The 115343-nt window shown below is 57.4% G+C and carries 105 protein-coding genes, 3 tRNA genes and 1 other RNA gene (1 of these 109 only partly in view); 73 read left to right on the top strand and 36 right to left on the bottom strand.

What is annotated here, in order from left to right; all coding sequences use genetic code 11:
* The 3 genes from mscM to rsgA form a co-directional block, all read right to left on the bottom strand.
* A protein-coding gene (gene mscM, locus GKQ23_RS21280; protein WP_056235374.1) for a miniconductance mechanosensitive channel MscM crosses the window boundary here: on the bottom strand, positions 1 to 704 show its start. 2632 nt of this gene lie to the left of the window's left edge; only the first 704 of its 3336 coding nucleotides appear in the window; its start codon is at positions 702 to 704; its stop codon lies off the left edge, out of view.
* Between the two features lie 9 nt (positions 705 to 713).
* Positions 714 to 1613, bottom strand: coding sequence for an archaetidylserine decarboxylase (gene asd / locus GKQ23_RS21275; RefSeq protein WP_056235377.1), 900 nt, complete (start codon positions 1611 to 1613; stop codon positions 714 to 716).
* Between the two features lie 92 nt (positions 1614 to 1705).
* Positions 1706 to 2767 (bottom strand): small ribosomal subunit biogenesis GTPase RsgA, encoded by a 1062-nt coding sequence (gene rsgA / locus GKQ23_RS21270; RefSeq protein WP_056235380.1) that lies wholly within the window; start codon positions 2765 to 2767, stop codon positions 1706 to 1708.
* 102 nt (positions 2768 to 2869) lie between these two features.
* Here rsgA and orn point away from each other — a divergent pair, with 102 nt between their 5' ends.
* Positions 2870 to 3415: an oligoribonuclease gene (orn, locus tag GKQ23_RS21265; protein WP_056235383.1), complete on the top strand. Its 546-nt coding sequence runs from the start codon at positions 2870 to 2872 to the stop codon at positions 3413 to 3415.
* Between the two features lie 242 nt (positions 3416 to 3657).
* Positions 3658 to 3733: transfer RNA gene (locus GKQ23_RS21260), tRNA-Gly, on the top strand.
* Positions 3734 to 3922: 189 nt separating this feature from the next.
* On the opposite strand, the gene GKQ23_RS21255 is transcribed toward GKQ23_RS21260, so the two are convergent.
* Positions 3923 to 4900 (bottom strand): siderophore ABC transporter substrate-binding protein, encoded by a 978-nt coding sequence (locus GKQ23_RS21255; protein ID WP_212409366.1) that lies wholly within the window; start codon positions 4898 to 4900, stop codon positions 3923 to 3925.
* Positions 4901 to 5188: 288 nt separating this feature from the next.
* Between GKQ23_RS21255 and GKQ23_RS21250 the strand changes: the two genes are divergently transcribed.
* Positions 5189 to 5264: transfer RNA gene (locus GKQ23_RS21250), tRNA-Gly, on the top strand.
* Between the two features lie 398 nt (positions 5265 to 5662).
* Positions 5663 to 5738 (top strand) — tRNA-Gly (locus GKQ23_RS21245).
* Between the two features lie 313 nt (positions 5739 to 6051).
* Here GKQ23_RS21245 and queG read toward each other — a convergent pair.
* On the bottom strand, positions 6052 to 7191 hold the full coding sequence (gene queG / locus GKQ23_RS21240; RefSeq protein WP_101506118.1) for a tRNA epoxyqueuosine(34) reductase QueG: 1140 nt from the start codon (positions 7189 to 7191) through the stop codon (positions 6052 to 6054).
* On the opposite strand from queG, the gene nnr reads away from it, so the two are divergent.
* The 14 genes from nnr to rlmB all read left to right on the top strand — a co-directional run bounded on the left by nnr (position 7190) and on the right by rlmB (position 24109).
* On the top strand, positions 7190 to 8713 hold the full coding sequence (nnr, locus tag GKQ23_RS21235) for a bifunctional ADP-dependent NAD(P)H-hydrate dehydratase/NAD(P)H-hydrate epimerase (protein ID WP_212409365.1): 1524 nt from the start codon (positions 7190 to 7192) through the stop codon (positions 8711 to 8713). The genes queG and nnr overlap by 2 nt on opposite strands.
* Entirely contained in the window at positions 8710 to 9186 is a 477-nt protein-coding gene (gene tsaE, locus GKQ23_RS21230; RefSeq protein ID WP_056235394.1) for a tRNA (adenosine(37)-N6)-threonylcarbamoyltransferase complex ATPase subunit type 1 TsaE, read from the top strand. Before nnr ends, tsaE begins: the two co-directional genes overlap by 4 nt.
* Positions 9183 to 10877: an N-acetylmuramoyl-L-alanine amidase AmiB gene (gene amiB, locus GKQ23_RS21225; RefSeq protein WP_101506116.1), complete on the top strand. Its 1695-nt coding sequence runs from the start codon at positions 9183 to 9185 to the stop codon at positions 10875 to 10877. Before tsaE ends, amiB begins: the two co-directional genes overlap by 4 nt.
* A 166-nt stretch (positions 10878 to 11043) precedes the next feature.
* Positions 11044 to 13149 carry a DNA mismatch repair endonuclease MutL gene (mutL, locus tag GKQ23_RS21220; protein ID WP_212409364.1) on the top strand — a complete coding sequence of 702 codons (2106 nt, stop codon included), beginning with the start codon at positions 11044 to 11046 and terminating at the stop codon, positions 13147 to 13149.
* A complete protein-coding gene (gene miaA / locus GKQ23_RS21215; RefSeq protein WP_212409363.1) occupies positions 13146 to 14096 on the top strand; it encodes a tRNA (adenosine(37)-N6)-dimethylallyltransferase MiaA in 951 nt (316 codons plus the stop codon). Before mutL ends, miaA begins: the two co-directional genes overlap by 4 nt.
* 103 nt (positions 14097 to 14199) lie before the next feature.
* Complete coding sequence (hfq, locus tag GKQ23_RS21210; protein ID WP_056235404.1) at positions 14200 to 14511, top strand: RNA chaperone Hfq; 312 nt, start codon at positions 14200 to 14202, stop codon at positions 14509 to 14511.
* Between the two features lie 209 nt (positions 14512 to 14720).
* Positions 14721 to 16004 (top strand): ribosome rescue GTPase HflX, encoded by a 1284-nt coding sequence (hflX, locus tag GKQ23_RS21205; protein WP_056235407.1) that lies wholly within the window; start codon positions 14721 to 14723, stop codon positions 16002 to 16004.
* Positions 16005 to 16068: 64 nt separating this feature from the next.
* Positions 16069 to 17319 (top strand): FtsH protease activity modulator HflK, encoded by a 1251-nt coding sequence (hflK, locus tag GKQ23_RS21200; RefSeq protein WP_056235410.1) that lies wholly within the window; start codon positions 16069 to 16071, stop codon positions 17317 to 17319.
* 3 nt (positions 17320 to 17322) lie between these two features.
* Positions 17323 to 18327, top strand: a complete 1005-nt coding sequence (gene hflC / locus GKQ23_RS21195; protein ID WP_056235413.1) for a protease modulator HflC — start codon at positions 17323 to 17325, stop codon at positions 18325 to 18327.
* A 93-nt stretch (positions 18328 to 18420) separates the two neighbouring features.
* Positions 18421 to 18621 carry a DUF2065 domain-containing protein gene (locus tag GKQ23_RS21190; RefSeq protein ID WP_056235415.1) on the top strand — a complete coding sequence of 67 codons (201 nt, stop codon included), beginning with the start codon at positions 18421 to 18423 and terminating at the stop codon, positions 18619 to 18621.
* Between the two features lie 124 nt (positions 18622 to 18745).
* Positions 18746 to 20044, top strand: coding sequence for an adenylosuccinate synthase (locus GKQ23_RS21185; RefSeq protein ID WP_212409362.1), 1299 nt, complete (start codon positions 18746 to 18748; stop codon positions 20042 to 20044).
* A 322-nt stretch (positions 20045 to 20366) separates the two neighbouring features.
* Positions 20367 to 20810: a nitric oxide-sensing transcriptional repressor NsrR gene (gene nsrR / locus GKQ23_RS21180; protein ID WP_212411916.1), complete on the top strand. Its 444-nt coding sequence runs from the start codon at positions 20367 to 20369 to the stop codon at positions 20808 to 20810.
* A gap of 16 nt (positions 20811 to 20826) precedes the next feature.
* Positions 20827 to 23271: a ribonuclease R gene (rnr, locus tag GKQ23_RS21175; protein ID WP_056235425.1), complete on the top strand. Its 2445-nt coding sequence runs from the start codon at positions 20827 to 20829 to the stop codon at positions 23269 to 23271.
* 103 nt (positions 23272 to 23374) lie between these two features.
* Entirely contained in the window at positions 23375 to 24109 is a 735-nt protein-coding gene (gene rlmB / locus GKQ23_RS21170) for a 23S rRNA (guanosine(2251)-2'-O)-methyltransferase RlmB (RefSeq protein ID WP_212409361.1), read from the top strand.
* A gap of 51 nt (positions 24110 to 24160) precedes the next feature.
* Here the strand turns inward: rlmB and bsmA are convergent, their stop codons facing one another.
* Positions 24161 to 24475 (bottom strand): biofilm peroxide resistance protein BsmA, encoded by a 315-nt coding sequence (gene bsmA, locus GKQ23_RS21165; protein WP_212409360.1) that lies wholly within the window; start codon positions 24473 to 24475, stop codon positions 24161 to 24163.
* A 222-nt stretch (positions 24476 to 24697) separates the two neighbouring features.
* On the opposite strand from bsmA, the gene yjfP reads away from it, so the two are divergent.
* The 5 genes from yjfP to rplI all read left to right on the top strand — a co-directional run bounded on the left by yjfP (position 24698) and on the right by rplI (position 27237).
* Positions 24698 to 25447, top strand: coding sequence for an esterase (gene yjfP, locus GKQ23_RS21160; RefSeq protein ID WP_101506113.1), 750 nt, complete (start codon positions 24698 to 24700; stop codon positions 25445 to 25447).
* 345 nt (positions 25448 to 25792) lie between these two features.
* Positions 25793 to 26188: a 30S ribosomal protein S6 gene (rpsF, locus tag GKQ23_RS21155; protein ID WP_056235438.1), complete on the top strand. Its 396-nt coding sequence runs from the start codon at positions 25793 to 25795 to the stop codon at positions 26186 to 26188.
* 6 nt (positions 26189 to 26194) lie between these two features.
* A complete protein-coding gene (gene priB / locus GKQ23_RS21150) occupies positions 26195 to 26512 on the top strand; it encodes a primosomal replication protein N (protein ID WP_056236364.1) in 318 nt (105 codons plus the stop codon).
* A gap of 4 nt (positions 26513 to 26516) precedes the next feature.
* Positions 26517 to 26744: a 30S ribosomal protein S18 gene (gene rpsR / locus GKQ23_RS21145; RefSeq protein WP_002210155.1), complete on the top strand. Its 228-nt coding sequence runs from the start codon at positions 26517 to 26519 to the stop codon at positions 26742 to 26744.
* 40 nt (positions 26745 to 26784) lie between these two features.
* Positions 26785 to 27237, top strand: a complete 453-nt coding sequence (rplI, locus tag GKQ23_RS21140) for a 50S ribosomal protein L9 (RefSeq protein ID WP_056235441.1) — start codon at positions 26785 to 26787, stop codon at positions 27235 to 27237.
* A 95-nt stretch (positions 27238 to 27332) separates the two neighbouring features.
* On the opposite strand, the gene GKQ23_RS21135 is transcribed toward rplI, so the two are convergent.
* A complete protein-coding gene (locus GKQ23_RS21135; RefSeq protein WP_249168445.1) occupies positions 27333 to 27875 on the bottom strand; it encodes a LysM-like peptidoglycan-binding domain-containing protein in 543 nt (180 codons plus the stop codon).
* A gap of 43 nt (positions 27876 to 27918) precedes the next feature.
* Between GKQ23_RS21135 and GKQ23_RS21130 the strand changes: the two genes are divergently transcribed.
* The gene (locus tag GKQ23_RS21130) at positions 27919 to 28275 is read left to right on the top strand and encodes a hypothetical protein (RefSeq protein WP_212411981.1); all 357 of its coding nucleotides are present in this window, start codon (positions 27919 to 27921) and stop codon (positions 28273 to 28275) included.
* Positions 28256 to 28876 (top strand): FKBP-type peptidyl-prolyl cis-trans isomerase, encoded by a 621-nt coding sequence (gene fklB, locus GKQ23_RS21125; RefSeq protein ID WP_056235443.1) that lies wholly within the window; start codon positions 28256 to 28258, stop codon positions 28874 to 28876. Before GKQ23_RS21130 ends, fklB begins: the two co-directional genes overlap by 20 nt.
* Before the next feature lie 212 nt (positions 28877 to 29088).
* On the opposite strand, the gene GKQ23_RS21120 is transcribed toward fklB, so the two are convergent.
* Positions 29089 to 31026 carry a bifunctional 2',3'-cyclic-nucleotide 2'-phosphodiesterase/3'-nucleotidase gene (locus tag GKQ23_RS21120; protein WP_212409358.1) on the bottom strand — a complete coding sequence of 646 codons (1938 nt, stop codon included), beginning with the start codon at positions 31024 to 31026 and terminating at the stop codon, positions 29089 to 29091.
* 305 nt (positions 31027 to 31331) lie between these two features.
* Between GKQ23_RS21120 and cysQ the strand changes: the two genes are divergently transcribed.
* Positions 31332 to 32078, top strand: a complete 747-nt coding sequence (gene cysQ, locus GKQ23_RS21115) for a 3'(2'),5'-bisphosphate nucleotidase CysQ (RefSeq protein ID WP_212409357.1) — start codon at positions 31332 to 31334, stop codon at positions 32076 to 32078.
* A gap of 209 nt (positions 32079 to 32287) precedes the next feature.
* Here the strand turns inward: cysQ and GKQ23_RS21110 are convergent, their stop codons facing one another.
* On the bottom strand, positions 32288 to 32842 hold the full coding sequence (locus tag GKQ23_RS21110; protein ID WP_056236368.1) for a YtfJ family protein: 555 nt from the start codon (positions 32840 to 32842) through the stop codon (positions 32288 to 32290).
* A gap of 320 nt (positions 32843 to 33162) precedes the next feature.
* Here GKQ23_RS21110 and GKQ23_RS21105 point away from each other — a divergent pair, with 320 nt between their 5' ends.
* Complete coding sequence (locus tag GKQ23_RS21105) at positions 33163 to 33369, top strand: DUF1107 domain-containing protein (RefSeq protein WP_056235452.1); 207 nt, start codon at positions 33163 to 33165, stop codon at positions 33367 to 33369.
* 93 nt (positions 33370 to 33462) lie between these two features.
* Here the strand turns inward: GKQ23_RS21105 and GKQ23_RS21100 are convergent, their stop codons facing one another.
* The gene (locus tag GKQ23_RS21100) at positions 33463 to 34791 is read right to left on the bottom strand and encodes a hemolysin family protein (RefSeq protein ID WP_212409356.1); all 1329 of its coding nucleotides are present in this window, start codon (positions 34789 to 34791) and stop codon (positions 33463 to 33465) included.
* A 475-nt stretch (positions 34792 to 35266) separates the two neighbouring features.
* Between GKQ23_RS21100 and GKQ23_RS21095 the strand changes: the two genes are divergently transcribed.
* The 6 genes from GKQ23_RS21095 to GKQ23_RS21070 all read left to right on the top strand — a co-directional run bounded on the left by GKQ23_RS21095 (position 35267) and on the right by GKQ23_RS21070 (position 45435).
* Positions 35267 to 37006, top strand: coding sequence for an autotransporter assembly complex family protein (locus GKQ23_RS21095; RefSeq protein WP_056235460.1), 1740 nt, complete (start codon positions 35267 to 35269; stop codon positions 37004 to 37006).
* Positions 37003 to 40773 carry a translocation/assembly module TamB domain-containing protein gene (locus GKQ23_RS21090; RefSeq protein WP_212409355.1) on the top strand — a complete coding sequence of 1257 codons (3771 nt, stop codon included), beginning with the start codon at positions 37003 to 37005 and terminating at the stop codon, positions 40771 to 40773. The genes GKQ23_RS21095 and GKQ23_RS21090 overlap by 4 nt, the downstream gene beginning before the upstream one ends.
* A gap of 2 nt (positions 40774 to 40775) precedes the next feature.
* Positions 40776 to 41126, top strand: a complete 351-nt coding sequence (locus GKQ23_RS21085; protein WP_056235466.1) for a gamma-glutamylcyclotransferase — start codon at positions 40776 to 40778, stop codon at positions 41124 to 41126.
* A 414-nt stretch (positions 41127 to 41540) separates the two neighbouring features.
* A complete protein-coding gene (locus GKQ23_RS21080; RefSeq protein WP_212409354.1) occupies positions 41541 to 42212 on the top strand; it encodes a hypothetical protein in 672 nt (223 codons plus the stop codon).
* Positions 42178 to 42981 (top strand): fimbria/pilus chaperone family protein, encoded by an 804-nt coding sequence (locus tag GKQ23_RS21075; RefSeq protein ID WP_249168444.1) that lies wholly within the window; start codon positions 42178 to 42180, stop codon positions 42979 to 42981. The genes GKQ23_RS21080 and GKQ23_RS21075 overlap by 35 nt, the downstream gene beginning before the upstream one ends.
* A 189-nt stretch (positions 42982 to 43170) precedes the next feature.
* Positions 43171 to 45435 carry a fimbria/pilus outer membrane usher protein gene (locus GKQ23_RS21070; protein WP_249168443.1) on the top strand — a complete coding sequence of 755 codons (2265 nt, stop codon included), beginning with the start codon at positions 43171 to 43173 and terminating at the stop codon, positions 45433 to 45435.
* A gap of 55 nt (positions 45436 to 45490) precedes the next feature.
* Here the strand turns inward: GKQ23_RS21070 and ppa are convergent, their stop codons facing one another.
* Positions 45491 to 46021, bottom strand: coding sequence for an inorganic diphosphatase (gene ppa / locus GKQ23_RS21065; RefSeq protein WP_056235473.1), 531 nt, complete (start codon positions 46019 to 46021; stop codon positions 45491 to 45493).
* A 409-nt stretch (positions 46022 to 46430) separates the two neighbouring features.
* Between ppa and GKQ23_RS21060 the strand changes: the two genes are divergently transcribed.
* Complete coding sequence (locus GKQ23_RS21060) at positions 46431 to 47987, top strand: methyl-accepting chemotaxis protein (protein ID WP_212409352.1); 1557 nt, start codon at positions 46431 to 46433, stop codon at positions 47985 to 47987.
* Between the two features lie 90 nt (positions 47988 to 48077).
* Here GKQ23_RS21060 and GKQ23_RS21055 read toward each other — a convergent pair whose 3' ends face one another.
* Together GKQ23_RS21055 and fbp are read right to left on the bottom strand one after the other, a co-directional pair.
* Positions 48078 to 49187, bottom strand: a complete 1110-nt coding sequence (locus GKQ23_RS21055; protein WP_212409351.1) for a class II histone deacetylase — start codon at positions 49185 to 49187, stop codon at positions 48078 to 48080.
* A gap of 226 nt (positions 49188 to 49413) precedes the next feature.
* On the bottom strand, positions 49414 to 50412 hold the full coding sequence (fbp, locus tag GKQ23_RS21050) for a class 1 fructose-bisphosphatase (protein WP_056235478.1): 999 nt from the start codon (positions 50410 to 50412) through the stop codon (positions 49414 to 49416).
* A gap of 167 nt (positions 50413 to 50579) precedes the next feature.
* Between fbp and mpl the strand changes: the two genes are divergently transcribed.
* The gene (gene mpl, locus GKQ23_RS21045) at positions 50580 to 51935 is read left to right on the top strand and encodes a UDP-N-acetylmuramate:L-alanyl-gamma-D-glutamyl-meso-diaminopimelate ligase (protein WP_212409350.1); all 1356 of its coding nucleotides are present in this window, start codon (positions 50580 to 50582) and stop codon (positions 51933 to 51935) included.
* A 134-nt stretch (positions 51936 to 52069) separates the two neighbouring features.
* On the opposite strand, the gene yjgA is transcribed toward mpl, so the two are convergent.
* Complete coding sequence (yjgA, locus tag GKQ23_RS21040; protein WP_056235483.1) at positions 52070 to 52615, bottom strand: ribosome biogenesis factor YjgA; 546 nt, start codon at positions 52613 to 52615, stop codon at positions 52070 to 52072.
* A 150-nt stretch (positions 52616 to 52765) separates the two neighbouring features.
* On the opposite strand from yjgA, the gene pmbA reads away from it, so the two are divergent.
* From pmbA to GKQ23_RS20970, 14 genes are all read left to right on the top strand, one after another.
* Positions 52766 to 54106 carry a metalloprotease PmbA gene (gene pmbA, locus GKQ23_RS21035; protein ID WP_101506108.1) on the top strand — a complete coding sequence of 447 codons (1341 nt, stop codon included), beginning with the start codon at positions 52766 to 52768 and terminating at the stop codon, positions 54104 to 54106.
* A 94-nt stretch (positions 54107 to 54200) separates the two neighbouring features.
* Positions 54201 to 55211, top strand: coding sequence for a substrate-binding domain-containing protein (locus GKQ23_RS21030; protein ID WP_056235490.1), 1011 nt, complete (start codon positions 54201 to 54203; stop codon positions 55209 to 55211).
* Positions 55212 to 55387: 176 nt separating this feature from the next.
* Positions 55388 to 57517 carry an alpha-galactosidase gene (locus GKQ23_RS21025; RefSeq protein ID WP_212409349.1) on the top strand — a complete coding sequence of 710 codons (2130 nt, stop codon included), beginning with the start codon at positions 55388 to 55390 and terminating at the stop codon, positions 57515 to 57517.
* An 81-nt stretch (positions 57518 to 57598) separates the two neighbouring features.
* Positions 57599 to 58858, top strand: a complete 1260-nt coding sequence (locus GKQ23_RS21020) for an MFS transporter (RefSeq protein WP_212409348.1) — start codon at positions 57599 to 57601, stop codon at positions 58856 to 58858.
* A gap of 203 nt (positions 58859 to 59061) precedes the next feature.
* Positions 59062 to 59448, top strand: coding sequence for a cytochrome b562 (cybC, locus tag GKQ23_RS21015; RefSeq protein ID WP_212409347.1), 387 nt, complete (start codon positions 59062 to 59064; stop codon positions 59446 to 59448).
* A gap of 346 nt (positions 59449 to 59794) precedes the next feature.
* Positions 59795 to 60133 (top strand): glycine dehydrogenase, encoded by a 339-nt coding sequence (locus GKQ23_RS24015; protein WP_056235503.1) that lies wholly within the window; start codon positions 59795 to 59797, stop codon positions 60131 to 60133.
* A gap of 50 nt (positions 60134 to 60183) precedes the next feature.
* On the top strand, positions 60184 to 60546 hold the full coding sequence (locus GKQ23_RS21005) for an SFCGS family glycine-rich protein (RefSeq protein ID WP_056235504.1): 363 nt from the start codon (positions 60184 to 60186) through the stop codon (positions 60544 to 60546).
* Positions 60543 to 60842: a DUF4312 family protein gene (locus GKQ23_RS21000; protein WP_212411912.1), complete on the top strand. Its 300-nt coding sequence runs from the start codon at positions 60543 to 60545 to the stop codon at positions 60840 to 60842. The genes GKQ23_RS21005 and GKQ23_RS21000 overlap by 4 nt, the downstream gene beginning before the upstream one ends.
* Before the next feature lie 31 nt (positions 60843 to 60873).
* On the top strand, positions 60874 to 61650 hold the full coding sequence (locus tag GKQ23_RS20995; protein WP_056235510.1) for a DUF4311 domain-containing protein: 777 nt from the start codon (positions 60874 to 60876) through the stop codon (positions 61648 to 61650).
* Between the two features lie 11 nt (positions 61651 to 61661).
* On the top strand, positions 61662 to 62306 hold the full coding sequence (locus GKQ23_RS20990) for a DUF4310 family protein (protein WP_056235513.1): 645 nt from the start codon (positions 61662 to 61664) through the stop codon (positions 62304 to 62306).
* A 44-nt stretch (positions 62307 to 62350) separates the two neighbouring features.
* A complete protein-coding gene (locus GKQ23_RS20985) occupies positions 62351 to 63484 on the top strand; it encodes an amidohydrolase/deacetylase family metallohydrolase (RefSeq protein ID WP_212409345.1) in 1134 nt (377 codons plus the stop codon).
* Positions 63468 to 64589, top strand: coding sequence for a DgaE family pyridoxal phosphate-dependent ammonia lyase (locus GKQ23_RS20980; protein ID WP_212409344.1), 1122 nt, complete (start codon positions 63468 to 63470; stop codon positions 64587 to 64589). The genes GKQ23_RS20985 and GKQ23_RS20980 overlap by 17 nt, the downstream gene beginning before the upstream one ends.
* The gene (locus tag GKQ23_RS20975) at positions 64586 to 65326 is read left to right on the top strand and encodes a KDGP aldolase family protein (protein ID WP_212409343.1); all 741 of its coding nucleotides are present in this window, start codon (positions 64586 to 64588) and stop codon (positions 65324 to 65326) included. Before GKQ23_RS20980 ends, GKQ23_RS20975 begins: the two co-directional genes overlap by 4 nt.
* A 317-nt stretch (positions 65327 to 65643) precedes the next feature.
* Positions 65644 to 67551: a transcription antiterminator gene (locus tag GKQ23_RS20970; RefSeq protein WP_212409342.1), complete on the top strand. Its 1908-nt coding sequence runs from the start codon at positions 65644 to 65646 to the stop codon at positions 67549 to 67551.
* Positions 67552 to 67599: 48 nt separating this feature from the next.
* Here GKQ23_RS20970 and dolP read toward each other — a convergent pair whose 3' ends face one another.
* The 4 genes from dolP to GKQ23_RS20950 are packed head-to-tail and all read right to left on the bottom strand — an operon-like array spanning position 67600 to position 71258.
* The gene (gene dolP, locus GKQ23_RS20965) at positions 67600 to 68172 is read right to left on the bottom strand and encodes a division/outer membrane stress-associated lipid-binding lipoprotein (protein WP_056235527.1); all 573 of its coding nucleotides are present in this window, start codon (positions 68170 to 68172) and stop codon (positions 67600 to 67602) included.
* A gap of 9 nt (positions 68173 to 68181) precedes the next feature.
* Entirely contained in the window at positions 68182 to 68772 is a 591-nt protein-coding gene (gene diaA / locus GKQ23_RS20960; RefSeq protein ID WP_056235528.1) for a DnaA initiator-associating protein DiaA, read from the bottom strand.
* Positions 68773 to 68811: 39 nt separating this feature from the next.
* Positions 68812 to 69204: a YraN family protein gene (locus tag GKQ23_RS20955; protein ID WP_056235531.1), complete on the bottom strand. Its 393-nt coding sequence runs from the start codon at positions 69202 to 69204 to the stop codon at positions 68812 to 68814.
* Positions 69162 to 71258 (bottom strand): penicillin-binding protein activator, encoded by a 2097-nt coding sequence (locus GKQ23_RS20950; protein ID WP_212409341.1) that lies wholly within the window; start codon positions 71256 to 71258, stop codon positions 69162 to 69164. The genes GKQ23_RS20955 and GKQ23_RS20950 overlap by 43 nt, the downstream gene beginning before the upstream one ends.
* 63 nt (positions 71259 to 71321) lie before the next feature.
* Between GKQ23_RS20950 and rsmI the strand changes: the two genes are divergently transcribed.
* The 6 genes from rsmI to GKQ23_RS20920 all read left to right on the top strand — a co-directional run bounded on the left by rsmI (position 71322) and on the right by GKQ23_RS20920 (position 77688).
* Positions 71322 to 72185, top strand: a complete 864-nt coding sequence (gene rsmI / locus GKQ23_RS20945; RefSeq protein ID WP_101505468.1) for a 16S rRNA (cytidine(1402)-2'-O)-methyltransferase — start codon at positions 71322 to 71324, stop codon at positions 72183 to 72185.
* 32 nt (positions 72186 to 72217) lie between these two features.
* Positions 72218 to 72706: RNase P RNA component class A (rnpB, locus tag GKQ23_RS20940), an RNA gene on the top strand.
* A 428-nt stretch (positions 72707 to 73134) separates the two neighbouring features.
* Positions 73135 to 73794: a DUF4145 domain-containing protein gene (locus GKQ23_RS20935; RefSeq protein WP_212409340.1), complete on the top strand. Its 660-nt coding sequence runs from the start codon at positions 73135 to 73137 to the stop codon at positions 73792 to 73794.
* Between the two features lie 596 nt (positions 73795 to 74390).
* The gene (locus tag GKQ23_RS20930) at positions 74391 to 76571 is read left to right on the top strand and encodes an AAA family ATPase (RefSeq protein WP_212409339.1); all 2181 of its coding nucleotides are present in this window, start codon (positions 74391 to 74393) and stop codon (positions 76569 to 76571) included.
* A 657-nt stretch (positions 76572 to 77228) separates the two neighbouring features.
* Positions 77229 to 77429, top strand: a complete 201-nt coding sequence (locus GKQ23_RS20925; protein WP_212409338.1) for a hypothetical protein — start codon at positions 77229 to 77231, stop codon at positions 77427 to 77429.
* Between the two features lie 46 nt (positions 77430 to 77475).
* Complete coding sequence (locus tag GKQ23_RS20920; RefSeq protein ID WP_056235542.1) at positions 77476 to 77688, top strand: hypothetical protein; 213 nt, start codon at positions 77476 to 77478, stop codon at positions 77686 to 77688.
* A gap of 25 nt (positions 77689 to 77713) precedes the next feature.
* Here the strand turns inward: GKQ23_RS20920 and GKQ23_RS20915 are convergent, their stop codons facing one another.
* Positions 77714 to 78418, bottom strand: a complete 705-nt coding sequence (locus GKQ23_RS20915; protein ID WP_056235545.1) for a pirin family protein — start codon at positions 78416 to 78418, stop codon at positions 77714 to 77716.
* Positions 78419 to 78553: 135 nt separating this feature from the next.
* Here GKQ23_RS20915 and GKQ23_RS20910 point away from each other — a divergent pair, with 135 nt between their 5' ends.
* A complete protein-coding gene (locus tag GKQ23_RS20910) occupies positions 78554 to 79456 on the top strand; it encodes a LysR family transcriptional regulator (protein ID WP_212409337.1) in 903 nt (300 codons plus the stop codon).
* 21 nt (positions 79457 to 79477) lie between these two features.
* Here GKQ23_RS20910 and GKQ23_RS24105 read toward each other — a convergent pair whose 3' ends face one another.
* The 11 genes from GKQ23_RS24105 to GKQ23_RS20860 form a co-directional block, all read right to left on the bottom strand.
* Positions 79478 to 79609, bottom strand: coding sequence for a hypothetical protein (locus GKQ23_RS24105; RefSeq protein WP_256442822.1), 132 nt, complete (start codon positions 79607 to 79609; stop codon positions 79478 to 79480).
* A 136-nt stretch (positions 79610 to 79745) separates the two neighbouring features.
* Entirely contained in the window at positions 79746 to 80732 is a 987-nt protein-coding gene (locus tag GKQ23_RS20905) for a glutathione S-transferase family protein (RefSeq protein ID WP_212409336.1), read from the bottom strand.
* A gap of 123 nt (positions 80733 to 80855) precedes the next feature.
* Positions 80856 to 81248, bottom strand: a complete 393-nt coding sequence (locus tag GKQ23_RS20900; protein WP_056235552.1) for a DoxX family protein — start codon at positions 81246 to 81248, stop codon at positions 80856 to 80858.
* Positions 81249 to 81455: 207 nt separating this feature from the next.
* Positions 81456 to 81740 carry a YqjK-like family protein gene (locus GKQ23_RS20895; RefSeq protein ID WP_056235555.1) on the bottom strand — a complete coding sequence of 95 codons (285 nt, stop codon included), beginning with the start codon at positions 81738 to 81740 and terminating at the stop codon, positions 81456 to 81458.
* The gene (locus GKQ23_RS20890; protein ID WP_056235558.1) at positions 81740 to 82132 is read right to left on the bottom strand and encodes a phage holin family protein; all 393 of its coding nucleotides are present in this window, start codon (positions 82130 to 82132) and stop codon (positions 81740 to 81742) included. The genes GKQ23_RS20895 and GKQ23_RS20890 overlap by 1 nt, the downstream gene beginning before the upstream one ends.
* A 1-nt stretch (position 82133) precedes the next feature.
* Entirely contained in the window at positions 82134 to 82439 is a 306-nt protein-coding gene (locus GKQ23_RS20885; RefSeq protein ID WP_056235560.1) for a YqjD family protein, read from the bottom strand.
* A 44-nt stretch (positions 82440 to 82483) separates the two neighbouring features.
* Entirely contained in the window at positions 82484 to 82855 is a 372-nt protein-coding gene (locus GKQ23_RS20880) for a DUF1090 domain-containing protein (protein ID WP_212409335.1), read from the bottom strand.
* Positions 82856 to 83009: 154 nt separating this feature from the next.
* Positions 83010 to 83390: an EnvZ/OmpR regulon moderator MzrA gene (mzrA, locus tag GKQ23_RS20875; protein WP_212409334.1), complete on the bottom strand. Its 381-nt coding sequence runs from the start codon at positions 83388 to 83390 to the stop codon at positions 83010 to 83012.
* The gene (locus GKQ23_RS20870; RefSeq protein WP_056235569.1) at positions 83390 to 84064 is read right to left on the bottom strand and encodes a DedA family protein; all 675 of its coding nucleotides are present in this window, start codon (positions 84062 to 84064) and stop codon (positions 83390 to 83392) included. Before GKQ23_RS20870 ends, mzrA begins: the two co-directional genes overlap by 1 nt.
* 561 nt (positions 84065 to 84625) lie before the next feature.
* Entirely contained in the window at positions 84626 to 85879 is a 1254-nt protein-coding gene (gene sstT, locus GKQ23_RS20865; protein WP_056236373.1) for a serine/threonine transporter SstT, read from the bottom strand.
* Positions 85880 to 86098: 219 nt separating this feature from the next.
* A complete protein-coding gene (locus GKQ23_RS20860; protein WP_056235571.1) occupies positions 86099 to 87064 on the bottom strand; it encodes a TerC family protein in 966 nt (321 codons plus the stop codon).
* Between the two features lie 357 nt (positions 87065 to 87421).
* Here GKQ23_RS20860 and GKQ23_RS20855 point away from each other — a divergent pair, with 357 nt between their 5' ends.
* Together GKQ23_RS20855 and GKQ23_RS20850 are read left to right on the top strand one after the other, a co-directional pair.
* Entirely contained in the window at positions 87422 to 89116 is a 1695-nt protein-coding gene (locus tag GKQ23_RS20855) for a chloride channel protein (protein WP_212409333.1), read from the top strand.
* Positions 89117 to 89446: 330 nt separating this feature from the next.
* Positions 89447 to 91132 (top strand): PTS sugar transporter, encoded by a 1686-nt coding sequence (locus tag GKQ23_RS20850; RefSeq protein WP_212409332.1) that lies wholly within the window; start codon positions 89447 to 89449, stop codon positions 91130 to 91132.
* A gap of 172 nt (positions 91133 to 91304) precedes the next feature.
* On the opposite strand, the gene GKQ23_RS20845 is transcribed toward GKQ23_RS20850, so the two are convergent.
* Positions 91305 to 91805: a M48 family metallopeptidase gene (locus GKQ23_RS20845; RefSeq protein ID WP_212409331.1), complete on the bottom strand. Its 501-nt coding sequence runs from the start codon at positions 91803 to 91805 to the stop codon at positions 91305 to 91307.
* 207 nt (positions 91806 to 92012) lie between these two features.
* Between GKQ23_RS20845 and GKQ23_RS20840 the strand changes: the two genes are divergently transcribed.
* Positions 92013 to 93362, top strand: coding sequence for an MFS transporter (locus GKQ23_RS20840; RefSeq protein WP_056235583.1), 1350 nt, complete (start codon positions 92013 to 92015; stop codon positions 93360 to 93362).
* 210 nt (positions 93363 to 93572) lie between these two features.
* Entirely contained in the window at positions 93573 to 94700 is a 1128-nt protein-coding gene (gene rlmG, locus GKQ23_RS20835) for a 23S rRNA (guanine(1835)-N(2))-methyltransferase RlmG (RefSeq protein WP_056235586.1), read from the top strand.
* 105 nt (positions 94701 to 94805) lie between these two features.
* Here the strand turns inward: rlmG and GKQ23_RS20830 are convergent, their stop codons facing one another.
* The 3 genes from GKQ23_RS20830 to GKQ23_RS24005 form a co-directional block, all read right to left on the bottom strand.
* Positions 94806 to 95522 carry a polyphenol oxidase family protein gene (locus GKQ23_RS20830; protein ID WP_056235588.1) on the bottom strand — a complete coding sequence of 239 codons (717 nt, stop codon included), beginning with the start codon at positions 95520 to 95522 and terminating at the stop codon, positions 94806 to 94808.
* Positions 95523 to 95784: 262 nt separating this feature from the next.
* A complete protein-coding gene (locus tag GKQ23_RS24010; RefSeq protein WP_249168542.1) occupies positions 95785 to 96405 on the bottom strand; it encodes an ABC transporter ATP-binding protein in 621 nt (206 codons plus the stop codon).
* 319 nt (positions 96406 to 96724) lie between these two features.
* Positions 96725 to 97420 (bottom strand): hypothetical protein, encoded by a 696-nt coding sequence (locus tag GKQ23_RS24005; protein ID WP_249168442.1) that lies wholly within the window; start codon positions 97418 to 97420, stop codon positions 96725 to 96727.
* 1120 nt (positions 97421 to 98540) lie between these two features.
* Here GKQ23_RS24005 and GKQ23_RS20820 point away from each other — a divergent pair.
* The 8 genes from GKQ23_RS20820 to GKQ23_RS20785 all read left to right on the top strand — a co-directional run bounded on the left by GKQ23_RS20820 (position 98541) and on the right by GKQ23_RS20785 (position 106383).
* Positions 98541 to 99518 (top strand): iron-containing redox enzyme family protein, encoded by a 978-nt coding sequence (locus tag GKQ23_RS20820; protein WP_212409330.1) that lies wholly within the window; start codon positions 98541 to 98543, stop codon positions 99516 to 99518.
* 17 nt (positions 99519 to 99535) lie between these two features.
* Positions 99536 to 100522, top strand: coding sequence for an iron-containing redox enzyme family protein (locus GKQ23_RS20815; protein ID WP_212409329.1), 987 nt, complete (start codon positions 99536 to 99538; stop codon positions 100520 to 100522).
* A gap of 8 nt (positions 100523 to 100530) precedes the next feature.
* Positions 100531 to 101946 carry an iron-containing redox enzyme family protein gene (locus GKQ23_RS20810; protein WP_212409328.1) on the top strand — a complete coding sequence of 472 codons (1416 nt, stop codon included), beginning with the start codon at positions 100531 to 100533 and terminating at the stop codon, positions 101944 to 101946.
* Entirely contained in the window at positions 101943 to 103193 is a 1251-nt protein-coding gene (locus tag GKQ23_RS20805) for an aminotransferase class III-fold pyridoxal phosphate-dependent enzyme (protein WP_212409327.1), read from the top strand. The genes GKQ23_RS20810 and GKQ23_RS20805 overlap by 4 nt, the downstream gene beginning before the upstream one ends.
* Positions 103183 to 104337 carry an acetyl-CoA carboxylase biotin carboxylase subunit family protein gene (locus GKQ23_RS20800; protein ID WP_212409326.1) on the top strand — a complete coding sequence of 385 codons (1155 nt, stop codon included), beginning with the start codon at positions 103183 to 103185 and terminating at the stop codon, positions 104335 to 104337. The genes GKQ23_RS20805 and GKQ23_RS20800 overlap by 11 nt, the downstream gene beginning before the upstream one ends.
* Entirely contained in the window at positions 104338 to 105570 is a 1233-nt protein-coding gene (locus GKQ23_RS20795; protein WP_212409325.1) for an MFS transporter, read from the top strand.
* A 22-nt stretch (positions 105571 to 105592) separates the two neighbouring features.
* The gene (locus tag GKQ23_RS20790) at positions 105593 to 106045 is read left to right on the top strand and encodes a GNAT family N-acetyltransferase (protein WP_212409324.1); all 453 of its coding nucleotides are present in this window, start codon (positions 105593 to 105595) and stop codon (positions 106043 to 106045) included.
* A gap of 179 nt (positions 106046 to 106224) precedes the next feature.
* Positions 106225 to 106383 (top strand): hypothetical protein, encoded by a 159-nt coding sequence (locus GKQ23_RS20785; RefSeq protein WP_212411978.1) that lies wholly within the window; start codon positions 106225 to 106227, stop codon positions 106381 to 106383.
* Positions 106384 to 106738: 355 nt separating this feature from the next.
* On the opposite strand, the gene GKQ23_RS20780 is transcribed toward GKQ23_RS20785, so the two are convergent.
* Positions 106739 to 107641, bottom strand: a complete 903-nt coding sequence (locus GKQ23_RS20780) for a hypothetical protein (RefSeq protein WP_212409323.1) — start codon at positions 107639 to 107641, stop codon at positions 106739 to 106741.
* A gap of 222 nt (positions 107642 to 107863) precedes the next feature.
* On the opposite strand from GKQ23_RS20780, the gene GKQ23_RS20775 reads away from it, so the two are divergent.
* On the top strand, positions 107864 to 108373 hold the full coding sequence (locus GKQ23_RS20775) for a DUF1440 domain-containing protein (protein WP_212409322.1): 510 nt from the start codon (positions 107864 to 107866) through the stop codon (positions 108371 to 108373).
* A 164-nt stretch (positions 108374 to 108537) separates the two neighbouring features.
* Here GKQ23_RS20775 and GKQ23_RS20770 read toward each other — a convergent pair whose 3' ends face one another.
* On the bottom strand, positions 108538 to 110547 hold the full coding sequence (locus tag GKQ23_RS20770; RefSeq protein WP_212409321.1) for an NADPH-dependent 2,4-dienoyl-CoA reductase: 2010 nt from the start codon (positions 110545 to 110547) through the stop codon (positions 108538 to 108540).
* A gap of 239 nt (positions 110548 to 110786) precedes the next feature.
* On the opposite strand from GKQ23_RS20770, the gene idnD reads away from it, so the two are divergent.
* The 4 genes from idnD to GKQ23_RS20750 all read left to right on the top strand — a co-directional run bounded on the left by idnD (position 110787) and on the right by GKQ23_RS20750 (position 115124).
* Positions 110787 to 111818, top strand: a complete 1032-nt coding sequence (gene idnD / locus GKQ23_RS20765) for an L-idonate 5-dehydrogenase (RefSeq protein ID WP_056235595.1) — start codon at positions 110787 to 110789, stop codon at positions 111816 to 111818.
* A gap of 9 nt (positions 111819 to 111827) precedes the next feature.
* A complete protein-coding gene (gene idnO, locus GKQ23_RS20760; RefSeq protein ID WP_056235597.1) occupies positions 111828 to 112592 on the top strand; it encodes a gluconate 5-dehydrogenase in 765 nt (254 codons plus the stop codon).
* 123 nt (positions 112593 to 112715) lie between these two features.
* Positions 112716 to 114035: a gluconate:H+ symporter gene (locus tag GKQ23_RS20755; protein ID WP_056235601.1), complete on the top strand. Its 1320-nt coding sequence runs from the start codon at positions 112716 to 112718 to the stop codon at positions 114033 to 114035.
* Positions 114036 to 114119: 84 nt separating this feature from the next.
* The gene (locus GKQ23_RS20750) at positions 114120 to 115124 is read left to right on the top strand and encodes a LacI family DNA-binding transcriptional regulator (protein ID WP_056235603.1); all 1005 of its coding nucleotides are present in this window, start codon (positions 114120 to 114122) and stop codon (positions 115122 to 115124) included.
* Positions 115125 to 115343 lie beyond the last annotated feature (219 nt).

Raw genomic sequence — 115343 nt, 5'->3', positions numbered from 1 at the left:
CTGTTCTGCAGGTTACGCAGATCCTGCAGGTAGCTGTCCATCTGGCTGGCGGTGCGCTGGTGCACCTCGGCACGCATCCGCGCCAGCTCCTGACGGTTGTTGGCGGAGAGCTGCGCCAGCTCCAGCTCATCCACCCGCGCCTTCTGTGCGGCAGATTCCGCCTGACGGGCGGCTAACTGAGCCTGGCCCAGCGGCGTGTTGGCTGTGGGTTGCCCCTGCAGGCGGCGTTCGATCTCGTTCAGGCTGCGGCGGGCTTCGCTCTGCTGCTGCGGCAGCTGCGAAAGCGAATCGCTGATCTCCCGGGCGCGATCCTGCTCCTGCTGCGCCTGGCGGCGCTCCTCCAGCAGCTGGCTGCTCACCTGCAGGATCTCCTGATCCAGCTCGGCGGCGCTCATACTGGCGCGGGGCGCTTTACTGCCGTCGGTCAGTCCGGCAATCTGCTGACGCAGTTCGCGGGTCAGTTTCGGGAAGTCGTCGATAACCTGCTGGTATTCGGCAGTACGCGCCAGCGACTGCTTACGCTCGTCCAGCGCGTTAAGGGTGGACTGCAGCGCTTCGACCCGATCGGTCTGGCCGGCGGCGGATTTATCGGCTTTGGCTTCTTCAAGCTGCTGCCCGACCTGTGTAGCATCGGGCAGGCTGGCGGCGTACACCGGCTGGAGCAGGCTCCAGCCGAGTAACAGGGCAGGGATCAGACGTAACATGGCGGCCTGCTATGGGTGGTGGAGAACATCTTCCGCACTCTCTTTTTGCAGTGCAATGGCCAGCGGTTCGCCGAGGCGGGTTTTGCTCTCCGCCGCCAGGCTTTCTGCCAGCTGGACTTTGCCCGCGGCGAACAGGTTAATCACCGTAGAACCGAGCTTGAAGCGGCCCATCTCCTGGCCTTTCAGCAGCACCACGGAGCCCTCTTCTTCGGCACCCGGCCAGCTCCAGCGTTTGATCACGCCTTCACGCGGTGGGGTGACGGTACCGGCCCAGACGGTCTCAATGCTGCCGACGATGGTGGCACCGACCAGGATCTGCGCCAGCGGACCGAACTCAGTATCGAACAGGCAGATGACACGCTCGTTACGGGCAAACAGGTTCGGGATGTTCTGTGCGGTCAACGGATTCACCGAGTAGAGATCGCCCGGCACGTAGATCATCTCGCGCAGGATGCCGTTGCACGGCATATGCACGCGGTGATAGTCGCGCGGTGCCAGATAGGTGGTGACGAACTCGCCGTCACGGAACAGATCCACCATCGCGGCCTGACCGGCCAGCAGCGCTTCCAGCGAGTAGGTATGGCCTTTGGCCTGGAAAATCTGGTCGCCTTCAATGCGGCCCAGCTGGCTGATGGCACCGTCTGCCGGCAGGATCAGCTGGTTAGGATCGGTATTCAGCGGGCGGGCATCGTCGCGCAGCGGGCGGACGAAAAAGTCGTTAAACGTGCGATAGCTGGCGGTATCCGGCTTCTGCGCCTCTTTCATATCGACCTTATAGAACCAGACGAAAGCGTCGATCACCGCTTTCGTCAGCCAGCCGGCGCGTTTGCTGGCTCCCCAGCCGGCCAGTTCAGTCAGGGCTTGTTTCGGCAGTAAGTTATTCAGGCCGAGTTTAATACGATCTAACACGTGAGCCTCCTGGCTTAAGACAGCAAAAGAGAAAAGGGGGCGGATTGTAGCAGCGCCGGGGGGTTAAGGCTATGGCCGCCCCGGCAGCGCCGTCAGTCTTTGTCGCTGGTGAAATTGCGGCGGGTTTTTGCCTGCACTTCAGCCATCGTTTCCAGAATCTGGTGATAGTTGACGAAGCGGGACTCGTCGATCTCGCCTTTATCTACCGCTTCGCGGATGGCACAGCCTGGATCGGTGTCGTGCTTGCAGTCGCGGAATTTACAACCACCCAGATAGTCACGGAATTCGACAAATCCGCGGGTGATTTGTTCCGGCTCCAGGTGCCATAAACCGAATTCACGCACGCCAGGGGAGTCGATCACGTCACCACCGTGCGGGAAGTGATACAGGCGCGAAGCGGTGGTGGTGTGCTGGCCGAGGCCAGAGACGTCTGACACGTCGTTGGTCAGGATCTCATTGTTACCCAGCTCCAGCCCCAGCAGCGCGTTCAGCAGGCTGGATTTACCGACGCCGGACTGGCCGGCAAAGATGCTGATACGGCCAGCCAGCGCCTGCTCCAGCTCGGCCAGGCCCTCTTTGCGGTAGCTCGATACCATCAGCACCGGGTAGCCGATATGGCGGTAGATATTCATCTGCTCGTCGACAAAGGCGCGGGCTTCGTCGTCCAGCAGGTCGGTTTTATTCAGCACCAGCAGCGGTTCGACGCCCAGCGTTTCGCAGGCCACCAGATACCTGTCGATAATGTTCAGCGACAGCTCCGGCAGAATCGCCGACACCACCACAATCTGGTTAATGTTGGCGGCAATCGGTTTTACGCCGTCGTAAAAGTCCGGACGGGTCAGCACCGAGGTGCGCTCGTGTACGGCTTCAACAATGCCTTTGACCGTGGCACCGCCCTCAACACCGGGGCGCCACAGCACGCGGTCGCCGGTGACCAGCGAACGAATGGTCCGGCGGATATTACAGCGGTGCACCGAACCGTCCGCGTCTTCAACGTCGGCATGCATACCAAAACGGCTGATCACCACGCCATCACGTGCTTCACCAAACAGGCTGTCATCCGGCTCGGGTTTATCGGCACGCTGCTTCAGGCGACGATCGTGGTTGGCACTCACGCGACGTTGCTGACCTTTGGATAGTTTGTTTTTAGTCACTGTTCCTCACACGGTTACGGCATATTTCGCCCTTCGCGGGCAAAACGTCTATCATACACGCTAAATTGAGACAATGCCGCTCTGGCTACCGTGAGACGCACTATGACTGCTAATGCAAATAATCTGATTTGGATCGATCTTGAGATGACCGGGCTGGACCCGGAGCAGGATCGTATTATTGAGATCGCCACTCTGGTGACCGATGCCGACCTGAACATTCTCGCGGAGGGGCCGGTGTTTGCCGTGCATCAGTCGGACGCTCAGCTGGCGCTGATGGACGAGTGGAACGTACGTACCCACACCAACAGCGGCCTGGTTGAGCGGGTTAAGGCCAGCCAGTTTGACGATCGCGCCGCCGAGCTGGCGACCATTGAGTTCCTCAAACAGTGGGCACCGGCCAATACCTCCCCGATCTGTGGCAACAGCATCGGCCAGGATCGCCGTTTCCTGTTCAAATATATGCCGGAGCTGGAAGCGTACTTCCATTATCGCTATCTGGACGTGAGCACGCTGAAAGAGCTGGCGCGCCGCTGGAAGCCGGAGATCCTGCCCGGTTTTAAAAAGCAGGGCAGCCACCAGGCGATGGACGACATCCGCGAGTCGGTGGCCGAACTGGCTTACTACCGCGAGCACTTTATTCAGTTGTAAGCGGCCGTGCAACGAAAGGCTGACGCGCGCGCGAAGCGAGGGAGGTGGCGGCGTAAGGCCCGGACTGAATGGCGCGTGCCGCGCTTCATTCATCCTGAGTCAGAAAATGACTCAGGATGGTGGAAAAACAGCCGATCGAACGGTTTTATGAAAGTTTTTTTGCACGAGGGGTTGCAGGGGTAAGGAAACTCCGTATAATGCGCTCCCCGTACCGGTCAGAAAATTACATCGGTACGACCCCTGCGGGAATAGCTCAGTTGGTAGAGCACGACCTTGCCAAGGTCGGGGTCGCGAGTTCGAGTCTCGTTTCCCGCTCCAGATTAATCCGGTAGATTGTAGTCTGCCGGATGCGAAAGAAGGTCCCTTCGGGGGCCTTTTTTTGTTTCTCAGCCACAGCGCTGTGCCATCCGCTATCTGCGTGCATCAGGCACTGGCGTAACGACGCATTCAGGGCATGAAGTGGTTAAACGGGCGATGCGGCCACCGCCCGTCCCTTAACGTCTGCGCTTATTTCGCGTCTTTCAGCAGCTGGTAAATCCGCTGCGCCTGGTTGCGGTAGGTAGTGATACCACCGGAGCCGTAAATCTCCTGCGCGTTCAGGTAGATGATGCGGTTGTTTTTGGCGGCATCGGTTCCTTTCACATCGGCATTATCCAGCAGTTTTCTTGCGTTGCTGTAGCCAGGGCTTTTGCCGAGCACCGAGTCGCGGTCAATCACAAAGATCCACTGCGGATTGGCTTTGGCGATACGCGCGCTGTCGATCACTTCGCCGAAGCGGCTGTTGTGGGTTAACGGCGTCGCATCCTTAAAGCCGATAAAGTCGGTGATAAAGCCATATTTGCCGCCGCTGCCGTAGCCCATCAGCTTATCGCCGGTGGTGAGGATGGTCATCGCCGTGCCGGCCTTCTCCGCCAGCGGGCGCACCTTATTCACATCTTCTTCCAGCGCCTTAATCGCAGCTTCGGCCTGCGGTTGCCTGTCGAACAGTTCGCCCAGCGAGCGGGTACGCTGTTCCAGGCTCTGCAGCAGATGGGCGTGATCGAGTGTCATTTCCAGCGTTGGCGCAATTTCACGGAACTTGTCGGTGGATTCAAAGGCGCGCTCACCGCCGATGATCAGATCCGGCTTCTCTTTACGCAACGTCTCGAAGTCCGGCTTAAACGGATTACCGGCGTTGTAGTAAGGGCCGGACTCATACTGGCTGAGGAACGGCGGGAAGCTGCCTTTTTTCTGTGGCAGCGACAGGCCGGAAACCTTCACGCCCAGCACGTCGAGGATCTCCAGTATTGCCAGATCGTAGACCACCACGTTTTTTGGGTTCTTCTTGATGGTCTGGGTGTTAATGCTGTCGGTTATCGCCACGCTGTCGGAAGCGGTGGAAGCTGCAGCAGGGATAGCGGCGGTGGCGGCGGTGGTGAAACCGGCACCGGCGGTCAGTAACAGGCAGCTGGCGAGGCAGGCACGGGTTAAACGATGTAGAGGCATTATAGTCACATCCTATGTAAGTGTAATTGATAATCGTTCTCAATAAATAATACGGATTTCGTTCAGGATGTACAGCGCTCAGGTTTACCCGGCGGAAATGGTGAGAATTTCGCCGTAACCTGGCGAAACTGGAGGTTTTTATAGCAGTCAGCACGGATAGGTGAAAAAAGCCGTTATCAGGGCTTGCCAGCGCCGCCCCGGCACGCCATAATAGCGCCCATTCCTGATTCAGGAATTAAAAGATGAATCTAATCAAACAATTACCAAATGTTTGATTGCACCACCCAAGCGGGAATAGCTCAGTTGGTAGAGCACGACCTTGCCAAGGTCGGGGTCGCGAGTTCGAGTCTCGTTTCCCGCTCCAAATTTTTCGCCGTCGGTTACGCCGGCAGGCGAGTGAAAAAAGGACCTTCGGGTCCTTTTTTCGTTTCTGCATGATGCTTATCCTTCGCCTCATTCTCTTTGCTGCCGACATTCCCCGGCCTGCTGTGTTTTCGTGAAGCCGGGCACTGAGTGGTGCTTTACGCGAGCCGATTGCAGAGACAGATGCGGAGAAAATGTGGAATCATCTAACTCTGATGAGCAAACTGTTGCCCTGGATCGCCAGATTTTTGCGCAACACGATATTTTTTCAAAACTCCGCTTGCCACTCCAGCCAAAGAGGTCCATAATAGCGACCTCCTCTCCGGAATGGCGAGGTAAAAGTTATAAAAATCAATAAGTTACACGTTGATTTGCGCAGTAAAGCAGCATCACTTCTAAGCGGGAATAGCTCAGTTGGTAGAGCACGACCTTGCCAAGGTCGGGGTCGCGAGTTCGAGTCTCGTTTCCCGCTCCAGATAATAAACTTTCTCAATACGCAGCATAATTATCCACAGCGCCGGGCGCCGTGCGGTGGTCTTGTCGATCCGGATAGTGAAAAATCGTAAACAGAGTTATCCACAGCTTACGCTGGCAGTGGTTTTTTCCACGATCTCAGTAAATTCTTACATATTCTGCGTAACATACTGTTTTTATTATTATTGTTAATGTTTCATTCTGTTATGCAGATCGCTTGTGCTTTTTTTCCCGGTTGAATGACAACGCTTTTTTAATTTTATTCACAGCGTGTGGATAGTTTTCGCGTGGCTGAAATTCGTCACCTTGCGCAATTAAGCATCACGCGGTAATCCTTTCTCTATTACCCGTACCAGGCGTTTTTGCTGGCTGGTTTGCACCTCTACCGCATTTTCCTCCCGGCGGGCCAGCTGTTGGGCGATAGCCCACGCAATATGCTCATCCAGCAGCGTGTTTTCGCCGCGGCGGCTTTCCAGCGCCTGCAGGTGGTGTTCATCCCACGGTGCGTTACCCAGGGCGACGGCAATATTGCGCAACCAGCGCAGATGACCAATCCGGCGAATGGCCGAGCCTTCGGTGATGCGCAGGAATTTAGCCTCATCCCAGGCAAACAGCTCGGTCAGCGGCGGCGCGTGCAGCACCGCGCGCGGGCTGAAATCATCTTCATCTGTCAGCTGGCCATAGCGGTTCCACGGGCAGATCAGCTGGCAGTCGTCGCAGCCGTAGATGCGGTTGCCGATCAGCGGGCGGAACTCTTCCGGGATCGCCCCTTCCAGCTCGATGGTCAGATAGGAGATGCAGCGACGCGCGTCTACCGTGTAGGGTTCGACGATGGCACCGGTCGGGCAGGTGGTCATGCAGGCGACGCAGCGGCCGCAGTTTTCCTCCACCGGACTGTCAATCGGCAGCGGCAGGTCGATCAGCAGTTCCCCTAAGAAAAACCACGATCCGGCTTCACGGTTTAAGATCAGCGAGTGTTTACCGGTCCAGCCCAGCCCGGCTTTGGCCGCCAGCGGGCGCTCCAGCAGCGGGGCCGAGTCAACAAACGGCCGGAACTGCGCGTCGCCGCAGCGCTCAAGGATCATATCACCGAGCTTTTTCAGGCGATTGCGCAATACTTTGTGGTAGTCGCGGCCCAGCGCGTAGCGGCTGACGTAGCCCAGACGGGGGTTTTTCAGCGTGCTGGCAAAGGCGGCTTTGGCCGGCAGATAGTTCATACGAACGCTGATCACCCGCAGGGTGCCGGGCAGCAGTTCGTGGGGGCGGGCGCGCATCATACCGTGGCGCGCCATCCAGTCCATCTCGCCGTGGTATTGTTTATCCAGCCACGCCTGCAGGCGCGGCTCCTCCAGCGTTAAATCGGTATCGGTGATACCGACCTGCTGAAAGCCGAGTTCAAGCCCCCACTGTTTAATATCCCGGGCGAGTTGATGGAGATCGAGAGGATGCGACATGAATAACCTGAACCAGCTGGAAGACCCGTTAAGTTTACCTGAATCTGTCTGGCCTGTGGAGGCGATTGCCCGGCTGGAGCGCGAAGGGGCGGACAGCCTGGGTTTGACGCTGTATGAACTGATGCAGCGCGCCGGGCAGGCGGCGTTCAGCGCACTGCAGCGCCTGTGGCCCGATAGCCGTCACTGGCTGGTGCTGTGTGGCCACGGTAATAACGGTGGCGACGGCTATGTGGTGGCGCGGCTGGCGCAGGCAGCGGGCATCAGCGTGACGCTGCTGGCGGTGGAGAGTGATACGTCGCAGCCCGAGGAAGCCCGGCAGGCACGGGAAGCCTGGCGGGCGGCGGGCGGTGTGATCCACGCAGCATCGGCGGCCTGGCCGCAGAGTGTGGACGTTATCGTCGATGCGCTGCTCGGTAGTGGGCTGAACCGCGCCCCTGCTGAACCTTACGCGCGGCTGATTGAGCGGGCAAACGGCCATCCGGCCCCGGTATTTGCCGTGGATGTGCCCTCAGGGTTAGCGGCCACTACCGGTACAACGCCCGGTGCGGCGATTATCGCTACGCATACGCTAAGCTTTATCGCCCTTAAGCCCGGGCTACTGACCGGAAAAGCGCGCGACTACCGGGGCCGGCTGCATTATCACCCGCTGGGACTGGAAGCATTCCTGGCCAGTCAGCCTCCCGCCATCGCCCGCTTTGACGCAACGCACCTCACGCGCTGGCTGCAGCCGCGCAAAGCCACCTCACACAAAGGCGATCACGGTAAGCTGCTGGTAATCGGCGGCGATCACGGCACGGCGGGTGCTATACGTATGGCCGCTGAAGCGGCGCTGCGCACAGGATCAGGCCTGGTGCGAGTGCTTACTCACAAAGATAATGTGGCGCCGCTGCTGACCGCCCGCCCGGAACTGATGGTGCAGGAGCTGGACGCACAGACGCTGGATGACGGCCTGGAATGGGCCGATACGATCGTCATCGGTCCGGGACTGGGACAGCGCGACTGGGGTAAAAAGGCCTTAAAGAAGGTCGAAAACTCAAACAAACCGATGCTTTGGGATGCCGATGCGCTTAACCTGCTGGCAATCAGCCCCGATAAACGTCAAAATCGCATTATTACGCCACATCCGGGTGAAGCGGCGCGTTTGCTGAACAGTAACGTTAGCGAAATTGAGAGTGACCGCTTACTTGCGGCACAGCGCCTGGCGAAACGCTATGGCGGCGTGGTGGTGCTGAAAGGTGCCGGCACACTGATTGCCGGGCCGCAGGGGGCGCTGGCGATTGCCGATGTCGGCAATGCCGGCATGGCCAGCGGCGGCATGGGCGATGTGTTATCCGGTATTATTGCCAGCCTGGCGGGGCAAGGGCTCTCACTGTTTGATGCAGCCTGCGCGGGCTGTGTCGCGCACGGCGCAGCGGCAGACGCGGTAGCACGGCGCTATGGTACGCGTGGTATGCTGGCAACCGATCTGTTCTCCTGGCTGTATCTGTTTGTTAATCCTGAGATGTCGAATATAAAAGAATGATGACCTGTGTAATCGCGTTGCCCGATGAGGCAGCAACTCTCGCAATGGGTGCCCGGCTGGCCCGCGCCTGTGATGGCGCGGCGACCCTCTATCTTTATGGCGATCTCGGTGCAGGAAAAACCACCTTCAGCCGTGGATTCCTGCAGGCGCTGGGGCATCAGGGCAACGTAAAAAGCCCGACCTATACGCTGGTGGAGCCCTACGTGCTGCCCGATCGCCGCGTCTATCATTTTGACCTGTACCGCCTTGCCGATCCGGAAGAGCTGGAATTTATGGGCATCCGTGACTACTTCGGTGACGACAGTATCTGTCTGGTCGAGTGGCCGCAGCAGGGCACCGGCGTACTGCCTGAACCCGATCTCGAACTGCATCTCAGCTACCAGGGCCACGCGCGCCAGGCCGAGCTGCGTGCCCGCTCGGCTAACGGTGAGCAGATGCTGCAGCAGTTCGCGCGCGCGGAGGGGGAAGCATGAGGCAGGTGAAGTCCTGGCTGATGCTGGCGCTGCTGTGCTGCACCTTCAGTACGCTGGCGGCCAATCTTTCGGATATTCAGGTGGCTAACGGCAGCAACGAAGCCACGGTAAAACTCAGCTTTGCCGGGCAGCCGGTGTACGCCTTTTTCCCGTTGCATAACCCGGAGCGGGTGGTGCTGGATATCCGCCAGAGCGGCGTGGTGAAGGGGCTACCGCTCGAATTTAGCGGCGAGAACCTGGTTAAACGCATCCGCTCCAGCGAGGCGAAAGACAGCCAGAGCATCCGTCTGGTGTTTGAGCTGACGGAGGCCGGTAAAACCCGCGCGGTGACCCAGCGCAACGGCAGCACTTATAACGTGGTGTTTACCATCAGCAGCCGCCAGCCGGCGAAACCGGCCGCACGTCCGGCCCCGGTCAGCAGCGCGGGTACCTCACGTCCGGCACCGGTCAGCAGTGAACCGGCGAAAAATCCGTTTGGCGCAAATCCGGTGACCACCGTCACCAGCGGTAACCAGGTCGCACGTCCGCGTACCTCCCGTGCCAGCAGCAGCGATGTGGCGATCGTGGCGATTGATGCCGGCCACGGCGGTCAGGACCCGGGTGCCATCGGGCCCAGCGGGCTAAAAGAGAAAAATGTTACCATCGCCATCGCCCGCAAGCTGAAAGAGCTGCTGAACGCCGACCCGATGTTTAAGGGGGTGATGACCCGCGACGGCGACTACTTTATCTCGGTGATGGGGCGTTCCGACGTGGCGCGCAAGCAGAATGCGAATCTTCTGGTATCGATCCATGCCGATGCCGCCCCCAGCCGTAGCGCGTCAGGTGCCTCAGTGTGGGTGCTGTCTAACCGTCGCGCCAACAGCGAAATGGCCGGCTGGCTGGAACAGCACGAGAAACAGTCGGAACTGCTGGGCGGTGCCGGCGACCTGCTGGCCAACAGCCAGGCAGACCCGTACCTCAGCCAGGCGGTGCTCGACCTGCAGTTTGGCCACTCACAGCGTGTAGGCTACGACGTGGCGGTAAAAGTGATTGCTCAGCTGCAGCGCGTCGGCGCGCTGCACAAGCGCCGACCGGAACATGCCAGCCTGGGCGTCCTGCGCTCGCCGGATATTCCTTCCCTGCTGGTGGAAACCGGCTTTATCAGCAACCCTTCGGAGGAGCGACTGCTTGGCAGTAGCGCATACCAGCAGAAGATTGCCGAGTCGATCTATAAAGGCTTGCGCAACTACTTCCTGGCGCACCCGCTACAATCCGTCCCAAAGGAGGAAAACCGACCGTTGCAGTCCGCAGCGGCGGTTAACGCAGAGCCTGAACCGGCCCCGGCTGGCACCGTCTACACCGGTGCCGTGCAGCGTCACGTGGTTAAGCGCGGGGAAACCTTGTCCGGTATCGCCGCGCAGTACGGTGCCAGCATGGCCACCCTGCGCGGTATGAATACGCTGAAGAAAGATGTGGTATGGGTGGGTCAGCGGCTGAAGGTGCCGGCGGGGGCGCAGACGGCCCGCGTGGTAACACAGGCAGCAAACCACGCCAGACCGAAACGCGCCCAGCGGCATAAGGTGGTGCGCGGTGACTCGCTGACGGCGATCGCGGCGCATTACGGCGTCAGCCCGCAGGCGATCCAGCAGGCGAATAAAATGAAGTCGCAGAACGTGATGCTGGGGCAGACGCTGACCATTCCGGCATCCTGAGCGGCTGAACGTGGAGGTTCCCGGTTTCTGCCGCCGGTTTCCTGGCCGGGTGCACACTGAGAAGATCCGGGCTGGCCCCCTTGCAGCCGCCCGGCCGGAAACGCACGCTGGCTTAAGCACCGCGTACTGCCGGTCAATGCCGCGATGGAATAATTGAGGAGTGATGATGCCCATTCAGATCTTACCCCCCCAGCTTGCCAATCAGATTGCCGCCGGTGAGGTGGTTGAGCGCCCGGCGTCGGTGGTGAAAGAGCTGGTGGAAAACTGCCTGGATGCCGGCGCGACCCGCATCGATATCGATATCGAGAAGGGGGGGGCTAAGCTGATCCGCATTCGCGATAACGGCTGCGGCATCGGTAAAGAGGAGCTGGCAATGGCGCTGGCGCGTCATGCCACCAGTAAAATCAGCACTCTCGACGATCTGGAAGCGATCGCCAGCCTCGGTTTTCGCGGTGAAGCGCTGGCCAGTATCAGCTCGGTGTCGCGTCTGCTGCTGACCTCGCGCACGGCGGAGCAGAGCGAAGCCTGGCAGGCTTACGCCGAAGGGCGTGACCAGGCGGTAACCCTGAAACCGGCCGCCCACCCGCAGGGCACCACGCTGGAAGTGCTGGACCTGTTCTACAACACCCCGGCGCGGCGCAAGTTTATGCGCACCGAGAAAACCGAATTTACCCATATTGATGAAGTGATCCGCCGTATTGCGCTGGCGCGCTTCGACGTGGCTTTCTCCCTTAGCCACAACGGCAAGCTGGTGCGTCAGTATCGCGGTGCCAGCGATCCCACGCAGCGTGAACGGCGGCTGGCGGCGATCTGCGGATCCACCTTTATCAGCCATGCGCTGCGCATTGAATGGCAGCATGGCGATCTGATCCTGCAGGGCTGGGTGGCCGATCCGGTCGGGTCGAAGGCGCTGAGCGAGCTGCAGTACTGCTATGTCAACGGCCGCATGATGCGCGACCGGCTCATCGGCCATGCGATTCGCCAGGCCTATCAGGACAAGCTCGGCGATGGCCATCAACCGGCCTATGTGCTCTATCTGGAGATCGACCCGCACCAGGTTGATGTCAACGTGCATCCGGCCAAGCATGAGGTGCGCTTCCATCAGTCGCGGCTGGTGCACGATTTTATTTACCAGGGCGTGATCAGCGTGCTGCAGGCCTGTGAAGCGCCCACGCTGCCAGACGTTGCTGCGCAGTCGTCCGAACGCTGGCAGCCGGAAAACCGTCAGGCGGCGGGAGAGAATCACTTTGCCTCACCGGCCGCCGGGCGAAACCGCGGTGATACAGAACGGGGCGGGTTCGCCGTACCCGCACCCGATGCCGCTACCGGAACAGACACCAGGCCAGGTTCAGCCGCAAATGTGGGTGCCGGTACAAATGCAGGTACAGGCACAACTGCAGCCACAAATTCAGATGCGGGCACAAAGGCAGGCGCAGACACAGGTGCTGAGGCAGGCATACAGGCACGAACCTACCCAACGACACATGCAGACAACGGCAGCCGCACCGGGGCCGCCGCTGCAACGGAGGCGGGCTGGCCCGGCCAGCTGCCGCAGTATCAGCAGCGCGAAGGCGCACTGTACCGCCAGCTGATGACCACGCCGGCGGCGGGGCGTGGAGAAGAGCCGAAACAGCCTTATGCGCAGGCTGATGTTTCTTCCCCGCCCGCCGCCACTGCGCCGCGTGCCACGGCAGCGGTCGACGCCCCGCTAAGCGGCCATGCTCAGAGCTTTGGCCGCGTGTTGACGGTGGTGCAACAGCAGTATGCGCTGCTGGAAAGCAAAAACCGTCTGACGCTGTTGTCGCTCAGCGTGGCCGAACGCTGGCTGAAACAGGCACAGCTGGAGCCGGGGAGTGAAGGACTGAAGCCGCAGCCGCTGCTGATCCCGGTGCGGCTGCAGTTAGATAAGGCTGAAATAGCCACGATTGGCCGCTGTGCCGGGCTGCTGAACCAGCTGGGTATCGATCTGCACAACGACGCGCAGCGGGTGATGCTGCGCGCCGTGCCTTTACCATTGCGCCAACAAAATTTACAAAACTTGATTCCAGAACTGTTAGGCTACTTAGCCCGGCAGGAGGGTGTTTCAGCCAGCCAGACGGCGCAGTGGTTAGCGCGCCAGTCGGTTTCTGAACATGCGCACTGGAATCACTCGCAGGCGATTGCTCTGCTGGCCGACGTGGAACGTCTCTGCCCGCAGCTGGTTAAATCGCCACCTTCCGGATTATTGCAAGACGTTGATATCACAATGGCGATGAACGCCCTGAAGCAATGAGTGAACAATCTAAGGCTGGCCTGCCGAAGGCGATATTTTTGATGGGGCCAACGGCCTCGGGTAAAACGGCTCTGGCCATGGCGCTACGCCAGACCCAGCCGGTTGAACTGATTAGCGTGGATTCTGCGCTGATCTACCGCGGGATGGATATCGGAACCGCTAAGCCCACCAGTGATGAGCTGGCGTTGGCACCCCATCGTTTGCTGGACATCCGCGATCCGGCAGAAAGCTATTCCGCCGCCGAATTCCGTCGTGATGCGCTGGCTGAAATGGCGGAGATTACCGCGCGGGGCAACATCCCGCTGCTTGTTGGTGGCACCATGCTCTACTACAAGGCGTTGCTGGAAGGATTGTCGCCGTTGCCCCCGGCGGATCCTGAAGTGCGTCAGCGTATAGAGCAGATGGCGAGTGAGCAGGGCTGGGAAGCGCTGCACGGTCAGTTATGTGACATAGATCCCGTTGCTGGCGCTCGTATTCATCCGAATGATCCCCAGAGACTCTCGCGAGCACTGGAAGTTTTTTTTATTTCGGGTAAAACTTTAACGGAACTGACGAAAACATCCGGTGAAGCTCTGCCTTATGATGTGGCCCAGTTTGCTATCGCACCCGCGAATCGCGAGCTGATCCATCAGCGTATTGAGCAGCGCTTTCATCAGATGCTGGCGTCAGGGTTTGAAGCGGAGGCTCGGGCACTGTTTGCACGAGGTGATTTGCATACGGATATGCCTTCCATTCGTTGTGTTGGTTATCGCCAGATGTGGTTATTTTTGTCGGGCGAAATTGATTACGATGAAATGGTTTATCGGGGAATTTGCGCGACCCGGCAGTTGGCTAAGCGCCAGATAACCTGGTTACGCGGTTGGGAAAACGTTCACTGGCTTGACAGCGAACATCCTGAGGCGGCGTATGCCAGCGTGCTACAGGTTCTTAGTGCTAAGCATGGGTGATTGTGTACAATTGGTTTGTTATCGTGCGCAAATTTTTTAGGTCGTATTTCGAACTGCAAGGTTCTTAAAGTTATAAACAACAAGCATATAAGGAAAAGATAGAATGGCTAAGGGGCAATCTTTGCAAGATCCGTTCTTGAACGCACTGCGTCGCGAACGTGTTCCGGTTTCAATTTATTTGGTCAACGGCATTAAACTGCAGGGGCAGATCGAGTCGTTTGACCAGTTTGTTATTTTGCTGAAAAACACGGTTAGCCAGATGGTGTATAAGCACGCGATCTCTACCGTTGTCCCGTCCCGTCCGGTCTCCCACCACAGCAACAATGCGGGTGGCGGAAGCAGCAACTATCATCACGGCGGTAGCAATCAGGGTGGGTCTTCCCAGCCTGCACAAGACAATGACGACGCTGAGTAAGTAAGTCACTGTCCCACCATGACGGGGCTCTGCCAGCCAGCAGACACCCCGTCCTGGCAAAGACGTTAAGCCGGTTTCCTCATTCGCCCGGAGCGGAGCGAAATCGCGCATACAAGCCGTTCGCCGAGCCGAACGCGCAAATTAATCTGAATTTGACGCCGTAAGGCCATCGCGCATCAGGTTTCACAGGGTTCCGAGAGGTTGCAATATTGTTTGACCGTTATGATGCCGGTGAGCACGCCGTACTGGTTCACATCTACTTTACCCAGGATCGGGATATGGAAGACCTCCAGGAGTTTGAATCTCTGGTCTCTTCCGCCGGCGTGGAAGCGTTGCGTGTCGTAACCGGCAGCCGCAAAGCGCCCCTCCCGAAATATTTTGTGGGTGAAGGTAAAGCGGCAGAAATTGCCGAGGCGGTAAAAGAGAGCGGTGCCACGGTGGTACTGTTCGATCATGCCTTAACGCCGGCGCAGGAGCGTAATCTGGAAGCGCTGTGTCAGTGCCGGGTAATTGACCGTACCGGACTGATCCTTGATATCTTCGCCCAGCGCGCGCGCACCCACGAAGGTAAACTGCAGGTAGAGCTCGCGCAGCTGCGCCACCTTGCCACCCGTCTGGTTCGCGGCTGGACGCACCTTGAGCGCCAGAAAGGCGGTATTGGTTTACGTGGCCCAGGGGAAACTCAGCTGGAAACCGACCGTCGTTTACTGCGTAACCGCATTACCCTGATTCTTTCCCGCCTGTCGCGCGTTGAAAAACAGCGTGAGCAGGGCAGGCAGGCGCGTAACAAGGCCGATGTGCCGACCGTGTCTCTGGTGGGCTATACCAACGCTGGTAAATCCACCCTGTTTAACCGCTTAACCTCTGCCGACGTTTATGCGGCAGACCAGCTGTTTGCCACCCTCGACCCGACCCTGCGCCGGGTGGACGTCGCCGACGTCGGTGAAGTGGTGCTGGCCGATACCGTCGGCTTTATTCGCCATTTGCCACACGACCTCGTGGCCGCGTTTAAGGCCACGCTGCAGGAGACGCGCGAGGCAACGCTGCTGTTGCACGTGATTGACGCCGCCGACGTGCGCCTTGAGGAAAACATCGAGGCGGTTAACGTGGTGCTGGAAGAGATTGAGTCCGATCAGATCCCCAGCCTGCTGGTGATGAATAAAATCGATATGCTGGACGGTTTTGAGCCACGTATCGATCGCGATGAAGAGAACCGGCCCATTCGGGTCTGGCTCTCTGCCCAAACCGGCGTCGGGTTGCCGCTGTTGTTCCAGGCGCTGACCGAGCGGCTGGCCGGCGAGATCGCTCAGGTTGATTTACGTCTGCCGCCGGAAGCGGGGCGGCTGCGCAGCCGTTTTTATCAGCTTCACGCGATTGAAAAAGAGTGGAACGAAGAAGATGGCAGCGTGGGAATGCACGTGCGTATGCCGATCGTCGACTGGCGCCGCCTGTGTAAACAGGAACCGACGCTGGCGAATTACATTGTTAACTGATTTTGCCTGACACGCGTATCCCGGCCTGGGGTACCACCGCACACACAATTAATGGAGTATAAACATGGCGTGGAATCAGCCCGGGAATAACGGACAGGACCGCGACCCGTGGGGAAGCAGCAATAATCAAGGCGGCAACTCTGGGGGAAATAAGGGAGGGCGCGATAAGGGGCCTCCCGATCTTGATGATATCTTCCGTAAGCTGAGCAGCAAGCTCGGTGGCCTGGGCGGTGGTAACAAGAATAGTGATAACGGTGACGGTGGTCAGCGCAGGCCGGGTAACGGCGGGCGTCTGGTCGGGATTGTCGGCGTTGCGGCGGTGGTGATTTGGGCCGCCAGCGGTTTCTACACCATCAAAGAAGCAGAACGTGGCGTGGTGACACGCTTTGGTAAGTTCAGCCATCTGGTTGAGCCGGGCCTTAACTGGAAGCCGACCTTTATCGACCAGGTTCGCGCGGTGAACGTAGAGGCGGTACGCGAGCTGTCAGCTTCCGGCACCATGCTGACCTCCGATGAGAACGTGGTCCGCGTTGAGATGAACGTGCAGTACCGCGTCACTAACCCGGAACGCTATCTGTTCGCCGTCACCAGCGCAGACGACAGCCTGCGTCAGGCCACCGACAGCGCGCTGCGCGGCGTGATTGGCCGCTCAACGATGGATCGTATCCTGACCGAAGGGCGTACCGTGGTGCGTAGCGAAACCCAGCGTGAGCTGGAAGAGACCGTGCGCCCGTACGATATGGGTATCACCCTGCTGGACGTCAACTTCCAGACCGCGCGTCCACCGGAAGATGTGAAGGCCTCCTTCGATGATGCGATCGCCGCGCGTGAAAACCGCGAGCAGGCAGTCCGTGAAGCGGAAGCCTACGCCAACGATAAGCTGCCGCGTGCGCGTGGTGATGCGCAGGGTATTCTCGAAAAAGCCCGTGCTTACAAGTCCCGCGTAACGCTGGAAGCGCAGGGTGAAGTCGACAGCTTTGCGCGTATTCTGCCGGAATACAAAGCGGCACCGCAGATTACCCGTGAGCGTCTCTATATCGAGACCATGGAACGCGTGCTTGGCCACACCCGCAAGGTGCTGGTTAACGATAAAGGCAACAGCCTGATGGTGCTGCCGCTGGATCAACTGATGCGTGGACAGGCCGGCGGAGCGACCAGCAGTCGCGAAGGGAGCAACCCCCTGTCTCGTCTGCCGACATCTTCAGGCAGTAACGATCGCGCCACGGGCAGTACGTCGTTCAGTCCGGACGACATCATGGATCAGCGCCGGGTGAACGCTCAGCGTACCGATACCCAGCGCGAAGGGAGAGAGTAAACGATGCGTAAGCCATTAATCGTATTATTGATTGTTGTGCTGGTGGTGCTGTACGCGTCACTGTTTGTGGTTCAGGAAGGGCAGCGTGGCATCGTGATGCGCTTCGGCAAAGTTCTGCGTGACGATGAGAACAAGCCGCTGGTGTATGCACCGGGCCTGCACTTCAAGATCCCGTTCCTTGAGTCAGTGAAGACCCTCGACGCCCGTATCCAGACCATGGATAACCAGGCCGACCGCTTCGTGACCAAAGAGAAGAAAGATCTGATCGTCGATTCCTACATCAAATGGCGGATCAGCGACTTCAGCCGTTACTACCTCGCCACCGGCGGTGGTGATGTTTCTCAGGCCGAAGTGCTGCTGAAGCGTAAGTTCAGTGACCGTCTGCGTTCTGAGATTGGCCGTCTGGACGTGAAGGATATCGTCACCGATTCCCGCGGCCGTCTGACCACCGACGTGCGTGATGCGCTGAATACCGGTAGTGCCGGTCAGGATGATGAAGTTGCCACGCCGGCAGCGGATGATGCGATTGCCTCAGTGGCGGCGCGCGTAGAGCGTGAAACCACCGGCAACGAGCCGTCGATCAACCCGAACAGTATGGCCGCGCTGGGCATTCAGGTGGTGGACGTGCGGATCAAGCAGATCAACCTGCCGACCGAAGTCTCCGACGCGATCTATGCCCGTATGCGTGCCGAGCGTGAGTCCGTCGCGCGTAGCCAGCGCGCCCAGGGTGCGGAAGAAGCGGCCAAGGTTCGTGCTCAGGCCGATTACGAGGTTGAGCGCACGCTGGCTGAGGCCCGTCGTCAGGCGCTGATCACTCAGGGTGAAGGTGATGCGGAAGCGGCCAAGCTGTTTGCCAACGCCTTTAGCCAGGATCCGGATTTCTACGCTTTCATCCGTAGCCTGCGCGCCTATGAAAACAGCTTTAAGAGCAATCAGGACGTGATGGTGATGAGCCCGGACAGTGACTTCTTCCGCTTTATGAAGAATCCGTCCGCTACCGCCCGCTAATCCTTTGCTGTGACTGCCAGAGGCCGGATTTTCCGGCCTTTTTTTATGGGCGACATTCGCCACTCATCATGTGAACCTACGAGACGCATTTCAATGAATACAGCGGTATGGATGGCTGTGGGGCTGGTACTGGTGCTGGAAGGACTGGGGCCGATGCTGGTACCGCGCCTGTGGCGGCGGATGATCCTGTCGATGGCACAGCTGCCTGACAGTTTACTGCGGCGTATTGGCGGCGGGCTGGCGGTGGCCGGGGCCGTAATTTTCTACATGGTCAGCCGGGGCAACGGCGGTTAAGTGTGAGCTGTAGCGCGCTGTGGCGCGGCTCCGGCAAAAAAGTACGCAATCGTATGCTAAAACAGCTGAAAGACGAAAATGACGATGGTAGAATCCATTTTTAAGCAATCGGTGATTTTGAGAAATGGGTAAGAACGTTGTCGTACTGGGCACCCAATGGGGTGACGAAGGTAAAGGTAAGATCGTTGACCTCCTGACGGAACGTGCTAAATACGTAGTGCGCTATCAGGGCGGCCATAACGCTGGCCATACGCTAGTCATCAACGGTGAGAAAACCGTCCTCCATTTAATTCCATCAGGCATTCTGCGTGAAAACGTCACCAGCATCATCGGCAACGGTGTGGTGCTGTCTCCGGCTGCGCTGATGAAAGAGATGAAAGGTCTGGAAGATCGCGGCTTCCCGGTACGTGAGCGTCTGTTCATTTCTGAAGCCTGCCCGCTGATTCTGGAATATCACGTGGCGCTGGACGTGGCACGTGAGAAAGCGCGTGGCGCGAAAGCGATCGGCACCACCGGTCGTGGTATCGGCCCGGCTTACGAAGATAAAGTGGCCCGTCGTGGCCTGCGCGTTGGCGATCTGTTCAACAAAGAGACCTTCGCACAGAAGCTGAAAGAAGTGATGGAATACCATAACTTCGCGCTGGTTAACTACTACAAAACCGATGCGGTGGATTACGACAAAGTGCTGGCGGATACGCTGGCGATTGCCGATATCCTCACCGGCATGGTGGTTGACGTTTCAGAAGTGCTGGACGGTGCGCGTCAGCGCGGTGACCTGATCATGTTCGAAGGCGCCCAGGGCACCCTGCTGGACATCGACCACGGTACCTATCCGTATGTTACCTCGTCTAACACCACCGCCGGTGGCGTAGCGACCGGTTCCGGTATCGGTCCGCGTTACGTTGACTACGTGCTGGGTATCGTCAAAGCCTACTCTACCCGCGTGGGTGCAGGCCCGTTCCCGACCGAACTGTTCGACGAAACCGGCGAGTTCCTCTGCAAGCAGGGTAACGAGTTCGGCGCTACCACCGGCCGCCGTCGTCGTACCGGCTGGCTGGATGCGGTTGCCGTGCGCCGCGCCGTACAGATCAACTCCCTGTCAGGTTTCTGCATGACCAAACTGGACGTGCTGGATGGCCTGAAAGAGGTTAAAATCTGTGTGGCTTACCGTATGCCTGACGGCCGTGAAGTGACTACCACGCCGCTGGCAGCAGAAGGCTGGGAAGGCATTGAGCCGATTTATGAAACCCTGCCTGGCTGGTCTGAGACCACCTTCGGCGTGAAAACGCGGGAAGGTCTGCCGCAGGCCGCGCTGGACTACATCAAGCGCGTTGAAGAAGTGACCGGTGTGCCGATTGATATTATCTCAACCGGACCTGACCGTAGCGAAACCATGATTCTGCGCGACCCGTTTGACGCATAATTATGCTCTACACAAAATCATTCAAGATGCATCAAGGCGGCAAAGGAGTGAATCCCCGGGAACATAGAAAACTATGTGACTGGGGTGAACGAGAGCAGCCAACGCAGAGGCAGCTTGAAGGATGACGTGTATACTGGCCGGGCATTGCCCGGTCAGTTATTCTCCCGCACCGGTTTCCTGCCGTTCCCGTCTGCTGTGCCACCATGATTTTTCCCGCAATAAATAAAATAGCCCGCTTTAGCAGTGGCTGGTTTATTATCATTGTTAATTCCTGTTTTAAGCGGATGACGGCATGAGTTCAGGCTGTCTCTCTGAGGTCACTGTGCAGCTAACCAGCTTCACCGATTACGGTTTACGCGCGCTGATCTTCCTTGCCTCTCTGCCGGAGGGGAAGATGACCAGCATTAGCGAAGTTACCGACACCTACGGCGTGTCGCGTAATCATATGGTCAAAGTTATCAATCAACTTAGCCGTAACGGTTATGTCGCTGCCGTGCGGGGTAAAAACGGCGGTATTCGTCTGGGTAAATCAGCCAGCGATATCGTTGTCGGCCAGGTGGTGCGCGATATGGAGCCACTGCAGCTGGTCAACTGCAGCGAGGAGTTTTGCCATATTACCTCCGCCTGCCGCCTGAAGAAGGCGCTGTATGACGCCGTGCAGAGTTTTCTGCGCGAACTGGATAATTACACTCTGGCCGATCTGGTTGAAGACAACCATCCGCTCTACAAAATTTTGCTGACTGAACGACCTTCACTCAGCAGCTGACAACGGAGGAACCTCGATGTCAAAAGATCCTTTTCAGGACCGCGAAGCTGAGAAATACGAAAACCCGATTCCCAGCCGCGAATTTATTCTTGCTCATCTGGATAAACGGACGAGCCCGGCCAGCCGTGAAGAGCTGGCAGACGAACTCGCCATTAGCGGCGAGGAGCAGACTGAAGCGCTGCGCCGCCGCCTGCGCGCCATGGAACGCGATGGTCAGCTGGTGTTTACCCGCCGCCAGTGCTACGCGCTGCCGGAACGCCTCGACCTGCTGAAAGGCAAAGTGATCGGCCACCGCGACGGCTTTGGCTTCCTGCGTATTGAAGGCAGCAAGGACGATCTCTACCTCTCTGCCGAACAGATGAAAATGTGTATGCATGGCGACGTGATCCTCGCGCAGGCGATGGGCGCCGACCGCAAGGGCCGCCGTGAAGCACGTATGGTGCGCGTGGTTGAGCCGCGCAATGGCCAGATCGTTGGTCGCTACTTCACCGAGAGCGGTGTGGGCTTTGTAGTCCCGGACGACAGCCGCCTGAGCTTCGATATCCTGGTGCCGGCCGAAGAGCTGATGGGCGCGCGCATGGGTTATGTGGTGGTGGTGGAGCTGACCCAGCGTCCGACCCGCCGCAGCAAAGCCGTCGGTAAAGTGGTGGAAGTGCTGGGCGACAATATGGGCACCAGCATGGCCGTCGATATGGCGCTGCGCACCCATGATATTCCGCACGTCTGGCCGGAAGCGCTGGAAAAACAGATTGCCGGCCTGAGCGAAGAGGTGCCGGAAGAGGCGAAACGCGGTCGTGTTGACCTGCGCGACCTGCCGCTGGTGACCATCGACGGCGAAGACGCCCGTGACTTCGATGACGCAGTGTTCTGCGAACGTAAACGCGGCGGCGGCTGGCGGCTGTGGGTAGCGATTGCTGACGTCAGCTACTACGTGCGCCCGGGGACTCCGCTGGATGATGAAGCGGTCAACCGCGGCACCTCGGTCTACTTCCCTTCACAGGTGGTACCGATGCTGCCGGAAGTGCTGTCTAACGGCCTGTGCTCGCTGAACCCGGAAGTAGACCGCCTGTGTATGGTGTGCGAGATGACTATCTCGTCTACCGGTAAGCTGACCGGCTACAAGCACTACGAAGCGGTAATGAACTCCTTTGCCCGCCTGACCTACAACAAGGTGTGGAACATCCTGCAGGGCAATCAGGAGCTGCGTCAGCAGTACGAGCCGCTGGTACAGGACCTGGAAGAGCTGCACCGCATGTACCTGGCGCTGGAGAAATCCCGCGAGCAGCGCGGCGGCATCTCGTTCGAAACGGATGAAGCCAAGTTTGTCTTCAACGCCGATCGCCGCATCGAGCGCGTTGAGCTGGTGGCGCGTAACGATGCCCACAAGCTGATTGAAGAGTGCATGATCCTGGCGAACATCGCCTCGGCGCGCTTTGTTGAGAAGAACAACGAACCGGCGCTGTTCCGCGACCACGATCGCCCAAGTGATGAGAACATCAAGAGCTTCCGCTCGGTGCTGAACGAGCTGGGCCTGACGCTGCCGGGTGGAACGAAGCCACAGCCGCTGGACTACGCCGACCTGCTGAAGCAGATCGCCGGCCGTCCGGATCACGAAATGCTGCAGACCATGCTGCTGCGCTCAATGAAGCAGGCGGTGTACGATCCGGAAAACCGTGGCCACTTCGGCCTGGCGCTGGCCTCCTACGCCCACTTCACTTCACCCATCCGCCGCTACCCGGACCTGCTGCTGCACCGTGCGATTAAGTACCTGCTGGCAAAAGAGAACGGCAGTGAGGCCAACACCACGCCGACCGGTGGCTACCACTACGATCTGCAGCAGATGCTGCATTTCGGCCAGCACTGTTCGATGACCGAACGCCGGGCGGATGAAGCCACCCGCGACGTAGCGGACTGGCTGAAGTGTGACTTTATGCAGGACCAGGTCGGCGAAGCCTTTACCGGCGTGATCTCCAGCGTGACCGGTTTTGGCTTCTTCGTGCGCCTGAACGACCTGTTTATCGATGGCCTGGTGCACGTCTCCTCGCTGGATAATGACTACTACCGGTTTGACGCCGTCGGCCAGCGCCTGATCGGCGAATCCGGCGGGCGCAGCTATCGCCTCGGCGATACGGTTGAAGTACGGGTTAACGCGGTGCATATGGACGAGCGCAAAATCGACTTTGCGCTGATCTCCAGCGCCCGTAAACCACGTGGCGAAGGTAAAACCGAGCGCGAGCGTGAGAAGCGTGGCGGTGCGAAAAACAGCGGCAGCCGCCGTCGTGCGCCGCGTAAAGGTGCCAGTGCCGAGCGTGACAGCAGCGCCCGTGCGCCGAAAGAGCAGGCAGCCGCGCCGGGTGATAAAGCGGAGAAAAAGCCGCGCAAACCGTCTGATAAAACCCGCAAAATTGCTGCAGCCACCCGGGCAAAACGCAGCAAGAAAAACAGCGGCAGCGAGCAGTAGCGCCTGCCTGCCGGGCGGCGCGTGTCGCCCGTTGCTCTTAACGTCCGGGGCGCAGCTGGTCTGCGCCCCGGCAGCATAATTAACGAACCACCGGATTGATGAGATGAGTGAAATTGTATTTGGTATTCACGCCGTGCAGGCGCTGCTGGACAGCGATCCGCAGCGTTTCCAGGAAGTGTTTATCCAGAAGGGCCGCGATGACCGCCGCCTGACCACGCTGGTAAAGGCGCTGGAAGCGCAGGGCATCGTCATCCAGGTGGCGAGCAAGCAGGTGCTGGATAACAAATCCGAAGAGGCGTCCCACCAGGGCATCATTGCCCGCGTCAAGCCGGGGCGTCAGTATCAGGAAGGGGATATCCCGGACCTGCTGGCCAGCCTGGAGAATCCGTTCCTGCTGATCCTCGACGGCGTTACCGATCCGCACAACCTCGGCGCCTGCATGCGCAGCGCGGATGCGGCTGGCGTACACGCGATCATCGTGCCGAAGGATCGTTCTGCGGCGCTTAACGCGACGGCTAAAAAAGTGGCCAGCGGCGCGGCGGAGCATATTCCGCTGATCCGTGTGACTAACCTGGCGCGCACCATGCGCGTGCTGCAGGAAGCCAACGTATGGATCGTCGGCACCGCAGGGGAAGCCGATCACGACGTCTATCAGAGCAAAATGACCGGCCCGCTGGCGATGGTGATGGGTGCCGAGGGTGAAGGCATGCGTCGCCTGACCCGCGAGCACTGTGACGAACTGATCAGCATTCCGATGGCGGGCAGCGTCTCCTCGCTTAACGTTTCGGTCGCCACCGGCGTCTGTCTGTTTGAAGCAGTACGTCAGCGCGCGAAATAAGTATTCCGGGGCGCGTTCGCGCCCCGTTTATCGTCTGCCTGCCGACCCGCGTTACTGCACGCCTGCCGCCGGGCGATACAGCAGCGCCGAGGCGTACCACATGCCAGGTGCGACCGTCTCTCTTACTAACTGAATCTGATAATACGTTGCCCCCGCCGCCTGCGCTTTAGCGGCCAGCGCCCGTTCGGCGTCATCCGGTGAGCCGCGCACGGTGACGGTGGTGCTGCCGATTCTGCTCAGGCCAGCGCTCTGCGCACGGTTGATCTCCTGCGGCTGGCCGGTTGGCGGCGGCGGTGGCTGCGGCGTGGTGGTGAATACGCTGCAGCCGCCAAGCAGCAGCGTGGTAATCAGAAGGACGTTGCGCATAGTTGACCCACTCTCCTCATCTTTTGTTTAAGTTTAGGCTATGGATATGAAAAATAATCGGGTTTACCCTGGACGTTTCTGTGCGCAGGATTAATTTATCCCGCTTACACTGTTGAGCGTTGTCGCGTTGTCGCGTTGTCGCGTTGTCGCGTTGTCGCGTTGTCGCGTTGTCGCATTTTACATTGCCGCTTGCTGCCGCGGCTGATTTCACCAGGAGAGCCGATGATTGAGTTGAATACCGAAACCTTCGCGGGCATCGAGTGCCTGCATGCTGCGCCGGCCGGTAAGCGTGAACAACCGCTGCCGACGGTTCTGTTTTATCATGGTTTTACCTCCTCCAAAGAGGTTTATGCTTACTTCGCGGTGGCGCTGGCGCAGGCCGGTTTCCGCGCCATCCTGCCTGATGCTGATCAACATGGCTCACGCTATAACGGTGATACAGAGCACCGGCTCAGCCATTTCTGGGAGATCCTGCGCAGCAATATCGATGAACTGCCGCAGATTGAGCAGGCGCTGCGTGAGCAGCAGCTGATCGCGGGCAGCCGGCTGGCGGTCGCCGGGGCGTCGCAGGGCGGTATGACCGCGCTGGGGGCGCTGGCGCGTTATCCGCAGCTGACCAGCGGTGCCAGCCTGATGGGCTCCGGCTACTTCAGCCAGCTGGGGCAGACGCTGTTCCCGCCGCTGGTGGCCCGCTCGCCGGAACAAAAGGCGCAGCTGGCCGCCCGGCTGGCCCCGCTGGCGGAGTACGAGGTCAGCCATCAGCTGGCGAAGATTGCCAGTCGCCCGCTGCTGGTGTGGCACGGCGATGCTGATGAGGTGGTGCCGGTTGCCGAAAGCGTGCGGCTGGAGAAAGATCTGCGCGAGGCCGGTCTGAACGATAACCTGACGTATCTGACCGAAACCGGCATCGGGCATCGCATCACGCCTTCGGCGCTGACGGCGTTGACAGCGTTCTTTACGCATCACCTGTAATCGTCCGGCGGGGCCAGTACCGATCTGATGCCGTACTGGCCCCGCCTGCGTGATGCCGGGTTAACCCTGTCTTGCGCAACCGGTTGAGCGCCCCTGCCTGCCTGGCCGGGGCCAGTTACGGGCGGGTCTGCCGTAGCGATCTCCTGTTAATCTGCATTCGCATCCGCTCGCCTTGCGCCGCGCGCGAGTTATTTACGGCTTCTTCGATCTTTACCTTGAGTTAACCCCCTATCGCCAGTATGATTACGCGTCAATTTTTCAGCCGTTCACAAACACGTTCCTTGCTTCCATGGGCCACGGTTGACCCTGACAGGAGGCTGAATAATCCGTAAGGAGCAAAATACGATGCGTCATTACGAAATCGTTTTTATGGTTCATCCTGACCAGAGCGAACAGGTTCCTGGCATGATCGAGCGTTACTCTGCAACCATCACTGGTGCTCAGGGTACGATCCACCGCCTGGAAGACTGGGGCCGCCGTCAGCTGGCTTACCCGATCAACAAACTGCACAAAGCTCACTACGTTCTGCTGAACGTGGAAGCCCCGCAGGAAGCGATCGATGAGCTGGAAACTAACTTCCGCTTCAACGACGCCGTTATCCGCAGCATGGTTATGCGCGTTAAGCACGCCGTAACTGAAGCATCTCCGATGGTTAAAGCGAAAGACGAGCGCCGTGAGCGTCGTGAAGATTTCGTTAACGAAACCTCTGATGATGCAGATGCTGGGGATTCTGAAGAGTAATTGTCCGTGACGGTCAATCGCCTGATGCTGTCTGGTACCGTGTGCAAGACGCCAGTGCGAAAAATAAGCCCGTCAGGAATTCCACACTGTCAGTTCGTGCTTGAGCACCGTTCTGAACAGGTGGAAGCCGGTTTTAACCGGCAGGCCTGGTGCCGGATGCCGGTGATTATCAGCGGCAAAGCCCATCAGGCCATTACTCAAAGTATAACGGTCGGTACGCAGCTTACCGTTCAGGGCTTTATTTGCAGCCATCAAGGGCGCAACGGTCTGAACAAAATGGTACTGCATGCCGAGCAGATTGAATTGATAGATTCTGGAGACTAGCCTAATGGCACGTTATTTCCGTCGTCGCAAGTTCTGCCGTTTCACCGCGGAAGGCGTTGTAGAGATTGATTACAAAGACATCGCTACGCTGAAAAACTACATTACCGAAAGCGGTAAAATTGTCCCGAGCCGTATTACCGGTACTCGTGCAAAATACCAGCGCCAGCTGGCTCGCTGCATCAAGCGCGCCCGCTACCTGTCCCTGCTGCCATATACTGATCGTCATCAGTAATACGGCCGCCGTCTATTAACGACTTAAAGAGGATAAGGTAATGCAAGTTATTCTGCTTGATAAAGTAGCAAACCTGGGAACCCTGGGCGACCAGGTCAACGTTAAAGCGGGCTACGCTCGTAACTTCCTGGTACCACAGGGCAAAGCTGTTCCTGCTACCAAGAAAAACGTTGAGTTCTTCGAAGGCCGCCGTGCAGAACTGGAAGCCAAACTGGCTGACGTTCTGTCTGCAGCTAACGCACGTGCTGAGACCATCAGTGCACTGGGCACCGTTACCATCGTGTCTAAAGCAGGCGACGAAGGCCGGCTGTTCGGTTCTATCGGTACCCGCGACATCGCTGACGCTGTAACTGCAGCTGGCGTTGAAGTGGCTAAGAGCGAAGTTCGTCTGCCGAACGGCGTTCTGCGTACTACCGGTGAGCACGAAGTGGACTTCCAGGTTCACAGCGAAGTCTTCGCTAAGCTGATCGTGAAAGTAGTCGCTGGCGCGTAATTGCTCCCAGCGCAGTAAAAACGCCGGCCTCGCGCCGGCGTTTTTATTTCTGCCGGCAGCGGGCGTTCTTCCTGCTGCCGGCGGCGATGCGCCGGTTACTGTGCCCGGATAAAACTGCCGTCCGGCTGACGGGTAAACAGGATCTCACCGCTGGCCCCCTGCAGCGTTAAGCCGTTCACCACCCCCTGCGCGTTCTGACGAATTTTGACCTGCTGACCGCTACGTAAGGTACTCAGCGGACGATCCGCCCCCTCTACCTGTGCCATCGAAAACACGTCGTTGACCGGCAGATTATTGTCGCGGAACAGCTGTGCCAGCGTCTGGCCGGAAGAGATAGTGTAGCTGTTCCACTGCCCCTGAGTATCACGCTGGGCGGTGACCGGGGCGTTTAAATCGCCTTCGATCGTAGCCTGCAGCGGCACCTCTCGCGGCGCGGAGCCGTTCTGTAACGGGGTTTCCACCGCGCGCTGCGGTGCGGCGGACGGCCATAAAAAGGCCAGTAAAATCACCAGCACGGCAATGATAATGCCGCGACGGTGCGGTAGTGGCAGCGGATCCATCCAGCTGATCCGATCCGGCAGGTGCCAGAGCCGGATCAGCCATTCGGGGGCGCGTAGCGCGCGGAATGCTCCTGGCATGTCGTTCTCCTTCTGACGCGAAAAACGCGCAGTCAGTGAGTTTTTGATCGTGCTGATCTTCAACCAGGAAGCGGCAAGCGGCGGGCTTTTGCGTTTCCTGCGGGCAATCTGGCCCATTAATACCTCTGAGTACACTGTAGCTGAACCACTCTTGGCCGGGAAACTTTGTTGGTCATCTTCATCTCACACGACGCGTTTTTTCACGCATTTCGCATCAGATCGGATTTTTTGCCCGGCGACAATCAGGCAAGGCTTAAAATTGGTAATGATATTGTTTCTTTTTCCGGTACAAAAGTCACCTGCGGAAGATGAGATTTTACGCCCGTTCGCTGCGCTGTTATGCTTCGGGCTGGTTTTTATCAATGATGAAAGGAAAATTCATGTCTACCCCTTCTTTTGACAGTGTTGAAGCGCAAGCAAGTTACGGTATCGGCTTACAGGTCGGTCAGCAGTTACAGGAATCCGGCCTGCAGGGTCTGCAGCCCGAAGCGCTGTTAGCGGGCCTGCGCGACGCGCTGGAAGGGAATGCTCCTGCTGTCCCGGTTGACGTGGTACACCGTGCGCTGCGCGAAGTCCACGAGCGTGCAGAAGTGGTGCGCAGCGAGCGCCAGCAGGCGCTGGCCGTAGAAGGTCAGAAATTCCTCGAAGAGAACGCCCAGCGTGAAGGCGTGAACAGCACCGAAACCGGTCTGCAGTTCAGCGTGCTGACCCAGGGTGAAGGTGCGATCCCGTCCCGTCAGGACCGCGTGCGCGTGCACTACACCGGTAAACTGATCGACGGCAGCGTGTTCGACAGTTCCGTACAGCGCGGCGAGCCGGCTGAGTTCCCGGTGAGCGGCGTGATCCCAGGCTGGATCGAAGCGCTGACCCTGATGCCGGTCGGTTCTAAATGGCAGCTGGTGATCCCACACAACCTCGCCTACGGCGAGCGCGGCGCCGGTGCCTCGATCCCGCCGTTCAGCACCCTGGTATTTGAGGTCGAGCTGCTGGAAATTCTGTAAGCCGCTTTGCGGCGGGCGGTGCGATCGCCGCCCGGGCAAAATAAAAGCCATCACCGTCTTCACGGTGATGGCTTTTTTATTACCGGCGGCTGCCATTCTGATAATCCCCGGCGGGATCCCCATCCGGTCACGTCTGCAGCCTGACCGGGTTACCGGCCTGTGGCTTCAGGTGGAACGGAGCCGGTTGTTATCCCGTCCGGGGGAGTGCAGGCTCAGTTCAGCGTAATGCGGTAAATAGCAAAGCCGTTTTGATCGCTGCCCACCTGCTGCAGCGGATACTGCGCATGGCTCTTAATAAAGGTGGCAGCCTTTTCCCCCGGTGCGGTCTCAAAGCGGATATCCAGCGGCGTGCTGCTGACGATCGGTGCCAGCTTCCAGTTATTATCCGCCTGCGGTTTTACCTCGCCGTGGGCTTTAGTCTGCGCGCTGATATAGGCGGCCACCACCGAACGGTTTTCATCCGGCGAGGCAAACGCCACCTGCTGCTCGCCGGTACCGGCAAAGCTGCCGCCGTAGGCGCGGTAATTATTGGTGGCAACGAGGAAGGAGGCCGCCGGATCGACGGGTTTGCCGTTCCAGGTCAGATTACGGATGCGCGAGGCGTTCTTATCACGTAACTGACACGCCGCATCGTAGCGTGCGGGCTGGGTCACGTCGATCTGGTAGTTCACCCCGTCGATGGTATCGAAGTTGTAGGTGCGGTAATCCCAGTTAATCAGCGACTGCGGCTGGCTGTTGTGAATATCGATCTGATTAAACTGCCCGGCGCTGCACTCCAGCCACTCTTTGACCTGCGCGCCGCTGACCTTAAGTACCACCAGCGTATTCGGGTAGAGATAGAGGTCGGCAGCGTTGCGCAGGGTCAGCGCACCCTTGTCGACCTCAACGTAGCTGGCCGGATCGTTTTTACGGCCACCGGCCTTGAACGGCGCTGCGGCAGAAAGTACCGGCAGCCGCGCCAGGTCCGGATCGCCCTGAACAGCCTTGCGGGTATAGTCCGCCTGGGCATCGTTGACGATCTGCACGGTCGGGTCATCCTGCACCAGCGACAGATAGCTGGCCATCACCGCCGCCGAGCGGCCAATCGGCTGGCCGACGAACTGGCGCGTGGCGTCGTGATCGGCGGCCAGCACCTTCACCAGCGCCGGATCTTCTGCCGCCAGCGATTTTTTCGCCGCGCGATCGTAAACCGGCCGCGCTTCGGCCCGTGCCGAGCTGACCTGCCAGCGGCCCGCGTCATCGTTCAGCACCAGATCGACCACGCCAAGATGATCGCCCCACATGCCGGGCATCACCGCCGGTACGCCGTTCAGCGTGCCCTGTTTAACGTCCGCGCCCTTGATGCCGGCGAAATCCTCACCGGGGAACACCGCGTGGGCGTGGCCAAACATAATCGCATCGATGCCTGGCACCTGGCTCAGGTAGTAAACGGAATTTTCCGCCAGCGCGTGATACGGCTCGCTGGAGAGTCCGGAGTGGGGGATGGCAATCACGATATCCGCGCCCTGTTCACGCATTACCGGCACCCACTTCTTCGCGGTGGCGGTGATATCATCAACGGTCACCTTGCCGCTGAGGTTGGCCTTATCCCACGTCATAATCTGCGGCGGCACAAAGCCGATATAGCCGACCTTCAACGTATGCGTTTTGCCGTCGCGGTCCCGCACCGTTAGCGGCTCAATCAGATACGGGGTAAACAGCGGTTTTTTACTGACGGCATCAATCACGTTGGCGTTGATATAGGGGAAGCGCGCGCCTTTAATGGCCTTTTGCAGGTAATCCAGCCCGTAGTTGAACTCGTGATTCCCGAGGTTGCCAACGCGGTAGTCCAGCGTATTCATCGCCTTATACACCGGATGCACCTCACCCTCGTGCAGCCCTTTGGCCGCCACGTAGTCGCCCAGCGGGCTGCCCTGGATGATATCGCCGTTATCCACCAGCACGCTGTTAGCCACCTGCGCGCGCGCCTGGTGGATTAGCGTGGCGGTGCGCACCAGGCCATACTTATCGGTAGCGGTGTCCTTGTAGTAGTCAAAATCCATCATATTGCTGTGCAGATCGGTGGTTTCCATAATGCGAAAATCCACCGTGGCGGCGTGCAGCGTGCTGCTGACCAGCAGAGCGCTGAGCGTGATGCAAGGTCTGAACATGGTTTCTCCCTTTTTGTGATTCGGCAAACTGGTATAACCATCGCAGAATAGTGTGAAACTGTGTTGAGTCGTCAGTGGAAAACGTGATGGAATGCAGGTTTTTTTCATCTGCATCGGGCGTCTGAAGCCATAGTGCGGATGACGGCAGAAAAAATGTCTCTGCCTCATGTTCTGGGTTATGCTGTTGATAATTAACGGCATCACAAAGCGCAGGCCGTGCAGCGTTGCGCCGGCCAGTGGCTCACCCGCGATCGATGAGCGCACGGCGATGATGCCGCATCCTATCAGGCTATCGGGAGGTCAACATGTTAGATAACATCTGCCAGCTGGCGCGTGACGCAGGCGTGGCGATTATGCAGGTCTATAACGGCCAGGCGCCGCTGGACGTAGCGCACAAGTCGGATGATTCGCCGGTAACCGCCGCCGATATCGCCGCACATCAGGTGATTATAGCCGGGCTGCAGGCGCTGACCCCGGAGCTGCCGGTACTGTCAGAAGAGGATCCGGCGAGCTGGGAGGTGCGTCAGCACTGGCAGCGCTACTGGCTGGTCGATCCGCTGGACGGCACCAAGGAGTTTATCAAGCGTAACGGCGAGTTCACCGTCAATATCGCGCTGATCGAGGGCGGTAAGCCGGTGCTGGGCGTGGTGTATGCGCCGGTGACGGACGTGATGTACTCGGCGGCCGGGGGCAGCGCGTGGAAAGAGGCCAACGGTGAGAAGACGCGCATCCGGGTGCGTGAGGCGCATCCGCCGCTGGTCGTCATCAGCCGTTCCCACGCCGACAAGGATCTGGAGCTGAAGGAGTATCTCAGCCAGCTTGGCGAGCACCAGACCACCGCCATCGGTTCGTCGCTGAAGTTCTGCCTGGTGGCCGAAGGCGAAGCGCAGCTCTATCCGCGCTTCGGGCCGACCAATATCTGGGATACCGGTGCCGGCCACGCCGTGGCGCTGGCCGCCGGGGCGCACGTCACCGACTGGCAGGGCAACACGCTGGATTACACCCCGCGCGAGTCGTTCCTCAATCCGGGCTTCCGCGTGTCGATCTTCTGACTGGCACCGATCGGATACCTCTGGCGGCCTTAATCAGGCTGCCAGAAACGCCTGGCCTTTATCGCCAGCGAGATGATGCGGTACTCAGTCCTGGCGCTAAGCAGCCTGCAGCCTCTGCGCAGTGGCTGGTTTTAGCAAACGTCAGAGGGTAATTCCTGCCCGTTCTGCCGCAGCTTCCGGGAGTAGCGTCTTTTCAGAGCAGCGGCTTCTTATTCCAGCAGTTTGTGCAGTAATGCCATCACCTGCTTAACCTCGTCCTGAGTCAGCGCGCCGTCTTTGGCAAACTGCACCTGCCCCTGCTTATCCAGCACCACGATCGCCGAACCGCCTTCATTCAGCTGCCACGCCTGCCTGGCTGCACCGTTGCTGTCGACGATAAACTGCGACCAGGGGAACTGCTGCTTATTGCCCTCAATGCTGCTGCGCACAAACATGCCGGTGCCGGGAATGGCGTCATCGGTGTTGACCAGGGTGGTGGTCTGATAACGATCGTGCGGCAGCTTTGCCGCTTTAATCGCCTCGATCAACGCGGCGTTCTGCTCTTTAGCGGAAGAGCGGCCGGCAATATGTTGAAGCACGCGAACTTTTCCGGGTAACTGCGCGCTGTTCCAGTTTTTATAGCTAAACTTATCATGTTGCCACAGCAGTTCTCCGCGATCGGCGATACCGACCGGGGCCACGCGCTGGCCGGTATGGAAGTTGTGGGCCGCAACGCCGAGCGGCAGTAACAGGCAGAGAAGGGCGGTAAAACGCGATGCACTCATCATGGAAGCTCCACTGTTTGTGTGATCCGACCAGTTGGTCATATCACTGCAATAATAAGTGCGGATGATGCGCCTGTCGCAGCGAAGTGTCAGCTTTGCTAGCTGCCGCACAAATCCCTTTTAACTGAAGGTTTATACTGGTTGCAGAGCGTCAGGCAACAGAGAGTTCTGTCATGATGTGTAAAATCAGTAAAAAAATTCAGTTTTAGGAACATTCGCCGCTGGCTGTGTTCTATAGTACAGGTACTTTGCGCTTCACGGATGCTGGCCCGATTAGGCCGCGACGAAGCGTACGTTCAATATTCAGGAGTAGAAAGAGAATGAAAATTTTCCAGCGTTACAACCCACTGCAGGTGGCAAAGTACGTCAAAATCCTGTTCCGCGGCCGTTTATATATCAAGGACGTCGGGGCATTTGAATTTGATAAGGGCAAAATCCTGGTGCCGCGTGTTAAAGACAAGCAGCATTACAGCGTGATGTCAGAGGTTAACCGTCAGGTACTGCGTCTGCAGTCTGAGTTTAACTAAAGTGAAAAAAGGCACCCGTGGGTGCCTTTTTAGAGAGTCAGCTGCAGGCCGCATCGATCGCTCAGTGCGGCTGCGGGCGCAATCTTCCGCCTTTTACTCTTCGGTCTCTGCCGCCTTCGGCAATATTGCCGCAGCCGGACGCTCATCCACTCGCGTCACCAGCAGCTGGTCGATGCGGTAGTTATCAATATCCACCACCTCAAACTTATAGCCCTGCAGCTTGACGAAGTCGGTACGCTTCGGGATTTTGCGCAGCATAAACATCATAAAGCCGCCGATGGTTTCATAGTTGCCGGACTGCGGGAACTGATCGATATCCAGCGCGCGCATCACGTCTTCAATCGGCGTTCCTCCCTCAACCAGCCACGAGTTCTCGTCACGCGCGACGATCTGCTCTTCCATCCCCGGGCCGACCAGGTCGCCCATCAGCGTGGTCATCACGTCGTTGAGGGTGATGATACCGACCACCAGCGCGTATTCGTTCATAATCACCGCGAAGTCTTCACCCGCCGCTTTAAAGCTTTCCAGCGCCTCTGACAGCGTCAGCGTATCCGGCACGATCAGCGCCGAACGGATCTGCACGCCGCTGTTCAGGGTCATACTCTGATTGCCCAGCACGCGTAACAGCAGCTCTTTTGAATCGACGTAGCCGACCACGTGATCGATATCTGAGTTACACACCAGGAAACGCGAGTGCGGGTGGCTGGCAATCTTCTGTTTCAGGCTGGTTTCGTCTTCATGCAGGTCAAACCACACCACGTTCTCGCGTGAGGTCATCGACGACGGCACGGTGCGCGACTCCAGCTCAAACACGTTCTCAATCAGCGCGTGCTCCTGTTTACGCAGCACGCCGGCCAGCGCGCCGGCTTCCACCACCGCGTAAATATCGTCGGAGGTGATATCGTCTTTACGCACCAGCGGGATCTTAAACAGGCGGAAGATGATGTTGGCGCCGCCGTTGAAGAACCACACCAGCGGGGTGAACAGGAACAGGCAGAAACGCATCGGGTTGATGATCCTCAGCGCCATGGACTCCGGCGCAATCATGCCCAGACGTTTCGGGAACAGATCGGCGAACAGGATAAACAGGCTGGTGACCAGGGTAAATGAGCAGATAAAGCTCAGGCGCTCGGCCAGCTCCGGTGCGACGATGCGCTCAAACAGGGAACGAAAAGCCGGAGTGAAGGCGGCATCGCCGACGATACCGCCAAGGATCGCCACCGCGTTCAGGCCGATCTGCACCACGGTGAAGAACATGCCCGGGGTTTCCTGCATTTTCATCACGCGCTGCGCGTTGACGTTGCCTTCGTCGGCCAGCAGCTTAAGCTTAATTTTACGCGCGGCCGCCAGAGAGATTTCTGACAGTGAAAAGAATGAGCTGATGGCAATCAGCAGTAAGATGACAAGCAAGCTGTCTAACATAGAACATCCATACAAAGGCTCGGCGCCGATCGTCAATCTGCATTGAAATTGCGCTGCAACGCGTGGCCGGGTTAAGTACTTGTCATTTTTGGCCTGGGCAGCGCGCGGGATTCTGCGGGCAATAGATGGTGCTTACAGGGCTATCCGTGCCAAAAATGTCTGCGCCAGTTCGGCAGGTGCGCCGGGGCAGAAGGGTTATCGGGGCTGTTGAACAGCCACCGGCAGTGATTATAGCCTTGCCGGTGAATGCTTACAATTGCGGCATTAATCGCTGACCTTAACCGGGGTTGTAACCCTGTGGGGTTTCGCCGACAATATTCAGCTAATTTGCGTTAATTGAACCGGATTGCCGATCCTCAGCTTTTTTTCATCACTTATCGTCATTTTTGCCAATCCGTAGCGCACATTAAGCTACTTTATAGTTACCAGGGTGGGCCCGGCGGAGTGCGGGCTGGCATAACACAGGGGAGCACGCGTGCCGAGATTTCCAATCTATTGCATCTGTGGCCTGCTGATCGCCGCACCGGCCGCTCAGGCGGCCAACGTGCGTTTGCAGGTCACCGGATTATCCGCAGAGTTACAAAAAAACGTCAGGGCACGTTTGTCCACCATCAGCAGCGATGAAGTGAACGCCGACGGTCGCTTTCGCGCAAGGGTCAGTGACGCGATCAAACAGGGGCTGAAGGCGCTGGGCTACTATGAGCCGCAGATAGACTTCGAACTGTTGCCCGCTCCGGCCAAAGGCGGCCGTCCCGTGTTGCTGGCCAGAGTCAGCGCCGGGGAACCGGTAAAGATCGCCGGAGAAACCATCATCCTGCGCGGTGATGCGCGGACGGACAGCGACTACCAGCAGCTGGTACGCGACGGCAAACCGGCCATCGGCAGCATCCTCAACCACGGCAAATACGATAAGTTTAAAAGTTCGCTGAGTAATATGGCTCTGCGCAAAGGTTACTTTGACGGCGATTTTAAAAAGAGCCAGCTCGGCGTGGCAGTGGAACGGCGTGAAGCGTTCTGGGATATCGACTATGACAGCGGGCAGCGTTACCGCTTTGGCGCAGTGACCTTTGAAGGGTCGCAGATCCGCGAAGACTATCTGCAAAACCTGGTGCCGTTTAAGCAGGGTGATTACTACAACTCACGCGATCTGGCGGAGATGAACCGCCGCCTGTCGGCCACCGGCTGGTTTAACTCGGTGGTGGTGGCACCGGACTTTAAACAAGCGCGTAACAGCAAAGTGTTGCCGCTACATGGCGTGATGTCGCCGCGTACCGAGAATACCATTGAAACCGGCGTGGGCTACTCCACCGACGTCGGCCCGCGGGTGAAGGCCACCTGGAAAAAACCCTGGGTCAACGATCGTGGTCACAGCTTTTCCACCAGCGCCAATATCTCTGCGCCCGAGCAGCAGCTGGATTTCAGCTACAAAATGCCGCTGCGTAAAAGCCCGCTTGAGCAGTACTACCTGGTGCAGGGCGGGGTGAAACGCACCGACCTCAACGACACCAAATCCGACTCCACCACCCTGGCCGGCTCACGCTACTGGGACAGCTCCAGCGGCTGGCAGCGCGCCATTAACCTGCGCTGGAGCCTCGACCACTTTACCCAGGGTAAAGTCACCAACACCACCATGCTGATCTACCCTGGCGTCAGCGTTAACCGTACCCGCTCGCGCGGCGGGCTGATGCCGGACTGGGGGGATTCGCAGCGCTACTCGCTGGACGTCTCCGACACCACCTGGGGCTCTGACGTCGATTTCGCGGTGATGCAGGCGCAGAACGTCTGGATCCGCACCCTGGAAGAGAAGCACCGCTTTGTGGTGCGCGGCAATCTCGGCTGGATCGAGACCAACAACTTCGAGAAAGTGCCGCCGGACCTGCGTTTCTTCGCCGGTGGCGATCGCAGCATTCGCGGCTACAAATACAAGGGCATCTCCCCGCGTGACGATGAAGGCAAGCTGACCGGTGCCTCCAAACTGGCTACCGGCTCGCTGGAGTATCAGTACAACGTCACCGGCAAGTGGTGGGGGGCGGTGTTTGTCGATTCCGGTGAAGCGGTAAACGATATCAAGCAGAGCAACGTTAAGACCGGTGCCGGCTTCGGCGTGCGCTGGCAATCACCGGTGGGGCCGATTAAGGTCGATATCGCCCGGCCAATCGGTGACAGGGACGATCGTGACATTCAGTTTTACATTGGACTGGGGCCTGAACTATGAAGTGGTGGAAAAAGGGCCTGACTGGCATTCTGATTTTTATCGTACTGCTGCTGGGCGGCGTGGCGTTTTTAATCGGCACCACCAGTGGCTTACATCTGGTGCTGAATTCCGCGGCGCGCTGGGTGCCGGGGCTGGCGATCCAGCAGGTGGACGGCGGCTGGCGTAACCTGACGCTTAAAGGCGTAAAGTATGAGATGCCGGGCGTGGCGGTGAGCGCCGGGGAGTTCCACCTCGCCGTGCAGCTCAGCTGCCTGAAGAACAGCGCTTTCTGCATCAACGACCTGTCGCTGAAAGACGTCAACGTGGTGGTGGACAGCAGCAAGCTGTCGCCGGCGGCAGAACAGCCGGAAGAGCAGCAGAGCAGCGGTGACTTCAGCACGCCGTACCCGCTGAGCCTGAAGCGCATCGCGCTGCACAATATCAACGTCAGAATCGACGATACCGCGGTGTCACTGGCCGATTTTACCAGTGGCATGAGCTGGCAGGGACGCTCCCTGACGCTGACGCCAACCCATATTCAGGGATTACTGATCGCACTGCCGAAGGCGGCGATCGTTGCCGATGAGCAGGTGGTACAGCCGAAGGTGCAGAACCCGCAGCCGGATGAGAAGCCGCTGGGCGAAACGCTGCAGGCGATGTTTGCCAAACCGCTGCTGCCCGATCTGCCGCAGTTCAGCCTGCCGCTGGATCTCAGTGTGCAGCAGATCCTCGGCGAGCAGCTGCGCCTGACCGGCGACACCGATATCACCGTTAACCGCCTGCTGGTCAGGGCGGATACCGTTAACGACCAGCTGCAGCTGCAAACCTTTGACGTCGACTCACCGCAGGGGCAGCTCAATGCCAGCGGTAAGGCGACGCTGAGCGGGAACTGGCCGGTCAGCTTTAACCTGAACAGCGCGCTGAATTTTGATCCGATTAAAGGGCAGAAGATCAAAATGGCCCTTGACGGCAACCTGCGTGAAACGCTGACGCTGGCGCTGAATCTCTCCGGCCCGCTGCGCGCGCAGCTGGATGCCGATACCCGGCTGGCGGAAGCCGGTCTGCCGCTGAATATGACGCTGCAAAGCCCGCAGCTGCGCTGGCCGCTGGCCGGCGAGGCGCAGATGGCGGCGGATAACTTCAGCTTCAGCTTTAAGGGCAAAGTGACGGACTATGCGATGTCGCTGAAGGCGGCACTGCAGGGACAGGGGCTGCCACCGGCCACCGTAACGCTGAACGGCAAAGGCAACGTCGAACAGTTTAACCTTGAGAAGCTACGGCTGGCGGCGCTGCAGGGCACCGCCGATCTCAGCGCGCTGGTGGACTGGAGTAAAGCCATCAGCTGGCGCAGCGAACTGCAGCTGAACGGCATCAACACCGCGAAACAGTACCCGGACTGGCCGGCGAAGCTGGAGGGCAAAATCACCACCCGCGGCAGCCTGTACGGCGGCAGCTGGCAGATGCGCGTCCCGGAGCTCAGGCTGCGCGGCAACGTGCGTAATAACGCGGTGAGCGCCGACGGCACCCTGTACGGCAACAGCTATAACCAGTGGGATATTCCGGGCATTAAGCTGATTCTGGGGCGCAACAACGTCAGCCTGAAAGGTTCGCTGGGCGATAAGCTAAATCTGGACGCCGACATCGACGCGCAGCATCTGGATAACGCGCTGCCGGGCCTTGGCGGCGTGGCGAAAGGGACGATCCGCGCCCGTGGCGATCTGAAAACGCCGCAGCTGCTGGCGGACCTCACCGCCAGCGGGCTGCGCTGGCAGGCGCTGCGCGTCGGCCGCATCAAGCTTGACGGTGATGTCAGCTCCGGCGAACAGATTCAGGGCAAGCTCAAACTGCGCGTGGAGCAGCTGAAGCAGGATGCGCTGGCGGTGAACCTGCTGACCCTCGACGCCAGCGGCAGCGAGAAACAGCACCAGCTGAAGCTGAACCTGCAGGGTGAGCCGGTCTCCGGTCAGCTGGCCTTAAGCGGCAGTTTTGACCGTGCCGCCCAGCGCTGGCAGGGGCAACTGAACAACACCCGCTTCGATACGCCGGTGGGCGAGTGGCGGCTGACCCGCGCGATCGCGCTGGATTACCTTAACGCGAAGCAGACGGTGTCGATAGGCCCGCACTGCTGGCAGAACCCCAATGCGCAGCTGTGCGTGCCGCAGACGGTGGAGGCCGGCCCGTCCGGCCACGCCCGCGTGGTGCTGGAACGCTTCGACCTGGCGATGATCAAGCCGTTTATGCCGGAAGGCACCCAGGTCAACGGCGGCTTCAGCGGCGATGCCGACGTCAGCTGGACCGCCGACGGCAGGCTGCCAACCGGGCGCGTGTCGCTGAAAGGCAACGGCGTGAAGCTGGCGCAGGACGTGCAGGGCAATACGCTGCCGGTGGCCTTTAATACGCTGAACCTTAACGCCGCGCTGAAAAATGGCCAGGCGCAGCTCGACTGGCTGATCCGCATCGCCGGTAACGGCCAGCTCGACGGCAACGTGCAGATCGCCGATCCGCAGGGGCGGCGCGCCCTTTCCGGCAACGTCAATATCACCAGCCTGTCGCTGGCGATGCTCAATCCGGCGCTGATGCGCGGCGAGAAGGTCGCCGGGGTACTGAACAGCAACCTGCGGCTGGGCGGTAACCTGCAGCGGCCGCAGGTGTTCGGCCAGCTGGGGCTGCGCAACGTCGACGTTGAAGGCAGCTTTATGCCGGTGGATCTCACCACCGCTAACCTGAGCATGCTGTTTAACGGCATGAGCTCGACGCTCGAAGGAGTGATTCAGACCTCTCAGGGGCAGATTGCGCTGAACGGCGACGCCGACTGGAGCCAGCTGGATAACTGGCGGGCGCGGGTGGCGGCCAAAGGCCAGAAAATCCGCGTCACGGTGCCGCCGATGGTGCGCATGGACGTGTCGCCGGACCTGGTGTTTGAGGCCACGCCGTCGCTGTTCAACCTCGACGGCCGGGTGGATATCCCGTGGGCGCGCATCACCGTGCAGGAGGTGCCGGAGAGCGCGGTGGGCGTCTCCGCCGACGAAGTGCTGCTGGACCCGCAGCTGAAGCCGATCGCACCGAAGTCGACGGCGATCCCGATCAACAGCAACCTGATTATCCATGTGGGTGACGACGTGCGCCTGAGCGCTTTCGGCCTGAAAGCGAAGCTGAACGGCGACCTGAAGCTGGTGCAGGACAAGCGCGGGCTTGGGCTGAATGGCCAGATCAACATCCCGTCCGGCCGCTTCCACGCGTACGGTCAGGATCTGATCGTGCGTAAAGGCGAGCTGCAGTTTGCCGGGCCGCCGGACCAGCCTTACCTGAATATCGAGGCGATCCGTAATCCGGAAGCGACGGAAGATGACGTCACAGCCGGGGTGCGCGTCACCGGGCTGGCCGACGAGCCGAAGGCGGAAGTCTTCTCTGATCCGGCGATGTCGCAGCAGGAAGCGCTCTCTTATCTGCTCAGAGGCCAGGGGCTGAACGCCTCCGGCAGCGACAGCGATGCATTAACCTCAGCATTAGTGGGATTGGGGGTTGCACAAAGTGGGCAGATTGTGGGTAAAATCGGTGAGACCTTCGGCGTCAGCAATCTGGCGCTGGACACTGCAGGGGTTGGCGACAGCCAGCAGGTGCAGGTCAGCGGCTATGTGCTGCCGGGTCTACAGGTAAAATACGGTGTTGGCATCTTTGATTCACTGGCGACCTTAACGTTACGTTATCGCCTGATGCCTAAACTCTATTTGGAAGCCGTGTCTGGTATCGACCAGGCGCTGGATGTGCTCTATCAGTTCGAGTTCTAGCAATGCGAATAATTGTCTATGGCAGCCTGCGACGTAAGCAGGGCAACAGTCACTGGATGACGAACGGGCAGTGGCTGGGCGATCATCTGATCGACGGTTACGAACTTTACAGTCTGGGCCATTACCCTGGGGTGGTTCCCGGGGACGGTCAGGTTTACTGCGAAGTTTACCGGATTGATGCGTCAACGCTGGGCGAGCTGGATGCGCTGCGCAGCAAAGGCGGGGAGTACAAACGGGAGCTGCTGCAAACGCCGTACGGCAGCGCCTGGCTGTATGTCTATCAGCGATCGGTAGCGGGCAGGCAACGCATCGGTAGCGGCGACTGGCTGCAGCGGGATCGGGAAAACGTCTGACTGTAGTCAGACGTCGTTACAATACGGAAACACCGCTTTGTGCGGTGTTTTTTTTATGGCGCTCTCTCCCGGTCGTAAGTAGTGCAGATTTTTACTTTTAAAAATAAAAAAACAGAATATTTATCTGTATTATATTTTTATGCGACATTTGTCATTATTAAATTACGCTGACTTTTGTGCTGCTAGTTTGCTTTTGATAAATAGCAAAACATCCAATTGCTTTACGGTGTGGTGTGTTTATTATTTTTGCGGATTCTGCGGATGCCTGTTGTCTTTTTATATTGGCAGGCACGTGTCAGAACATAAGCAGGATTAACAATATTATCATGTTGTCGATCCGGATCTTAGCTGACTGTATTGACAGGGAATTATTTCCCTTCAAGCTACGTCGTTAATCAGATAAAGGAATATGCAATGAAAAAAATTACGCTAATCGCGGTGCTGATGGGCGGAATGATGGCTTCCGGAGCCGCAATGGCCGAGGGAATGGTTACCGGTGCTAAAGCGACCATGAAGGTACAGGGCACCATTCTGCCGCCTTCCTGTAACATCAGCCTTGAGGGGGCGCTCTCGTTCAATAACATCAACCCCGGCTCGCTAAGTACAGACAAATTTACCGATCTGAAAGCGGAAAAAACCCGGGTCACCGTTGGGTGCGATGGTGCATCCTACTATGGTATTCGCGCGGTGGATAACAGTGGCGCGGTGGCTGAAAAACCGGGTGCCGACAAAGAGACCCTGTTTAGCCTCGGTAACGATGCGAATGGTAAAGCTATCGGCGTCTACACCATCAAGCTTGACCGGGATAGCAGCAGCGTGGAAGGTCAGCAGGTTCAGAAAGCGTTTTCGCTGCAGCCCGATAATATCTGGAAGTTTGTCGCTGATGACAGCGGCTATTATTTCAAAAACGCGCAGCTGGTTCCTGTTTCCGGTATGGACTTAGCCAGTGACACGGAACGTAAAGCGGTATCAAACAAAGTTTATTCGCTTGAGGTTAAGCCTTCTATTGCGCCAGTGGGTAAAAATGGCGTGCAGAGCAGTATTAATCTGAATGGCAGCACCACGTTCGAAGTTATTTATATGTAACCCCCACCACCGGCATGATTCACTGAGTTCATGCCGGTTTTTTTACCGCTCATGGAGGAATAAGATGCCCGGCTTTTCACTCTCACAGGTCCTGTCACTGCTGACCCTCTTCAGCCTGTTCCCCGCCAGCGCAGTAATGCAACCGCAAACGTCGATGGTGTTAATTAATGAGTCGGCCGGTGGTGGCAGCATCAATGTGACCAATACCGATGACAAAGATGCGTTACTTTACGTTAAGGTCATTGACCTGGCGGATGACAAAAAGCCCCGACTGGTGGTGACTCAGCCGGTGGTGCGTGTCGCCGCTGGCGGTATACAGCGGGTACGTTTTATTTTGACCACCGAAGGGCCATTAACCACCGAACACCTGAAACGTGTCACCTTTGAGGGGATTCCGCTGGTTGATGATGCCGGGCAAAACCGCGTTGACGTCAATATTCGCCAGAACCTGCCGGTGATTATTCATCCGCGTGGCTTGCCAGAAAATCCAGAACCCTGGAAAGCACTGAACTGGTCCCTGAGTAACGGGCAATTAACGGTGCACAACCCCAGCGCTTACGTGGTCAGAATGGGGCAGGATATCACGGTGCTGCCCGCCGTGAAGAGGGTGCAGTTGCCGCAGGGCTATCTCCTGCCCGGGCAAAAGCTGACTCTTTCCCTGGCGGCAGCAAACGCGCCGCTGGCCGCCAGTAAAGTGCGCTTCGCAACGCTGTCTGATTATGGCTTTAAGGCCGGAGAGGTTGAACAGCCGATCGCCACTGGCCGCTGATTGATGCCTGCCCTGCAATGCCGGCAGCTTAAGCGACTCGGTCAGCTGATGCTGTTGGTCGCGAGCCTGCTGTTGTCGGCAAAGGTTGCTGCAGATGAAAACGAAAAAAAACAGTCCAGAGCCGCACAGATCCTGCGAGCCCGTGGGATCGATCCTGACATTCTCAGCTCCCTTAATCAGGCGAACGCTTTGCCTGCGGGTGAAAACCTGCTGGATATCAGCGTGAACGGAGAGCTGAAAAGTTCGCAGCGGGTGATGACTGGCCGACAGGGGCAGATCTGTTTTACCCCCGACTTAATTGACCAGCTTGGGCTGAAGCAACCCGCACAGCTGGCTGATCCAGGCTGTATTGATTTGTCGCAGCAGCCCGGTTTTAACCTCAAAGCCGACCCGCAAAAGCTGGCGCTCAGTATTGTGGTACCGCAGCAGGCGCTGGCGGATGAGCCACAGTACAGTGGGGAGATGGGGGGGCATGGCGCGCTGCTTAACTATAACTATTACAGCGGCGTCAGCCGCGTGCGCGGCAGGCAGAGCCGCTACAGCTACCTGATGCTGGAAGATGGCATCAATATGGCCAACTGGATGCTGCGTGGCCGTCAGCAGTTGAATGAGGATCAGGGAAAGGTAAATATTAACCGGGGAACGCTGTATGCCGAACGCCCCGTTCCCGGCTGGCGCAAGCGGATTCAGTTTGGGCAAATCGGCGTCAGCAATACGCTGTTCTCGCTGGGAGAGATTGACGGTATCCAGGTCATTCCGGATCGGGGGCTGGAAAAGGACAGCAGCGAAAGCGGCAGCATTGAGGGCATTGCCGGCACCTCGCAGGCCCGGGTTGAGGTCCGTCAGTACGGCGCACTGGTGTTCAGCACGCTGGTGCCTGCGGGGCCGTTTCATTTAAACGGCATTCCACTGCACAATCTGAACGGCGACCTGGACGTCACGGTGCTGGAAACCGATGGCCATCAGCAGCGTTTCACCGTGCCCGCCAGCGCGATGCGGGTTAACCCTTCCGGGAACCGGGGGCTGTCAATCGCCGCCGGGCGGCTGAACCAGGCCGGGGAGTCGGGGAGCGGCGTACCGGCACTGCTAACCCTGAATCAGAACTGGCAGGTTCGTCGCCTGTCGCTGCAAAGCGGGCTGCTGTTAACGAAAATGTATCAGTCACTGGGGGCCTCGCTGGCCGGGCCGGTGCTACAGGGGGCGCAGCTGGCCGCGCAAATTGTTGCGGCGAATGACAGGCAGCAGCATACCAGCAGCATGCAGCTGTCGCTGTCAGGCAGCTACAGCCTGACGTCCTCGCTCTCCTTCAATGCCAGCGTCAGTAAAAATACGCCAGGATTTGTATCCCTCGCCACGGCCAGCGCCCGCCTTGCTGAGCGATATGAAAACGACAATCTGCAGTACAGGCTCTCGGCTGGCTGGAACAGCCCGTCGGCAGGCTACTTCTCCTACAGCTACTCTGCCAGCAGTCGCTTCGGGGATAACGGTATTTCCCGTTACGATATGCTGTCATGGAGCCTCCCCTTCAGAAAGGCCATGCTGTCGGTTAACGTCTCCCGCAACCGGGGCAACAGCAATAACCGGCAGCTCTCGGTCAACTTCAGCCTGCCGCTCGGCGGGCAGAATTTCAGCAGCTATTATCGCCGCTCAGGCAGCGATGGGCAGTTGGGTGCGCAGATCGACGGTGCGCTGGGGAAAAACGGCACCTATTACCTCTCGTCCGGCCGGGATATGCAGGCGCGCATGCAGTCCGTTCAGGGGAGCGTTTCCGCCAACCTGCACTATACGCGCATGGCGCTGGCCGCCAGCATGAACAGCGAACAGGCGGGAAATGTCTCGCTCAGCGGCAGCGGTGGCATGGCGCTGGTAGGCAGCCATCTGCTGTTCTCCCCCCAGCCGGTCGGGCAGACTTTCGGCATGATTGAGTTGAGCGAACGGCTGGCGGGCGTGGCTGTTCGTACCCCCGGTGGCACCAGCTGGACCGACTGGCGCGGCCTGGCGCTGGCAGCGGATATTCCTGCCTGGCACCCCGCGATGTTCGATCTTGATACGGAAAGCCTGCCTAAAAACAGTGACGTGGGGAACGGGCATCACCGCCTGGCAATGGCGCGCGGGTCGGTGAAACGAATCCGCTACAACATACTGACCAGCCGGCGGGTACTGCTGACGCTGCGTCTGCCGGACGGCAGACCCGTACCCCGTGGCGGGCTGGTACGGGACGATCGGCAAAATATCATCACCACGGTACTGGATGATGGCACGATCTATCTGGAGAACTCACCCGTGAAGGGAACGCTGGAAATCGCGATTAACGGAGAAAACCGCCGCTGTCGCGTGGACTATCAGCTGAACGATGAGGGAGAAAACGATGCGCCTTATCAGCAGGTCAGCGGGGTTTGCCTGCTGCTGCCCGGTGGTGGGGAACCAACCGGTGCGGCGGTCAGGGCCGGGTAAACCTCAGCCCTGACGCGAATGCCTTAACGCGGGCACCGGGGCGCCCGCCGGGCACTTATTTCTTCGCAGCACGCTCGAAGGAAGAGACGATTTCGGCTTTCGCCGCGTCCACGCCTTCCCAGCCGTCAACCTTCACCCATTTGCCTTTTTCCAGCGCTTTGTACTGCTCGAAGAAGTGGGTGATCTGGCCGCGCAGCAGCTCAGGCAGGTCGTTCACATCTTTAATGTGATCGTACTCTTTGCTCAGCTTGCTGTGTGGCACTGCAACAACCTTGGCATCTTCGCCTGACTCGTCGGTCATCTTCAGCACGCCCACCGGACGGCAGCGGATCACTGAACCTGGCTGCAGCGGGTACGGGGTTGGCACCAGCACGTCAACCGGGTCCCCATCCAGCGACAGGGTATTGTTGATGTAGCCATAGTTGGCCGGGTAGAACATCGCCGTCGCCATAAAGCGGTCAACGAACAGTGCGCCCGTCTCTTTGTCGACTTCGTATTTGATCGGTGAGGCGTTAGCCGGGATCTCGATAACAACATAGATATCGTCTGGCAGATCTTTGCCAGCTGGCACGTGGTTCAGGCTCATGATGAATTCCTTCAATCGTTGCAGGTTGAGTGGCGGCTATTATAGCCATCTCTCCCTCTGTTGCACTCCCCTTTTATCTGCCTTTCAGACTCTCCTGAGTCAGTCAGCGCCCGTCAGCACAGTGGCTGTACTGACCACGCGGCAGAGCGCCTCAGGTGACGAGTGGATTTAGCTTAATCATAAAGTATTAATTTTATTTGTTGTTTTACGTGATGATCATTCTACGGTTAATCGCGATATTTAATTCTATTTGCTTATTTTTCCATGTTTTTTATCAATGAAGTCCATGTGATCTGTATGTTAACCTTCAAGAATCATCATAAGTTATAAAGTTAAGTTGGTTTATTGCCGATAACTGCGTCGTTTTTAGTACCAGGAATAACCAGACTCACCAATCGGGAAAATAATCATGCTAAAAAAAATCTCAATCCGCACCGGGCTGTTAGTGTTACTGGCCACCATGACGCTGCTGCTGCTGCTGGTCAGCGTAATGGGCATCACCGCCATTCACAAAGGCAACAAATCACTGGACGCCATTCAGCGCATTCAGGGGGTAGAACTTAACGCGCTCTACATTACCAACGGCACCCTGCTGCGCACGCGCGCTACGGCCGCACAGGCGATACGGGAGCTGGAGATCGGTCGCCACGATCGTTATGCCGCTACGGTCAAACGCACCGCCAGCTATGCGGAAAAGTCGCAGCAAGAGATGCAGAAATTTATTGAGGCCGGGACTGTGACCGCTCACGGTAAAAAGCTGGCGGAGGCCATCGCCGCCAGCTACGCGGTCTATTTTGATACCGGTATCGCCCCGCTGGTCGCCGCACTGCAAAAAGAGGACATCGGTAGCTACTACGCGCTGCTGGAGGGAAACATCTCCGATCTGGCGGTGACATTTGCCAACACGGTGGCCGATTTTGACGTCTACGCAGACGAGGTCAGCGCGCAGCAGCTGGCGCAGGCTGCGCATAACCAGCGGCTGATGACGCTGCTGATCGCGGTCAGCGGCGTGCTGACCCTGCTGCTGGTGGCGCTGTCCTGGTGGCTGCTGCGTGCGCTGCTGCTGCAACCGCTGGATCGGGCGATTGAACACCTGGAATATGTCGCCGACGGCGATCTCACCCAGCCGCTGCCCGCCGGCGGTAAAAACGAACTGGGCCGGCTGAACGCCGCGCTGGCGACCATGCAGCAGTCGCTGCTGAACTCGGTCAGCCAGGTGCGTGACGCCAGCCTGCAGATTGACGTCGGCAGCCGCGAACTGGCCGCCGGCAACCTCAACCTGTCGCAGCGTACCGAAGAGTCGGCCGCTTCGCTGGAAGAGACCGCCGCCAGCATGGAGCAGCTCACCGCCACCGTGCAGCAGAACGCCGAGAATGCCCGTCAGGCTCACCAGCTGGCGCGTTCGGTCTCTGATACAGCCGACCGCGGCGCGGAAGTAGTGTGCTACGTGATGGAAAAAATGGCCGAGATCACCAACAGCTCGCAGCGCATCGGTGACATTCTCGAAGTGATTGACGGCATTGCCTTCCAGACCAATATCCTGGCGTTGAACGCCTCGGTGGAGGCCGCACGCGCCGGTGAACAGGGGCGGGGCTTTGCGGTGGTCGCCAATGAGGTTCGCACGCTGGCGCAGCGCAGCGCCACCGCAGCCAAAGAGATCCGCACGCTGATCGGTGATTCACAGGCGCGGGTCAACGAAGGCAACAGCATGGCCACCAAAGCCGGCGAGACGATGGATGAGATCTCCAGCGAAGTGATGCGGGTGACCACGCTGATGAAGGAGATCTCCAGCGCCTCCGACGAGCAGCGTAACGGCATTGAGCAGGTCAATCAGGCGGTAACGCAGATGGACGAGGTGGCGCAGCAGAACGCCGCGCTGGTGGAAGAAGCGGCGGCGGCCACCCAGTCGCTGGAAGAGCAGGCGCGTCAGCTGGTAGAGACCATGGCGGTGTTTAAGGTGGCGTAATCCACGGGCATCAGGGTTCTTCATGATGGCCCGGTTGACTTTTAAGGCCGGGCCGCAGGCCGCCGCGCGTCTTGTCGCGGCGGGGTGTATTTACAACTTCAGCCTTTGCCACATCTCATCCAGCACCTGCTGCTGAAAGCGTACAAAGGGTTCGCGCGGCTGCTGGCGTTTGATCACCTCCAGCATCGGGTCATTCACCGTCGTTCGCCTGCCGCTCAGTGACTCCATCACCGCCAGGCCGCAGAAGGGCACATAGTGCTCGCTGTAGCCACCCTCATGCACCATCACCATCCGGCCGCCGCACAGGCGGTCGGCCGCTGCCAGTACCGCGTCGGTCATCGCACGGTAGCTGTCGCTGTGCAGCTGCATCCGCGCCAGCGGATCGAGACCGCTGGCATCATAGCCGCAGGCCACCACGATCAGGTCCGGCTTAAATTTTTCCACCGCCGGCAGCACCCGTTTTTGCAGCGCATACAGATAGCTTTCATGCCCGGCCCCTGCCAGCAACGGAATGTTGAGATTACAGCCGCTGCCTGCCCCCTCGCCACGCTCCTCCTCGCCGGAATAGCCCGGCGGGAAGCAGCGATCCTGATGCAGGGAAATCGTTAGCACGTCATCGCGCTGATAAAACGCGGCCTGGGTACCGTTACCGTGATGCACGTCCCAGTCGATCACCGCGACCCGATTTGCCCCGTGCCGGGCCTGGGCCTGATTAATGGCGATGGGGATATTGGCGAGGAAGCAGAAACCCAGCGGCCGGTCGGCCAGGCAGTGGTGGCCCGGCGGGCGCGACAGCGCGTAAGCGTTATCGAGTTCCCCGCGTAACACCGCATCAACGGCGGCGCAGGCCAGCCCGGCGGACAGGCAGGCAATCTCAAAGCCGCCGGGGCCGACAAAGGCATCCTCCGCCAGCTGGCCGCCGCCACCGTCGCTGAGCGCCTGAAAGCGCTGCAGATAGTCAGCGTCGTGCACTCGTAACAGGTCCTCCAGGCTGGCAGGCTGCGCGCTGTGCCAGCTTAGCTGTGCGGCCAGCCCCGACACCTCAAGCAGGTTTTTAAAGCGGCGTTTGGTTTCCGGGGACTCCACGTGGCCGCCTGCGGAGGGCGGCTGTACCCAACTGCCGGCCAGCATATTGCCGGCGTAGATGCCGCTGGTGTGCCACAGGCAGCGTTCGTCAAAGAAAAAACCGGTGTTGCGCATAACTTCTCTCCTTTGCCAGTTCGAAAACGATCCCTACCTTACGGCGAACCAACGGCTGCGGTGGCGTCATTAAGAGCGATGCGAAGGCGTTGACAACGGCTCATCACGCGGGATTTTGCAGCAGAGAGCAGAGAGCAGAGAGCAGAGAGCAGAGAGCAGAGAGCAGAGAGCAGAGAGCAGAGAGCAGAGAGCAGAATCGGGCGACCCGCAGGCCGCCCGTCCGGAATCAGTTGTCCGGGTACTCGCGCAGGAAGCGTTCGAGGTCGTTAACCATATCTTCGTTGCCGGTGAAGAACGGGCAGCGTTCGTGCAGCGCGGACGGCTGCAGATCGAGAATACGGTTTTTACCGTCGGTGGCTTTACCGCCCGCCTGCTCGGCGAGGAAGGCCATCGGGTTGCACTCATACAGCAGGCGCAGCTTGCCTTTCGGGTGGCTGGCGGTGCTCGGGTAGAGGTAGATGCCGCCCTTCAGCAGGTTGCGGTGGAAGTCTGCCACCAGCGAGCCGATATAACGGGTGGTATATGGGCGATGGGTAGCCTCATCTTCCGCCTGGCAGTACTTCAGGTATTTCTTCACGCCCTGCGGGAAGCGGATGTAGTTGCCTTCGTTGATGGAGTAGGTGTAACCCTTCTCCGGGAAGGTCATCTTCTCGGCGCTCAGGCAGAATACGCCCAGCGACGGATCGTAGGTGAAGGCGTGTACGCCCTTACCGGTGGTGTAAACCAGCATGGTGGATGAGCCGTACACCACGTAACCGGCGGCGACCTGCTGGCTGCCCGGCTGCAGGAAATCGGCTTCCGTGACCGGCGTGCCCACCGGCGTAATGCGGCGGTAGATCGAGAAGATGGTACCAACGGAAACGTTTACGTCGATATTCGAAGAGCCGTCGAGCGGGTCCATCAGCACCACGTACTTGCCGTTTTCCACACCTTCGAACATCACGATCTCATCTTCTTCTTCAGACGCGATGCCGGCAACGATGCCGCGCGCCTTCAGTGCCGCCTTCAGCTTTTCGTTGGCGTAGAGGTCCAGCTTCATCTGCTGTTCACCCTGCACGTTCTCTGCGCCGCTGGCGCCGAGAATATCAATCAGGCCGGCTTTATTGATATCGCGGTGGATGATCTTAGCGCCCAGCTTAATTGCGGAGATTAAAGCGGTCAGTTCACCGGTAGCATGTGGAAAGTCGTGTTGCTTCTCGACGATGAATTCGCCCAACGTTTTCATAACACAATCCCTGAATCTGCGGAGGAGTGGCAGCCTGGTTAACAGAGTGCCTACGTATGTGCACGCAGTTTAGCCGATTGAACGCTAAAGAACATAGGGTAAATCCGTTTCTTCCGCACGATGGCAGCGGTACACTGTGCGGCGAACTTTAAAGGAACGGACTTTTTATGCGTATTCACATCCTCGGTATCTGCGGCACCTTCATGGGCGGTCTGGCGATGCTGGCGCGTGCCCAGGGACATGACGTCACCGGCTCTGATGCCAATGTTTACCCGCCGATGAGCACCCTGCTGGAAAAGCAGGGTATTGATTTAATTCAGGGTTTTGATGTGTCCCAGCTCGATCCGGCTCCGGACCTGGTGATCATCGGCAACGCGATGACCCGCGGTAATCCCTGCGTGGAAGCGGTGCTGGAACGCAATATTCCGTACCTCTCCGGCCCGCAGTGGTTGCACGATTTTGTGCTGCGTGACCGCTGGGTTATCGCGGTGGCCGGCACCCATGGTAAGACCACTACCGCCGGGATGGCGGCATGGATTTTACAGTCGTGCGGCTATGAACCCGGTTTCATTATCGGCGGCGTGCCGGGCAACTTCGACGTGTCGGCGCAGCCCGGCAACAGCCCGTTCTTTGTGATCGAGGCCGATGAGTATGACTGTGCGTTCTTCGACAAACGTTCCAAGTTTGTGCATTACGCGCCGCGTACGCTGATCCTCAATAACCTTGAGTTCGATCACGCCGATATCTTTGACGACCTGCGGGCGATCCAGAAGCAGTTCCACCATCTGGTGCGCATCGTGCCCGGGCAGGGCAAAATCATCCTGCCGGAGAGCGACACGAACCTGAAACAGGTGCTGGCGATGGGCTGCTGGAGCGAGCAGGAGCTGGTGGGTGAACACGGCCAGTGGCAGGCGAAAAAGCTCAACGCAGACGCCTCACGCTGGGAAGTGTGGCTGGCGGGGGAGCGGGTGGCCGAGGTGAACTGGTCGCTGGTGGGGGAACACAACATGCATAACGGGCTGATGGCGATTGCCGCCGCCCGTCACGTTGGCGTGAAGCCGGAAGACGCCGGCCGGGCGCTGGACAGCTTTATCAACGCCCGTCGCCGGCTGGAACTGCGCGGCGAAAGCAAAGGCATCAAGGTCTATGATGACTTTGCCCACCACCCGACCGCCATTCTGGCCACGCTGGCGGCGCTGCGCAGCAAAGTTGGCGGCACCGCGCGTATCCTGGCGGTACTGGAGCCGCGCTCCAATACCATGAAGATGGGCGTGAATAAGGTCGATCTGGCCCCGTCGCTCGGGCGCGCCGACGAAGTGTTCCTGTTCCAGCCGCACCACATTCCATGGCAGGTGTCTGAGGTGGCAGAAGCCTGCGTGCAGCCGGCCCACTGGAGTGCGGATATTGATGCGCTGGTGGAGATGATTGCCAGAAAAGCCCAGCCGGGCGACACCATTCTGGTGATGAGCAACGGCGGCTTTGGCGGTATTCATCAGAAGCTGCTGGACAGGCTGGCGAAGTAGGGGGGAGCGGGCTCAATCCTGCCGGGCTGAGCCACCCACAGCCCGGCAGGAGCAGTGATAAACCGACGCTGGATGGCTATGGAGATAGCGTCAGGCGTACCGGTTTGTCACCGCCCGTTGCCGCGCAGGCAGGACTACTGTGCTTCGGCCAGCTCGCGCAGATACTGGAAGATCTGACGGTAGGCTTTCGGCGGCTTGTTGGCCGCTTTCTCTTTCTGCGCGTTGCGGATCATCGCACGCAGCTGCTGGCGGTCGGCGTCCGGGTAGAGGTTCAGCACCTCAGCCACCGCGTCATCACCCTGTTCTACCAGGCGATCGCGCAGCACTTCCAGCTTGTGGAACAGCGACACCTGCTGGTTGTGGCGGTTCTTCAGCTTGTCCAGCGCGGTACGGATCGGCTCAACGTCGCGCGAGCGCAGCATCTTACCGATCAGCTGCATCTGGCGGCGACGGCCCTCTTTTTTGATTTTCTGCGCCAGCTCAATGGCGGTACGCAGATCGTCATCCAGCGGCAGTTTATCCAGGGAGTTGCTTCCCAGATCTACCATCTCTCCGCCGAGGCGTTTCAGCTCTTCGGCATCACGTTTAATTTCACTTTTACTGACCCAGATAATCTCGTCGTCTTCTTGTTCTTCGTTATCGGGTACGTCATCGAGCCAGTCGTCGGGCTGCTTGGTCATGGTTAGGCTCCTGAAAAAGAGGCTAATGCTATCAGGTTACGCCGCTACTGCGAAATTGTTCTCTGAGTCTGTTAGACTCAAATCAATCGTTATCACCCAGTCGCGGTTTGCTCAGCGTTGAAATCGCACTGTTAATTATATGGCAGGCCAATGAAATTACTCTCACAGGTTGCAGAACAGCGTAAGATCCTTGAACAGGCGGTGGCCACCGCGCTGGAGCTGGCGCAGGCCGGCTCTGACGGTGCCGAAGTCGCGGTCAGCAAAACCACCGGCATCAGCGTCAGCACCCGCTACAGCGAAGTGGAAAACGTTGAGTTCAACAGCGATGGCGCGCTGGGCATCACCGTTTATCATCAAAACCGCAAGGGCAGCGCATCGTCCACCGATCTCAGCCCCGAGGCGATCAAACGTACCGTGCAGGCGGCGATCGACATTGCCCGCTACACCTCGGCCGATCCTTACGCCGGCGTGGCGGATCGCGATCTGCTGGCCTTCGACGCACCGGATCTCGATCTGTTCCATCCGACGGAGATCGACGCCGATCGGGCGATCGAACTGGCCGCCCGCGCGGAAGAGGCGTCGCTGAAGGCGGATACGCGCATCACCAACACCGAAGGCGGCAGCTTTAACAGCCACGTCGGCATCAAAGTGTTCGGCAACAGCCACGGGATGCTGCAGAGCTACTGCTCCAGCCGCCACTCGCTCTCCAGCTGCGTGATCGCCGAACATAACGGCGATATGGAGCGTGATTACGCCTACACCATCGGCCGCGCCATTGAAGACCTCAGGTCGCCGGAGTGGGTCGGGGAAGAGTGCGCGCGCCGCACCCTGTCAAGGTTGTCCCCGCGCAAGCTGTCGACCATGAAAGCGCCGGTGCTGTTCGCGGCGGAAGTGGCCACCGGGCTGTTTGGCCATCTGGTCGGCGCGATCAGCGGCGGCAGCGTTTACCGTAAATCGACCTTCCTGCTCGACTCGATGGGCCAGCAGATCCTGCCGGAATGGCTGACCATTGAAGAGCAGCCGCACCTGCTGAAAGGGCTGGCGTCGACGCCGTTCGACAGCGAAGGCGTGCGCACCACGGCGCGTGACATCGTCAAAGACGGCGTGCTGCAGACCTGGCTGATGACCAGCTATTCGGCGCGCAAGCTGGGGCTGCAGACCACCGGCCACGCCGGCGGCATCCACAACTGGCGCATTGCCGGCCAGGGCCACAGCTTTGAACAGCTGCTGAAGCAGCTGGGCACCGGCCTGGTGGTCACCGAGCTGATGGGCTCGGCGATCAGCGGGCTGACCGGCGACTACTCGCGCGGCGCGTCCGGCTTCTGGGTGGAAAACGGTGAAATCCAGTATCCGGTCAGCGAAGTGACCATCGCCGGCAACCTGCGCGATATGTGGCGCAATATGGTGACCATCGGCAGCGATATCGAAACCCGCAGCAATATCCAGTGTGGCTCTGTCCTGCTGCCGGAGATGAAAATCGCCGGTCAGTAGTCTGCCCGTCTGCCATCGCGCGCAGGGCGGCCACTCACTCAGCTGGCCGCCCTGTTCAACGCGGCGATGCGCGCCCTTTATTCGGTAAAACATTATGTCTCTGAAGGTTATCTCGCAAAATCTTGGGCTGTCGATCGCGGCGGTGAGCCGGGCGCTGAACGGCCACAGCGATATCTCGGAAGAGACGCGCAGGCTGATCCAGGCCGAAGCGGCGCGGATTGGCTACCAGCCCAACACCAACGCCCAGCGGCTGAAAAAGGGCAAGAGCGACGCGGTGGGGCTGGTCTATCCTTACGCCTCCTCGCTGAGCAACGACTATTTCTTTGCCATGGTGGGGGCGATCGGCCACCATCTGGCGGCCAGCGGCGTGGATTTACTGCTGATCACCGACGATCGTCACGATCAGGGGCAGTCGTTTATGCGCCTGCTGGACAGCCGGCGGATCGATGCGCTGATCGTTGCCCATACCCTGGAGCATGATCCGCGCCTGACGCTGCTGCAGCAGAAAAACCTGCCGTTTCTGGCGCTCGGACGCAGCCAGCTGCCGCAGCCTTACGCCTGGTTTGACTTCGATAACCAGCAGGGGGCCTGCATGGCCACCGAACATCTGATCGCCCTTGGGCACCGGCGCATTGCCATGCTCAGCGAAGACCGTGAGCAGGCGTTTATCCTGCAGCGCCGTGCCGGCTACCGTGATGCGCTGCAGCGCCACGGGCTGTCGCCTGACGTCGGGTTCCGCGCGGTGGACGCCACGCGCCGCGCCGGCTACCGCGCCACGCTGGAGCTGCTGGCGCAGCACTCCCCGCCGACGGCGATCCTCACCGACGGCAATATTCAGGGCGAAGGGGCGGTGGCCGCCCTGCGCGAAGCGGGAAGGCTGACCGGGCCGGATGCGATCGCGCTGGTTATCTATGACGGCCTGCCGGACGACTCGCTGAATAATATTGACGCCACCGCCGTGGTGCAGTCGACGCGCGAGGAGATCGGTGCGCAGATTGCACGCATGACCCTGGCGCTGATCGCCGGTGAACCGGCCGGGTCGATCCAGGTGCTGTGGCAGCCGGTGCTGCGCCAGGGGATCACCACCTTTCCCTGCACAGGCTGAGCTTTTCCCCGCCGTTTAACGCCTGGACCCCCCTGTTTCAGCGTGGTGCACCCTGATTAATACCTTATGCCAGTAATGGCATTTTTTTTAACGCAATCACATTTCTTAAACGTTTAAGTTGATCACTTAAACGTTTAAGATCAACTATGGCCTCATCAATGACACAGGGGCCAGATATGAATAACGATATTGTACGACTGCGCAGCGCCACCAGCGATCTGGTGGTGCGCTGCCGACCTTACGCCGAAATAGTCTACTGGGGACCGACGCTGGCATGCTTCTCCGCCGAGGACGTGCAGTCGCTGCAGCGCCCGATTGCCAACGGCAGACTGGACGTCGACCTGCCGCTGACGCTGGCGATGGAGTACGGGCGCGGCCAGTTTGGCTCCCCCGGTATTGAAGGGCACCGCGAGGGGCTGGACGCCGCACCCATTTTTACCACCAGCGCGGTGGCGCTGTCCGGTGACCTGCTGACCGTCACCGCCGAAGACCCGCAGGCCGGGCTGCGCTTAACCAGCGAGCTGCGTCTCGACGCCGACACCGGCGTGCTGCAGGTGCGCCACACGCTGAAAAACCTGCACGCCCTGCCGTGGCAGCTGCACCGCCTGGCCGTAACGCTGCCGGTGCCGGAGCGCGCTGCCGAGGTGATGGCCTTCCACGGCCGCTGGCTCAGGGAGTTCCACACCCACCGCGTTAACCTGGCGCACGGCGGCTTTATCCAGGAGAGCCGCCGCGGGCGCAGCTCCCACGAATACTTCCCGGGCTTTGTGCTGGGCGATACGGGCTTCAGCGAGCAGCGCGGCGAAGTCTGGGGCGTTCACCTCGCCTGGAGCGGCAACCATCGCCTGCGTGCCGACATCAAAACCGATGGCCGCCGCGTGGTGCAGGCGGAAGCGCTCTACCTGCCGGGAGAGATCGCGCTGGAAGAGGGGGCGGAGTTCTCCACGCCGTGGGTCTGTGCCACCCGCTCTGCCAACGGCCTGAACGGTATGAGCCAGGCGTTTCACGCGTGGCTGCGCCAGGCGCGGATCCCCTTTTCCGCCGGTGCCACCCGTCCGGTGCACCTCAATACCTGGGAAGGCATCTACTTCGATCACGATCCGGAATACATCATGCAGATGGCAAGCCGTGCCGCCGCGATCGGCGTCGAGCGCTTTATCATCGACGACGGCTGGTTCCGCGGCCGTGACCACGACCAGGCCGGCCTCGGCGACTGGTATCTCGATGAGAAAAAATATCCGGCGGGGCTGATGCCGGTAATCGACCACGTCCGGCGGCTCGGCATGGCGTTCGGCATCTGGGTTGAGCCGGAGATGATCAACCCGGACTCCGATCTGTTCCGCGCGCATCCCGACTGGGTGCTGCAGCTGCCGGGCTATCAGCAGCCGACCGGCCGCTATCAGTACGTCCTCGACCTCAGCAATCCCGAGGTGTTTGAGTATCTGCTGGAGCGCCTGAGCTGGCTGCTGGGCAGCCATCCGATCGCCTACGTGAAGTGGGATATGAACCGTGAGCTGGTGCAGCCGGGCCATCAGGGACGGCTGGCGGCCGATGCGCAGACGAAGCAGTTTTACCGGCTGCTGGATACGCTCAACCAGCGTTTCCCGCAGGTGGAGTTCGAGTCCTGCGCTTCGGGTGGCGGGCGCGTGGACTACGGCGTGCTGGCGCGCACCCCGCGCTTCTGGGTGTCCGACAACAACGACGCGCTGGAGCGGCAGACCATCCAGCGCGGCATGAGCTACTTCTTCCCGCCGGAGGTGATGGGCCAGCATATCGGCCACCGCCGCTGCCACGCCACCCAGCGTCAGCACAGCATCGGCTTCCGCGGGCTGACGGCGCTGTTCGGCCATATGGGCATCGAGCTGGATCCGGTGAAGGCCGATGACGAGGAGCTGGAGGGCTATCGCCACTATATTCAGCTGCATAAAACGCTGCGGCCGCTGCTGCACGGCGGCATCAGCTGGCGGGTGGATATGCCCGACGATTCTGTGCAGGTGAACGGGGTGGTCAGCCAGGACGGTTCGCAGGCGGTGTTTATGCTGGCGCAGCTGCGCATGCTGCGTTACTCGCTGGCCGGCAACCTCTGTTTCCCGGGGCTGCTGCCCGAGGCGCACTACGAGGTGCGCCTGCTGGACGCACCTGAGATTAAAACCGTGCGCGAGGGGGGCGGTGCCATGCGCGACCTGCCCGCCTGGCTGCGCGAACCGCGGGTGGTGTCCGGCGCCTGGCTGATGCAGGCCGGCCTGGCACTACCGGTGATTGCACCGGAAAGTGCGCTGTTGATCGGACTGACTCAGGTCCGGTAGCAGCGCGCAGATGCACCGACGCTGAACGGCCGCTATAGCGGTCGTTCAGAACAGCAGAACTCTTTTCGCGGACAAACCTACATGGCTACGACCTCTTGCTACTACAAAAATAACCGCAACTTCTGGATCTTTGGCGCGTTCTTCTTCCTCTACTTCTTTATCATGGCAACCTGCTTCCCGTTCCTGCCGATCTGGCTGCATGAGGTGATCGGCCTGAACAAGACCGACACCGGCATCGTTTTCTCCAGCCTGTCGCTGTTTGCCATCCTGTTCCAGCCGGTGCTCGGGGTACTCTCCGACAAGCTCGGGGTGCGCAAACATCTGCTGTGGGTGATCACCCTGCTGCTGCTGTTTTTCGCGCCGTTCTTCCTCTACGTCTTTGCCCCCCTGCTGAAACTCAACATCCTGCTCGGCGCGCTGCTGGGGGGGCTGTATATCGGCTTCTCCTTCAGCGCCGGGGCCGGGGCGATTGAGGCCTACGTGGAAAGAGTCAGCCGCCACAGCGCCTTTGAGTACGGCAAAGCGCGCATGTTTGGCTGCTTCGGCTGGGGGATTTGCGCTTCGACCGCCGGCATCCTGTTCAGCGTGGATCCGGACATCGTGTTCTGGATGGGCTCCGGTGCGGCGATCCTGCTGGCGGTGCTGCTGCTGCTGGCGAAAACGGAGACCCGTCAGTCAAGCACGGTGATCGACGCGCTGGGCGCCAACGCCCCCGCGTTTAACTTTGGCCTGGTAACCGGCCTGTTCAGACAGCGTAAATTCTGGCTGCTGGTGCTGTACGTGGTCGGCGTGGCCTGTATCTATGACGTGTTCGATCAGCAGTTCGCCAACTTCTTTAAATCCTTCTTCAGCTCACCGCAGCAGGGTAACCTGGTGTTCGGCTTCGTCACCACCGGCGGTGAACTGGCTAACGCGCTGATTATGTTCCTGTCGCCGTGGATTATTAACCGCATCGGCGCGAAGAACGCGCTGCTGGTGGCTGGCACCATAATGTCGGTGCGCATCCTCGGGTCCGCGTTCGCCACCACGGTGGCGGAAGTGATTATCCTGAAAATGCTGCACGCCTTCGAGGTGCCGTTCCTGCTGATTGGCGTGTTCAAGTATATCGCCGGCACCTTTGATACGCGGCTGTCGGCCACCATCTACCTGGTGGGCTTCCAGTTCTCCAAGCAGCTGATGTCGATTTTCCTCTCGTCGGCGGCGGGGAACCTGTATGACCGCATCGGCTTCAGTCAGACCTATATGATCCTCGGTCTGATTGCCCTGACCTTCACGGTAATCTCGGCCTTTACCTTATCCGGTGGCGCACGCGGCAGGGTGGCGATGGGCAGCACCGCCTGACCGCCGGCTGGCGCTGGCGCCCGGGAAGTCTGTGACGGCAGCAGAACTTTTCTCAGCCAGCAACACAATCCCCGTTCGACCCTGCAGTTTTTAGGGATATGATGAAGGCGGCCGCTTATCCGGCCGCCTTTTTTGTTCCCATAACAGTCCCCGGCTGCCGCGGCGTTGCCCGCGCAGGATGAGGGGCGCTAAGGACTGAACTGATGCGTAAATTACTGATTGCAATGTTGAGCTCCACCCTGTTATTTACCAGCGTCGCTGCCCTGGCGCAGGACCTGTCTGCCGATATGGACGTGCTGAAAGGCGCTTCCCGTACCGTGCAGAAAACCGATGATAAAGCGGAGATGGTGCGCGCGCTGACCGATATGCGCGCCGCGGCCACCGATGCCAAAACCCAGACGCCGGAAAAGCTGCAGGGGCAGGCGGCGGACAGCGAGCAGGTTAAGCAGTACCACGGCCTGCTTGACCAGCTGATTGGCAGGATCGACGCCAGCCTCAGGCTGGCTAACGCCGGTGACCTGGCGGGTGCGAAGGAGCAGGCCAAAGGCTTCGATGCGATCCGCAACGAAGGCCATAAGCAGTTCCGTTAATCCGCAGAGCACTACGCAGCATCACCCCGTCTCTCCGGGCCCGTTAAGGGCCCGTTTTATTTCTCAGCAAACGCATTACCCACCACTTTTCAGAAAAAGCAGCGGATTCACCACAGGTTCAGCGCTGTCTGCGTATTTTCGGTCCCCGTGCCAGACTCAGCCACCTTCAGCTTCAGGCGCTTCTTCAGCTGACGGCACCAGCCATGCGCGTGGGCGGTTTCGTCGCGTTTTGCGATCCTGCGCCCGCCCGTCTGACGGATTTCCGTTTCAAAGTGGAAAAAGTGGTTCTCAACAGCCGCCGTCCGGCTGCGTACTCTGCGGTAACAGCCACAGTAAGGGGAACACCGTGAGTAATGGAACGCAGCCGGCAGAGGCTATCGCCGGGCAGGATCGGGCCATCCGACAGCTGGCAGAGCGGGTACTGGCGCAAATCAGCCGGCTGTATGCCGCGGCAGGCATTCAACCTGACGCCGTTCAGCTGCAGATGCTGACCTCGCACGTTAAGGCGATGGCGCTGCGCTCGGTGACCGGCGAAGCGCTGCCGGAGGTGGAGGCCGAGCTGTTTGACGAGATCTCTCCCGCCTCAATGGCGCTGGCGCAGCAGGTGGTGGATCTGTTCGGCAACCTGCCGGTGGAAGAGGCCTGGCTGCTGTCGGTACATATCGAAGTCGCCACAGAACATTAATCCTCTGCCTGAGCAACGGCTCAGGCAGACAGTCGGACAAGGGGCAAAATATGTCACAAATTACGGTAGTGATCGGCGATCGTCTGGGTAAAGGGCAGAAAGTTGCCGCCGGCATCGAAAAAGCGGGCGGGCGCGCGGTGGTGGTGCCCGGCGTGGCGGCGGATATGAAGCTGGGCGACGTGATGAAGGCGGAGAATGCCAGCTTCGGCATCTCGTTCTGCGGCAGCGGCGGCGCGGGGGCAATCACCGCGCAGAATAAATATGGCTACAAGGCGAAGCACGGCATGCGCTCGATCGATGAGGGCGTTACCGCCATTAACGAGGGGGCTACGGTGCTCGGCTTCGGCTTTATGGATAAAGAAGAGCTGGGCGAGCGTCTGGTGCAGGCGTGGCTGAAGAAGTACGGCGGATGAAGGAACACTTCACCACCACGGTGAACGTCAGCGGCAAGGGGGCCAGCAGTGATAAAGCCTTTGCCGACGCCCTGAGCCGCGTGCAGCCGCAGCTGCTGCAGTCGAGCGCAAAGGTGCTGTTGCGCATCGAGCCGCTGGACGTGCAGGTGCTGAGCGCGCAGCTGCAGGTGCGCACCGAAAAGTTTCTGTTCTTCTTTCTGCCGCGCGAGCGGCGGCATTACCGCGTTGAGCTGGCGGTTGAAGTCAGCGTCACCGCCATCGATACCGCCCGGGTGAACTTCACCCGCCTCGGCTGACGGCATCCGCAATCACAATAAGGAACAGCTGATGTTTCTGATCGTTCTTTTCAAATCACTGATTATCGGCGGGCTGGTGGGCGTCGGCGTGGGGGCCGGGGCGGCAAGGATGTTTCATGCGCCGACCACCCAGGGCATGGGCGCCTTCCGCACCCTCGGCGAGCTGAACTCCTGCGAGGGCGATCCGGCATCGCACTTCTCGTTCGGCCTCGGGTTCTTCTTTAACGCCTGGGCCTCCTCGGTGGCCGCCGGCTCCTTCACCCAGGACGTTGACCACCGCATTCTGCCCAACTGGGGCGCGGCGGCGCTGATGGTTAAAAACCGCAACGTGGCCGAAACGCTGCACAACCCGAAGAAGATGGCCATCGCCTGCGGCCTGATCGGCATGATCGTCGTGGCGTTCCTCAACTCCACCGCCTCGGCGGTGCCTGCCGCGCTGCAGGTGACGGCGGTCAAGGTGCTGGTGCCGGCGGCTAACCTGCTGGTCAACACGGTGATGCCGGTGATCTTCTGGCTGGCGGCAATCGATGCCGGCAAAAAGTCCGGCTTCTGGGCGACCATCTTCGGCGGCCTTGCGCAGCTGATTATGGGTAACGCGGTACCGGGGCTGGTGCTGGGCATTCTGATCGGCAAAGGCGTGGAAGAGAGCGGCTGGACGCGGGTCACCAAAGTGATGATGGTGGCAATCGTGCTGCTGTTCGTGCTCAGCGGCTTCTTCCGCGGATTTGACATGAAGCTGCTGGAGTCCTTCCGCCTCGGCGTGCCCGGCTGGCTGGATATGATCCACAACACCCTGAGCGGTAAGTAAGAGGAGCAGGTATGGAAGAGTCAAAAAGCGGTTTCTGGTACGCCGACTGGTCGTTCCCGATCTTTGTCGGCCTGCTCTCATCCGGGGTGTTTGCCGGTACGCACATGTACTACGTCTACGGGCTTGGCGCGTTTAACGAAGTGGCATTTGTCTCGATGCTGCGTGCGGGGATGGAGACCGGCGTCTACGGCGCGGTGGCCGCCTTTGGTGCCAGCTTCCTGTTTGCGCGCATTATCGAAGGTTCGCTGGTCGGCATTCTGGATATCGGCGGCGCGATCCAGACCGGGGTCGGCCTTGGCGTACCGGCGCTGCTGCTGGGTGCCGGGATCGTCTTCCCGGTCGCCAACTTTGCCGCATCGCTGGCCACCGGCCTGGCGGTCGGGCTGGCGATCGGTTACCTGATTATCCTCGCGCGTAAGTTCACCATCAGCAACAGCGACTCCACCTACGGCGCCGACGTGATGATGGGGGCGGGTAACGCTTCCGGGCGTTTCCTCGGCCCGCTGATTATCCTGTCGGCGATGAGCGCCTCGATCCCGATCGGCCTCGGATCGCTGGCCGGATCGCTGCTGTTCTATCTGTGGAACAAACCGATTACCGGTGGGGCGATCCTCGGCGCGATGGCGCTGGGCGCGCTGTTCCCGATCTCGCTGTAACGCTGTCGTGCGGCGGCTCCGGCCGCCGCGCAGAGGAGAACACCATGTTTGATTTGATTATCCGCCGCGCCCGGCTCAGCGACGGCAGCCTGAGCGATATCGCCGTGCGTGAGGACAAAATTGCCGCCGTGGGCAGCGTGGCGGGCGACGCGCGGCGCGAGTGGGACCTGGCCGGGCGGGTGTGGCTGAGCGCCGGCTGGATCGACAGCCACGTGCACTGTTACCCGAAATCGCCGATCTACCACGACGAGGCGGATCGCATCGGCGTTGCCACCGGGGTGACCACGGTGATCGACGCCGGCAGCACCGGCGCTGACCAGGTCGATGACTTTTATCAGCTGACCCGCGGCTGCGACACCCGGGTGCTGGCGCTGCTGAATATCGCCCGCAGCGGCATTGAGACCCAGAACGAACTGGCCGATATGTCGCGTATCGACGGTGCGGCGGTGCAGGCCGCGCTGCGGCGGCTGCCGCAGTTTATCGTCGGCCTGAAGGCGCGCATCAGCAGCAGCGTGGTGGAGAGTAACGGCATCAGGCCGCTGGAGCGTGCCAAAACGCTGCAGCAGGAGAACGGCGGGCTGCCGCTGATGGTGCACATCGGCAACGCGCCGCCGGATCTGGATCAGATTGCCGGTCTGCTCGGGCGCGGCGACATCATCACCCACTGCTACAACGGCAAACCCAACCGCATTCTGACGCCGGCGGGCGAGCTGCGCGCCTCGGTACAACAGGCGCTGGCGCGCGGCGTGCGGCTGGACGTGGGCCACGGCAGTGCCAGCTTCAGCTTTGCGGTGGCGCAGGCGGCGATCGCCCGCGGCATCCTGCCGCACACCATCAGCTCCGATATTTACTGCCGCAACCGTCTGCACGGGCCGGTGCGCAGCCTGGCACACGTAATGTCGAAATTTCTCAACATCGGCATGACGCTGCCGCAGGTAATCGACTGCGTCACCGCCCATGCCGCCGACGGGCTGAGGCTGCAGGGCCGCGGCCGGCTGCAGCCGGGCATGGACGCCGATCTGACCCTTTTCGATCTGCGTTCTGAACCCTGCCTGTTTACCGACGCCGACGGCGAGACGCTGAACGGCGAGCGGCAGCTGGTGCCGCTCGCCGCCGTGGTCGGCGGGCAGATCTTTTTCACCGAACAAGGGGAGCACAGCGATGACTTCTGTTTATGAACACTACGGCTTAAAGCCGGTGATTAACGCCTCCGGACGCATGACGATCCTCGGGGTATCTACCCCGGGAGCGGCGGTGGTGGACGCGGTTAATGACGGCCTCAGCCACTACTTTGAGATGAAAGACCTGGTGGACAAAACCGGCGCGTACATTGCCGGGCTGCTCGGTTGCGAAGATGCGCTGGTGGTCTCCTGCGCCTCGGCCGGCATTGCCCAGTCGGTGGCGGCGGTCATCGTCCGCGACGACGACTGGCTGCTCGACAACCTGCACAGCGCGCCGCTCAGCGTGCCGCATGAGATCGTGCTGCCGAAAGGCCACAACGTCAATTTCGGTGCCCCGGTGGGCACCATGGTGGCGCTGGGCGGCGGACGACTGGTGGAAGCGGGCTACGCCAACGAATGTTCCCCGGCGCAGCTGGCCGCGGCGGTGACCGCCCGCACGGCGGCGATCCTCTACATCAGGTCGCACCACTGCGTGCAGAAAAGCCACCTCAGCGTGGCGCAGGCGGCAGCGGTAGCGCGTGAGCACGGCGTGCCGCTGATCGTCGATGCCGCTGCCGAAGAGGACCTGCAGGCGTACTACGCTGCGGGGGCCGATCTGGTGATCTACAGCGGGGCCAAAGCCATTGAAGGGCCGACCAGCGGGCTGGTGGTCGGACGGCAGCGTCATATTGCCTGGGTGAAACGCCAGTCGCAGGGCATTGGCCGGGCGATGAAGGTCGGTAAAGAGGGCATTCTCGGCCTGACCCGCGCGGTGGAAGAGTACCTGCAGCAGGAGAAGGTCAGCGGCGCAGCAATGGTGGAAAAAATGACGCCATTTATTGCGCAGCTTAACGGCCTGCACGGCGTGCAGGCGCGGGTGGTATGGGACAGCGCCGGGCGCGATATCGCCCGCACCGAAATTCAACTGGATGAGGCGGCTAACGGCCGCAGCACCGCCGCGCTGGTGCAGGCGCTGAAACAGGGCCGCCCGGCGATCTACTTCCGTGGCTACAAGGCCAACGAAGGCATCGTCGAGGTGGACGTGCGCAGCGTCAGCGCCGAACAGCTGCACACCCTTTATCTTGCTATCGCGTCACTGTTAACCGGAGAACACCAGGGATGAAACTGAGCCCCAATTTTTATCGCAATCGCGTCTGCCTGAACGTGCTGGCCGCCTCGCATCAGAACGCCCGCGACGTGTGGCAAGCGGCGGAGGGCTACGTGCTGGTCGGCGTGCTGTCAAAAAACTACCCCAGCGTACACGCCGCGGTGTCGGATATGCGCGAATACGCGCGGCTGACCGATAACGCGCTGTCGGTCGGGCTGGGGGCGGGCGATCCTAAGCAGTCGGCGATGGTCAGTGAGATTGCTGCCCTGGTACAGCCGCAGCACGTCAATCAGGTGTTCACCGGCGTCGGCACCAGCCGGGCGCTGCTCGGCCAGCAGCAGACGCTGGTTAACGGGCTGATCTCCCCCAGCGGTCGGCCTGGCTGGGTCAACGTGGCCACCGGGCCGCTCAGCGCACAGGCCGAACCGGCGCTGGTGCCGGTGGCCAGCGCCATCGCCATGCTGCGCGATATGGGCGGCAGCTCGCTGAAGTACTACCCGATGGGCGGCACGGCGCGGCTGGATGAGTTCCGTGAAGTGGCGCGCGCCTGTGCGCAGCAGGATTTCTGGCTGGAGCCGACCGGCGGTATCGATCTGGCCAACTACGGCACCATTATGCAGATCGCGCTGGATGCCGGCGTCAGTAAAATCGTGCCGCATATCTACAGTTCGATCATTGACCCGGAAACCGGCCTGACCCGGCCGCAGGACGTGGCCGAACTGCTGAATATTACCCAGCAGCTGCTGAAGTAAGCCGCCCGTCAGGTGCCTGCCGGGAGAGAGGCTGCTGTTTCCTCTGGCATCTGACAATGACTAGCGGTGGATGATTGCCGGCAATGGCTGCTGGGGTATCTGATGATGACAGGCAGCGGTATCCGGCAAGGGTCGCTGGTGGTATCTGATGATGACTGACGTCGGTATCCGGCTATCGCGGTCGGCGACGCCTGGCGGCGTGCGGATCGTGGCAGATCGCGTTTTAAGGATTTGCCACTATTTTCTCGGCGCGAATAAAGTTAGGCTGCCTTTCTCCTTCGTCTTCAACCCGCGTGGCACACTGGAAAAAGCACATCGTGAGATTCCCTAATCAACGTCTGGCCCAGCTGTTTGCCCTGCTGCAAAACGAGCCGCTGCCGCAGGATGAGCTGGCGCGGCGGCTGGCCGTCTCCACCCGCACCGTGCGCACCGATATCGCCGCGCTGAACCAGCTGATGGCCGATCACGGTGCCAGCCTGCAGCTCAATCGCGGCAGCGGCTATCAGCTGCAGATTGACGATGAGCGCCGTTTCCATGCGATGCTGCAAACCGCCGCGCCCGCTGCCGGCACGCCGCGCACCTCGGCCGACCGCGTGCTGCAGCTGTTGCTGCGTTTTCTCACCTCCGCCTTTGCGCTGAAGCTGGAAGATCTGGCCTGTGAGTGGTTCGTCAGCCGCAATACGCTGCAGGGGGATATGGCGGAGGTGCGCGAGTGGCTGGGCCGCTATGAGCTGACGATTGAGAGCCGGCCGCGTTTCGGCATGAAGCTGTTCGGCCCTGAGCGGGCGATCCGCAGCGGCCTGACCGATCTGCTCTATCAGCACAGCAGCGCCGGGCCCTTAGCGCCGACGCTGAGCGCGGCGCTCGACGACCAACGGCTGGCAGCCGTGCAGCCGCTGCTGCACCAGGCGTTGCTGCACTCCGGACTTAGGGTCAGCGATGACGGTGAGCGCTACCTGCGGCTCTACTGTGCGCTGGCGGTACAGCGGCTGGCGGCGGGTTGCCCGTTAAACGAGGCGATTGCCACCGAGGTGGATGATGACGTGCAGCAGGCGGCACGTCAGCTTGCCGCGCTGCTGCAGCCGCTGGCGGGCAGGGTGCTGCCCGCCGCCGAAGAGGCCTGGCTGCGGGTGCAGCTGGCGGCGCGACGCATCGGCGAGCTTGCCGCCGGGACGATCGGTGCCGATGACGATGAGCTGCTGGTCGACTATCTGCTGCGCTACATCAACGAGCGCTATAACTTTGCCCTGCAGCACGACCGGCAGCTGCGCGCCGATCTGCTGACCCACGTTAAAACCCTGATCACCCGCCTGCGTTATCAGATCGCCATTCCGAATCCGCTGCTCGACAACATCAAGCAGCACTACCCGCTGGCGTACGACATTACGCTGTCGGCGGTGACCAGCTGGAGTAAACATACCCCTTACCGCGTCAGCGAGAATGAGGTCGGTTTTCTGGTGCTGCACATTGGCGTCGGGCTTGAGCGTCACTATCAGGTTGGCTATCAGCGTCAGCCGCAGGTGATGCTGGTCTGCGACAGCGGCAACTCCACCCTGCGCATGCTGCAGGCGATGCTGCTGCGGCACTATCCGCAGCTGGTGGTACAGGAGATGATCACCCGGCGCGATTATGAACAGCTGACGACGGTGGAGGCGGATTTTGTGGTCTCTACCGTGCGGCTGGAGGAGAAAGAGAAGCCGGTGGTGGTGGTCGATCCGTTCCCCAGCGACTATCAGCTGGAGCAGCTGGGCAAGCTGGCGCTGCTGGATCGCACCCGCCCCTGGATGCTGGAGAAATACTTCTCAGAACGGCACTTCCTGCGGCTGGAGCAGCCCGTTGCGCGCAGCGAGCTGTTTCGCCAGCTGTGCGATCGGCTGCAGCAGGATGGGGTGGTGGATACGGCCTTTTACCCCTCAGTGGAGGAGCGCGAAGCCATCGTCAGCACGCTGCTCGGTGAGGGCATCGCGCTGCCGCACGCGCTGGGGCTGCAGGCGCAGCGCAGCTGCGTCTATACCGTGCTGGCCCCGCAGGGGATCGCCTGGGGTGACGAGACGGCCTATGTGATCTTCCTGCTGGCGATCAGCAAGGAGGACTATGAGCAGGCGATGGCGATCTACGAGCTGTTTGTCACCTTTGTCCGCGAACGCGCCACGCTGCGGCTGCGCGACTGTGCCGACTTTGCCAGCTTTAAGACGGTAGCGATGGAGTGCTTAAGCCGGCTGTAAGCCCGGCAGATCGGCTTACGGGGCCAGCCGCTGCCGGCCCCCGGAGGATTATTTCAGAATGGTGAAGGCGGTGGTGACGTGCTTCACGCCGCTGACGCGGCTGGCGATATCGGCCGCGGCTTTGGCTTCTTCACTGGTCACCAGGCCCAGCAGGAACACCTCACCGTTCTCGGTGGTCACCTTCACGTTAGAAGATTTCACCTGGTCGCTGCCCAGCAGCTGCGAACGCACCTTGGTGGTGATCCAGGTATCGGACGAGGCGGTGCCGAAGCTGGCCTTATTGCCGGTACGGATCTCGTTATAGACCTCGGTCGCGCCATCGACGCCAACGGCGATCTGTTTGGCACGGCTGGACAGCTCGGCGTTCGGCGACTGGCCGGTCAGCAGCACTTTGCCCTGATAGGCGGTGGCGACGATGCGGGCGTTCTGTTTGATCTGCTCATCTTTCGACAAGGCGTTGGTCACGCGCAGCTCCAGCGTGCCGTCATCAACCTGGGTGCCAACGGAGCGCGGGTCGGTCGCGCTTTTGGTGGCGACGGCCGCGCTGCCAACCACGGCCGCCACGCAGCCCTGCAACAGTAACGCGGTCAGAATCACGGCACCGGCAGATAATATTTTCATTTGATCTCCTTAAACATCCTGGTGGGGGAACAAGGTGTTGTCGATTAAATCGCACAGGCAGTTCACGGTTAACATATGCATCTCCTGAATCCTGGCACTGCGGTGCGAAGGAATGCGGATCTCCACGTCCTGTGGCCCGAGCAGGCCCGCCAGCTCGCCGCCATCGTGGCCAGTCAGGGCAATAATGGTCATATCACGGGTGACCGCGGCTTCCACGGCTTTCACAATATCGCGACTGTTGCCGCGGGTTGAGATCGCCAGCAGGATATCGCCGGGCTGGCCGAAAGCGCGTACCTGCTTGGCATAGACCTCATCATGCAGGCGATCGTTCCCTATCGCCGTTAACAACACGTTATCGGCGCTCAGCGCGATCGCCGGCAGGCTCGGGCGCTCGCTTTCAAAACGGTTAATCAGGCTGGCAGCAAAATGCTGGGCATTGGCGCTGGAGGTTCCGTTGCCACAGCTCAGGATTTTGTTGCCATTCAGCAGCGACTGTACCAGGGTCATCGCCGCGCGGGAGATGGCGTCTGGCAGGGCCTCTGCGGCCGCAATCTGGGTTTGGATACTTTCGGTAAAGCAGACTTTAATTCTTTCCAGCACAGTGTTCACCTGGTTAATTGGGCCCGTGAATTCAGGCTCTTATTCCGCCGTAAAGGCATTCGCCAGCCATTCGACCTGTTCACCGGTGATGGCAACCACGTCAAAACGACAGCTGGCGCTGGTAAAACTCAGCCCGCGCCCGTGCAGCCACAGCGCCGCGGCCTTCAGCAGCTTGAGCTGCTTGCTGCGGGTGACGCTGGCCGCCGCGCCGCCGAAGCGGTCTGAGCGGCGATAGCGCACCTCGACAAAGACCCAACACTGCTTATCCCGCATGATCAGGTCAATCTCACCGCTGCGGTAGCGCACGTTGGCGGCGACGAAGCGCAGCCCTGCCTCTTCCAGCAGGCGGCGCGCCTGACGTTCCCGCGCCGCGCCCTGCTGCTGCCGGGTCAGGACACCGGCACCACCTGCCCCTGACGATACTGGTTCCATATTAACTTCCTGTTAATCACGCAATCCTGGCTGGCGCTCAGCGTACCGGTGTTGCCTTTGAGCTGGAAGCCCGGCAACTGGCGCATTTCGCTGAAGTGGTTGGCCAGCGTCCAGGCATCAATGCCCATCGCGTACAGCCGCACCAGCGAGTAATCGTTGTTAAAGTTCCTTGCCGCCTGCTGCATCAGCGCCGGATTAGCGCCGGACAACAGCGGAATATCGCTGTACTGCAGGCCATCCATCTCCAGACGATAGTCCGGGCCGGCACCGGCCTGATTGCTGCGCGAGCTGGCGTACAGACCCACATTATCACGACTGCTGACGCGCATGGCGATCATCGGTTTAATCAGCGCCAGTTCGTCCGGGGTGGCGATGATATAGACCGAGTCGACGCTGCTGCTGCTATTGCTGCCGCCGTCGGTAACCGGGCCTGGCTGGGTCAGCCCCTGCGGTGCCGGCAGGGTCAGGCCGGCGACGCTGACCGCCTGGGTCGGTTCAGGCTGAACGTCAATCGGGGTGCCGCTCAGGCGGATACCCGCGCCGCTGTTGATCCCCTGTTTCAGCTCGGCGCTCGAGCCAAACTGCTGCTGCAGGACGGTGGCGCCGCCCAGCTTCTGCCATTCGCGGCTGAAGGCCACCTTAACCCGATCGCCGAGACCGCTGCGCGGTACCAGCAGCAGCGGGGCGCGTTTGCCCTGGTCCCACATATGATGGGCGGCATCGCGCGCTTCGTCTTCAGGAGAAAGCGCAAAATAGCAAAGATTCGGACGGTTCTGGATGGTGCCCGGCTCGTTCAGCGCCAGCACGTTCAGCGGCGTCTGGCTGTTTGCCAGATCTTCCACCTGGTTTTTCAGCAGCGGGCCGACCACCAGCGTGGCGCCGTCGGTCTGCGCCTGGCTCAGCAGCGGGGCCACCGGCTGGCTGCCGGTGTCATAAACCTGTAACTGGGTGCTGGATGAAGGCGCGGCCACGCTGCTGCCTGCCTGTGGATTAGCGGGCGCGTTGCCGCTGTTGCCTGCGGTCTGAAGCGCATCGCCCGCTGCGGTATTCGTGTCACCGTTAGCGGATTGCGCGCTGCCGTCCACCGGTGCGGCGGACGGGCTGACCACCGCACCGGCATCAGCGGCAGCGGGTTGGGCATCTGCTGCCTGCACCGGGGCCTGCGCCTGCGGCGCGGTGCTCTGCGCCAGCAGGCCGTTTTTCGCGTCGTTAAAGCCCTTCTGAATGGCGCTGGCAAACACCTGCGCCTGGCCGCTGAGCGGCAGCAGCAGGGCGATTTTGCCGGTGGAGGCCGGCTGATAATTCTGCACCTGGCTCAGTGCGGAAGGCAGCATTTTTGCCGCCGGGTTGTAGGGGTAACGGGTCTGCCAGTCGCTGATGCCGGCTTTCAGCATATCCGGATCGCTGCTGTTGGCGCGGTAAACGCCCAGCAGATCCAGCCAGCCCTGCAGCACGTTCTCATTGGCGTTGATGGTCAGAGTATTCATCTGTTGCTGGCTCAGCTGCGTCAGCGCCTGCCAGGTGGCATCAATATTTTTCTGCTTGTCCGCCGGACTGCCAAGCAGCGGCTCCTGGGCGATATAGGCCCGCAGCAGATCCAGCGACGGCTGCCCCTGGCCTGCGGCGATCTGCAGCTGGTAATAGCGCGCCAGCTGATCTTTCGACAGCGCCGACGGATCGATCTGCTTCAGCTGTGCGGCGGCGGCCTGGCTGTTTTGCTGTGCGGTGCTCAGCTGAGCGCGCAGCAGCAGCACTTCCTGGCTCTGGGTGCTGCTTAGCTGCTGCGGCAGCTGTGACAGCTGATCGTTAGCGACGGGCAGCTTGCCTTCGTTCAGCAACGCTCTGATTGCGAGTAATTGCCAGTTAACCTTGTTATCATCTGCACTTTGCTGCATCTGCTGCAGGTAATAGTCTGAGGTGCCGGTGGCCGCGCCCTGGACATCCGCCGGGGGCGTTTGCGGGGTGTTACCGGTACAACCGGCAAAAATCAGTGCTGCCAGCAGCAGCGGGGCAATGCGCCCGGCTTTGCTGTGAATTACTTTCGAAGGAAGCATACTGTATCCAGTGATGTTTTTTTTCAAGATGCTCAATATTAAATCGGCAATTCGGATCAAACAATGAAACAACACGATCGGGCAGAGATTTCTGCCAGCACGCTCTATATCGTTCCCACACCGATTGGTAACCTGGGCGATATCACCCAGCGGGCCCTGGCGGTGCTGGCAGGCGTCGACCTGATCGCAGCGGAAGATACACGTCATACCGGGCTGTTGCTACAACATTTCGCCATCAATGCGCGGCTGTTCGCACTGCACGATCATAATGAACAGCAGAAGGCGGAGACGCTGCTGGCGAAGCTGCAGGACGGTCAAAGCATAGCGCTGGTTTCCGATGCCGGCACGCCGCTGATCAACGATCCGGGCTATCACCTGGTGCGCCTGTGCCGTGAAGCCGGCATCCGCGTGGTGCCGCTGCCGGGTGCCTGTGCGGCGATTACCGCGCTCAGCGCGTCCGGGCTGCCCTCGGATCGCTTCTGCTATGAAGGCTTCCTGCCAGCCAAAAGCAAAGGCCGTTGTGATGCGCTGCGCGCCGTGCTGGAAGAGCCACGCACGCTGATTTTTTATGAGTCGACCCACCGCCTGCTCGACAGCCTGCAGGATATGGTCCAGGTGCTGGGTGCTGAACGCTACGTGGTGCTGGCGCGGGAAATTACCAAAACCTGGGAGTCGATTCATGGTGCGCCGGTGGGCGAGCTGCTGGCGTGGGTGCAGGAGGATGAGAACCGCCGCAAGGGCGAGATGGTGCTGATCGTCGAAGGCTTCCACGCCGAAGAGGAGGCGCTGCCGCAGGAGGCGCTGCGCACGCTGGCGCTGCTGCAGACCGAGCTGCCGCTGAAAAAAGCGGCAGCGCTGACCGCCGAAATCCACGGCGTGAAGAAAAATGCCCTGTATAAGTACGCGCTTGACCAGCAGGGTGAGTGACAAGCCACAGAAAACCCTATACACTGCGCGCCGAAGCTGACCAGACAGTCGCCGCTTTGTTGCCGTCCCCTTCGGGGAGACAGACAAAGGGGAGGAAAGTCCGGGCTCCATAGGGCAGGGTGCCAGGTAACGCCTGGGGGGCGCAAGCCCACGACCAGTGCAACAGAGAGCAAACCGCCGATGGTTCTCCGAAAGATTTCAGGCTGCGGCAAGGCGGCAACCGAACGAATCCCCGGGAGCTTAGGTAACTAAGTGACCGGGGTGAGTGAGGGCAGCCAACGCAGCTGCAGTCTGAAAGATGAAGGAGAAATCAGGTAAGGGTGAAAGGGTGCGGTAAGAGCGCACCGCGCGGCTGGTAACAGTTCGCGGCACGGTAAACTCCACCCGGAGCAAGGCCAAATAGGGGTTCACAAGGTACGGCCCGTACTGAACCCGGGTAGGCTGCTTGAGCCAGTGAGCGATTGCTGGCCTAGATGAATGACTGTCCACGACAGAACCCGGCTTACCGGTCAGCTTCAACTCATTCGACACAGAACCCGCTTCGGCGGGTTTTGTGCTTTCTGTACCGGATGAATGACTGTCCACGGCACTCTTCATGAAAAGAATGCGGCTTACCGGTCAGCTTCGAACTTATTCAAAAACAATACGTTGGTATATCTCAGGTGCTCAGAAGAAAAAATGGGATACATCAACTATTGATGATAATCGAACGGTATAGGGAGAAACTGTCCACTTACCTGTATTGCGAACACAAAATGTGATATTTCTCTTGCCTCCAGATAAACCATCTAAGAAGAGTGCGTGTACTCGGGGCGGACAGTGTTATTTAAAAGATTAGTTATTAAATGTGGTGATTTATACTTTTCTGCATTATAGCTAGTAAGATTGTTCTGTAAAAAATGTTCATTTTCGAGTATGATTAAGTGAAAGTTAACAAAAAATAATCTATATGCCAGAAGAAATAAAAAGAATCTATTGTAATAACTGCTCCCGTGAAACAAAGCATCTCATTCTATCCCACAAGAAAAAAATTGAATTTGAAGAGGAAGGAAAGCAAGTTGTTTATTTTGAGGAGGATAACTATTATCTCTCTGAGTGCATGGGTTGCGAGAGTATTACATTGTACATCGAAAGCACATTCAGCGGAATGAATGATGAGTATTTTTCTAATCAGTATCCGCCTAAAACCATTAGAAAGGAACCGAAGTGGCTACATCGAATTGATGGTGATGCGATATCATTTAAGCAATCTGATAAAGCCGAGGTTTTTAGAGAGATTTATATAGCCTTAAAAAACAACATGCCTCGATTAGCCATTATGGGTGTTAGGGCATTGCTTGAAATGGTAATGGTGGAAGTTATTGGTGACCAAGGAACCTTTAAGAAAAATTTATCTAAATTAAAAGATGAAGGTTATATATCGAAGTATCAGTTTCAAGCAATTGATAAGGTAATTGAAGCTGGTCATGCAAGTATGCATAGAAGCTATAAAGCTTCTAGTAGCGAAATTAATAGCATCATGGATATAACGGAAAACGTCATTGAGTCTATCTACATAAACAAAATAAATGTTAATAAAATAAACCCAACCCCCAGATCTAAGAAGTAATTTAATTATATACTATAAAAGCAAATCCCGTTAGTTGTTAATTAATTGAATCGGCTTGAAGGTTAATGAATGAAATCTGATTCCAATTGTTGCTGATAGTCTGCCGCGGTGTTTTTATTTACCGCCTTGGGCGGTTTTTTCCTTAAATCAAGTTCATATTGGCATACTGCAGTTATCCAAAACTGGAACAAGGCAGAACGCGCTGTAAAATTTTTCTCACAGGGCACTGTGAATAAGCAGCGTATATAAGTATCTTAAATTTAAAAATTTATTGAACTGCTCTTTAGTTTGATATGACCTGTTTATTGGAATTTCATTAGCCGGTTTTAAAAAAAAGTCTCATGGTATATCATATCGGGCTATTGAGTTAAACAAGATAGTACCTTTTGATAGATGCATTATCAAAAATAATCATACATAATCCTCTCATGATAATTGATGGAAAGTCGCAGCAGAAAAGAAGTATACTTGATATAGGATATACCATTGAAGTGTTTGTATTAATAGTGTTAAATTCTCGCTGTTCCCACCACTGCTTTAGTAAAAATTATCCTGAAATGTTCACTTGAATTTTGTTGAAACCTAAGGAAAGCTAGATGACAAAATTATTCGTTAAATCTGTTAGAAGTTACAGTCCTGACGTGGACGTTGAATTTGATTTAAGTTCTAAGGTGAATCTAATCTATGGGTTAAATGGTAGTGGTAAATCTACCATATCTGGATATTTCTTTAATCCTAGTAATCCTGAATATGCTAATTGTAGGTTGACGCCTGATGAGGATGTTCAATTCCTTGTTTTTAATCAAGATTATATTGATGAAACCTTTCACAATAGTCAAACTCAACCTGGCGTTTTTACGCTTAACAATGAAAATGCTGAAATAACTAAAATAATTGATGATAACAATAGGGAAATAACAAGCAATATTAGAAAAATAGATATTAAGAATAATAATGCACGGGAGAAAAGAGAATTAAAAGAATCTGTGTGTTCTAAAATAATAGACGAGATTTGGAATAGAACTGCAAGCATTAGGAAGTCGGAGGTTAGTAACCTTGTAAACTGGATGTCAAGAAAACAAAGGCTTTTCGAAGCTATTAATGGACATGATAATATTAAAGAAAATGAGTTTTCCGAATTGGAGGAAAGATATAAATATTTAAATAAATTCAAAGAAGTAAAGTATTCAATCATACCTAAGTTGATACTTCCGGTATTATCTGGCGAAGATAGTAATATCTTAAGCACACCCTTGCTAAGCACCAGCAATAGTCAGTTGTCTAAATCTATAGAAAAACTTTCTAACTCTGACTGGGTAAGATCTGGTGTGAAGTTTTTAGTGGATGATCAGTGTCCATTTTGCCAACAGAAAATAAACAGCAATGATTTCAAGAAAGAATTAAATAATATCTTTGATGAAACGTACAAAGAAGGTTTATTGGAGGTAGACGCTGTAAAAAAACGTTATGCAACTTGGCGTGATAGTTTAGATAGTTACTTGTTGAATTTCAATGATCTAGGTGAGTTGATTGATAATAACTTATTGTCAAAAAATATCAGTGACATCAAACATCATTATGATTCGAATGAAAAACTCATCCAAAGAAAAATATCATCTCCATCAGAGTCTATTTTTTTAAATATCGATCAAGAGATACTTAATGGCTTTATTAAACAAGTAAATGATTTAAACCAAAAAATTGAATATCATAATAAGAAAATTGATAATTATGATGATGAGTGTGAAATGTTACGGAAAGACCTTCTATCCCATTTAAGGTTAATGAATGAAAGTTCCATTAATCGATATCATGAGCAATCGAATGAGTTAGATGAGTTGATTGAGAAGCTTGATAAAGAAGTTGAAAGCATAAATAATAAAAACAAGCAACTACAATCCGAAAATAGATTAAAATCGAGTGAGGTTGTGAATATCGAAGAAACAATAAGTCATATTAATGACAGCCTCATTTCTCTTGGCATAATGGGTTTCACTTTAATAAAGCATCAAGATGAATCAGAAACATACAGGCTACACCGTGAAGGTCAAAGCAATACTAAGAGTGTATTTAAATCATTAAGTGAAGGTGAAAAAACGATAATATCATTCTTATATTTTTTAGAGCAATGCAAAGGGCTTAAAAATAAAGATGATATCATCAAAGACAAGTTTATTGTTATCGATGATCCAATTTCAAGCCTTTCTCATAATTATATATATGAGATATCCGCAATGATTTTTAATGATCTGATTTTGAAGGATGTTGCAAAGAAATTCATCATTTTGACGCACAGCCTATTCTTCTTTCAAGAGTTAGTTATAATAGCCAACTCTGAAAAAAATGTTATAAAAAACTGGAGTTTCAATCGAATAGTCAAAGGAAACTATAGTCAATGCTATAAGTTGAAAAAGGATGATATTCTTAATGAATATCAATCATTATGGCAAGTATTAAAAGACGCAAAAAATGGAATAGTGAATTCGATTATATTGCCAAACTTGATGAGGAATATTCTTGAATATTATTTCAGTTTTTCATGTAAGAAAGACAAGCTTAAAGAGGTTTTAAAATCACTTGCTGATTCTCATGCAGAACCTCGATATAACTCATTCTATAGATTTATAAATAGACATTCACATTCAGATGGGAAAAATATTCAATCCATAGGTCATATTGAAGTTAGTGTTTACTTGGAAATGTTTGAGAGAATATTTACTGACACCGGTGATCAAGAGCATTTTATTGCAATGATGGGAACCAAAGATATAGCGTGACTTTGATTTTTTTGAGGTCGGGAACTACGGAACTCGACCTTACAATATCAAAGGTTACCACCGACGGGTGTATCACTTAACGATTCGGCAATGAGCGTTTGTGTTTGCACACATCTTCCCAGCGACCGAACCGAAAGCGTTTGTATTTGCATACATCGACGACTTTCGGACCCATGATGTCTCTCCTTTTCTTCCCAGTGGGACACTGGTTAGTCCTTGCACCCTGTGTACAAGCACGTAACAGGTAAGGTGAAGAGGCACCCGAGGTGGTAACATAACGGATTATAATGATTGAATTTCACATTTCAATATGTAAATGATTTTTTTGTACAGCCGACGATCTATAGCTCAAAAACCTATGTCTAAAGGGTATACCTTTACTATGTTTCATGAATCATTAGATCATCATGTAACATTTAAGGTTATGTAATTTAAGTGTATTTATGATGTTTAAACGACAAGGTAGACGGTGGGAATGAATACTGGCCAATCTCATCAGTCCATGAGTGATTGGCGCACTCAATGTCAGGGTATTGAGTCTACCGGTTTTAGGGGGATGAGATATCAGAGTTCCTACGCCAGTTGATGTAGGTAGACCATGGCAAATTATTTTGTTAAAAAAATTGGTTCTTTTTTCGCCATTATTTTAGTTTTGTTATGCTGGTTGCCACTTTGTTTATGGCGGAGACCGATTGCAGCGGCCTGCGTTTGATCTCGCCGATTAACGAGCAGGTGGCGAGTTACTACATTGATCAACACGGATTCAAAGATATTTCAGGGAATAAGCTCATTCTGTATCGCGAAGCGGATGCGCTTTTTCGCTGGTTGCAGCAGGGCACAGATAAGCATTGTGACTGACTGAAAAACGAGCAACAATCGGAGCGTAATCATAACAGGAGGTTATATGGCATCGCAGATTCGTACAGAGGAAACAATGTCTGCTAAACCTTACAGGGTGCATGCTCGCATGCTCAGGCTCAACGGCGAGCTGACAGAAAGAGTCTTCACCTCTGATGAGATTGATCGGCTCACCCCGCCGGGGAAACCGATCACGGCTTCTCGTGAGGAGGTTCTTGCTGTCATTTTTCAGGCTGCAAAAAATCTTACCCACTCCTGAGGCGACACCGCTGTCGCCTGTCTGCTTACACCGGCAAATCAATCACCAGCGCACGCAGCGGCGTTTCGGCGGTTAAGGTCACGCTGGCCTCTTCATGCAGAAACGCGCCGTCGCCGCAGGTCAGCGCCTCGCGCTGACTGGGGTGGCCGCTGGCCTGCAGCGAGCCGTGAATCGACTGCAGATAGGCGCGCTGGCCGTGCAGCGGCAGGGTGTGGCTCTCGCCGGGCTGCAGCACCAGATGGTGCACCCACACCTGCTGGCGCAGCTGCAGGCTGCCGTGGCTGCCGTCCGGTGAAGCCAGTAACGTATAGCGCTGCCGGTCGGAAACGGCTATGCGCTGCAGTGCGCCACTCTCTTTTTCCGGGCAGGCGTCCAGCCACAGCTGCAGCCGCGTCAGGCTGCGGTCTTTACTGATATTGTGTTCGCTGTAGCTGACCCCCGCCTGGGTGGCCAGTAACAACGCTTCGCCCGCCTGCGCCTGCTGCGTGTTGCCTTCGCTGTCGCGGTATTCCGCTTCGCCCTGCAGGATCAGGTTAAGCACATCAACGCGCGGGTAGCTGCGCGGTTGGAAGGAAGCCCCTGGTGCCAGCACTTCCTGGTTCAGCACGCGCAATGACGCGTAGCCCAGTAATTTTGGATCGAAATAGTGGCCAAAGGAGAAGGTGTAACGCGCCTGCAGCCAGCCAAAATCGGCTTTACCACACTGTTTTTCTGTCCGGCTGGTGATCATCGTCTCTCCTCCTCGTGCTCGTTTATTACCCGAATTCGCCCGGGGGTTATAGCCTGTAATGGTAAGTTTCTGGACGACGGATTGTAAGCCAGTTAATCTGCTGCCCATATTCAAAATTCCTGACAGAGAATCGTTATGGCTAAAGATCGTGCTCTGACGCTGGAAGCGTTGCGGGTAATGGATGCTATCGACAGGCGCGGCAGCTTTGCTTCGGCGGCGGATGAGCTGGGCCGGGTACCCTCCGCGCTCAGCTACACCATGCAGAAGCTGGAAGAGGAGCTGGACGTGGTGCTGTTTGACCGTTCCGGCCACCGCACTAAATTTACCAACGTCGGGCGTATGCTGCTGGAGCGCGGGCGGGTGCTGCTGGAGGCCGCCGATAAGCTGACCACCGATGCCGAAGCGCTGGCGCGCGGCTGGGAAACCCACCTGACCATCGCCACCGAGTCGCTGGTGGCGACCGATCTGCTGTTCCCGCTGGTTGAAAGGCTGGCGGAAAAAGCCAACACCCAGCTGTCGCTGATGACCGAAGTGCTGGCCGGCGCGTGGGAGCGGCTGGAGCAGGGACGGGCGGATATCGTCATCGCACCGGATATGCATTTTCGCGCCTCCTCGGAGATCAACACCCGCAAGCTGTACACCCTGATGAGCGTCTATGTCGCCAGCGCCGATCATCCGATCCATCAGGAGCCGGAGCCGCAGGCGGAGAGCACCCGGGTAAAATATCGCGGTATTGCGGTGGCCGATACCGCCCGCGAGCGCCCGGTACTGACGGTAACCCTGCTGGATAAGCAGCAGCGTCTGACGGTGAGCACCGTAGAAGACAAGCGCCGCGCGCTGCTGGCCGGGCTTGGCGTCGGCACCATGCCGTACAGCATGGTTGAACAGGATATTGCCGAGGGGCGTCTGCGGGTGGTCAGCGCGGAGTACACCCGTGAGGTGGATATCATCATGGCCTGGCGGCGTGACAGCATGGGGGAAGCCAAGGCCTGGTGCCTGCGCGAGATCCCTAAGCTGCTGGCGAAGCGCTCAGGCTAACCGGCCGGCACCCGCTGGTTTTCAGTGCTCAGCACTCTGCTGGGCGTGTTCGATGTCGTTAAAGTGAGAGAAGGTCTGGTAATAGTAGTGGCCGACAAAGCCAATCCAGACCAGCATAATCACAGCGGCGCAAACGGACAGGGTTTTGATCATAGCAAAGCTCCGTGGCAGGTCTGCCGGTTGAGATAAGGTGTGTTTACCTCAACTAAGGTACGTAACCGTGCGGAGCAAAGCGTTGTGCCAGATCAAAAAAGCGTGCCGGGGCGCGGGCGATCGCCCCGGATGCTAATTAAGGAAAGCGCTCGTCGCGGCCGTGCGGCTCATCCCAGTCAAACGCCGGGCCCAGCGAAATCACGCCGCTCGGGTTAATGGTTTTATGGCTGCGGTAGTAGTGATGACGGATATGCGCTAAATCCACCGTTTCGGCGATGCCCGGCAGCTGGTAGATCTCGCGCAGGAAACCGTTCAGGTTCAGGTAGTCACTGATACGGTGGCGATCGCATTTGAAATGGGTTACGTACACCGGGTCAAAGCGCACCAGCGTGGTCCACAGCCGCAGGTCCGCTTCCGTCAGGCGATCGCCGGTCAGATAACGGGTTTGTCCGAGGATCTGCTCCAGACGTTCCAGCGAGGCAAACAGCGCGGTGACCGCCTCATCGTAGGCCGGCTGGCTGGTGGCAAATCCGGATTTATAGACGCCGTTGTTGACCGTGTCGTAGATCCAGCCGTTCAGCTCATCAATCTGCGCCTGCAGATCGTCCGGGTAGTAATCGCCGGCCCGCGCGCCCACGCCGTCAAAAGCGCTGTTCAGCATGCGGATAATGTCGGCGGACTCGTTGCTGACGATGGTGTGCTGCTGCTTATCCCACAGCACCGGCACGGTGACGCGGCCGGTATAGCTCGGCTCGGCGTGCAGATAGAGCTGATAGAGATATTCATTCTGATACAGGCTGTCGCCAGTAGCGGCCGGGAAATCTTCATCAAAGGTCCAGCCGTTCTCCAGCATCAGCGGATGCACCACCGAAACGGAGATCGTCTCTTCCAGCCCTTTCAGCTGGCGCATAATCAACGTGCGGTGCGCCCACGGACAGGCGAGGGAGACGTACAGGTGGTAACGACCGGCTTCAGCCTTAAAACCGCCTTTACCGTGCGGGCCGGCTTCGCCATCGGCGGTTACCCAGTTGCGGAAAATCGCTTCTGAGCGCTTAAAGCGCCCGCCGGTCGATTTGGTGTCGTACCAGGTGTCGTGCCATACGCCTTCGATTAACTGTCCCATACTTCCTCCCTAAAAATTAAAAGGGGCAGGGAGTAACCCCCGCCCCGACTTCTTCAAGTGTAGACCCCGTCTGGCCGCAATGGCACCCGCCTGATTAAGGCCTGGCCGCCTGGCCGCGGCAATTTACCACTTTTTACCCAGCAGGCGGTCGATGCTGTAAGCGCCAGGGCCGGTGATGGCCAGCAGCAGGAAACCACCGGCAATGCTGAAGTTCTTCATAAACATAATTGAGTTAGCGCCTTCCGCAAAGTTAGCGTGGAACAGCAGCGCGGTCAGCACGGTGAACACGGCGGTGATCAGCGCGGTGGTGCGGGTGAAGAAACCGAACAGAATCGCCAGGCCGCCACCGAACTCCAGCAGGATGGTCAGCGGCAGGAAGAAGCCCGGTACGCCCATTGCTTCCATATACTGCTGGGTGCCTGCATAGCCGGTGATTTTGCCCCAGCCTGCTACGATGAACAGAACTGGCATCAGGATACGTGCGACCAGGAAACCTGCATCTTCTAATTTTTTCATTTTAATCCTCAACAACAATAGGGGGGTCGCACTGTCTGTTTGACCTGATTTAGCCCGGCCTGACACTGTCTTAGCTTTCAGTGCTGGTCGTTGAGGTGGATATTACTGGTGAGTCTGACGCATTGTAAGCGAGATAATTCGTCGAAGTTGTTCAGGAAATTTGCAGGGGGGATAAAAGCGCGGCCGCGCGGTGTTTGCGGCCGGCCATTAGCGGCGGGGAATAACGTTGCGCACCATGCGCCAGGTGCTCCATGCGCCCAGTCCACGCCGTGCCCAGCGGGTGATAAAGCGCGGGTTACGCACCGACCAGATAGCCAGCACGCCGCTGCCGATCGCCAGATAGCGTTTGGCGCTGAGCAGCGCCAGCCAGCCGTGATCGTAACGGGTGGTGCTCTCCAGCCAGGCCTTACGCCCGGCGCTGAGGTCGAGGCGCTGTTGATACACCTTACGCAGCAGTTCGGCTTTACGCTCGCGGCGTTCACGGCTGGACATTAGTCATCCTCCAGCAGCTTGCGATCGGTGCTCAGCTCCTTCCGGGTGGCGCTGAGCAGGGTCGAACGCCGCGACTTGGCCAGCGTCCACAGGCCGAAAATCAGCGCCAGCGCGAACAGCACGCCGGTGGTAATGGCTATCGCCATCAGCCGGTACTGTGCGTCGACCGCCCAGATAATCAGCACCATCAGGCTCATCAACCCAAAGGCGGTAAACAGCATGGTCAGGCCGATCATCAGCAGCATCTGGATAAGGTTGGCTTTCTCCTCTTCCAGCTCAACCACCGCCAGCCGCACGCGGGTTTCCACGATGCCAACCAGCGTAGTAACGATACGCTGGCCGACGTTAATGACCCCCTGGCCGGGGCCGTGGCTTTGCTGACGGTCTGCCATATCAGCGACGGGTCAGCAGCACACCCAGCACCACGCCAATGGCGGCACCGATACCGACGCTGGTCCACGGGTTGTCGCGGACGTAGACATCGGTGCGCTCTGCCGCTTCACGGGTGCTCTGGGCAATACGGTCGCCGGACTCACCGAGGCGGGCACGGGTGTCTTTCAGCGCGCTTTGCGCCTTGCTGCGCAGCTTGTCCAGTTCGGCCTTCGATTTTTCGCCGGAGGTGCTCAGCACCTCGTCCAGGGTATCGGCAAGGTTTTTCAGCTCGGCGCGCAGATGTTCTGAGGTGGTATCTTTAGACATGAAACACTCCTGATGAGTAATCGGTATTTAGCCAGCGCTGTGCCTTAATAGGGGGCAGCCTGAACGTCCTTCAGCTCGCGTTGAGCCTCAGCCAGTTTTTTCTCACGTTTGGCGATCTTCTTCCGATCGCCACCCTCCGCCCGCTCCTGTTTCAGCTCCTGCTCGCGTTCGGATACCTTCTGCTGATGTTCCTTAATCTTCTGCTGGTGTGCAGCCCGCACGCTGGCATCGGAGCAGTTAGCCCGCGTTTCGGTCAACGCCCGCTCCAGCCCGCTAACCCGGTGCGGGTTATTATGCTGGCGCGCAATATCAATTTCATGCTGGATGGCCTGCTCTTTCTGCTGGCACAGACCGGCGGCCTGCGTGAGCGAGGTGAGGCTAAGCAGAACGGCAGCGAGGATCGGTCGAGTAGTCATGGATAAGATTCCTTTCTTTAGCGATACCTGCTAACGGCATCGGATTACTGATACAGGGAAATAGCGAGTGGTGGTCAGTAAAGCATAGACAGAAAACCAGAAAAGCTCAAAACGTGGGGGAGAAAAAGCCGCCGCAGTCGGGCGGCCAGGTGATTCAGGTCCGCAGGTTCAGGCGGCCAAGCCAGCGGGCGGTGGTGGTTGCCTCCGGGTGGTCAATCGCAAAACCGAACGGCAGCAACTCACGCAGCACCTTTTCGGCCGCCAGGCTCTGCTCCTGAGAATCGAATTTGATCACCAGCGCATTCTGCTCCGGGGTGATGCTTTTAATGCGGATGCCCTGTGCGCTTAGCGACTGATAAACGTAAAAGCCATCCGGCGGGCTACTGCCCGGCCGGGAGCTGCGGATCTGCAGCGAGCTGTCGGTGCGGAACAGTGCGGGCATCAGCGTCAGGCCCAGCAGGGCCATGCCAGCCAGCAGCAGCCAGGGTGCCAGCCGTAGCGAACGTCCGGACACGCGGAAAAAGGGCCAGCGCATCACTGGCCCCCTGCTTTAGGAGAGGACTGTTTTTTCCGCCACAGCACGTACAGTGAGCCGAAGAGCCCGCAGACCAGCAGCACCAGCGGCAGCAGCATCAGGCAGATCATCAGCTGATCTTCATACTTGCGAAACAGCGGCGTTTTCCCCAGCGCAAAACCGAGCACGGTAAGGATCAGCACCCAAAGCAGTCCGCTCATCCAGTTAAAGAACTGAAAACGGGCGTTGCTGAGGCCGGACAACCCGGCGATGGTCGGCAGCAGCGTGCGCACAAACGCGATAAAGCGGCCGATCAGCAGGGCCGACAGGCCATGCCGGTGGAACATCTGATGCGCCCGCTGATGATACTGGGCGGGCAGATGCGCCAGCCATTTTTGCACCAGCGGGGTGTTACCGAGCCAGCGGCCCTGAATATAGCTCACCCAGCAGCCGAGGCTGGCTCCGGTGGTCAAAATAAGCAGCGTCAGGGGGAAGCTCATGGTGCCCTTGGCAATCAGCACGCCGACCAGAATCAGCAGACTGTCTCCGGGCAGAAAGGCGGCCGGCAGCAGACCGTTTTCCAGAAACAGGATCATAAACAGCACGAAGTAGAGCGTCCAGACCAGCGACGGATCGGCCAGGGTGACATAATCCTGCTGCCAGAGCGCGTGCAGTAAATCTTTAAAAATATCCATCAACAGTCCTGAACATCATAATGGGCCCGATTTCCGGCAAGCTGGCACGCTGAATTAATCGTTTTTTTGGGTGCGCCATTGCCAGCCGAGGGGCGGCTGAACACGCGTGTTTTAGCACAATGGGCCGCTTACTTAACCCGGACATTGCGGGTGAGTAACGGCAAATAACTGTAACAAATTTAAGCAGAGCTGGACAGGATGAAACGCCAGTCTGGTGATGTTTTACCGTTGTGCGCAGCGGATGTGAAAGAGCTTTACACAGGCTGACATAATTGGACGAATGCTGACCCCGGGCGCTGAAAAGTGCCACTTATTCGCGCTGCAACTGTCGACCCTACGCAACGGGCCGTTTTTTACAAAGTCAGCGGCGAATCTGCCGTGGCAAAGCCGCTGCCCGCTATACCGGCCAGCGTCCGGAGGGTAGCGGTCGCAGGGTGGGGATGCGGCCCGTGGGCCGGCAGGAAATTCAGCGGCAGGAACCGGCAAACGTGCAGGTCTGGCGGCGGAGATGAGGTCCGGCATCAGAGAGCGGGCCGCCGGGCGGCGGCCCCGGGCGTGCGATTACTGCTGAGAACGTACCAGCGCCTGAGCGTTGCGGCGATCTTCGGCCTGGCAGGCCGCCGCACAGAACAGAATATCGGCGGAAGAGTTCAGCGCCGTCTCTGCGGAGTCCTGCAGCACGCCGATGATAAAGCCGACCGCGACCACCTGCATCGCCACATCGTTCGGAATGCCAAACATGTTACAGGCCACCGGGATCAGCAGCAGCGAGCCACCGGCCACGCCGGACGCGCCGCAGGCGCAGATCGAGGCCACCAGGCTCAGCAGGATCGCGGTGCCGACGTCAACGTGGATGCCCAGCGTGTTAACCGCGGCCAGCGTCAGCACGGTGATGGTGATTGACGCGCCGGCCATGCTGATATTGGCCCCGATCGGGATCGATACCGAGTAGGTGTCTTCATCGAGGTTCAGCTTCTTCGCCAGCGCCATATTTACCGGGATATTGGCGGCCGAACTGCGGGTGAAGAAGGCGGTTACGCCGCTTTCACGCAGGCACATAAACACCAGCGGATAGGGGTTGCGGCGGATCTGCCACCAGACCAGAATCGGGTTGAACACCAGCGCCATCAGCAGCATACAGCCGAGCAGCAGGCCGAGCAGATGGGCGTAGTCCCACAGTGCGTCAAAGCCGGTCGAGGCGAGGATCGAACCCACCAGGCCAAAAATGCCGATCGGCGCGAAGCGGATCACGATGCGCACCAGCCGGGTCACCGCATCGGACGCGTCGTTGAGGAAGGTGCGGGTGCTGGCGCTGCTGTGGCGGAAGGCAAAGCCGAGGCCGATCGCCCACACCAGGATGCCGATATAGTTAGCCTTCATCAGCGCTTCAATCGGGTTAGAGACCATGCTCATCAGCAGGCCGTGCAGTACCGCCATAATGCCGCTCGGCGGCGTGATCTCCACCGCGGCCGTCGACAGCGTCAGGTTCTGCGGCAGCAGATGGCTGGCGACCACCGCCACGATGGCGGCAAAGAAGGTGCTGAGCAGATACAGCATCACGATCGGGCGAATATTGGTTTTCGTCCCCTGCTGATGGTTAGCGATCGAAGAGACCACCAGCACCAGCACCAGCAGCGGGGCGACCGCCTTCAGGGCGCTGACGAACAGCTCACCCAGCAGGCCCACCGCCAGCGCATTGCTTTTCGAGAACCAGGCCAGGGCGATACCCGCCAGCAGGCCAATCATAATCTGAGTTACCAGGCTACCCTGCAGCAGGCGCTGAATCAGGCCGCCGCCACGTTTTTCAGTTGGCATAATTTTTAGAATCACTGTGGTAATGAATGTCAGCCGCCCGGCAGTTCAATGACGGGAGCATGAGGTGTTTGCGCAGGGGAGTATAAGGAAATGTACGTGCAGGGAAAGGGATAATTCGCGATATCTCGCCTCTGTAACGGCAATTTTGTGCATAAACCGCGCAGAATATGCGGTTAAAACGTTTAAGGGCCGCAACTGCGGCCCTCATTTAATGCGGGCTTATCGCCCGGCCTGACGGTCGTTGCGGTGGTTAACCCAGGCGTTAATCAGCAGCGTCAGCGCCAGAATACCGCCCACCACGCCCAGCGAGATGGCGATCGGGATATGGAACAGGTCGACGATCAGCATTTTCACGCCGATAAACACCAGAATCAGCGACAATCCGTACTTCAGCATTGAGAAGCGCTCGGCCACGTTGGCCAGCAGGAAGTACATCGCGCGCAGGCCAAGGATGGCAAACAGGTTTGAGGTCAGCACGATAAACGGGTCGGTGGTCACCGCGAAGATCGCCGGGATACTGTCAACGGCGAAGATCACGTCGCTCAGCTCGACCATAATCAGCACCAGCAGCAGCGGCGTGGCGTACAGCAGGCCGTTCTGCCGCACGAAGAACTTCTCGCCTTCGATCTTATCGGTCATCCGCAGGTGGCCGCGCAGCCAGCGTACCAGCGGCTTATCGCCGATGGCGTTATCATCCTCTTTCGCCAGCGCCATCTTAATCCCGGTAAACAGCAGGAAGGCGCCGAACAGATAGAGCAGCCAGCTGAACTGGGTCACCAGCCAGCTGCCGGCGAAGATCATAATGGTGCGCAGTACGATCGCGCCCAGCACGCCGTAAATCAGCACCCGGCGCTGCAGCGCGGCGGGTACCGCAAAGTAGCTGAACAGCATCAGCCAGACGAAGACGTTATCCACCGCCAGGGCTTTTTCAATCAGATAACCGGTGAGGAACGCCAGCGCCTGCGCATCGGCAACTTCGCGGCCGGCGGTGGTGGTGAGATACCACCAGAAGGCGGCGTTAAACAACAGCGAAAGGGTCACCCAGACCAGCGACCAGGCGGCGGCCTGTTTCATGGTCATGGTGTGCGCGCCGCGTTTGCCCTGCAGCAGCAGGTCGACGGCCAGCATAATTACCACCACCACGGCAAAGGTGCCCCAGAGCAACGGCGTACCTACAGTATTCATATGCGTATCCCGTAAAAACAAATGGCTGACATCGGAAGACGTCAGCCACAGTGGTGTTAATGCTGTAAGCAGACCTCGCCTTCCGGCAAGGTCTCACTTACAACACAGGATCAGAATCTGCCTGGGTTGCCCGGTAACCGGGTGCGTGAGCACCGTAGTGACGATTAGCCGGCAATGAAGTTACTCCCCTTTGCTAAAAATGAAGATAGGTGAGCGCAGGAGGAAGGTCAATTGCGCCCGGCAATATTTAGAAATATTTACAGGGCGGTTCAGCGCGGCGCGGCGCGGGTGATTTGATTTTTTGCCCCGGCTCTTTCAGGATAGGCGCAGAGCGGATTTGACCCCTGAGGGAGCATCATGAGCGCGGGCAGTAAACATGCACTGAACTGGACCAGTTTGCTGGTGGCGATCCCGGTCGGGCTGGTCGCCTCGCTGGTGACGCTGGGCTTTCGCGAGGCGATCGCGCTGATTAACGCCGTGGCCTTTCGCGGCGGCGGTGAGGATATCACCCGCGCGATGCAGGTCTGGCCGTGGTACAGCTGGCCGCTGATCGTCGGCATCGGCGGCGTGATTGCCGGATTTTTCCTGCATTATGCCACGGCGCTGGAGCAGAAAGAGACGCGGCGCACCGACTATCTGGAGGTGATTAACGCGCGGCTGGACGCGGTGCCGGCGCGCACCTCGCTGTTTCGCAGCCTCTCCTCGCTGGCCAGCATCAGCAGCGGGGCGTCGCTCGGGCGTGAGGGGCCGATGGTGCAGCTGTCGGCGCTGAGCGGCAGCCTGATGGGCCGCTGGCTGTTCCGTTCGCTGCCGCTGAAGAACAGCGACCTGGTGGCGATGGCCGCCGCCGCCGGCCTTGCTTCCGTCTACCATGCGCCGCTGGCGTCGGCGATTTTTGTCGCCGAGATCGCCTTTGGCATCTCGGCGATGCAGCGGCTGATCCCGCTGATTATCTCCGCCGGAGCGGCGGTGCTGACCATGTGGTCGCTCGGCTACCGCTCCGCCATCTACCCGTTTTCTCACGCCCAGTTTGACCTCACCCCCGGCAGCATCGGCCTGACGCTGCTCACCGGGTTGCTGGCCGGGTTGCTCGGCTGGGCGCTGCTCAGCCTGATCGGCCTCAGTCGCCGCGGCTTCAGCCATATTGCCAGCCTGCCGCTGCGGCTCGGGCTGGGCGGCCTGCTGGTGGGCGGGCTGGCCATCGGCAGCACGCAGATCCTCGGCAACGGCTATGAAGTGATCGTGCGGGTGATGGCCGGCGACTTCCTGCTGCCGGTGCTGCTGATGCTGCTGCTGTTAAAAATGCTGGCGACGGCTGTCTCCGTCGGCTCCAGTGCGGTAGGCGGGCTGTTCACCCCGGCGCTGCTGACCGGTGCGCTGGCCGGCGAAGCGCTGGCGCTGGTTGCCGCCGCGCTGGGGCTGCCGGTAGGCAACGCCGAAGTCTTTGCCGCTATCGGCATGGGCGCGGTGCTGGCCGCGGTCAGCCAGGCACCGCTGATGGCGATGCTGATGGTGCTGGAGATGACGCTGAACAGCAGCCTGCTGTTCCCGTCGATGATCGCCTGCGTGCTGGCCTCAATGATCGCCTGGCAGCTGCACGCTGGCAGCACCTACCCGGTTATCGGCCGCCACTTCAGCCGATCGGACGCCAAGTTCGACTTTGATAACGGCATCATCGCGCAGTTCATTGTTCCCGGCGCGGCGCTGACCCCGGAGGACTCGGTCGGCAAGGCGCTGGCGGTCAGTTCGATCAAGCGGGAGCGGTTCGTCTATGTGGTCAGCCACGCCGGGGCGTTTCTTGGCGTGGTATCGATCCACGATATTTCCCACAAGGTGCTGGATAAGGAGATTACCCTGACCTCCCCGGTCAGCTGCGTGATGGACAGCCAGTTCCCGACCGTGTTCGCCAGCCAGACCATCCGCGAGGGCTGGGAAGCCTTCGCCGAGGTGACGCTGGAGCGCCTGCCGGTGCTGAACAATCCGACCGAGCGCACGTTCCTCGGCGCGCTGACCAAAACCAGCCTGATCCAGAAGGCGCGCGACTTTATCTGACGCACGGCCAGTACCGCAGGCAGCACCGGCCGAAGCGTTGCTGCCCGTGGCGCTGACCGGCGTTGCTGCATTCAGCGGCGCGACCTGTCCGTTGTAATCCACCTTCCGCAGCACGCCAGCCGACGGCTAATTAGCTGCATGATCCTGCAATTGAACGCGGAGTCAGGCGGTTGTTTCATTTTCCCTGCCAGACACGGCATTTATCATCAAAAATGGTTTTCCGGCTGGTGTGTCGTACAGGCGTTGTGGCCTGGCGGTTTTTTACCTGGGGTCAGGATCACGGCACAATGAGCATAAATGGGTTAATTCAGCGGTGTTTTCGGGGAAAAAATGAAAAAGATAGCCATTATCGGCAGCAGCGGCGGCAACCTGTATAACCTCGGCGGGGCCGATCCGGCTAAGCTGCTGGCGGAGATCTATGCCCAGTGCGCCGCGGCCGGCATGACCGTGGCGGCGGTGCAGTTTATCGCCGCCGAGGCCTCGATGGACGGGGTGAAAGCCGCCACGCCCGCCGCGCTGTGGACGCTGCCGGCCGGGCATGACCTCTCCTCAGTAGCGGATAGCGGGCAGAGCGTCACGGCAGGAGAGGCCGCTCTGCCTGACGGTGACAGCCGCGCATCGGCGCGCGGCTACCGTGATTCGGCCGCAGCGCAGCGCAGCTTCAGCGGCACGCTGGCAGCCGTGAACGCAGCGGCAGCGGCAACGGACGCGGCGATCGCGCAGCAGATCCGTGACGGGCAGATCGACGGCCTGATGGTGATGAGCGCCGACCCCCAGGGAGCCAACCGGGAAGCCCTGCAGGCCGCGGCAGAAACCCGGCTGCCGATCGTCGGCACCGGCGGCACCTCGATGGCGCTGATCGCGGCGGCCAACGCCAACGTGGTTGCCGTCTCCGGCACCATCGGCACCACCAGCCGCACCCGCGCGGTGTCGTTTGTGGCCTGCCTGGCAAAGCACTGGGGTATTAAATACCGCCCCGACCTCGGCGGCAGCCCCTCCGGCAGCAGCGCCTCCGGTAAAAGCCTGCTAAAGCGCTTTAACATCCGCGGCATTATGCTGCCCGCGCTGCCGGGCTTTATCGCCATGGCGCTGGTGCTGGCCGCCAGCCATATTCCGGGGCTGGAAAAGCTCAACGACATTTTTGAAATCCTGCTGAAAGGCCTGCCGGTGCTGGTGGCGGTGCTGGCGGCGAAACAGATCTCTGAACTGGATGAAGTCTCGATCGTCTCCGGCGTTATTGCCGGGGTGCTGTCGGTCGAAGGCGGTATTCTCGGCGGCATTCTTGGCGGGGTGCTGGCGGGGATCTTTGTGCGTTACCTGTTTGAACTGTGCCTGAACTGGCGCTTCCCGATGACCACCGTCAATATCGTCGCCGGGGGGATCTCCGGGCTGGCGGCCGGGCTGATTATGCACTATCTGCTCAGCCCGCTGGCGCTGATCGCCGGTGACGCAATCAAGCTGGCGATTGCGGAAACCCTGGCGTTCAGCCCGCTGCTGGCCGGGCTGATTGCCGGGCTAGTGATCTGGCCGGCCATACTGGCGGGCGTCTACCACGCGGTGATCCTGCCGCTGGTGCTGCTGGAGATGGAAAAATCCGGCGTCAGCTTCCTCGGTGCGGTGGATATGGTCGGGCTGGTGATGGTCGCCGCCGGCATCAACCTGGCGAACGTCATCGCCCCGCGCGAGCGCAGCGAGGCGGCGGTCGCCACGCCGGGCCTGATGATTAACCTCGGCTTTGGCACCTTCGTCGAGTCCGCCTATCCGTTTATGTTCGCCAACAAGGTGGTGTTCTGCTCGGCGATCCTCTGGTCGGGGCTGGGGGGCATGCTGCTGGGTTACTTTAACGTCAAGGGGGTGGCCTACGTACCGGCCTTCGCCTCACCGTTCGTCTCGAATAACGCGCTGTATATGGCGATGGTGATGACGCTGGTGATGGTGCTGACCTGCATCAGCACGCTGGTGGCGAACCGCTTTAAGGCGGTGGCGAAGAAAGAGGCCGGGGCACCGGCTGCCTGAAGGCTGACGGTGCTTAACTGATGGTTATTCGGCGGTGAGACGTTGCGCCGCCGGATGGCCGGATGCGTGCAGCGGCGTCGCGTCCGTCATCGCAGGCTGGCGGCGGGCGGCGGGCGGCGGGCGGCGGGCGGCTGTGCTGTGGTCGCGCCTGCCGGGCACAGCGCCCGTTTCGTTACTCTTTCTCAGCCCGCTCCCGCCAGTTCAGCCACAGGCGCATATCAAACTCCAGCTGGTGGTAGTCCGGCTCCATATGGCAGCACAGCTGGTAAAACGCCTTGTTGTGATCCTTCTCCTTCAGGTGCGCCAGCTCGTGCACCACGATCATACGCAGAAAATCCTCCGGCCCGTTGCGGAACAGCGTGGCGATGCGGATTTCATTGTTGCTCTTCAACTTACCGCCCTGCACGCGGGAAACAAAGGTATTGGTGCCCAGCGTGCCCTTTACCGGATTCTGCCTGTTATCAAACAGCACCTTCGACAGCGCCGGGGCGTTTTTCAGATAGCGCTGCTTAAACTCGCTGACGTACTGATACAGCGCCTTATCGGTTTGCACGCCGTGGCCGTGCGGATAGCGTTTCTCCATCCACAGTCCCATTTTGCCCTGGTCGAACAGCGTCTGTGCCTGGGCGACGATCGCCGGGGGATAACCGTTGAGATAGCGTAGCGGGGTCATAGTTCTCTGAATCTTTTGCCGGAAACGTGCGCGGCGGGCGCGCTGTACGCCGCTATTGTGCGGGCGTACCGGCACATTGGCAACGGCTAACTGGCGGGCGGGAATGCGTACCGGCGCACAGAAAACCGCCGTTCAACCCTAAAGTGTTTCTCTCCCGGCCCATTTAAATGCATCATGCGCCCGCAGAATTTAATGAGGAAGGTCGTGATGTCAGTTTCACTGGAAGTGCCGGCAGCCCCGCAGGCGGTGCCGGACAAAGCCGGTATTCGCCGGGTGGTGGTCTCAAGCTGGATTGGGAATACCATCGAATTCTATGATTTCCTGCTGTACGGCCTGGCGAGCGCGCTGGTGTTCAGCAAGGTGTTTTTCCCCAACGTCAGCCCGCTGGCGGCGATGCTGGCGTCGTTCGCCACCTTCGGCGTCGGCTTCGTGGCGCGGCCGCTGGGCGGCATCTTCTTCGGCCATATGGGCGACACGCTGGGGCGCAAGCGCACCCTGCTGATCACCCTTGGCGGCATGGGCGCGGCCACGTTCCTGATAGGCCTTCTGCCTTCGTATGACAGCATCGGCATCTGGGCACCGATCCTGCTGGTGCTGCTGCGCTTTGTGCAGGGCTTCTTGGTCGGCGGCGAGTGGGGCGGTGCGATGCTGATGGTGGTGGAGAGCGCCCCGGCCAACCGGCGCGGCGTGCTCGGTGCCATTCCGCAGACCGGCGGCTTTTCCGGCCAGCTGCTGGCTACCGGCGCGTTTGCGCTGGTCTCGCAGCTGCCGGAAGACCAGCTGCTAAGCTGGGGCTGGCGGCTGCCGTTTATGCTCAGCGTGGCGCTGGTCGGCGTCGGCCTGTATATGCGCCGCCGCGTTGACGAAACCCCGGTATTCCGCGCGGTGCAGGCGCAAAAGCAGCAGCAGTCGCGGTCGCAGCCGGAGAAACGCGAAAGCCCGGTGGTGACCGTAGTACGCGAACGCTGGCGCACCATCCTGCTGATTATGACCCTGCGCTTTGCCGAAAGCGTGCCGTTTTTCGTCGCCACGGTGTTTGCCGTCTCCTACGCCACCAGCCAGCTGGGGGTGGAGAAGCAGACCATGCTGAACGTGATTATGGCCACCTGCCTGCTGGCGTTTCCGATGCACGCGCTGTTTGGCGCGTTGTCCGATAAGGTCGGCCGCCGCCCGGTGTATCTGTTTGGCGCGCTGATGGCCGCCGCGATGGCGTTCCCGTTCTTCTGGCTGCTGGAGAGCGGCTCCTTTGCGCTGATGGTGCTCGGCTACATCCTGCTGATTAACATCGCTCACAACGCGATTAACGCGGTGCAGCCGGCCTTCTTCACCGAGCTGTTCGGGCCGAAGGTGCGCTACAGCGGGGCGTCGATCGGCGCGCAGCTGGGGGCGATCGTCGCCGGCGGCTTTACGCCGTTTGTGGCGAAGGGGCTGACCGCGCTGGATCATAACGACTGGACGCTGGTGGCCGGCTATATGGTGGCCGGTGCGCTGGTAGCGGCGTATGCGGTGTGGCGCGCGCCGGAAACCTCAAAGCGTGATATGACGCTGGATCGCTGATTGCCTGCTACGACGGAGCGACCTTAATGGCGCTCCGTCATTCACTTCTCCGGCTCCCGCCCGGCATCCCGGCCCTCTTAAATCGTCAGCACGCGCGCGTTCAATGAGGCGCCCACACTGCACAACTTAACGGTTCCGCTAAGAAAAACGTTTACTGCGCCGCCGTTTTAGGGGATAACTCGCGGGAATTTTTATCCAGCAGGAGATCCCATGAGCCAACTCGAACTGAGCAACCGCACGCTAACGCTGCATCGTTTTCCCCAAATGCGCGAAGAGAGCCCGTTGCAGGCCTGGGATGCCGCCGACGAATATCTGCTGAAGCAGCTGGAAGAGACGCCGCACGCCGGCACCACGCTGATCTTTAACGACACCTTCGGCGCGCTGGGCTGCGCGCTGGCGGGTGAGGGCGTTTACAGCATCAGCGACTCCTGGCTGAACCAGCAGGCGACGCGGCAGAACCTGGCGCTGAACGGCATCGACGAGTGCGACGTGCAGCTGCTGGACAGCCTGGCACCGTTGCCGGCCGCGCCGTCGCGGGTGGTGCTGAAAGTGCCAAAAACCCTCGCCCTGCTGGAGCAGCAGCTGCGCGCGCTGCGCGAAGTGGTGACGCCGGAAACCCGCATTATCGCCGGCGGTAAGGCGAAAGATATCCACACCTCCACCCTGCAGCTGTTCGAAAAGGTGCTGGGCACCACCACTACTTCGCTGGCGTGGAAAAAGGCGCGGCTGATCTACACCACCTTTACCGCGCCCGGGCTGGCCGCCGGAAAAGAGACCCACGTCTGGCCGCTGGACGGCACCGACTACCAGATCCACAACCACGCCAACGTGTTTGCCCGCAGCGGTCTCGATATCGGCGCGCGCTTCTTTATGCAGCACCTGCCGCACGATATTGAGGGCGAGATCGTCGATCTCGGCTGCGGCAACGGCGTGATTGGCCTGACGGCGCTGCAGCAGAACCCGCTGGCAACGGTGCATTTTATCGATGAGTCCTATATGGCCGTCGCCTCCAGCCGACTCAACGTGGAGCTGAACCGCCCGGACGATCTGGCGCGCAGCGAGTTTCGCGTTAACAACGTGCTGGCCGGCTACCCGTCCGATCGCCTGCACGCGGTGCTGTGCAACCCGCCGTTCCACCAGCAGAACGCGGTGACCGACCATATCGCCTGGCAGATGTTCCGCGACGCGCGCCGCTGCCTGCAGGACGGCGGCGAGCTGCGCATCGTCGGCAACCGCCACCTCGACTACTACCACAAAATGAAGAAGCTGTTCGGCAATTGCACCACCGTCGAAACCAACCAGAAGTTCGTGATTCTGCGCTCGGTGAAGATGCCGTAACCGGCAGGTGGAGGGGGTTGGATCCTCTGCCTGGTTACGACGCCACTGGCAGCGTGAGTACAGGTTGTGGTTTTCTGCGGGCCAGCCGTGCCATAACGGGGCGTTTTACCCTCTGTGTTGTATCCATGAGAAACGCAGCTGGTAGCCGCCCTGAGTATGACTGTTGCGGCGGTAACTGGCCTCTTCTTCAGCCATGCAGTAAGTGCAGATGCCCGTCAGCTCTATCTGCTGCTCCGGCACCCCGGCGCGCAGCGCGATGCGTTTCGCCAGCAGCGGCAAATCAAACCATACGCCACCCGTGGTGCCCTGCGCCTGTGGCCGCACCGCAGCCGGGTTAACCGGTTGCTGCGTGCCGTAGCTCATCAGCGCGGCCAGCTGCTGCGGGTCGTCCTGCTCTGCGCGCGCAATCAGATCGCCACCCAGCTCATAGCAGCACGGGCCAATCGCCGGACCCACGGCGATAAACAGGCTCTGCGGCGTGGCGCCCCGCGCACAGAGCGCGTCAATGGCGTTGCTCAGTACGCCGCCCAGTATCCCTTTCAGCCCGCCGTGTACCGCCGCCACCTGGCGCTGCCGGGTATCCGCCAGCAGAATCGGCAGGCAGTCGGCGGTATACACCGCCACCGGACGATCGCAGCCTGCGATCACGCCGTCCGCCTCCACGCTTTTGACCGGCAGCGCCTCACGGCTCTCCACTACCCGCGCGCTGTGGCGCTGCTGGTTGTAGATCGTCCCCTCCGGCGGGCGTTCCCCGGCGGGAAGGAAAGCATGATCGAGCCAGTCCAGGCGCGAGAGCAGGGCAGAGTGACGGCGGGATGACATGGCGACTCCTCGTTAAATGGGCAAAACGTTATCCTGCCAGCAAGGATAATCGTTTAACGTGTTAACCGCGTGGCTTTTTGGTTACGTTAGTTTGGCTGTTTGGCTGTTTGGCTGTTTGGCTGTTTGGCTGTTTGGCTGTTTGGCTGTTTGGCTGTTTGGCTGTTTGGCTGTTTGGCTGGATGCCCGTGTGCCCGTGTGCCCGTGTGCCCGTGTGCTCATGTGGCGGGATGGGGTGCGGACGGTGGCAATGGCCTGCTTATTGTCAGGCGCGCGATGCAGGCCTGTCGGCGTACTGGTTTTTCTGCAACGCCAGCAGCTCAGCATATTCGCCGTTCATCGTTTCCAGCACCTGAGGCGGCCCTTCCTCAACGATCCTTCCCGCCTTCATCACCACCACCCGATCAACGTTCCTTACGCTGCCCAGCCGGTGAGTCACCATCACCGCCGTTTTCCCGGCCATTATGCTGGCAAACTGGCTGAACAGTTCGGATTCAACGCGCGGGTCCATCGCGCTGGTGGGTTCATCGAGGATCACCAGCGGCCTGTCGGCATAAAAGGCCCGCGCCAGCGCCAGGCGCTGCCACTCACCGCCGGAGAGATCGGTTCCGTCAAACTCTTTGCCGATCTGGCTGTCTATACTCACCCCTTCGGGTAAATTAAATTTCGCCTTTTGACAAGCGATGGAGACTTTTTTAGATGTAACATCTGAGCTTAAATCCCCTATAAAAAAATCCTCCTCAATTGTCAATTTGTAATGGCCAAGCTTTTGAAAAATAACACTAATTGTTGAATGCCACTCCCGTATGTTAATTTCATTGATGTCTATACCACCTATCGTAAGTCTTCCTTGATCGGGTACATATAATCTACAGAGTAATTTTATTAAAGTGTTTTTGCCAGTACCTTTTCTCCGACAATAGCGATGTGATCGCCTTGCATTATTCTTAGACTAAGGTTGCAAATGATTTTTTTATTATCGTTATATGCAAAAGCTAACATTTTCGAAAGTTATTTTTATTTTTGGTATTTTTTTGGTATGGTTATCTTGTGGCTGGTTGTGTTTTTTTAGAACCATTAGCTTTTCGAAAAAAGAAAAAAATCCCAAGATTGCTAAATGAGTATACCATCCATTGGCAAGATAGACCAAAGAGCCAGATTGATTGTATGGTGCCTAGTAATCCACCAGTAGATACATTACCTTTTTAAATATATTCAGAAAACCAAAGCATCACACCCATGGCAGACATGAAGTATAGCAAATTCCATTTTTGTGGTCTTATGGTCTGACCTTTTCTAACATTATTAAGATCTTTGCTGATTAAATCATAAGACTCGCGATGTTTATTTATAAATAAATCTGACAGGTTGAATAATTTAATTTCTTTAGAGTGCCTAACGTCAATTGCTGTTGAAAAATAATAACTAATCAGTCTTGATGTCATGCCTTTTCCAAGCAAAACTTTAAAAATATCTAATTGAGATTGAGCCACAGATACAGTGACGGGAATTGCAGGAAATAACAATGCAAGGGGTAAGCACCATGCTACACTAGCTAATACTAATGACATTGATAAAAGAGTTGAAGTACCTCTTATTATATCAACCAAGTTAACCAATAGGTTTAATGGACGGTGTGATGCTTCTTTAGATAAAACTTCTAGTTTTTCATGTATTTCATTGCTCTCAATGATTTTTAAATCTTGAATGCGAGATAGTGCTAACATGATTTTATGCTGTGTCAATTGTGTTGACTTTTGATTAAGGATGCTCTGTGTTGTACTTATTATAGTCGCAATAATTTTAGGGGGGGTAAAAGTGAATTCCCATATTAGGCAGGCGATAAGTAGTTTACTGTGAGAACCATTGCTAACAAGGTTACCTAAATGAATACTTGCCATTACACTTGCTGTCGGCATTAAGACTTGAATTATTACCATTACTATGAATAATATTTATAGATTAGGGTGAGAGATCAATAATAGCCTTAATGAATATCTTAGTGGTTTGCAGTCTTTTTTTATTTTCATGATCTCTCCTTAATATTTAAATACTTTTCATTTTTTATTGTTTTTTTTCAGCGTGACAGGGCAAGGTTACGAATATTTTAGTCACAAGATAACTTTAAAAATACCATTGTTTTATTTTTTCAGTGTGATTGAAACTTTCCTTTCCTTCAATTTGATGGTTTCGATGCCCTGAGCATCAACGATATCCTCGTATGAATTTATGAGAAATGGAATGGTATTAATATCCATAAATTAAAATAATTCTACTTCGGACACGGGCAGCGCGGAAAAACTGAAGCGTACACCAAATACGTGAGGATGATTCGTTTCGCTCACCCTGCGGCCGCATTTGAAGTGCCTTCAAACTCCCCGAAGGCGAGTTTGTCTGAGCACTGCCCGGGTGCAAAATAGCAAGTAGATCAGCCTGATGAATCAGACTCTAAACAACGTGGGTCAGAACATGCGGTGACATGGGGCGTGGCAAGGGTACACCACCTGTGCTCGATGTTCTTTGCCATGCTCTACTGCTTGCTGGTGGAGATCTTCCCGGTAGGGGAAACGGGCAGGGCGGGATTCCATTTTGCTTTCTTTTTTACCACAACCTGATTTTTGATTATTCCTGCGAATTGCTTATGAGAAATCAATCGGTATAACTCGATGAAAAGGCTATTTTTTAATCAGGGAATGCGTGTTTTTAACTCATAATAGCTAAACAAAAAGAGCTAAATCCCGCCCTGATAGTAAATCTGATTGTTGCATTAATGTTATGCCTTCGTTATTTTGTTTTTACATTCTCACCGAGTAGAATGTGTAACTGTTAAATTTATTGAATGTAATGGAGCAAGTCATGGACAAACAAGTAAACAGTACTCCGAACACCTCTAGCAACCAGAAAGCCAAGGTTGTTATAAAACCGAAAAGTGATCGCCCAATTCTGATGGCTGCTCATCTGTAAACACTCCAAAACAGTCAGCCGATCAGCTGACTGTTTTTATTGCAGGCAGAGAGACTTATGGAAAAAAATTACGCTATCTCAGGCCATTTGGAACAAACTGATTCAGGTTTTGTATTCAATGATAAAGACCTATGCTTCACTGTCGAAAATCTTTCGGGAGACCTGAGCACTTGGAACGCAGTAATCGATGCATGTGATGGGACGACTCCGTTGAAAAAGATTCTGGAAAAACATCCAGGAATTTGTAACGAAGAAGTTACAGAGTTTCTCAGTGCTTTGATAGAAAATCAAAACGGATATGTCAATGATTCTGGAGAACAGTTTATCTCTGGTGATGAGGCTATCTTGCTTTTGGAAGATCTCCAAGCCAGTCTATTGTATTCAACGCTTTACCAAAATAAGTTCTGGCAAGCGATGCAATCACCGAGAGAAGTACCCAAAAAAGTCTATTACGGCATGGCCATTGAAAACTATCACTTTTTATTCCGTGAAAGTTGGTTTGATTCACCGGTTCTTAGCTATTTACCCTCAACCAAAGCAAGACTCATTATGAATGAGTTTTATGGCGAAGAGTATGGACATGACGAACTTATTCTTAATGCATTAAATCACCTCGATATTTCCAGAGGAGATATGGCAGAAACGCTACCATTGCCAGAAACTTTAGCGCTTTGTAACGCACTTGCCTATTGGTCTGCAAATGATCCGCTGTTTTTCTTCAGTACTATGGGTATCCTTGAAGGGAAGGATATAAAGGTCGATAGCTATATTCTTGCAATGGAAAATAGCGGGGGCATCTCCCCGGATTTTATTAATCCTATCAAGGCGCATGCTAATATAAATATTGAAGCTGAGCATGGGATACTGACCCGTGAACTCTTTCACGAAATCCCTGTAGTCCGAAACGACCAGATGAAAAGTATGATTGCTAACACCCGTCTATTTGTTGAGTTATATGATGATTTCCACAGTGCTGTTTGGAATTATTATTCAAATGACAATAAACCTTTGCTTCGTCGCCTATCCAATATTTAATGTAAACGGAGTTCGTCATGCAGACCTCTCACCAACGTTTCACTATCCCACGTTTTCGTAATGGCGTGTCATATACTCGCCATGAAGAAGAGTATCATATTGACTACCGTCAGCAAAGTGTGGTGCTTACTGTGGAACAGAATGATAACACGCTAGATAATTTTCTTTTAGACCTACAAAAGGGAGGGAAAACACTGGTTGAGCTAAAATCTGCTTACCCAGCATTAGCGAACGAAATCGAGGATCTCATCGTCCAGTTTGATAACCACTATCTTCTGACAGAAAGTCACTACCCAATTATCAGTGATACTTTGTCAGGTAAGCAATTTGCTAACAAACTGAAACGCTACTCTCTCGCATGGCATGCACAATTGGGTACTTCTGCGCTCTACACTGCAATGAGTGAAGGACTGGCTACACGCTCTCAACTGATTGGTTTTGCAATTGAATATTATCACATTGTCAAGGCTGCACCTTCAATTATAGCGCCAGCAATGTCTCATAAATGTCCGGACCCTATTTCGCAAGGAATAAAACAACTTTTTCTTGAAGAACACGATCATGAGACCTTGTTACTCAAAGCGCTCTCTGCTGCAGGGATCTCAGAGGAGAAAGTGAAGGAAACCACACCACTTTCTAGTACATTCTCTGTTTACTGCACTCTTGGGACATTTGGGCGCCAACATCTTCTGAGCTTTATCTCCGCACTATTTTTGTTCGAAGAACCTTATCCAGAATTCAATTTGATATTTGTAAAAACCTGCAAGGCACTAGATCTTCCTGAAGGATTTTGGAAACCAATAGCCGTGCATTCAGCCGTCAATGAAGAAGGTGGGCATCATCTGATTACTGATGAATTGCTCGGGCATATTTCAGCCATATCGGCGGAAGAGGCTCGCGTTACATTGGTGCATATCATGACGTTATTGGAAACCATGAAGATATGGGATGCCCAAATCTGCAGTACCTACGAATCCGATCTGGAATTACGAATTTTTGCGTGAGGAATATCATGGAACAGTGGAGCCTAAGCCATTATATCAAGCCAGTATTGCATGCCCCGATACTGGTAAAAAATGCTCAGGGGATAATTGAGATTGGTGAAGACTACCCTGAGATAGAAATTACAAGTGATGAACCAGATAAGTTATTAGGATTACTCAAGTCATTGAGTGAAGGATGCCAAAATAGCTGGGAAGCAATGAGTCATGTGCTTGAAGATAGTGACGAAAAGAAGGTGCTAGACGTATTGCATGAATATGGATTTATACGGGAAACATCACCAGAACATACACTAGCCAAGAAACAGATTCTTATCGAGAAAGTTCTCGACGAAGCACTCGACACACTTAGTTCTTTGGAAAGTGCCCTGCGCATACCGGCGACAGAGCTTCTGACGTTTAGCAACAGTCTCAAAAGTGAAGATATCACGGATATTCTAGCTCATGAAAATAACTCGTTTCTTCTGTATGGGAAAATTTCTTTACTGTCGTGGGAACAGTTGTGTCCTCCAGCAGTTAATGTAACACGTCATTTACTTTTACGTTTGACTGGTAGCGATAGTATTGAACCAAAAATTGACCTTACCGCTTTCTGGGCCGGTGAGGTTCGTAAGTGCCTTTCTGTTATCACGTGGTCATTAACCAGGAGCCTTGATGAAGATTCAACCCGTAAAGCATTCCCAGAATTGCTGATCGAAGCACCTGACTCTGGAACAAACTTGGCTTTGCGGTTGGAAAGGTGGGCAAAAGATTCGCTGGAAGGTTTCGGACCTGCCAAGTTCGCCTCTGCTTTGCAGACTAATGAACATGGTGCTCAGCAGACGCTTATCCAGGCTGTGTATGCGCAAGAATATTATATTACAGAGCGCTTTATCGATTTGGTATCAAATGCAATGGCACTCCGTTTACCTCGTCCTCTCAAGAGGCTTCTTCGCCGCTACTATAGCGAAGAAATGGGACATGAATCTTATGAACTGCGAACCTGTCTTGCTTTGGGCTTAAATGAGGATGAAATACATAGTGCGATCCCGACGCCTTGTGCCCAACTACTTTGTGATACCTATACATGGCTTGCTGGCAATCACGTTATTGCCTATGCTGCTGCGGCCACGATAACTGAAGGGCTACCTGGTCAGCCAAACATCATCAACGAGGCGGTGGCGAACTCAGGAGTTTTTACTGAGGAAGTGAACGAAAATTCTCGCAAACATGAGACACTAAACGAAAAGCTCTTCCACCCCTATATCTCCCGTCTTCTCCTTGCCGAATGTGGAGAACAAAGTGTTAAGACACAGCAAATAGCACGCGACTGTTATGGATTGCTGCTGGAAATGACTTGGCGCACATGGGAGGAATTGGAAAAGCTGCATGTTACAATGAATCGGCCCGCCTTAAACTTTGCCATGAAGGATTTTTTGCATTCATGAGCACCTTGTTGCAGGACTACTCACACTATGTAAACCAAGGATGGGTGGACACCCTGAGTGCGCTCGGAACCGTACCTATTTTTGTCAAAGCACAAGGTGATCGTCTGTACGACACTGAGGATAATGTCTGGTTTGACTTTATCGGCCACTATGGAGCAACACTGTTTGGCCACAGTTTTGAACCTTTGACCAAGGCATTGAAACGTGCATTAAATGCACAACTCCCGGCAGGGGCTCCCTTAGGGATCACGACTTTGGCTCCAAGCCTGGCAAAGACTCTCATTGAGCGTCTACAACTTAGAGGAAATTGGAACAATTGGACCCTTTCCACTGGTGCAGAGGCTGTAGAGGCGGCATTGAAAATTGCCGTATCCTCGACAGGTCGTCGAAAAATATTGGTTCGTCGTCGCGCATTTCATGGACTTACAGCATTTACTTTGCAGTTAAACGATCGAACATTCTGGCGCAAGGGCTATGAGGTATTGACGGAAAGCGTCCTTGTGGACTTCTTTGATGATGTTGATGAGGGGAACCAATTACTTGCCAGCGAACGCTATGCGGCGTTGTTGGTTGAGCCTGTACAGGCCATTGCAGGGGGGCGAATCCTAAATGCTGATGAAGCGGAACGTCTACGCACCGGTTGTACGCGTTACGGGTCGTTATTTATTACCGATGAAATTTTTACTGGTATAGGGCGTTGTGGTGACTACAGCGCAATGCAAGCTTTAGGCTGGCGCGTTGAACCAGATATGATCCTGTTATCTAAAACACTGACTGGAGGTTTGATTCCATCAGCTCAGTTAGTTGTCCGACAAGTACTATTTAATGCGTTCACGTGCCGGCCAGGCTGTTCAAAACTGCTATCATCTACCTTTTCTGGTAATCCACTGGGGCAAAGCGTCGCGCTTGAAGTTCTCGCTCTCCTGGAACCTGTGCTTTCAGATTGTGAGGGAAATTTACCCCAAGCACATTTTGCTGCCCAACTAAGCGAACTTGCAAAAACACATCCATCTTCTTTAGTAAACGTTCTGTCGCTGACAAACCTGCATTTTCTACGTTTCACCACTGCTGATTTAGCAAATGAAGTTTGGCGTTACCTGTATGCCAATAAAATATTGACAACGATATGCAGTCATCAGCCCGATACTTTGAAAATTATTTGTGCGTTGAGCCAAACTACGGAGTCGCAAGATCGTCTGTGTGAAGTTATTGAATACGTCTGTGAAGAGGTATCCAATGCTAGATAAAAAACATATGCTTTTATTGGGGCCAACTGACGATTACTTCAGAAAAGCACTTGACTGTAATATAGATATCACTATTCTGACAGAATCTTCACGGGTTACAGCATTTCAATATGAGCATGCCCGAAAAGTATTATTGGCTCGTTTGGATGATTTCCCCGCCGTATTACTGGCGGCTGGGGATGAACATACTTTCCGTGCCTTTGATTTTGTCATTTCGTTCACCGAATATGGTATGGAACCTGCGGCAGTCATTGCTGCCATTCTACTAATCCCGGGTCCTCCTTTGCGTTGTTCACTGATTTGCCGTGACAAGCTTCGCACACGTCAGGCTTTGGCATCTACCCTAGCCAACAATGTGCCCTTCAGCAAAGCAGAAACTACGGCGAAAGTGGAAGCCTTCATTCTCGAACATCAGTTCCCGGTGGTTCTAAAACCACGGTTCGCAACCGGTAGTCAACAGGTCTCGATCCTGAATAATTTAGATAAGCTATTGCCAGAACTAGGTGAAGAATGGATGGTGGAAAGTTTTGCGCCAGGACAGGAGTATAGTTGCGAGACGTTCACGGTTAACGGCCAGCATCATCTAGTTGCGGTTACGGAAAAAAAACTAGGCGGTACGTCCGGCGTTGTAGAGATCGGGCATTGTATACATGCCAATGTAGCGAATGATCCTGAACTACGGGACTGGGTGTTCACTGTGCTTGACCATATTGGTATGAGCGATGGCGTAGGTCATATTGAAGTGAAGAGGGATGGCAATATTCTATATCTGATCGAATGTCATAACCGCCCGGGTGGTGATCGGATATGGCAGTTGGTCGAGTTGGCAACGGGGTTTGATATGATAAAAGCTTGCATACAATTATTTTCCAATCAGGCTGTATCGTTCCCCACAGATTATGGCCGCTGCGCAGCGATTACTTATTTCCAATTCTCTGCTGGAGAAGTCGAATCATATCAACATCCGTTTGACTCTCCACCAGAATGGGTACGTTGGCACGAGTGGACACTTTATAAAGGGATGCAAATCCCTCAATTGATGGATTCTTTCCACCGTCATGGGGGATTCATTGTTGATGCAGATACGCCTCAAGAACTTGAATGGCGCATATTGCAAATGCTATCTCTTACGAAGGTATCATAAATGTCCATATTTCTTGAAATTCGTCAATTTTCTCCTAACACCTGCAAGGTGTTATTTGTTCAATGGCTGACATCCATTGGTTATTTTTCTGTTATTCCATTTCTAGTGGTTTATTTAGTGCGCCATCAACACCTTTCAGCCGAATTTGCAACCTTACAGCTCTCTCTCTTTCTGGTTGGGCAGTATGGAGCAACATTCGTTGGTGGTTTGATGACGGATAGAATTAGCGCTAATTTCACTATGAAATGTGGCCTGACTCTTCAAATAACGACATATTTAATTTTCCTGGTTGCTGAACCTGTTCACTGGATCATATGTTGTTTGAGTCTCAGCATTGGTATCAGCAAAGGATTATTTACTCCAGCGGCCAAGGCGTTAGTCGCTAAGGTGTCAGTCGGAAGCAATAAAGTGCTATTGTTTTCATTTCGCAGTACGGTTAACAACATTGGTGTTGCTATCGGTAGCAGTATTGGCGGGTTTTTTATGGACGCAGACAGTGCCAGTTTTTTTCTAACCGCAGCCGCCAGCCAACTTATCGCGTTAGCGTTATTGTTTACACTGAAAATTCAGCCATCGGAGACTACTCTGCTGAACACTGAAGGGCATTCTGGTTCAGTTGGCACAAAGCAAACTCTCATCTATCTCAGTAAAAAACCAGTCTTCTTGGCTACCTGCATACTGTATATTGCCTTCAGTTTTCTCTACATGCAGCTTGAGAGTTCTTTCCCGATTTTTGCCTCGCAACAATGGGGGGCGATGGCAGTATCTGCGCTTTTTATTGTCAATGCAGCGGTTGTCATACTATTACAGGTTATTGTGAACGTCTGGCTGAACAAATGGCTATCACATTGGTGGACAATTGGGGCTGGCTTTCTGGCTTTTACCCTCTGCTTTAGTGGGATGGGCATAGCAACTGAACTATGGATATTTGTCTTTATTATTGCCTGTTATACTTTGGGGGAAGTTACTATCGATCCAACAATCGATGCGATCACAAGTGAACATGTTCCTGACAGTCTGTTAGGCACAGCTTATGGTGTGCTCGGGATTGCTGGACTGATTGGTGGCGTTGTGGGAAATTCTTTTGCTGGTCATTTTTTAGGAGTTAATGTTGCTAATCCACAGGGATTATGGACGCTTTGTGGAATAATCGCCGTTATATCTCTTGTGATGGCGTTGCTCTTTTCTCAGCAGAAGGGATTAACAGACCAGTCTGAGAAGAAAATCAGTTAATAATCAGAAATGGAATAAGAATATGAAAAGTATTCATGCTTGGAATTACCAAAATTATAATATCACTACAGACTCTGAACAGTTTGATATCGAGGCTATTCATAGCTACTTAACCCGCTCAACCTGGGCTGGAGGAATTGATATTGACACAGTAAGGAAAAGTATATGCAATAGCCTTTGTTTTGGGCTCTTTGATGGTAACGAGCAAATTGGTTTCGCTCGTGTAGTTACCGATAGCACTACATTTGGCTATCTTTGTGATGTTTATGTTTTGGAAGAGTGGCAAAAAATGAAATTAGGACGTTGGCTTATGGAATGTTGCATGTCTCACCCTGTTATGACACACCTACGAAGAATTATGTTAGTCACATCGACAGCTCCGTGGCTATACGAAAAAATGGGATACGACCCAGTAAATCGTGATAATTTTGTATGGCAAATTGTCAGGCCTAACGTTTACCGACAACCTAAATAGACTTTTCACTATGGCGTGTCCCCTAGGTATCTACATTTTTGATCATTTTTCAATCAAAAAAGGTCGAAATACAACCGAAGATCACCTGATTAGAGCTATGATTGGTTGAGCCTGTTTAAAGTTTTGTGTATCTGCCTGATTTTTATATGTTCAATCCAACATCAAAAACAGGTTGAATTATGGAAGAAAAACAATTGCAGGCTCTGGCTAACGAAATGGCCAAAAATCTTAAAAATCCTCAAGATCTCAACCAGTTCGTAAGCGTTCGGGCATCTCGTCTTGTGAAGGAAATACCGCTGCAACATTCAGGGCGGGATTCTGCTTTGTTTGCTTTTTAATCACAATCCGATTTTTGATTATTCCTGCGAATCATTTATGAGAAATCAATCGGTATAGCTCGATGAAAAGGCTGTTTTTCAATCAGGGAATGTGTGTTTTTAACGCATAATAGCCACACAAAAAAGTTGGATTCCGCCCTTGGGAAACGGTGGCAGGGAGTAGCCATTGCATTACTGATGACCGGAGGCTTCACGGCAGTGCTACTGCTGTTCGGCTGGGCGCTGCCACAGTAGCAGCTGCCCGCCGGTGATAGGGTGGCGGAAACCCTCGGGCCTGTTCTCGGGGTGTGAACGATTGAAGTATTCCGCCGCGATCTGTGCCAGCGGATGACCGCATAATCCGGTATCCAGGCAGCTACAGGATAGCAGGCAGGCGGACAGGCGAAAGACTGTGAAGCGTGCCAAGCAACTCACCGGTCGAGATTTTTCCGCTGGCGAGATAATCAGAAAACCACAACATGATCCCCATTGCCGAGATCAAATACAGCAGATTCCATTTCTGCGGCCGCAGAAACTGGTTTCTTCTGGTCTTTTTCAGTATGCCATCCATCTCCGCAAAGGCCGCACGGTGCCTGGCGATAAAAAAGTCCGCCAGGCCGAACAGCTTAATCTCCCTGGCAAGCTTCACGTCGACGATAACGGAAAAATAGTAGCCGATCAGACGCGCCGTTTTCCCGTTGCCCAGCAGCGCCCTGAAAACATCCAGCTGTGAGCGGGCAACGGAAGCCGCAACCGGGATGGCAGGCAGCAGCAGTGCCAGCGGCAGCCACCAGGCGACGCTGGCCAGCACCAGCGCCAGAGAGAGCAGCGTGAAGCTACTTCTGCAGATATCGACCAGGTTCACCAGCAGATTGAGCGGGCGGTAGGCGGCTTCTTTCGACAGCATCTGCAGGCTGTCATGCAATTCCGGGCCTTCAATCGTCTGCAGATCGTCAATATGCGCGACGGCGGACATGATTTTATGCTGCGTGAGCTGGGTGGCTTTTTGATTCAGTACGCTTTGCAAGGTGCTGAGCAGCGGTGCAATCATTTCGGGCAAAACCAGGGTAAATGCCCAAATCAGGCAGGCGGTTAACAGCTGATTATGTGTACCGTGGCCGACCAGATCGCCAAGACGAATACTGGCGATCACGCTGGCTGAAGGAATAATGCCCTGCAAGACGATCAGCACAATAAACAGCGATGACAGTCGAGGATGCGGGCGCAGTAACAGCCGCAGGGAATAACGGATAAGCGTGACGTATCTGCCGACAGACATGCGGTGTACCTCCCTGATGGGGATAGAAGTCCTTGCCGTTGATTACCACAATTGCAGCCTGGCTGTTAGGCAGACAGCGGGGTTACTGAGCAGATACATCAGTTTGTTAACGTTATTTTCGCGAGTTTTTCAGGGATAACCGTTTCGCCATCTTTGCGTAAAAACAGGCTAAGGGTTCCATTACACTTCGGCGGCGATACTAACCGTCCAAGGAAAGACACCATGAGTAACACGCTGTTCAGCCGCACGAAAAAAAACGACCGCCACTTTATCCCTGCCTTAATCGCCGGTTTTTTCGGCGGCAACATCGCCAGCTTTGTCAAGTGGGGCACGGAAAACCCGCTGCCTCCGCGTACCCCCGGCCGGGCAATTCCACCGGCGGAAATGCTGGACGATCTGGGTTTTAACAGCGGCGGAATGATTTATCGCTGGTCTGAACATATGGTGAACTGGGGCGTGGCCGGGGTGCACCATCTGTTCTCAATCTTCTTCGCCATGCTCTACTGCTGGCTGGTGGAGATCTTTCCGGCGGTGAAGCTTTGGCAGGGGGTGGCTTTTGCGCTGCTGGTGACCGTGGGTTTTCACGGCGTAATGCTGCCGCTGTTCGGCTGGGCGCCGCCGCTGTGGCAGCTGCCCGCCGATGAGCTCATCTCGGAAACCCTCGGGCATATTCTGTGGATGTGGACGATTGAGGTGTTCCGCCGCGATCTGCGCCGGCGGATGGTTGGATAAGCTGATTTTCATGATTCAGCACGGACTAACAGAGTGAGTTTGTGCGTTCCGAAAAGGAGAGCGGCTCTACCCTGAGCGCTCTCTTTTTTGTTGCCTGTGAAGCAGGGGGATCTCACCGCTGTTATCTTCTTTCAGGTCTGTAAAGCCGTTGCCTGCCAGGCTTGCTAAATGCCCAGCGCCAGCTCAGTACCCTGCGCAATCGCCCGCCGTGCATCCAGCTCCTGCGCCACGTCGGCTCCGCCGATGATATGGCAGCGTGAACCCTGCGCCTGCAGCGCCGCCGCCAGCGCGCGGTTTGGCTCCTGCCCGGCGCAGACAATCACGTTATCCACCGCCAGCACCTCCGCAACGCCGTCGCGCAGGATATGCAGCCCGTCGTCGTCAATACGCTGGTATTCCACGCCGCCCCACATCTGCACGCCGTGCTTCTGCAGGCTGGCGCGGTGGATCCAGCCGGTGGTTTTACCCAGCCCCGCGCCCGGTTTGCCCGCCTTACGCTGCAGCAGCCACAGCTGGCGCGCCGGGTGCGGATGTACCGGGCGCGCCAGCCCACCCGGCTGCTGCAGGCTACGATCGATACCCCATTCGGCGCAGAAGGCCTCCACGCTCTGCGGTGCGTCCGCAGCGGGCTGTACCAGATACTCTGCGACGTCAAAGCCGATGCCGCCCGCGCCGATAATTGCCACGCGCTGGCCGACCGCGGCCTTATCGCGGATCACCTGCAGATAGCTCAGAACGGAAGGGTGCCCGATGCCCGGGATATCGGGGGTACGCGGCACGATGCCGGTTGCCAGCACCACCTCATCAAACCCGGCCAGATCGGCCGCCGTTGCCTGCGTACTCAGCCGCAGCGCCACGTTATGCAGTTCCAGCTGGCGGCGGTAGTAGCGCAGCGTTTCGCTGAACTCCTCTTTGCCCGGGATCTGCCTGGCAATATTGAACTGCCCGCCGATCTCCGGCCGGGCGTCAAACAGCGTTACCCGGTGGCCGCGCGCGGCGGCGTTTACGGCAAACGCCAGCCCGGCCGGCCCGGCCCCCACCACCGCCAGCGTTTTTGGGCGTGCCGCCGGCGCAACCGGCATGTCGGTTTCATGGCAGGCGCGCGGGTTGACCAGGCAGGAGGTGATCTTACCGACAAAAATCTGATCGAGGCAGGCCTGGTTACAGCCAATGCAGGTGTTGATCTCATCGCTGCGCCCCTGCTGTGCCTTCAGCACAAACTCCGCATCGGCCAGGAACGGCCGCGCCATCGACACCATATCCGCGCAGCCGTCATCCAGCACCGCCTGCGCCACCGCCGGGTGGTTAATGCGGTTGGTGGTAATCAGCGGGATGCTGACGTGCTGTTTCAGGGTTTTGGTGACCCAGGTAAACGCCGCGCGCGGCACCGAGGTGGCGATGGTGGGGATCCGCGCCTCGTGCCAGCCTATACCGGTATTGATCAGCGTGGCACCCGCCTGTTCCACCGCTTTTGCCAGCGTCACGACCTGCTCAAGGCTGCTGCCCTGTTCCACCAGATCGAGCATCGACAGGCGGAAGATAATAATAAACTCTTCCCCGACCGCGGCGCGGATGGCGGTGAGGATTTCCAGCGCGAAGCGGCGGCGGCGTGCGTCGTCACCGCCCCACGCATCGCAGCGTTGGTTGGTGTGCACCACCAGGAACTGATTAATCAGATAGCCTTCTGAGGCCATAATTTCCACGCCGTCGTAACCGGCCTGCTGTGCCAGCCTGGCGCAGCGCGCGTAGCTGGCGATCAGCGCAACAATCTCGTCGTGGCTCAGCTCCCGCGGGGTAAACGGGTTGATCGGTGCCTGAATGGCTGAAGGGGCCACCAGCTCAGGCTGGAAGCTGTAGCGCCCGGCGTGCAGGATCTGCAGGGCGATTTTTCCGCCAGCCTGATGCACCGCTTCAGTCACCGGGCGGTGGTGTGCCAGCTGTGACTCATCGTTTAACACCGCGCCGCCGCTGCGGGTAGCGCCTTCCGGCGAGGGGGCAATGCCGCCGGTGACGATCAGCGCCACGCCTGCGCGGGCGCGTTCGGCGTAGAAGGCCGCCAGTCGCTTGGCTCCGGCGGGGTGCTCTTCCAGCCCGGTGTGCATTGAGCCCATCAGAAAACGGTTTTTCAGCCGGGTAAAACCCAGATCCAGCGGGGAGAACAGGGAGTCGCTCATCGTCTTATCCTGAGTGGTCGGATGAGTTCACTGTAGCGGGCAAATGCCCGCGAAGAAAGTAGCGTTATTGCCTTTGTGATGAATGCCACTGAAACGGCGGCTGGCAAAGCCCGGACTGCTTCACGTTATGCGTAACATAAGTTAAGTAACATGAATTTTAGTGATCTGATTCACAGTTTCAACTGTTAAACCCCGGTCTGATAGGCGCCTGAATCTGAAACGTCTTTTTGAGGTACATCATGAGCACAACCACGCAGTCCTGTCTGATCAACGGCAAAGAGCAGGTTGAGGTAAAAAGCCAGCCGGTTGACTATCAGGGCGAGGGCACGCTGGTGCGCATTACGCGTGGCGGCATCTGCGGTTCCGATCTGCACTATTACCAGCACGGAAAAGTCGGCAACTTTGCGGTAAAGATGCCGATGATCCTCGGCCATGAGGTGATTGGCCACGTGGTGAAAAGTGACAACCCGGCGCTGAAAGAGAACCAGAAAGTGGCGGTTAACCCGTCGAAACCCTGCGGCCACTGCAAATACTGCGAAGCGCAGGAAGAGAATCAGTGCACCACCATGCGTTTCTTCGGCAGCGCGATGTACTTCCCGCACGTGGACGGCGGCTTCACCCAGTACAAAGTGGTCGACAGCGCGCAGTGTATCCCGTTTGCCAACGATGCCGATGACAAAGTGATGGTGTTTGCCGAACCGCTGGCGGTATGCATTCATGCGGCGAACCAGGGCGGCGATCTGCAGGGTAAAAAAGTATTTATCTCCGGCGTTGGCCCGATCGGCTGCCTGATCGCCGCGGCGGCGAAGGCCAAAGGCGCGGCGGAAGTGGTCTGCGCGGACGTCAGCGAGCGTTCGCTGGCGATGGCCACCGCGATGGGCGCAACCAAAACTATCCACGCTGCCGAAGGTGATTTCACGCCGTACCTGGCGGAGAAGGGTTACTTCGACGTGTCGTTTGAGGCCTCCGGCCATCCGTCCTCGCTGACCCGCTGCCTGGAAGTAACCCGTGCCAAAGGCACGCTGGTGCAGGTGGGGATGGGCGGCGACGTGCCGGGCTTCCCGATCATGATGCTGATCGCCAAAGAGATTAAACTGGTCGGCTCATTCCGCTTTACCACCGAGTTCAATACCGCGGTGGAGTGGCTGGGTAACGGCACCGTTAATCCGCTGCCGCTGTTCAGCGGTGAATACGATTTTAACGACATTGACGCTGCGCTGCTGTTTGCCGGTGATAAACAAAAAGCCGCCAAAGTGCAGCTGACTTTTTAAGGGAACCCTATGACCACGCTTTTTTCACTTGCTAACAAACGTGTGCTGATCACCGGCTCCGGCCGTGGCATCGGCTTTCTGATGGCGAAAGGGCTGGCGGAAGCCGGTGCGGAAGTGATCATCAACGCCACCACCCAGCAGGGCGCTGATAAAGCGGCTGCGGCGCTGCGCGAACAGGGTTTTAAGGCGCATGCGGTGGCGTTTGACGTCACCAAATCTGCCGAAGTGAACGCCGCCGTTGAGCGCATTGAGCACGAAGTCGGGCCGATCGACGTGCTGGTGAATAACGCCGGTATCCAGCGCCGCCGTCCGTTCCTTGAATTCCCGGAGCAGGACTGGAACGACGTGATTGCCGTAAACCAGACCGCCGTATTCCTGGTTTCCCAGGCCGTTGCCCGCCAGATGGTCACCCGTAAGCAGGGCAAAATCATCAATATCGGCTCAATGCAGAGCGAGCTGGGGCGTGACACCATTACGCCTTACGCGGCCTCAAAAGGCGCGGTCACCATGCTGACGCGCGGCATGTGCGTGGAGCTGGCGCGCCACAATATTCAGGTTAACGGCATCGCGCCAGGTTACTTCAAAACCGAGATGACCCAGGCGCTGGCGGATGACGAAGCCTTCACCAGCTGGCTGTGCAAGCGCACCCCGGCGGCCCGCTGGGGCAACCCGGAAGAGCTGATCGGCGCGGCGGTGTTCCTCGCCTCGAAAGCCTCTGACTTCGTTAACGGCCACCTGCTGTTCGTTGACGGCGGCATGCGCGTCGCGGTCTGATTATTGCTTTTTTTTACCCGGGCCAGGGCCGTTCGCCTGGCCCGGTTTGTTGTGTTTACACCAGAAAGTTCTTAACCACTTATACTTGCTTCTTACTACCTCTATGTTGAAAGGAAATGCTGTATGCCCATTACAATAATAGCGATTGGGGTAATCCTGCTGCTGGTGCTGATGATCGTCTTCAAGGTCAACGGCTTTATCGCGCTGATTTTTGTCTCTGCCGTGGTCGGCGTCGCCGAAGGGATGACGCCGCTGCAGGTGGTGGCCTCGATTCAGAAGGGGGTTGGCGGCACGCTCGGCAGCCTGGCGATGATCCTCGGCTTCGGTGCCATGCTCGGTAAGCTGGTTTCCGACACCGGTGCCGCGCAGCGCGTGGCCACTACGCTGATTGACGCCTTCGGTAAAAAGCGCGTGCAGTGGGCGCTGATGGTTACCGGCCTGATCGTCGGCCTGGCGATGTTCTATGAAATCGGCTTTGTGCTGCTGCTGCCGCTGGTGTTTACCGTGGTCGCTGCTTCCGGTATGCCGCTGCTCTACGTCGGCGTGCCGATGGTGGCCGCGCTGTCGGTCACCCACTGCTTCCTGCCGCCGCACCCGGGCCCGACCGCGATTGCCACCATCTTTGGTGCCAACCTCGGCACCACCCTGCTGTACGGTATGATCATCACCATCCCGACGGTGATCGTCGCCGGCCCGATCTTCTCTAAATTCCTGAAGAACTTTGAGAAGTCACCGCCGGAAGGGCTGTATAACCCGAAAATCTTTAAAGACCACGAAATGCCGGGCTTCTGGACCAGCATCTTCGCCGCGGTCATCCCGGTGATCCTGATGGCGGTGGCGGCGGTATTTGAGCTGACCACGCCGAAAGAGAACGTGCTGCGTCAGTTCTTTGAGTTCGTCGGGAACCCGGCGGTGGCGCTGTTTATCTCGGTAGTGATCGCGGTGTTCACCCTCGGCCTGCGTAACGGCCGTAAGATGGAAGAGGTGATGGAGATGTGCGGTTCGTCGATCGCCTCCATCGCCATGATTGTGTTTATCATCGCCGGCGGCGGTGCCTTTAAGCAGGTGCTGGTGGACAGCGGCGTGGGCGACTACATCGCTAACATGATGAAGGGCTCATCGCTCTCTCCGCTGCTGATGTGCTGGACGGTGGCGGCGATGCTGCGTATCGCGCTGGGCTCGGCCACCGTTGCGGCAATCACCACCGCCGGTATCGTCACGCCAATTATCGCCATCACCCACGCCGACCCGGCGCTGATGGTGCTGGCGGTGGGCTCCGGCAGCGTGATCGCCTCTCACGTTAACGATCCGGGCTTCTGGCTGTTTAAGGGCTACTTCAACCTGAGCGTGGTGGAAACCCTGAAAACCTGGACGGTGATGGAAACGCTGATCTCGTTCCTCGGCCTGGCAGGCGTATTGATTCTGAACGCCATTATTCATTAATCTTAACCGGCCGGGAGCGCCCGGCCAGTACCGACTTCCAAAGGTCAGGCTTGCCTGGCCTTTTTTGCATTGAAACGGACGCCTATGAGATCGCACCGCATATCGTTACAGGACATCGCCACGCTGGCGGGCGTAACCAAAATGACGGTGAGCCGCTATCTGCGCACGCCGGAGCGCGTCTCGCCGGAAACCGGCGCGAAAATCGCCGAAATCATTGAAGAGATCAACTACATCCCCAACCGCGCACCTGAGATGCTGCTCAGCTCTAAGAGCTATACGCTGGGCGTGCTGATCCCGTCGTTTAAAAACCAGATCTTTGCCGACCTGCTGAGCGGCATCGAAGCGGCGACCAAAGAGGGGCGGTACCAGACGCTGATCGCCAACTACAACTACGACAGGCAGGCGGAAGAGGAGCAGATCATCAACCTGCTCTCCTACAGCATTGACGGCATTCTGCTCAGCGAAAAAGATCACACGGTGCGCGCGGTGAAATACCTGCGCGCCGCGAAAATCCCCATCGTTGAGGTGATGGATACCGAGGGCGGCTGCCTGGATATGGAAGTCGGTTTTAACAACTTCAGCGCCGGCTACGATATGACGCGCACGCTGCTCGATCGCGGGCGGCGGCGTATCGTCTACTTTGGCTCGCAGGATGACCGCCGCGACGAGTCGCGCTACCGCGGCTACTGCCAGGCGATGAGCGAGCGCGGCGGCGAGGCGCGGCGGGTCAACCCTAAAGCGATCTCATCGCAGAAATTAGGCGCGACTATGCTGGCCAGCGCGCTGGCGCGTTACCCGGATCTGGACGCGATATTCTGCACCAATGACGATCTGGCGCTGGGGGCGCTGCTGCACTGCCAGCGCAACCGCATTGACGTGCCGGGGCGCATTGCGATTAGCGGCTTCCACGGGCTGGATATCAGCCGCGAAATGTACCCGACCCTCGCCAGCGTGATCACCCCGCGCTACGCCATTGGCTACACCGCCGCCGAGCTGCTGCTGAAAAGAATTAACGACAGCGAGTTCAGCGCCGGATCGGTGGATCTCAGCTATCAGATCTTTATGGGGGAGACGATTTCGGGCGGCTGACAGGTGAGTACCGTGCGCGACGGGTGCTCAGGATCTTTTGGTTCTGAGTATTACCAGGGCCGAAAGAGAAAGAGCCCCACCGGAATAGTCATTAACTACTGGTGAGGCCACTCTCATGCCTGAACAACATAACGGTAGCCTTTTACCTGCCGCGAGGCAACGGCTGGCAACACGTAATCACTGTGCACAGGTGATTTACTGAATTTTTTGTGATTGATA

It is taken from the genome of Erwinia sp. E602, from assembly GCF_018141005.1.
Lineage (GTDB): Bacteria > Pseudomonadota > Gammaproteobacteria > Enterobacterales > Enterobacteriaceae > Erwinia.
The sequence above is the reverse complement of the archived record's forward strand: the minus strand, read 5'-3'. Positions and strand labels throughout refer to the sequence as shown.

Coding starts and splice junctions, on each gene's coding strand:
- orn (WP_056235383.1), top strand. CDS start 2,870: ATGACTGCTAATGCAAATAATCTGATTTGGATCGATCTTGAGATGACC.
- GKQ23_RS21255 (WP_212409366.1), bottom strand. CDS start 4,900: ATGCCTCTACATCGTTTAACCCGTGCCTGCCTCGCCAGCTGCCTGTTA.
- nnr (WP_212409365.1), top strand. CDS start 7,190: ATGAATAACCTGAACCAGCTGGAAGACCCGTTAAGTTTACCTGAATCT.
- queG (WP_101506118.1), bottom strand. CDS start 7,191: ATGTCGCATCCTCTCGATCTCCATCAACTCGCCCGGGATATTAAACAG.
- tsaE (WP_056235394.1), top strand. CDS start 8,710: ATGATGACCTGTGTAATCGCGTTGCCCGATGAGGCAGCAACTCTCGCA.
- amiB (WP_101506116.1), top strand. CDS start 9,183: ATGAGGCAGGTGAAGTCCTGGCTGATGCTGGCGCTGCTGTGCTGCACC.
- mutL (WP_212409364.1), top strand. CDS start 11,044: ATGCCCATTCAGATCTTACCCCCCCAGCTTGCCAATCAGATTGCCGCC.
- miaA (WP_212409363.1), top strand. CDS start 13,146: ATGAGTGAACAATCTAAGGCTGGCCTGCCGAAGGCGATATTTTTGATG.
- hfq (WP_056235404.1), top strand. CDS start 14,200: ATGGCTAAGGGGCAATCTTTGCAAGATCCGTTCTTGAACGCACTGCGT.
- hflK (WP_056235410.1), top strand. CDS start 16,069: ATGGCGTGGAATCAGCCCGGGAATAACGGACAGGACCGCGACCCGTGG.
- hflC (WP_056235413.1), top strand. CDS start 17,323: ATGCGTAAGCCATTAATCGTATTATTGATTGTTGTGCTGGTGGTGCTG.
- GKQ23_RS21190 (WP_056235415.1), top strand. CDS start 18,421: ATGAATACAGCGGTATGGATGGCTGTGGGGCTGGTACTGGTGCTGGAA.
- GKQ23_RS21185 (WP_212409362.1), top strand. CDS start 18,746: ATGGGTAAGAACGTTGTCGTACTGGGCACCCAATGGGGTGACGAAGGT.
- rnr (WP_056235425.1), top strand. CDS start 20,827: ATGTCAAAAGATCCTTTTCAGGACCGCGAAGCTGAGAAATACGAAAAC.
- rlmB (WP_212409361.1), top strand. CDS start 23,375: ATGAGTGAAATTGTATTTGGTATTCACGCCGTGCAGGCGCTGCTGGAC.
- bsmA (WP_212409360.1), bottom strand. CDS start 24,475: ATGCGCAACGTCCTTCTGATTACCACGCTGCTGCTTGGCGGCTGCAGC.
- yjfP (WP_101506113.1), top strand. CDS start 24,698: ATGATTGAGTTGAATACCGAAACCTTCGCGGGCATCGAGTGCCTGCAT.
- rpsF (WP_056235438.1), top strand. CDS start 25,793: ATGCGTCATTACGAAATCGTTTTTATGGTTCATCCTGACCAGAGCGAA.
- rpsR (WP_002210155.1), top strand. CDS start 26,517: ATGGCACGTTATTTCCGTCGTCGCAAGTTCTGCCGTTTCACCGCGGAA.
- rplI (WP_056235441.1), top strand. CDS start 26,785: ATGCAAGTTATTCTGCTTGATAAAGTAGCAAACCTGGGAACCCTGGGC.
- GKQ23_RS21135 (WP_249168445.1), bottom strand. CDS start 27,875: ATGCCAGGAGCATTCCGCGCGCTACGCGCCCCCGAATGGCTGATCCGG.
- fklB (WP_056235443.1), top strand. CDS start 28,256: ATGTCTACCCCTTCTTTTGACAGTGTTGAAGCGCAAGCAAGTTACGGT.
- GKQ23_RS21120 (WP_212409358.1), bottom strand. CDS start 31,026: ATGTTCAGACCTTGCATCACGCTCAGCGCTCTGCTGGTCAGCAGCACG.
- cysQ (WP_212409357.1), top strand. CDS start 31,332: ATGTTAGATAACATCTGCCAGCTGGCGCGTGACGCAGGCGTGGCGATT.
- GKQ23_RS21110 (WP_056236368.1), bottom strand. CDS start 32,842: ATGAGTGCATCGCGTTTTACCGCCCTTCTCTGCCTGTTACTGCCGCTC.
- GKQ23_RS21105 (WP_056235452.1), top strand. CDS start 33,163: ATGAAAATTTTCCAGCGTTACAACCCACTGCAGGTGGCAAAGTACGTC.
- GKQ23_RS21100 (WP_212409356.1), bottom strand. CDS start 34,791: ATGTTAGACAGCTTGCTTGTCATCTTACTGCTGATTGCCATCAGCTCA.
- GKQ23_RS21090 (WP_212409355.1), top strand. CDS start 37,003: ATGAAGTGGTGGAAAAAGGGCCTGACTGGCATTCTGATTTTTATCGTA.
- GKQ23_RS21085 (WP_056235466.1), top strand. CDS start 40,776: ATGCGAATAATTGTCTATGGCAGCCTGCGACGTAAGCAGGGCAACAGT.
- GKQ23_RS21080 (WP_212409354.1), top strand. CDS start 41,541: ATGAAAAAAATTACGCTAATCGCGGTGCTGATGGGCGGAATGATGGCT.
- GKQ23_RS21075 (WP_249168444.1), top strand. CDS start 42,178: ATGGCAGCACCACGTTCGAAGTTATTTATATGTAACCCCCACCACCGG.
- ppa (WP_056235473.1), bottom strand. CDS start 46,021: ATGAGCCTGAACCACGTGCCAGCTGGCAAAGATCTGCCAGACGATATC.
- GKQ23_RS21060 (WP_212409352.1), top strand. CDS start 46,431: ATGCTAAAAAAAATCTCAATCCGCACCGGGCTGTTAGTGTTACTGGCC.
- GKQ23_RS21055 (WP_212409351.1), bottom strand. CDS start 49,187: ATGCGCAACACCGGTTTTTTCTTTGACGAACGCTGCCTGTGGCACACC.
- fbp (WP_056235478.1), bottom strand. CDS start 50,412: ATGAAAACGTTGGGCGAATTCATCGTCGAGAAGCAACACGACTTTCCA.
- mpl (WP_212409350.1), top strand. CDS start 50,580: ATGCGTATTCACATCCTCGGTATCTGCGGCACCTTCATGGGCGGTCTG.
- yjgA (WP_056235483.1), bottom strand. CDS start 52,615: ATGACCAAGCAGCCCGACGACTGGCTCGATGACGTACCCGATAACGAA.
- pmbA (WP_101506108.1), top strand. CDS start 52,766: ATGAAATTACTCTCACAGGTTGCAGAACAGCGTAAGATCCTTGAACAG.
- GKQ23_RS21030 (WP_056235490.1), top strand. CDS start 54,201: ATGTCTCTGAAGGTTATCTCGCAAAATCTTGGGCTGTCGATCGCGGCG.
- GKQ23_RS21025 (WP_212409349.1), top strand. CDS start 55,388: ATGAATAACGATATTGTACGACTGCGCAGCGCCACCAGCGATCTGGTG.
- GKQ23_RS21020 (WP_212409348.1), top strand. CDS start 57,599: ATGGCTACGACCTCTTGCTACTACAAAAATAACCGCAACTTCTGGATC.
- cybC (WP_212409347.1), top strand. CDS start 59,062: ATGCGTAAATTACTGATTGCAATGTTGAGCTCCACCCTGTTATTTACC.
- GKQ23_RS21005 (WP_056235504.1), top strand. CDS start 60,184: ATGTCACAAATTACGGTAGTGATCGGCGATCGTCTGGGTAAAGGGCAG.
- GKQ23_RS21000 (WP_212411912.1), top strand. CDS start 60,543: ATGAAGGAACACTTCACCACCACGGTGAACGTCAGCGGCAAGGGGGCC.
- GKQ23_RS20995 (WP_056235510.1), top strand. CDS start 60,874: ATGTTTCTGATCGTTCTTTTCAAATCACTGATTATCGGCGGGCTGGTG.
- GKQ23_RS20990 (WP_056235513.1), top strand. CDS start 61,662: ATGGAAGAGTCAAAAAGCGGTTTCTGGTACGCCGACTGGTCGTTCCCG.
- GKQ23_RS20985 (WP_212409345.1), top strand. CDS start 62,351: ATGTTTGATTTGATTATCCGCCGCGCCCGGCTCAGCGACGGCAGCCTG.
- GKQ23_RS20980 (WP_212409344.1), top strand. CDS start 63,468: ATGACTTCTGTTTATGAACACTACGGCTTAAAGCCGGTGATTAACGCC.
- GKQ23_RS20975 (WP_212409343.1), top strand. CDS start 64,586: ATGAAACTGAGCCCCAATTTTTATCGCAATCGCGTCTGCCTGAACGTG.
- dolP (WP_056235527.1), bottom strand. CDS start 68,172: ATGAAAATATTATCTGCCGGTGCCGTGATTCTGACCGCGTTACTGTTG.
- GKQ23_RS20955 (WP_056235531.1), bottom strand. CDS start 69,204: ATGGAACCAGTATCGTCAGGGGCAGGTGGTGCCGGTGTCCTGACCCGG.
- GKQ23_RS20950 (WP_212409341.1), bottom strand. CDS start 71,258: ATGCTTCCTTCGAAAGTAATTCACAGCAAAGCCGGGCGCATTGCCCCG.
- rsmI (WP_101505468.1), top strand. CDS start 71,322: ATGAAACAACACGATCGGGCAGAGATTTCTGCCAGCACGCTCTATATC.
- GKQ23_RS20935 (WP_212409340.1), top strand. CDS start 73,135: ATGCCAGAAGAAATAAAAAGAATCTATTGTAATAACTGCTCCCGTGAA.
- GKQ23_RS20930 (WP_212409339.1), top strand. CDS start 74,391: ATGACAAAATTATTCGTTAAATCTGTTAGAAGTTACAGTCCTGACGTG.
- GKQ23_RS20925 (WP_212409338.1), top strand. CDS start 77,229: ATGCTGGTTGCCACTTTGTTTATGGCGGAGACCGATTGCAGCGGCCTG.
- GKQ23_RS20920 (WP_056235542.1), top strand. CDS start 77,476: ATGGCATCGCAGATTCGTACAGAGGAAACAATGTCTGCTAAACCTTAC.
- GKQ23_RS20915 (WP_056235545.1), bottom strand. CDS start 78,418: ATGATCACCAGCCGGACAGAAAAACAGTGTGGTAAAGCCGATTTTGGC.
- GKQ23_RS20910 (WP_212409337.1), top strand. CDS start 78,554: ATGGCTAAAGATCGTGCTCTGACGCTGGAAGCGTTGCGGGTAATGGAT.
- GKQ23_RS24105 (WP_256442822.1), bottom strand. CDS start 79,609: ATGATCAAAACCCTGTCCGTTTGCGCCGCTGTGATTATGCTGGTCTGG.
- GKQ23_RS20905 (WP_212409336.1), bottom strand. CDS start 80,732: ATGGGACAGTTAATCGAAGGCGTATGGCACGACACCTGGTACGACACC.
- GKQ23_RS20900 (WP_056235552.1), bottom strand. CDS start 81,248: ATGAAAAAATTAGAAGATGCAGGTTTCCTGGTCGCACGTATCCTGATG.
- GKQ23_RS20895 (WP_056235555.1), bottom strand. CDS start 81,740: ATGTCCAGCCGTGAACGCCGCGAGCGTAAAGCCGAACTGCTGCGTAAG.
- GKQ23_RS20890 (WP_056235558.1), bottom strand. CDS start 82,132: ATGGCAGACCGTCAGCAAAGCCACGGCCCCGGCCAGGGGGTCATTAAC.
- GKQ23_RS20885 (WP_056235560.1), bottom strand. CDS start 82,439: ATGTCTAAAGATACCACCTCAGAACATCTGCGCGCCGAGCTGAAAAAC.
- GKQ23_RS20880 (WP_212409335.1), bottom strand. CDS start 82,855: ATGACTACTCGACCGATCCTCGCTGCCGTTCTGCTTAGCCTCACCTCG.
- mzrA (WP_212409334.1), bottom strand. CDS start 83,390: ATGCGCTGGCCCTTTTTCCGCGTGTCCGGACGTTCGCTACGGCTGGCA.
- GKQ23_RS20870 (WP_056235569.1), bottom strand. CDS start 84,064: ATGGATATTTTTAAAGATTTACTGCACGCGCTCTGGCAGCAGGATTAT.
- sstT (WP_056236373.1), bottom strand. CDS start 85,879: ATGCCAACTGAAAAACGTGGCGGCGGCCTGATTCAGCGCCTGCTGCAG.
- GKQ23_RS20860 (WP_056235571.1), bottom strand. CDS start 87,064: ATGAATACTGTAGGTACGCCGTTGCTCTGGGGCACCTTTGCCGTGGTG.
- GKQ23_RS20855 (WP_212409333.1), top strand. CDS start 87,422: ATGAGCGCGGGCAGTAAACATGCACTGAACTGGACCAGTTTGCTGGTG.
- GKQ23_RS20850 (WP_212409332.1), top strand. CDS start 89,447: ATGAAAAAGATAGCCATTATCGGCAGCAGCGGCGGCAACCTGTATAAC.
- GKQ23_RS20845 (WP_212409331.1), bottom strand. CDS start 91,805: ATGACCCCGCTACGCTATCTCAACGGTTATCCCCCGGCGATCGTCGCC.
- GKQ23_RS20840 (WP_056235583.1), top strand. CDS start 92,013: ATGTCAGTTTCACTGGAAGTGCCGGCAGCCCCGCAGGCGGTGCCGGAC.
- rlmG (WP_056235586.1), top strand. CDS start 93,573: ATGAGCCAACTCGAACTGAGCAACCGCACGCTAACGCTGCATCGTTTT.
- GKQ23_RS20830 (WP_056235588.1), bottom strand. CDS start 95,522: ATGTCATCCCGCCGTCACTCTGCCCTGCTCTCGCGCCTGGACTGGCTC.
- GKQ23_RS24005 (WP_249168442.1), bottom strand. CDS start 97,420: ATGGCAAGTATTCATTTAGGTAACCTTGTTAGCAATGGTTCTCACAGT.
- GKQ23_RS20820 (WP_212409330.1), top strand. CDS start 98,541: ATGGAAAAAAATTACGCTATCTCAGGCCATTTGGAACAAACTGATTCA.
- GKQ23_RS20815 (WP_212409329.1), top strand. CDS start 99,536: ATGCAGACCTCTCACCAACGTTTCACTATCCCACGTTTTCGTAATGGC.
- GKQ23_RS20810 (WP_212409328.1), top strand. CDS start 100,531: ATGGAACAGTGGAGCCTAAGCCATTATATCAAGCCAGTATTGCATGCC.
- GKQ23_RS20805 (WP_212409327.1), top strand. CDS start 101,943: ATGAGCACCTTGTTGCAGGACTACTCACACTATGTAAACCAAGGATGG.
- GKQ23_RS20800 (WP_212409326.1), top strand. CDS start 103,183: ATGCTAGATAAAAAACATATGCTTTTATTGGGGCCAACTGACGATTAC.
- GKQ23_RS20795 (WP_212409325.1), top strand. CDS start 104,338: ATGTCCATATTTCTTGAAATTCGTCAATTTTCTCCTAACACCTGCAAG.
- GKQ23_RS20790 (WP_212409324.1), top strand. CDS start 105,593: ATGAAAAGTATTCATGCTTGGAATTACCAAAATTATAATATCACTACA.
- GKQ23_RS20785 (WP_212411978.1), top strand. CDS start 106,225: ATGGAAGAAAAACAATTGCAGGCTCTGGCTAACGAAATGGCCAAAAAT.
- GKQ23_RS20780 (WP_212409323.1), bottom strand. CDS start 107,641: ATGTCTGTCGGCAGATACGTCACGCTTATCCGTTATTCCCTGCGGCTG.
- GKQ23_RS20775 (WP_212409322.1), top strand. CDS start 107,864: ATGAGTAACACGCTGTTCAGCCGCACGAAAAAAAACGACCGCCACTTT.
- GKQ23_RS20770 (WP_212409321.1), bottom strand. CDS start 110,547: ATGAGCGACTCCCTGTTCTCCCCGCTGGATCTGGGTTTTACCCGGCTG.
- idnD (WP_056235595.1), top strand. CDS start 110,787: ATGAGCACAACCACGCAGTCCTGTCTGATCAACGGCAAAGAGCAGGTT.
- idnO (WP_056235597.1), top strand. CDS start 111,828: ATGACCACGCTTTTTTCACTTGCTAACAAACGTGTGCTGATCACCGGC.
- GKQ23_RS20755 (WP_056235601.1), top strand. CDS start 112,716: ATGCCCATTACAATAATAGCGATTGGGGTAATCCTGCTGCTGGTGCTG.
- GKQ23_RS20750 (WP_056235603.1), top strand. CDS start 114,120: ATGAGATCGCACCGCATATCGTTACAGGACATCGCCACGCTGGCGGGC.